The organism is Ktedonobacterales bacterium (genome assembly GCA_036557285.1).
Taxonomy (GTDB): domain Bacteria; phylum Chloroflexota; class Ktedonobacteria; order Ktedonobacterales; family DATBGS01; genus DATBHW01.
Genome location: DATBHW010000011.1, coordinates 1 through 115343, shown reverse-complemented (window position 1 = coordinate 115343; position 115343 = coordinate 1). Strand labels below are relative to the sequence as shown.

The following is a 115343-nucleotide window of genomic DNA, read 5'->3' as shown; positions in this document are numbered from 1 at the left end:
TTTGATCCACGGGTGCGCACAGTCGTCGCTATCAGCCTACCCCTTTTCAGGATCAGCAAAGGATTTGCAGAGAAATATGAACGACCAAAGCTCTTTGTGACTGGCGAATTTGATGAGGTCAGTCCTCGACATAAGCTGGAGCCTTTCGTTGCCTCGTTGCCCGGCCCCAAGGGAATGAAGATCATCACTGGCGCCCGGCATCTGATGCACGGCTATGAGAACGAGGCCACCGGCGCTGTCGTCACGTATATCAAGCGTTGGGCCGAGATGCCTGGCGTATAAATCTGTCTGGCCCAGAGAAACATTACCTCAGAGGAACCACCGTGCCAAGTAACCCGCTGAATCCTCTCATCGTGCAAAGTGATCGCTCTGTTTTACTGGAAGTGGACCACCCCCTTCATACTGAAGCACGCGATGCGCTGGCACAATTTGCAGAAATTGAAAAATCACCGGAACATATCCATACCTATCGCATCTCGCCGCTCTCCCTGTGGAACGCGGCGGCCAGTGGCCTGACGCCTGAGCGGGTTGTCGAGTTGTTGCTGCAATTTAGCAAGTACGATATTCCAGCGAACATCAACGCGGATATTTATGACTACATGAACCGATATGGCCGCCTGAAGCTCTTGAAAGAAGACGGTCATTTAGTCCTCGCTTCTCCCGACACATCGCTGATTACTGAAATTGCCCGCCACAAACGCATGGAACCCTACCTCCTCAAGCAAATCAACGAACACACACTGGAGGTTGATCCAGCGCGGCGCGGCCATATCAAGCAAGCTCTGATACATATTGGCTTCCCCGCAGAAGATCTCGCGGGCTATACAGAGGGCGCGTCTTTACCAGTAGCTCTGCGGAGCCTGAGCGTCAGCAGCCACCCCTTTAGCTTGCGCGCCTACCAGGAAGCGTCTGTCAGCGCCTTTCACCTCAGCGGCAGCCCAGGTGGCGGATGTGGCGTCATTGTCCTGCCCTGCGGGGCGGGCAAAACTATGGTGGGCATTGGTCTGATCGCAACGCTCCAGCGCAGCACGCTCATTCTCACTCCGAATACTGTTGCCGTGCGGCAATGGATCAACGAACTGCTTGATAAAACCACCATCCGGCCAGACCAGATAGGCGAGTACACAGGCGACCGCAAAGAGATTCGTCCCATCACCGTCAGCACCTATCAAATCTTGACCTATCGCCCAAGCGAAGAGAGCGATTTCCCCCATTTCAGCCTCTTTACCGGCCAGGATTGGGGCTTGATCATCTACGATGAGGTCCACCTGCTGCCTGCGCCGGTCTTCCGCATCACCGCCGAAATCCAGGCGCGTCGTCGCCTGGGGCTGACAGCCACATTGGTGCGCGAAGATGGCCGCGAGGCTGATGTGTTTGGCTTGATCGGCCCCAAGCGTTATGATGTCCCCTGGCGCGAACTGGAGCGTCAGGGATGGATTGCCACCGCCGAGTGCCACGAGATCCGCGTCAGCTTGCGCGAAGATGAGCGGCTGGAGTACGCTGTGGCAGAAGAACGGGAAAAGTACCGGATCGCCGCAGAGAACCCGATCAAGCTTGACATCGTGCGCCAGCTCATCGCCAACCACGAGGAGGATCAGGTACTGGTCATCGGCCAATATATTGACCAGCTCAAAATACTTGCTGATCTTCTAAACGCGCCGCTCCTGACCGGGCGAACTGCAAACAGCCAGCGCGAGAAGCTGTACGAACGCTTTCGACGTGGCGAACTCAAGCGCCTGGTCGTCAGCAAAGTGGCAAACTTTGCCATTGATTTACCAGACGCCAACGTCGCCATTCAGGTATCCGGCACTTTTGGTTCGCGGCAGGAAGAGGCTCAGCGCCTGGGGCGTATTCTTCGGCCCAAAACAGATGGCAGCTTCGCCTATTTTTACACCATCGTGACCCGCGACACCCGCGATCAGGACTTTTCAGCAAACCGGCAGCTTTTTCTTACTGAGCAAGGGTATCGCTACCTCATCGAAGATGGTGAACGGGTTTTATCCACCGGCATGGCAGCAAGCGCCCCTACCACTACAGGGCAAACCTAGAAGCGACAGCGAGGGTAATCCAGACAGAATCTCCCCGTGCTATAATCTGTGCGCTGGAGCTTTCCTACCTTTTCACCAAGATCAAAAAGCTTCACCAAGAACTAAACGTGTATCTCCTCTCCATTCCTGAACATAGGGATAATGTATCCCTGAATCCACAGGAGGAATATCATGAAGATCATCATTCTGGGCTGCGGACGCGTTGGAGCGACCCTGGCAATGATGATGGATCGTGCAGGTCATACAGTGACAGTCATTGATTACAACAATGATGCGTTTCAACGACTAGAAAGCAGCTTTGGCGGACAAACCATGATGGGTGATGGCATTGATGAAGAAGTGCTGCGTCGCGCGGGGATTGAAGAAGCGGCTGTTTTTGTCGCCACCACCAACGGTGATAACCGCAACATCATGGCAAGCCAGATTGCTACAAAAGTTTTTGCCGTTCCCAAAGTCATTTGCAGGATTTACGACCCTATCCGCACTGAGGTCTATCGAAAGCTGGGCCTTGAAGTGATCTCCCCGACACTCGTAGGAGCAGAGCTTTTCCGCGAAGCTATCGAGGAGAGTGTGGAAAAACCAACATCCAACGCGGCGTCCAGAACCCGCTAGGAGGCTATTTCGATGTATATTATCGTTGGTGGTGGCGGCCAGATTGGCTACTATGTAACCAAGGGGCTACTTACCCAGGGACACGAGGTACTGTTGCTGGACAAAGACCCCCGGCGCGCCCACACCCTTTCGGATGAGCTAGGCTCGGCGGTCTTGCGTGGCGATGCCTGCGAGGCGCGCACGTTGGACGAAGTTGGGTGCAGTCGCGCCGATGTTGTCATTGCCGTAACAGGTGATGACGAAGACAATCTCGTTATTTGCCAGATGGCAAAAGAACGCTTCAAAGTACGCAAGACTATCGCCCGCGTCAACAACCCCAAGAATGAACATATCTTCGCCAAACTTGGTATTGATATTACCGTAAGTCCCACCAAAACCATTCTCCGGTTGATTGAAGCCGAAATCCCCCATCACAGCATTATCTCGCTCATGACGCTTCGCCGCGCCGACCTTGAGTTTGTCGAGGTCAGCGTCCCATCCCAATCTCCTGCCGTCGGTAAGACCCTGGCAGCCCTTAAGCTGCCAGGTGAGTGTAACGTGATCCTCATCGTGCGTGGGCAGGAATACATAGTACCCAGCGGTGAAAGCATCATCCAGGCAGAAGACCAGATCTTCGCCCTGGTAAAAGACGTTGGCGAAACGGCGCTGCGCGAAGCCATTTTGGGTACAACCAGCAGTTGAACCAATACACGAGGCTCAGATGATGATCCGCTGGAGCGCCGCCTTCCAAACGGCGCTTCAGCGGATCATCATCTCCGGCGCGCCAGAGTCTGTTTACCCGGCATTCACCTCTTTCCCTTCCCCATTTACCTTCTCCCTCTACACTGGAGCCATAGCGATTCATTGCATCGTGTTTTACGGCTACCACAAGACCTGTGGAGAGAACTGCTCTATGAGAAGGTGGAGGCTATTCACGCCCTGGTTCATCAGGCGCAAGCGTGCTCGGCATCACCGTTGGCGCCGTGCGCCTGGCCTGGCAGCACTGGGTATCGTTCTAGGAGGCTTGCTCATCGGTTGCACCGTTGACCAGAGCACCCTCCAGCGCGACCCGTTCATGCGCGACATGATGAGCCTGCAACAGCAAGTGGACCAGCCACACAAGATAGGCCAGACTTTTGACGTTGGCAACACGCGCTGGAACATTCGCGCCGCCCACGCCGCCCTGACACTTCGGTTAGGCTCCAACATGGTGAAGGCTCGTGGGAAATTCGTCGTCATAGACTTCACTTTCACGAATACGACCGATCAGCCCCAACATCCCACCGCTGATATGCTCCAGATCGAAGACGCGCAGCTCAACACTCATAAAAGCGATGCCACTACCACCGCTATGCTCGCATCCTGGCAAAAGACTCCCAATTTTCTCAAAGCAACCTTCCAGCCCAATAAACGTTACCCCTGCTCACTGGTCTTTGATCTTCCTGTACAAACGAGCGGCCTCACGCTGGAATTCCAATCATTCCCAACAGAGGACGACCCACCGCCCGATATGTAGCCAAAGGAGGCGCCATGTTCGATACCATTTATGTTCCGGTGGATAACTCTGATTACTCCCATGCCTCTATTGATCTCGCCATCGCGCTCGCCCGCGCCTTTGGCTCTCGGCTGGTTGGCAGCCACGTCTATGCCGCGCGTATGCACGATTACCGCTTCAAGCAAATGGAGTACACGCTCCCTGAAGAGTATCAGGACGAGCAGGAATTGGAGCGCCAGCGCAAGATTCACGATACCCTGATTACACGCGGCTTGCGGCTCATCTCTGACTCCTACCTGGATGTCATGGAAGCTCGCTGCGCCCTGGCACAGCTTCCCTTCCAGTCGAAAACCTTTGACGGCCAGAACTGGCAGGAGTTGGTAAAGGACATCGAAGAAAGCCGCTATGATCTCGTCGTTATGGGCGCGCTGGGCATGGGCGCGGTGAAAGAGAGCCAGATCGGCAGCGTCTGCGAGCGTGTCATCCGTCGCATCAGGACTGATACGCTGGTCATCAAAGATACGCGCCCGCTGCAAGACCAATCCGAGGGGAGTATTGCCGTCGCCATTGATGGCAGCCCGCAGTCCTTCGGCGGGTTAAAAGCCGCTCTTGAACTGGGCCGCGCCCTGAACCGGCCCGTCGAGGCGGTTGCGGTCTATGACCCCTACCTGCACTATTCTGTCTTCAACAGCATCGTCAATGTACTTTCCCAGGAGGCGTCGAAGGTCTTCCGCTTCAAAGAACAGGAGCAGCTTCACGAAGAAATCATTGATACCGGCCTGGCGAAAATCTACGAATCGCACCTGCAAATAGCCAGAACCATCGCCACTGAAGAGGGAGTCGAACTAAAAGTCACGCTGATGGACGGCAAAGCCTGGGAAAAAACCCTCCAGTGGACCCGCCGCGAACGTCCCTGGCTGCTGGTGATGGGGCGGATCGGCGTCCACAGCGGTCAGGAGATGGATATTGGCAGCAACAGCCATAATCTGCTCCAGCAAGTCTCGTGCAACGTGCTGATATGCAGCAGCGTCTACGTCCCCCAGATTGATATTCGCGCTGAAGCCACCATTACCTGGACACCCGAAGCCAGCGCCCGCATGGAGCGCGTCCCAGCCTTCGTGCGCGGCATCGCGCGCACAGCCATTCACCGCTACGCTATGGAGCGTGGACACTCTGTTATCTCCAACAGCATCGTAGATGATGCCGTCAGAGATATTCTGCCAGAATCAGCCGCCCGCGCTATGGGAGTCGCCGCAAAGCAGATCGCCATTGAAGAACAGAGCCAATCAGCCGACCAGGGAGCCACCTATATCTGCGGCGAATGCGGCTATGCCGCCCGCAATGTGCTGCCGGTGGCCTGTCCGGTCTGCCACTCTGGTCCGGTCCGCTTTACCGTGATTGATAAGCGTCTCATCGAGACGGCTGCCGCGCAAGAGGGAGCAATCTCTGAAGAGGAAACCTTCGACGGCGTGAAGGTGAAATGGACTGAAGACGCCAGGAAGCTGCTCTGGACCATGACGGACGCCTACGCGCGCCGCCGCGCCAAAGCGCGCATCGAAAAAATGGCGCGTGTGCAGCGCCTGCCAGCCGTGACTGTTGATTTCGCCAGCCCCATCGTTCAAGAAACCATCGGCGATCTCAGCGCCCTGCACACCAACACTCCGCTCGCCCTTTCTGCAACCGGCCAGGAGGCCGAAGCAGAGGCAGCAGCGGCAGAATCCCCGCAAATCACCTGGACGCCTGAAGCGCGGCAGCGCCTGGCCCTCGTTCCCGAAGGCTTCATGCGCGAAATGACCGAAGAGATTATCCTCACTCATGCCGACGAGCAGCAGGCCAGCGCGATCACGCTGCCCATTGTGGAAAAGGGTATCGAGATTGCCAAAGGCGAGATGGTCAAGATGGTCGAGGCTAAAATCGCCCGCCAGCAGAAGAAAGCGCCGAAAAAAGAAGCGAAAAGCCCGGTAACAAACGGAGCCTGCCCCATCCCACACACAGAGACTCCAAGAGGCGAGGCGCTAAGGGGGGCTGAGGCCGCTGAGCGACCAGCTTTCACCGAGGCGGCGCGGGAACACGTTGATATGCTGGCCCAGCGATCCGAGAGCAGCGGGAAAGGGTCCGCAGAGCGCGCAGCCGAACTCGTTGAAAATCTGTCGGCCCAGCGCGCCGAACGCAAAGGGCTGAATGAAGTCACACCAGAGTTCATCGCTCAGATGGGCAAGAAGCTCGGCTACGGCCACCCGGCCAGCGAAAAGACCTACGAACATGATTTTGTCTGGACCGCCGAGGCGCTGGCAAAGCTGGAAGAAGTCCCCGATTTTTGCCGCGAATTGACTCGCTGGCGTGTGGAGTGGACGGCCTATAAGAAAAACCTGGGCCGATTGATTACTCCTGAAGCTCTGGAAGTCAAGTACGAACTCTGGGGCGAGGTTTCCGAACATATCCGCGAGCGTAACGAGCCGCGCCTGCTCTGGACAGCCGAAGCTGAGCGTCGTCTCGCAAACGTGCCTGGCTTTGTAAAGGGCCAGGTCATCCAATCGGTGGAAGGGAACGCCCGGCAGATGGGATTCTGCGAAGTGACCGGCGCGGTACTCGATCAGGTTATCGCTAAGTGGCGGGCAACCGGCGATTTTCACGAGGGGCGCTATGGCTATAAGTGATCTTACCACCGCCAATGCCCCGCGCATCACTCCATCCGCAGAGCTTTGCATCGCGCGACTTACAGAGGTATCCCTGGTTTTTGGCGATGGCGCCCGCGCGCTGGAAAACGTCAGTCTGGAGGTTGCCCCCGGAGCGTGCGTAGGAGTGCTGGGGCCAAACGGCGCGGGCAAAACGAGCCTGCTGCGTCTGCTGGCGGGCCTCTTGCAGCCAACTAGCGGCCACATTGAGCTTTTCGGCTTGCCAGCCCCAGGCGAGAGTATCGCGGTGCGTCGGCGCATCGGCTACGTGGCCCAGCAGAGCGGCATAGACCAGTATCTCAGCGGGCAAGGCAATCTCCTGCTTGCCGGACGCCTGCACAGGCTGAGCGGCAACCACTTACACCAGCGCACACGAGCTTTGCTGGAATTATTGGGCCTCAGCGAGCATGCCCGGCGTCGGGCCGCCCACTATTCCGGCGGGATGCGGCGGCGTCTGGCGCTGGCGTGCAGCCTTGTTCATCAGCCAGATGCGCTGCTGCTGGATGAACCAACCACCGGGCTTGACACAGCGGGAAAAGCCGCCCTCTGGCGCTATCTACTGACGCTCCAGCAAGAGGGGCTGACCATCATAGCTGCCAGCCACGACACGCAAGAGATCGAGCGCTATTGTGAATGGGTTGTCTTTCTGGATCGTGGCCGACTAGTCATGGAGGGCACGCCAGCCGCGCTCAAAGCGCAGATTCAGGGAGACATACTCACCCTGGAGATGGGCGAACCGCAGCAGGCAGCCAGCACGCACCACCTGCTTCAACACGAGCCATTCATCCGCTCAGCCAGCCAGGGAGAAGCCGAAGGATACGTGCGCCTCGAAGTGATGGATGGCTCAGAGGCCATTCCACATATAGCGCGGCTTCTGGAAACGGCGGGGCTGGCGCTCCGCAGGCTAACGCTCAGCCGTCCAACGCTGGAGGACGTTTTCTTCCGCGCCACCGGCAAGCCGCTCGCAGCGAGCGAGAGCCTCGCTGGAGAGCCAGCTTTACCCTCACCAGATCAAAAATCCCACAAAGAGCAGCCGTTTCGGCGGCGTTACAAGCAGGATCAGCAGCGATGAGACAATCAAGCACCCTAGCGAACAACCACCAACCATCGAGAGCGCAGCAGCCCTCCAGCGCAGCAGCGATAATGGAGGCAGCCTGGAGGCTGGCGGTTGAGACCTTCTGGCTCTTTTGCCGGGCCTGGCAGAAAACATTCCGCCTGCCGCTGGTACTGGCGCTGGTGCTGGCGCTGCCTGCCGTGACGCTCTGGCTGCTGAGCCAGATTTTCGCCAGCATCCACCAGACACCAGGGTTTTCCAGCATGCAATCGCTGAGTTTCTTTGCGCCCGGCATGCTGGTCATCGCGGCGCTTTTTGGCTCATCGTTTGCCGGAATTGGCCTGCTGGGGGACCGCGAATCCGGCTTTCTGGAACGCCTGGCGGCGGCTCCCATCCATCGCAGCGCCATCTTGCTGAGCAAAGCAGTGGCCGATGGCTCGCGCACACTGCTCCAGGGGCTGGTCTTGCTGCTCCTGCTGGCGCTGCTGCATACCCCCATCACGGCGCAGATGTCTGCACTGTGCGGCCTGCTGGCGCTGCTGGCCGTGTTTAGCCTGGCCTTCGCCATGCTCTCCTATGTGGTCGCGCTGCTCACCAAAAGCATCGAAGCATTGATGCTGATCGAGATGTTTCTCTTTCTGCTGCTGCTCTTTGGCAGCAACGCGCTGCTGCCAGATGACCTGCTGCCGGGCTGGATGAGAACCATTTCACTGCTCAATCCTGTCAGCCATACCGTGACGCTGGCGCGCCAGCTTCTGGCTGGCTCAGCCACACCGCTCGCCTATAGCCTGACTTTCGGAGCACTTGCCCTCCTGGCAAGCCTGGGTATGAGCATCGCGGCGTTCAAGATCAAACACATCACCTAGCAGCGAAAGACAAGAAGAGCAAGAAACTATGCCTGTTCCAAATCTAGGACCGAACTCTATCAATTTTCCATTCTTGCCCAATGGCTTTACCATTGGCATCGTCATGCAATTTCATATCCTGCTGGTGGCCTTTATTATGGGAACCGCCATCATCATGGCCGTCAGCGGCAGCGTTCCTCCCAGTCGCCAGAGCCAGCCCTGGGAGCGATTCACCAAGACATTTGCCTGGTTTCTGGCGCAAACCTATTCATTTGGCGCAACCCTGGCCGTCTTTGGCCTGGTCCTGATGTTCGGCCTCTATCCTCGCTTAATGGCGATCATGTCCAGTCTCTTCTTCGCCCCATTGCTCGCTATCTTCGCTGCCTGGATTATCATGACCATCTCCTTGATCGCTTACGCCTATCTCTGGCCCAGGCGCGAGGGGCATCGTGTCCTGCATCAATCGCTTATCTACACCTATGCCCTCGCCGAAACAGTCTTTATCGTCCTCATTACCATGTGGACCTCCTATATGCTCACGCCGAATGGTCGAGATGCCGTCAAAGCGGCGTTCAACGCCACCTGGGGGCCAGAACTTTTTCACCGCCTCATCGGCAATGTTTCATACGCCGGTTTTCTGCTCGCTGCCTGGGGCGGCTGGCGCGCGTTCCGCAAGCGCAGACGCAGCAGTTCGCTGGACAAAGCCTATTATCATTGGGTCGCTCACTATGGCTTCCTCTGGGGCTTCGGTTTTGAGCTGTTGCAGCCGCTGGTTGGCTATTTCTATGTGCTGCGTATCCAGACGGGCAGTCCAGCGACGTTCTACCGCATGATGCTTGGTGATAAAGCCTGGGCGTGGCTGCTTCAGATGGCACTGGTCGGTCTGACCTTCGTGTTGAGCGACCTCTATATGTGGCTGAGCATCCGGCGCGGAGTCATCGAGCGCCGAGGTGTGCAGGCGCTGACAGCCATGCGCGTTGAGGCTGGCGTGGGCGCGCCCGCAGTTGAGGAACTGCGCACCTATAGCACTATAAGGCAAGTTATGCAGCTAGGCGCACGAGCAGAACTGCCGCCTACCTCGCGCGAACGGCTGACTCGGGGCTATTGCAATGCCGCGCTCCTGGCACTGGGCATTCTTGCCATCCTGGGAATTATTCCGGCGAGCGTTCCAGTGCTTGGCTCAATGGCCGTCAAATATGTCTGCCTGATCGGTTTTGTAGCACTCACCTTGCTCACTCTCCCCATCTATTGGAACCAATCAAGGAAGTGGACCTGGGGCAACATGGGCCGAGGCGCGCAATGGACATTGATTAGCCTGGGGGTTGTCCTGATGCTGCTCATGATTGTCATGGGGGGCATTCGCTACAGCAACCCACAAACGAATGTCATCAACGGCAGCATGCCGCTGCCTGCGCTCCAACTTCAACCATCGCGGTAAATGTGTTCTACAGCTTGTAGGCGGGCGTCGAATCCCATCAAGAAGGTGATACGCATGACAAACGTCGTCATACAACCCGAAGCCTGGGTAGGCTGGGGCATCGTTATCCTGTTGCTCTCGGTCTTCATCCTGGTACCGCTCGTGGTGATGGTTGTTCAGCTTCCTAAACTCTGGCGCAAGCGCCGCTACGCGCTCTTCTCGCTGTTTAGCTTCATCTGGCTTGTCACCGTCTTCAGCATCCTGGCCGCCGTCCTTCCCATGTTCATTGCTATTAAGATTCCCTACCGTTGACCTCAACAGGGCTGTTCCAGCCTCTGATTCCAGGTGGAAGTGAGCATACTATGGCCGAAAAAATCTCAAGGCGTCGGCTTTTTATCGCGGGTAATGCTGCGGTCCAGGGCGCGCTGGCCTTGCTGGTGGGCGTGCCAGTGGCTGGCTATGTCCTGGGAGCTATCTTTAGCCCACAGCCAACCGCCTGGGTGAAAGTGGGGCCAATTGCGAACATCCCACCGAACACGCCAGCGGAGTTCGCCATCAGCGCGCCCATTGTTGGCTCAGGACAAAGTACAACCCGGCCAGTCGGCGTCTTTGTCTTGAAAAGCGGCAACCAGCTTTTCACCTTTTACAACGGCTGCACACATATGGGCTGCCCTGTTCAATGGCAGGCATACCAGCAGCTTTTCAAATGCCCCTGTCATGGAGGTGTCTATGATCGCCTGGGTCGTGTCATCGCGGGGCCGCCGCCCTACGCGCTGCGAGAGTTCCAGCACAAAATTGTCAATGGTGATCTCTACGTGTATATCGACATTCTGGACTAGCTGGCAATATGCCCGCGCCAGGCTGGCGCGTCGGCCAGCGAGGAGAGCACGCGTTTAGCCAATTTAGCGTGTTATCAGGAGGCTCCTCATGAAAACGCTCCGTCCCCAAGGGGTGAATATCATCAGCCGGGGCGGCCAATACATCTACGATTGGCTGGATGAGCGTTATCCGCTCAGCGAGTTCCTTAATCGCTTACTCTCCGATCCGGTACCCAAGCGTTTTGGCTGGCTCTATACTCTTGGTGGCGCTATCGTTCTGCTCACCATCACCCAGATCACCACCGGCATCTTCCTGCTCTTTTACTATGTCCCTGACTGGGAACACGCCTATGACAGCATTCAGGCCATCAACTATACCGTCCCCTTTGGCAATTGGGTGCGCGGCTACCATTACTGGAACGGCTATATGCTTGTCTTCCTGCTCGGCCTGCATATGGCCCGCACCTATTTTTCCAGCGCCTACAAACGCCCACGCGAACTGACCTGGGTGGCTGGCGTCTTCCTCTTCATCTTGATGACCGCCGTCGCCTATACCGGGGCATGCCTGCGTATGGACCAGACCGGCTTCTATACCTTCATGGTGGGTGAACACATCATGGGCTGGACACCCATCGTCGGCCTCTGGTTCAAGGAAATCTGGCTCGGCAGTGATCGTATCAATCCTGCGTCACTCACGCGCACTTTCGCCCTGCATGTCTGGGTCTTACCTTCGCTGCTGCTGGGCTTCATCTTTGTTCATGTGCTGTTCGTCGTCCTCCAGGGTCAGTATGGCTCCTGGCTCAACTATCGCAAGCGACGCAGAGAACACCTGGCCGACACGCTCAGCATGGAGGGCGATGAGTTTACCTCCCATATCAAAGCTCAGGAAGAGGCCAATAGTCCTAAAAGCCGCAAGCGCCAGGTTCCAGACGACACCGATTACTTCTTCCCGCAGCATTCGCTCCGCGAGGGCATCGTCACACTTGCCTGCTTCCTGGTCATTGTCTTGCTCACCCTCACCGCTTTTCCTACTCTGGATGAGCCTGCCAATGCCGCTACCAGCACGTTTGTACCCCTGCCAGAATGGTTCATGCTTCCCGCCGACCAGATGCTGCCCTATCTTCCAGCCTGGATGATTCCCCTGCTGCCGGTCATCTTCGGCGTCTTCATTATGTACTTGATTCTTCTGCCTTTTGTAGATCGCCATCCAGCGATGAACATCTTCAAGCGCCCGGTTGCACTGGCTACCGGCATCATCGTGGCCTTCAGCATCTTTACCTTGCTACTACTGGCGATCTACCGAATCGAAAACTTCCCAACCCAGTAAATGCCCGCGCGGAGGTAGGCTATGGTCCTTGCAGATACGATCTTCTCCTTCTGGGGAAGCCAGCTAGTGATTGCCATCATTGCTGAATCGCACATTCTGATTGCCGCCGCACTCACCGGCCTCATCTTTATCGCCGTGACTACTGAGAGCGTCTATTATTTCACCGGCGATAAACGCTGGGATCGGTTTGCCCACGGCATTGCCAGAGTGCAGGTTATCACCTTCGCGCCCGGCAGCTTCATTGCCATCATGTTCGTGCTGGTGTTAGTGATGCTCTGGCCGCTCTTCTGGACAACTCTCTTTCGCATTACATTCTGGCCGTTCGTCATGGAGGCGGCGTCGTTCATCCTGTATATTCTGTACCTCTATACCTGGTACTACACCTGGGACACCCTCAAAGGCTATCGCGCACTGCATCTCTCCATTGGCTACCTGCTCATGTTTGTCGCCTGGGCGCAGCAGTTCATGGTGGATATTGTCGCCTCCTACATGCTCACGCCTACAGAGCCAAACAGCCTGCAATCAGTCATCTTCAATCCCACCGATATTGTCCTCGATTTTCACCGCGTTGTCGGCAACATTTCGTATGCAGGGTTTCTCATCGGCGCGTATGCTGCCTGGCGCTTTCTTCGCGCTCGCTCCCTGGACGACAAGGCATATTGGGACTTTGTTGGCGGGCTGGGCCTGCTGTTTGGCATTGGTCTGATGATGCTGCAACCCTTCATCGGCTGGCAGTATGCTCAATTGATCCGTGACCACGCCCCCAGCGCCTTCTATCGCATCATGGGTGGCGGAGAGCGTTCTTTTCTCTTCTTGATCCAGGTCATCTTGCTAACCGCGCTCTTCTTCTTCAGCGCCCTCTACATCAGCGCCCAGATGCGAAAAGCCAGAGCAAGGCACGCGCGAGCGGCTACCCTGCTGATGATCTTACTCCTCTTCTTTGGTGGCTGGCTCTGCCTGCCCTCCCATTGGAGTCCTAACGTGCTGGGTCTCGATCTGAGCTTTCTGGGGCAATTAGGGCTGATGAATCCCTGGAAATATGTTTCCCTGGCGGGCCTCACGCTCAGCGGCTTCCTCATGTTTGGCGCTTATCTGGGATCGATCCAATCAGGGTTGAAGTGGGGCGCGCGGGGCATCTTACCCCATATCATCCTCCTGATTCTAGGCTTCGTGGTCGTTGGCATGATGTTTGATATGGGGTTAATCCGCGAAGAGTCACGACGCCCCTTCTTGATTTACGGGCGGATGTATATTCAGCCACAAAGTCCCGATATGACCCCATCTAACGAATACGCGCCGCCAGCACGCGATATTCACAACATACCTTAGATCTTCGCAACAGGATATGCACAACCTATCTTATGAAGAACCCAATAGAAGAAAGAACCCAGCGGATGCCCAGGCGTCATCTTCAGCTAACCATCCTGCTCATCCCCCTGCTGGCGCTGGCGGCCTGCGGCGGCAATAGCGGCGCAGCCTGGGGGCCGGGCAGCACACAGGGCAATACCAGCACCCAGCATATCGTCCAACAAGGCGGACTCATTATCTTCGCCAGTCCAACTCTCCAACTGGTGTTGCCAGCCCTGGCAGACGCCTTCTTTACATCACGCGGCCTCACGATCCCCTACGTTTTTAATTTCTCCACCGCCCAGGTGAACGCTATTACCGTCAATACGCTGGCCGATGTCGATCTGCTTATCACCGATGACCTCCAGACGATGCTTGATGCCCGCGCTATTGGATTCACGCAAAGTGTAGGGACAACGCTGGCAACCGATGATCTGAGCGTCGTGCTTCCACCGGCCAACCCTGGCAACATTCATACCCTGCAAGACCTTGCCAGGCCAGGGCTGCGCTATCTTGGCATCTCCAGTCTGGACGGCCTCAACCGACACATTCAAGGGACGCTCGAAAGCATGATCCTCAATCCGGCCTTCGGCCAGCAATACTCCGCCCGTGTGTACGGAAACCTCATCAATAATTATACCGATGGGCCAGCCGCCGCGCAGGCGATAGCCAGGTCTCCCTCCGCAGGCGATTTTGCCATTGTGTACCACACCAACTACCTCACAGTCGAGCGACAGCACGGAGCAAGCGCGCTCCGTGAACTTTCCATCCCGGCGTCCTTCAATCCACCTGTTGCTATGCTGGCAGCCCTCGCAAGCCATGCCGCCAACCCCGGCCTCTCCCAGCAGTTTATTGATTTCATGCGCTCCCCCCAAAGCCAGACCATCTGGAAACAATACGGGTTCCGGCCAGCGCCATAGCCCGGCACAACACGCCTTGCCTTTCGCCATAGCTGACACCGCCTCCACGCGCAGCGCCATCTCGGCGGGGCTACAACAGCGCGCAAAAATACAGTATATTGCCGATGCGTTGCCCGGGCTAAACAGGCGATACTTAGGGTGAGAGAGACCCGCGACGCCTGATCGCAGAAAGAGTACAATGTGCATCAGCGATCAGCCCATTCTGGCATTATCAGATACACATCATTCTGGGGAACCCACTCAGCCTGGTGGGAGAAGGAAGGGAACGTATGCAAGCATCGCCAAATCGCATCGGCAAATATGAACTCATCAGCCGATTAGGGCGTGGGGGCATGGGTGAAGTCTATAAAGCCTTCCATCCGCAACTCCAACGCTATGTCGCCATTAAAGTCTTGCTCACCAATAGTGAAACTGATCCCGAATTCATCGCGCGCTTCCAAAACGAAGCGATGGCCGTAGCCCGGCTGCGTCACCCTCATATCGTGCAGGTCTTTGATTTCGATATTGAGGGCGACAAGCCCTATATGGTCATGGAATACGTTGAAGGTGAAACCCTGGCGCAGCGTATGACGCGCTACCACCGCTCCGGCCATATCGTACCGCCTGATGAAGTGGTGCGCCTCTTCCAGCAGCTCTGCGCAGCGGTTGATTACGCCCACAAGCAAGGCATGCTGCACCGAGACATCAAGCCAGCCAATGTCATTATTAATCGGCAGGGTGATGCGGTCCTCACGGATTTTGGTCTTGCCAAGATCAGCGGCGTCTCTGGCCTGACCGCCAGCGGCCTGGTCATCGGCACACCGCACTATATGTCACCTGAGCAGGGCCAGGGCCAGGCAATGGACGCCCGCAGCGATGTCTACTCGCTCAGCGTCATGCTCTATGAAATGCTGGCCGGGAAGCTGCCCTTCGATGCCGATACCCCGGTGGGCATCATTATGCAGCACATTATGACGCCGCCGCCGCCCATCGAGGAGACCAATCCGGCGGTATCGAACGCGCTCGCGCAGGTGGCGCTGGTCGGCATGGCAAAAAAACCCGATGAACGCTTCCGCACCGCAGGCGCGATGGGCGCTGCTATCGCGTCGGCGGTGAACCAGCCCCCCATACGCATTAACATCGGGGAGGCAGCAGGGACACAAGACGCCCTGGCAACCGTCGCCAATCCAGCGCAGCCAGCAAACCAGACTAACATCGGCACAGTGGCAACCAGACAGGCTGATGAACCAGGCACGCCAGCGTGGCAGGCTGGCAACCTCGGTAACGCCGGGCAGCCGCCAGCAGGGTTTGTTGGTCAAGGGCCAGCGGGAGCGCGGCCTGTGGCTCCAGGGATAGCGCCGCCAGGCATGGACCGATCACGACGCAAACCAGCAAACCATCTTGGCCGCTACGCCGTAATAGGAACCATCCTGCTGCTTATCATCATTGGCAGTGGCATCCTGCTCGTTGCGCTGGGCAATAAAACGAACACTCAGACGAATACACCTCCTCTCACCGGCAGCGTAGGAACGGTCACATTCTCCGACAGCGATGCGAACGACTTCCAGCACCCCGCCAATACTCTGAAAGCAGCCTTTACCGGCTTACAAAAACCGGCGGCTGGCTCAACCTATTTTGCCTGGCTCTGCGATTCTGGAAGCGCAGCCTGTACCCTGCTGGGGCCGGTCCAGGTCCAGACAGATGGGAGCGCAACCCTGAACGTAGCAAAGGGGAGCAACCTCCTGGGAGTGAAAGACCTGACCAGGTTATCAACAGACCTGACATTCCAGATCACTCAGGAGCAGACCGAAGCCTCGGCCCCACCTGCCAGCCCATCCAAAAACGTCGCCTATCTTGGGAAAATCCTGAAAGAAGTCTTGCTTCATATTCGCCACCAGGTGACGGCCTTCCCCAACAAGGGTCCCCTCTTCCCAGGCAATAACACAGCCCTGGATACCGGGCTGGGCGTAGACGCGACCTTGCTGAATCAACTGGCGAATCAGCTCAAAAATGCAGGTACACTCTACGATAGAACGGTAGCGGCAGAGTATATTCTGAACCTCATCGCTGGCAAAGTTGGGCAAAAGGACTGGAATCAGGATGGGCAGACCGGCGCCTTCAAGGGAGATGATGGCTTCGGCCTGGGCGCAGATGCAACCATCAATGCCAGTGATTGCACCGGCCCAGCAAATGTCAAATCCTATCTCGCGTTCACCATGCAGCACTCCTGTCTTGCCGCCAAAGCCAGCGGCGCTTCGACCCTCCTGAATCTGTTTGATAAGATTAAGAATGCTGGCGCCAATATCGCCGCAGCGATTAAGATCATCCAGCCAATCGCCCAGAAGATCGCTCAAGCCACCGACGCGAGCGCCTTCAGCGAGGGCGATATAAATACCCTGGTGGTCACAGCTAATAACCTGCTCAACGGCGTCACCGGTGAGACGCAGCAGCAGGACGGCGCTCGCCAGATTTTATCTTACAGCCAGGGGATGGCAGAGATCACTATCAACAGGGCCTAGCCCGCTGGTCCTAGAATGCCCCTCCAAACTGGGTGATTGATGGCACAGTCTGCTATAATGCACATCGGCGCAGTGATGCCACTGCGCCGATGTGCATGCCGCTCAGAGAACGATGGAGACCAGCATTATGCCCGACAGTGACCAGCCCAATCGCCTGCCGCGTCATGACGCGGCAAACCAGGCCGCCACTTCTACCAATACAGAACAACGCCCAGGAGGGCTGGCCGAAGCTGATGCCCTCATCACGCAACCAAGCCTGTTCTCCAAAGAAGTCAAGATCGTCCACGCGCCTGCCGCTGAAATTGTGCCGCCCACCGCTGAAAGCAGCCTGGCGGAATGCGCTCCGGCCTACCAGGAATATCTGCGGCTAACGGCTCATTCGCGCTATACGATTACCTGCTTTCTTTCGGACCTTCGGCTCCTGAACGAGTACCTAGGGAATGAGACGCCCATTGGCCGCATTGCCAACAACGACCTGACCCGCTGGATGATGCACCTGCGTTGGGAGCGCGGCCAGCAGCCTGCCCCTAAAACAATGGCGCGGCGGGCAACCTTCCTCAAGAACTTCTTTGGCTGGCTTGCCAGCGAGCGCATCCTGCCGGAAAACGCTGCTGCTGGCATCGTCCTCACGCGGCCATTGCCCCCGCTGCCTGAGATGCTTTACGAGGAGGAGATCGAGCGGCTTGAAACCGCTGCCGCCGAAGATAGCCGCAGCCAGTCTCTGGTCATGCTGCTGCTGCACGCTGGCTTGAAGAAAGAAGAAGTGATGGCCTTGCAGCTAAGCCACTTCGACCTCAGCGACCCGGCGCATCCAGCCGTCTCTGTACAGTTTACCGATCAGATCAAACAGCGCAAACAACGACGCCTGACCTTGCCTGCTGAGTTCACCGAGGCTTTTCAACGCTATCTGACTAAATACCGACCTCAAGGCAAAGTCTTCGACTGCACCGACCGCAACCTGAACTATATTCTGGCGCGGGCAGTACGCAAGGCGCGCATTCAGAAGCGCGTCACGCTCCAGCTTCTGCGCGATACCTACGCGGTGCGTCAGCTTCAGGAAGGCATGCCCCTGGACATCCTGCGCGAGAAACTGGGGCTATCTGAAGAAGCCTGGAAAGAAGCATCAGAAAAATATCGCAAGCTCATTGCCAGCGCTTGAAACCAGTGATCCGCAAAGAGTGGAGGACTACGCCACGATGCCTATCTTGCCCAACCCATCGCCAACCGCCCAACACCTGATCCCGCCACCAAGCCGACCCCGCAGTCGGCTGAGCGGTCTGGTGAACGTCACTATCGCGGTAATTGCCCTTGGGTTGATCTTTTTTCTGGGGTCGGGCTGGCTGACGAACGCCTCGTTTTTCCTGGCAAAATTGCATCCCCAGGCTGGAACAAGCGCGCCAGGCGCGGCCATTTCCTTCCAGGGTTTTCGTGATGTCTGGCTGCGCAAATGGGGCGACCAGCAATTCATGAAACCTGACTCTCGAAAAATCCTGGCCTCTCAAGCCAACGACTATCATATGAACACGGTGGCGATCCAGGTGACAGGCGACCAGGGGACAAGCCACGACACCAAAGTCAGCTATAAATCCACCGACTCAGGAAATGTCGACTCGTTGCCAGATCAGGACATCGAACAGGCCATTACGGACGCGCAAGCCGTTGGCTTGACCCCGCTATTAACGCTAAACATGCTGCTGACCCATGATCAGACGACTACCTCGTCAACGGCCATTGGGAACCTCTGGTTTAATACGCCCGGTCAAATCTCCATCCAGTTCGAAGTAACCTCAACAGCAGAACATCAATGGTTCGACAGCTACACCGCCTACGCCGTTCACTACGCGCAGCTCTCGCAGAAGTACCATCTGCCCTATTTTATTTTTGGGAACGATCTGGTCAATATGACCACCGACACCAAAGCAACCGGCAAGGGGACCAAGGGAGCTACAGGCGCTCCTGGCGAGAAGCTGACCTGCACTGGACGCCGTGACTGCGAGTGGAGGCACGTCATCAACGCCCTCAAAAGCGACACCTATACCGACTATCAGGGCCATCAACAGACCGGCGGGGGCTATCAAGGAAAGTTGATCTACGGGGCCTCCTGGACCAATGCCAATGACTCCAGGGTGCCAATTGAGTTCGAGCATATTAGCTGGTGGGACGCCGCGGATTTTATCGGCTTGGATGCCGGTTTCCCGCTCACGAAACTTGCCGCCGATGTGCCTGTCGCCACCCTGGTTGATGCCTGGCATGGCAAACAAGACGACCTGGACCTGGCGGGTCAGGGCGACATTGTTGGCCGCCTGGGAGGACTGTACGACAAGTATCAACATCCCATCCTTTTCACCTCCGCTGGCTACGAGAGCGTCCCTGGCTCCAATATCAGGCCAGGCGCTACCGCGCCTACTACCCGCGACGACCTCGAACAGGCGAATGACATGGAAGCCCTGCTCAGGGCTTTTCCGCAGAAGACTGCTCCCTGGTTTGCGGGCGTCATCTGGTCCTTCGATGAGCCGAAATGGCCGCGCTCCTCAGTTTCGGGATGGGCTACCTCTACCGCCTGGGCAGGCGATACGGTAAACGGCATAGGCCAAAACGACGCCAAGCTAGCGGGCAAGTTCCTGGCTCGATTCTACCAGGGGCGCCCTATCTCCGACGAGTAAGGCGCAGGATCGAAACGCGCCAGACAAGCCGGGCCGCTCACAGCTTCCGGTGAGCGGCCCGCTCATTTTTTGCTCAATCCGCTCCGGCAGCGCGGGTTTGCGGCACGCTTCTTGAAGAGGCACAGGGGCTGCAAAAGCTTTGCGACGCCAACCAAGAGCAGAGCGATTGAAGATACGCGCTAATACTGATATACTATTGACCACGCACGCCTCACAGCATCGGGTAAACAATCCTCATACCGGGAAGCTGCTGGGCGCCCCATCCCTGGTAGTAGACAAGGAGCAGATTGCAGTATGAAAGTCTATAAGGCGGAGCAGATTCGCAACATCGCCCTCATCTCTCATGGTGGAGCAGGCAAAACTTCGCTGGTGGATGTAGCGCTCTATGATACCGGCGCTGTGACGCGAGTCGGGAAGGTAGATGAGGGCACTTCGATTTCAGACCACGATCCCGACGAGATCAAACGCCGCATGTCGATCAACCTTACCGTAATCCCCATCGAATGGCGCGATACCAAGATCAACTTTCTCGATACGCCCGGCTACGCTGATTTTGTCGGCGAGGTGAAAGCTGGATTGCGCGTCGCCGATGCAGCCGTGGTGGTTGTCACCGCTGAAAAGGGGGTCGAGGTTGGCACCGAACTGGTCTGGAAATACGCCGATGAACTCAAACTGCCTCGGCTGGTGTTCGTCAACAAGCTGGACCGCGAAAATACCAGCTTTAGCCGCGCGCTGGAATCCCTCCAGGCGCAGTTCGGTAATAAGGTCGTCCCTTTACAAGTTCCCATTGGGGAGCAGGCTGGCTTCAAAGGCGTCGTCAATCTGGTAACGCGCAAAGCCTACACCTTTGATGGCTCCAAAGTCCAGGAAGGGGCAGTGCCAGCTGAATTAGAATCCCAGGTCGCGCAGTATCGAGAACAACTCATTGAATCGGCGGTGGAGAGCGACGACGATCTGATGAGCAAATACCTGGAAGGTGAAGAGCTTTCCCAGGCCGAAGTTGAGCGTGCCGTCAACGCTGGCGCGTCCTCTGGTGCGCTCATACCTGTTCTCTGTGGCTCGCTTGCCAAAAACATCGGGGTCCAACCCCTGCTTGACGCCATCGTCGAATTCCTGCCGAGCGCGGCTGCTGCCCAGCAAAGCCTTGCTGCCCAGGCTAACGGGAATGTAGCCGCCTTCGTCTACAAAACAACCGCCGACCCTACGCGCGGTCTGATTACTTTCTTCCGCGTCTACAGCGGCTCCTTGAAGCCAGACTCGCACGCCTGGAACCCGCGCACCAATACCGATGAGCGCATCGGCCAGATATTGCTGATGCGCGGCAAGATGCAGGAACCCGCCACCGAGGTTCCGGCGGGTGACATTGCCGCTGTCGTCAAACTGCAAAATACACATACCAACGATACCCTCAGCGTCAAAGAAAAGGCTATCAACCTGGACCCTATCGCCTTCCCACCGCCAGCCTTTACGGCAGCAATCGCCCCGAAGACGAAAAGCGACCTGGATAAGATGGGTACCGCGCTGAGCCGTGTCGCCGAAGAAGACCCAACCATCCATATTACCCGCGACCAGGAGACCGCAGAAACGTTGATCTCTGGCATGGGCGAATCGCATATAGACATTACCATCGAGCGCATGCAGCGCAAGTTTGGCGTCGAAGTCGAAAAGCACGACCAGCGTGTTCCCTATCGTGAAACCATTCGCAAGCACGCCCGCGCGCAGGGCCGCCACAAACGGCAAAGCGGCGGTCACGGCCAGTTTGGCGATGTCTGGCTGGAGATTGACCCCTTGCCAATGGGCAGCGAAAAATCCTTCGAGTTTGAGAACAAGATCGTTGGCGGTGTCGTCCCTAAAGAGTATGTGCCAGGCGTCGAAAAAGGCGTGCGAGAAGCCTTAAAGCAAGGCTTTGTCGCTGGCTATCCCATGATTGGCATCAAAGTCGCTCTGGTTGATGGCAGCTATCACTCGGTAGACTCATCCTCCCAGGCGTTTGAAGTGGCGGCTTCGTTGGGCATGAAAAACGCTGTGCCTCTTGCCAACCCAACACTTCTGGAGCCAATCATGACCGCCACTATCATCGTGCCAGACGGCAACATGGGCGATGTCATGAGCGATCTAACCACCAAACGCGCGCGCATCCTGGGTATGGAGCCTGTCGGTGGGGGCATGCAGCAGATTACCGCCACAGTTCCGATGGCCGAGATGCTGCACTACGCCACCGATCTCCGCTCCATTACCCAGGGGCGCGGCACGTTCCACATGGAGTTTTCCCAATACGAAGAAGTGCCAGCCACCCAGCAGCAGCAGATCATTGCTAACGCCGCCAAGGCCAGCACTGAAAGCGGGTCATAGGCTGCAAAAACAAACGCGCTTAAGAGGATGGGCAAGAGCAGGACACGCCGCAGGAAGTACCGGGCGCCGGTGCGGCGTGTCCTGCATCACCTGAAGGGAGCAAAGCGTCTATGCAGGAATACACCTCCACACTGCGCCTGCGGATGAGCGCCGCCGACGCGCATTACGGCGGCAATCTGGTGGAAGGGGCGCACGTCCTCAAACTCTTCGGCGATGTCGCCACCGAACTGGCGATCCAGTGCGATGGCGACGAAGGCTTATTGGCCGGGTACGAGAAGATAGAATTGCTTGCCCCGGTCTACGCGGGAGATTTCATTGAAGCGACGGGGCGCATTATCCGCATAGGCCGCACCTCGCGCACCATTGAGTTTGAGGCGCGCAAGGTTATCCAGCCACGCCCCGACATCAGCGACTCTGCCGCAGACATTCTGCCAACCCCCGTAATAGTCGCCCGCGCCATCGGAACCACTGTCGTGCGCAAAGAGCGCCAGCGCATTCCCCATCCCGGTGAATAAGGCCAGATGTGGCCGCCTGATCCTGCTGGAAAGCGAACAAGAAAAAGGCCGGGTATCCTTCATATCACCCGGCCACCAGAGGGGAAGATGGCGCGACTCGCTCTGGCGGAGGAGGTGGGATTCGAACCCACGGTGCTTGCACACACGCGATTTCCAGTCGCGCCCACTAGGCCACTATGGGACTCCTCCAGAAGCGCAGCAAATCATGCGGGGAAGCACGCTGTATTGGCAGCGCCCTCCTTCGCGTTTCTTGCCGCCTGGCGGAGAGGGTGGGATTCGAACCCACGAGGCTTTCGCCTACCGCTTTTCGAGAGCGGCACCATCAACCACTCGGACACCTCTCCAGATTGCATCCGTCTAGAGTATAGCATACGCTTGCGCCCCAGGCAAGAGACTTTACGCTCCACACCATAGCCCAATAGGGCAAAGTCCAGATTGATCGTTTGACGGAGCCTTCTGCGCCCTATAGAATGGCAGTGTTTGCCGAAGGGCATCTTTCTAGCCCATCATTATGAGACGAGGACGCAGCTTTGTGGAGAAGGCCGTAGATACGGGTTCTATCGCTTCAACCCCCGACCATCAACCGGCAATAAGCGGAGCATTCAGGCTCATTGCCGCTGGCGCAATCCTGCAAACCATCGGTGAAACGCTGGCCCTTGGCGCAAGCGGCGCATTACCGGCTGGCGGCGCGCTGCTCATTTTTAGCAGCGTCGCAGGAGGCGTCGTCTTGCTCTGGTTGGCGCTCTGGAAGGTGACTAGAAGCCCTGGCGCAGCGACTGAAGAACCGCAGCAGGTATCTACCGCCCAGCCAATTCGGCTCAGAGGGCTGACACGGGTTGGTCTCCTGGCCCTGTTATGCCTGGCGGCCCTCTGGACAATCGCTACCAGCGGCGCGCTGATCACCCAGCATCCCCTTGATCCATCTGTCTATGACTCCGATGCCGCCGCTTTCATTCACTATCAGGCAGAAGATGTCCTGCGCGGCATCAACCCCTACACCGACGAGGCAGGCTTCTGGAAAGCCATTAGCCAATTTCCCAACGCGGGCGCAACGCCCCTGCGTCGCGGCCAATTTGCCGGGCAAGCCTTCAGCCCGGATGACGCAACCGTTGCCGCGCTCCTACAAGCCAGCGCACAGAACCCCATTCGCGCCGGACCCGAATTCGACCCGGCCTCGCTGCACAGCTATCCGGCAGGCAGTTTTTTGATCGCGCTCCCCTTCATTTGGGCAGGCTTTTCCAGCACGCAGCCGCTCTACGCGCTCAGCCTGCTGCTGCTTTTTGGCTTGCTCATTCACTGGACGCCGCAGGGCTGGCGTTGGCAAACGACACTGCTGCTGCTGAGTCTCTCTATCCCCATCACGCTCACGCTGCGCTCTTCGTTTGAGGTCGTCTGCATCCTCTGCATCGTCGTGGCCTGGCGCTCTCAGGCAAAGCGCCTCTGGTTCTCCGCAGCCCTATTGGGCGTGGGCTGTTCGATCAAACAACTGACCTGGCTCTTTCTCCCTTTCTATCTGATCTGGGCGCTGCGGCAGCGTGGCTGGCGGGCGGCAGCCTTCGCTGGATCCATTTGCCTGCTTGTCTTCTGCGCCATCAACGCGCCCTTTCTCATTGCCTCGCCCGCCGCCTGGGCCAGCAGCATGCTTCTGCCTATCTCCGAGCCTGCCTTCCCCGGCGGCGTCGGGCTGATTACCCTCGCTCAAGGCGGGTGGACACCGCTCTTTCCTGCCTGGGTCTACACCGCGCTGGAGAGCGCAGCCTATCTTGGCGCGCTGGGCTGGTACAGCGCGCGGCAGTTGAGGCGCGAGGCAAGCGGTAAAATGGGCTTTGACATGAGCGCCTGGGGCGTATTCCTGGCTCTGTTGCCCCTCTTTCTTGGCTCACGCAGCCTGATCTCTTACACCATGTTCTTGCCAATCCTCGCGCTGGCAGCGATCTTCCAGCAGGACAGCCTCCAGCATCACTCGGTCAGATCTCCGCTAGAAGTCCAGAAGGGAGGAGCAGCACATCTATGAGCGAAGAACTGGCGGCGCCATCCGCCCCAATCGCTGACGCGCCTGAAAGGACTTCTATCTGGCTGTGGATAAAACAGCAAATGAAAAACGACGCGGCAAAGACCGCTTTTGGAGCCTGGCTGGCGCTGCGCTGCTACTGCGCCTTCATAGGGGTGGCGCTCTATAGCATTCTGCCAACCAATGTGTATACTACCGACCTTCAGATTGCTTTTGGCGGCCATCTTCCCGCCTGCCCTCAATATGTCGCCCCGCTGGCCGGACTACCTGGCGCGCTGGTGGGCATGTGGCTGCGCTGGGATACCCCCTGGTATCTTGAAATTGCCGCGCATGGGTACAGTTGCTATGGCAGTTCGGCCTTCATGCCCCTGTACCCGCTTTTGATTCGCGGGATGGGTATCATGATAGGCGGCAATAACCTGACAGCGGCCCTGCTCATCTCAACTATCGCCAGCTTCTTTGCCTTTTATCTGCTCTATCTACTCGCCAGAGAACTGACAGGCTCAACTGAGATCGCCAGAGCCTCGGTCATTGTGCTCGCGCTCTTTCCAGTTTCCTTTTTTCTCATGGCAGGCTACACCGAAGCGATCTTTCTCGCCCTGGCAATCGGCGCATACCTCGCTGCGCGGCGTGGCTCCTGGCTAGTGGCTGGAGGACTGACAGCCCTGGCAACCCTGACACGCCTGCAAGGCATCCTGCTGCTCGTGCCGCTGGGCCTTGAACTGCTGCTGACACGGCGCAGCGAGGTACGAAGTTGGCGTCCCTGGCTCGCGCTCCTTCTGGGGCCGATGGCGCTGGCCTTCTTTATCGCCTACATCCGGCTCACAGAGGGTCTCGGCCTTCCCTGGGAGCCGCTCAGTTCAGCGCGCGGCCCCTGGCACTTGAGCTACGCCTGGCCCTGGCAGGGCATCATCGCCGATCTCAGCGCGCTGATCTCCCAGCCCGATCTGGGAACATTCCTCTCGTCCAAATTGTTTGACCCACTCAGCGCCGTCCTCTTTGCTCTCTGTACTGTTCTGGCCTTCCGACGGCTCAATATCCCTCTAGCTGTTTTTCTTGCGGTAATGTGGCTCAGTTCAGTCATTAAAGTGAATTCGGATGGCTCTACGACAAGCACCAGCCGCTACATGCTGGCCCTCTTCCCCGCGTTTATCGTGCTGGGTATGCTGGTGGTTCGCTGGCCCCGGCTCGCTCGTTTGGGCGTAGGGATAGGCTCAGGAATCCTGCTCAGCGTCTATCTCTTTATCTTCTTAATCTGGGGCTGGGTTGCCTGAAAAGGTCTCCGTCAGGGGCCGGTGAGCGCATAGAGGCGATACCAGCCGCGCTGGCCCAGCATCTGCTCATCAGTCGTAAGCGTTCCCTGGCCGCTTCTGACGAGCGGGACGGTATCCTGATAGATTGGCCTGGCATAGCGTGTCAGGAAATCCCAGAGCGCCGCAAGCTCCTGGGGGTCGGCCTCGCCAGGTCGCTGGTCCAGCACCAACTGCAAGCCCTGGGCATAGAAGAGCAGATGGGTAAAGCCCGCCTGCTGGAACGCATTGGCGAGGAGACGCGCCGTCGGATAATGGCGATAATAATAATTAAAGTTGTCTAAAAAGGGGTCGGCGTGGATGCTTTGGGATGTGTAATAACTGCGCACCTCCCAGAGCGAAAGGACATGCGAGGAGGGCGGCAGAGCGTTGACAGCCTGTATCGCCGAGTAATACGGGTCGAGATGATCGGCCAGATACGCCGCGCGGCTTTGCAAGCCAATCAGATAGGGCGCGTTGCCATTCCCCAACACGCCAGCCATCTGAGCAAGTACCCCCAGCGCCAGCGCCAGCACAACGGCACAGGATACCAGGCGGTGGAAGCCAGGAAGCAATGGCGCAGCCCGCTTCAGGCGCAGCCAGGCAGCGGCGGCTGGCAGGGTCAGCGCCGCAAACAGCGGAAAGAACAGGCGGCTCTGGCGCGCAAAATGTACGCTCAGCAGTTCCGCATCCCAACACAGCGCCAGCAGCGCCGCAAACGCCAGCAGCGCGCCAATCACCTGCCGCTCAGGCCACCTGGGCGCTTCAGGCGTTGAGGGTTCTTGAGTAAGCGCCTGTTCCGCTGCCTTGCTGGCGTTTTTGCCTGGTGTTCTCTTCCAGGCCAGCAGCCCCAGCGGCAGCAGCAGCAGGAGCAGCGGGCCAAGCGTCGCATCAAACTCAACGGACCCCTGCGTGCCATACAGCGTTACTTCCAGTGGCAGCGTCAACAGCCGCCAGGACTGTGCCCAGCCCCAGCCTGGCCCTTCCAGGGCGTACTGCGTGCGAACATCATCCCACATTGGCCCGGCAGGAAAAAGGCTCCCCAGATGATAAGGAAACAACGGATCGCCCGTCAGGAACAGATTGCGCCAGAGCCAGGGGGAACCAACCAGCAGTACTATACCAACGAGCAGCCCCACCTGCCAGAGCGCCGAGCGCCACCGTTCCCTACGCAGGGCTTGCCAGAAGACCAGCGCCGCTGCCGCGCCAAGCGCAAAGACAGCCGTATATTTGGTATCCAATCCCAGGCCCAGCAGCGTCCCCGCCAGCAGGAGCCACCTGATGCTTTTCTGCCCGCTGCCATTCCACCAGCAGAGCAGCGCGCAGAGCGCCGCCAGTTCATAATAGACCAGCGCGCCATCAATATACGGCCAGGCCAGGACCAGCGCCAGGCTCGGAATACTCAAGAACAGCGCCACAGAGCGCAGCGCCAGCGCCGCGCCCTGCGCTCGATCAGCCATCTGGCGGGCCAGCGATACCAGGACCAGCAGGTTCAGCAGACCAAAACCCAGATGGAGCAGGGCAGCCGGACCATCGCCGCGCAGCAGCAACCCATCCAGATACAGCATCTCAACCAACTCAGGCTGATAGCCCTGAACATTGGCAAGGTCCGGCAAAACGCGCCCGCTTTGTATATCAGCAGCAGGCGCGGCCAGATGATACATCAGCGCATCCCAGGCAGTTGGAGGGAGCAGCGCCGCCAGCAGCATCAGCAGTCCGGTAAGCAAGATATAACCCCAGAGAAGACGGTCCAGCCAGGAACCTGTCCCAATGGCGCGCCTCATGTGCTGCATCTGCTCGCGCAGCCAGCCAAGCATTTGCAAGCCATCTCGCATGCAAAGGATAGAGAGAAGCAGCAGCCCACCCCCAACCGTCCAGAACGATAACCATCCGACCATACCAGCCACAAAGCTCAACAGACTGAGCGCGCCCAGCCCTGGCCCACTCGCCAGGGCTAGCTGCATTGTTCCCTCGACAGCAGGGAGACGGCACAAGCGCCAGATGCGTTGTCCCAGCGCAGCCCCAAGCAGCAGTAGCCAAAACGCCACGAGGAGATCGGCTATATGGCCCAGCAGCCGCAGAGGTACTTGCCAATCCAGCGCAAGCTGATGCGCCGGAGCCAGCAGCGTTGTAAAGAAGGTCTGTGAGAGCGGCGGATGCACCAGATAATAGGCGATCAGCACAGCGGCTATCCAGGCCATACCCAGGCGCATCCTCCAGCGCGAGCCTCCTCCGCCATTGACAAGCGGCTGGCCCGCCTCTTCCGCCTGGACAGAAGAAGGCGCGCCAGCCGCAATAGGGGATAGAACAGGAAGCCCACTGATCTTGTCCGCAGACAGCGGGGGTTGTGCAGGCTTCTCATGGCGTCGCACAGGATGATCCTGCGCGCGCTCCAGGTTATCAGAACTGCGCCCCACCAGATACTATCCTTATCGTGATGTCGGGCTTAGTTGCTCATCGGGCGCAGTAGAAGATACCAGAGGCTCTGTAATTCGTGCCGCCGTCGTCCGCTGTGGCGACTTGCGAGGTCGGCTCAAGCGCGTTCGCAGCACAAAGACGAAGCCCTCGATAAAAATCTTGCGCGACATCTTGGACTTCCCAACCCGGCGGTCTACAAAAATAATCGGTAATTCGTGGATGCGGAACCCGTGATTGAGCGTCTGATAAGCCAACTCCACCTGGAAGGCATACCCCTGAGACTTGATGGCCCCAAGGTCCAGCGCGGCCAACACGTCGCGCCGGTAGCAGCGATACCCGGTAGTCGCATCTTTAATCGGTAGCCCCAGCACAACCCTGGCAAAAATATTGCCTCCACCGCTGATGAAACGACGGAACGGCGACCAGTTCGGCGTGCCGCCCCCAGGAACATAGCGCGAGCCAATCACCAGATCGGCATGTTCGGCCTCCGCCAGAAATGCTGGCAGATAGCGCGGATCATGCGAAAAATCGGCATCCATCTCAAAGACCAGATCGTAGCCATGCTCCAGCGCGTAGCGGAAACCAGCGATATAAGCGGTTCCCAGGCCCAGTTTCCCGGCCCGATGCAGCGCCGAAACGTTGGGGAAGCGCTGATGCAGGGCATCAGCCATCTCACCAGTGCCATCAGGCGAATTATCATCAACGATCAGAATATCCACCTGCGGCGCGCAGCGCAGAATCTCCTCAACGATGGCTGTAATATTCTCGCGCTCGTTGTAGGTGGGCATCACAATCAATGCTTTCATCCAAAGCTCCATTCCCAAGAAGAGCGTATCCTTGCAGTAGTTGGCTTGCCGCCAGAATGGCTCAAGCCGGAGAAAGAACACCATCTTTCAATCCACTGCTGCAAACGCTCCCGATGGCTTAGTATCCTGGTTGCTTGCAACCTCTGGCGCAGGTGGGCCTGCGAGCGAGCGCCGAAAGATGAGCAGGCCAGCCACCCCGATGCTCACCCCAAACCAGAGCGTGCAAAAACGAATTAACAGCGTCGCTGCCCCGGCAACCGTCGTATCGCGTGTCACCAGAGCAAAGAGCAATCCGAGAAGACTCAGATCAGCACTCCCCAACCCGCCAGGCAATCCAGTCACGGAACCTATCAGTGTTGAGGTCGCTAAAATAAAGGCCGCCTGTACCAGCAGCGTCAGCGTGCCTGGTAAACTCAACCCAACCAACGCCAGATAAAACGCGAGACATTCTCCAGACCACGACACCAGCCCGATACCTACCGCCAACAATAAAGGCCGCCAGCGCAGAAGAACATAGGCGCTTTCATAAAACTCGCGCAAACCCTGGGCAAAGCGCCTTACCACAGGCAGCCGCTCGCCCCATCCCAACAACCTCAGCGCCAGCGGGCGATATTGAATCACTCCGATCAAAGCCACCGCCGCCAATAAAATAGCCAGCAGCCCCTGCCAGCCAATGCCATATAACGCCAATCCCCCCATAGCTAATAAGAGCATCGCCAGCCCATCGGTCAGCCGCTCCGCTATGATGACAGGAGCCGTTCGGCTGATTGGCGTGCCATTATAACGTTTGAGCAAGTACGATTTAAGCAGTTCGCCTACTTTTCCTGGCGTGATCGCCATCGAGAGACCTGCCACAAAAATCTTCAGGCTCATCAGACGCGGCACGCGCAGGTCCAGGCAGCGGAGATAATAATCCCACTTCACAAAACGCAGCCCATAATTGAGCAAGGTCAGACCCAAAATAGCAGGGAGCAGCGCCCAGGGAAAAAAGCGAAGCGATTGCAGCAGGCGCGGCAGGTCAGCGTAAAACGAGATGCCAGCAATTACTAGCAGGCCAAGCGCCAGGGAGAAAAACACTTTTGTGCGTATCCGAGCCATTACTTATAATCAGCCTTTTCGCCTCTCTCAGCCTATCCAGCCTAGAACGAGAGATATAACAGCGCCAGCGTAGTCAGCACACAGAGCGCCACCGAGCCAAGAATATGCTTATCCCGCAGCAAAACCTCTTCAGGGCTGCCGCCCTCCTGCTTCATATAGATCAGATAGAGGTAGCGGAAAATCCCATAGAGGACAAACGGAATCGTCACCATCAAGCGATGATTGCCCGCCGTGCCCTGGAACGTATAGAGGCTATAGGCCATCACCGTTGCCGAGATGACAATCGAGATCATCTGATCCAGCAGTTGAGGGTTATATTCCTGCAAAATGCGCCGGTGCAGGCTTGCGCCTGCGTCCAACAACATCAACTCCTGTCGGCGTTTGCCTAAAGCCAGAAAGAGCGAGAGCAGAATGGTACACAGGTATAACCAGGGCGAAATTGGCACCGGAATCACGACCGCCCCAGCCATAGCCCGCAGCACGAATCCCCCCGCAATACAAAAAACATCAACTATCACCACATGCTTCAGCCGAAACGTATACGCCAGATTGAGCCCCACATAAGCGGCTGCCACCAGCGCAAACAGAAATCCGCTTCCTCCAAGATTCCCCAATATCCCATATTGGCTATCGGGCGACAGAGGAGTGCCTGGCACAAGCGTCAGCCGCAAAGGCGCGAGTGTGACATGCAGACTCTGGCCTGATCCAGCCGCTCCAGGCCAGAGGAGCAGCGCAATCGTCAGAGCCGTTGCCAACACCCCCAACAGCACAGCCCCAGCCACCGCCACTGGCGCCGACAGCTTTCCTGACGCTAATGGGCGATAGCGTTTCGTCGGATGCCGCCGGTCTGATTCCAGATCGCCGAGATCATTGACCAGATAGACCAGGCTGGAAAGCAGGCAGAACACTACGAACGCCGCTGTGGCGCGACCAAGCGCCCCAACATCCAGTACCCGCTGCGCAAAGACCACGCCAGCAAACACCAAAAGATTTTTGGTCCACTGACGCAGGCGGATCGCCTTTAAGAGATACCAGAACTGGAGCCGACGCGCAACTGGATTTGAACCCCCTGGTTCACTCCCCGGTTCACTCTCTGGAACTGCCCGCTGATTCTCGGTAATGCTTCTCACGTCAGGCGCTCCATCGCACGCGGCCCATCATAAACCCCTGGTTCTCCCCTCTAGAGAGCCACAAGACCTCTGGCCCTCTTTTTTGCAGAACGGTTATCCAGCAAGAACGGTCACGAAATAGCATCAATAGACTCGCTTTCGTAGATCGGCCAGCTTCATCAGCGTAATCTTATGTTTATCCGTCACGATGTAACGCTTATCAGTGAAGTAGCCCATGACTTTATTCACGCTCTCACGGGAGGCGCCGACCATCGAGGCCAGTTCCTGCTGCGTCAGACGCAATTCAATGCGTATCCCCTGGTTGGTAGGCGCTCCATGAGTCTCAGACAGTTCTAGCAGTTTTTTTGCCACGCGCCCGTAGACGTCCAGGAAGAGCAGATCCTCAATCTGCTGATCGGCCTGGCGCAGACGCTGCGAGATGACTTTCATCACCTGGACAGCAATCTTGGGATGATTCATGACCACATTGATAAAGTCCTGGCGCTGAAGGGTATACACCTCCACGCGCTCCAGAGCCACCGCGTCAGCAGAACGGGGATCACTGTCAAGAATTGCCAGTTCGCCAAAGCATTCGCCTGCCCCAAAAACGGTCAGAGATACTTCTTGACCATCCGGGCTGGTCAGCGAAATCTTAACTTTCCCTTCTCGAATAATATAGAGAACCTGGCCTGGATCATCACGATGAAAGATAATCTCTCCCTGCCGAAAAACGCGCTTGCGAGCGACAGCGGATAACTCTTTTAGACTCTCCTCATCCAACTCAGCAAATAGCGGAACACGCGCGAGATTAGGGCTATCCTGGGCAATGCTATCCATAAAGCAGCAACATCCTCTCTCGCCCTCAACTTGAGGGCGCTTAGCGGCAGGCAGCGACGGTTCAAGCGAATCGCGCGAGACCTTCGCTGGTTCGCACAACAAAAACGGCAGTCATCCGTACAAGCCTCTTCCCTGGGACTTCCTACGAGGCGCATTCAATATTGATGCTTCCCGTATCAGTAGCGCGCAACGGCGGCATTTGTACCGTATAAAGCGGCTGATGGTTGGTCGTATTACAGGTTCCAGCATGGCCGCTGGTATCAACCCAGGCAATCATATACGTCGCCCCCACCGGAACAGAGGGGAAGACGAAGAGGCCAGAGTCGTCCGTTTGCGTGTGGTACTGCTGTCCCAGCAGCGTAAAGACCTGCGTGGTCGAGTTAAAGCTCCACTGGCTCGCCAGCAGCGCCTGAAAATGCTTTGCTGGTGTTCCATCTGCATAAGCCAGATAACCAGTGAGCGTCTGAGGAGTCGTCAGGGCCGCAGTAGCCTCCGTCGCCTCCGGCGTATCGCCATAACTTTGCATAATCTGCTGATAGGTCGTTATTGCCTCATCATACTGCTTATCTGAGGCAAGCTGCCGCGCCAGCCCAAGTAACGCTTGAGCCACATGCGCATGGGCTTGTGTCTGGCAGACGGCATCGCAATAAGCGCCTTTTTGCAACGCCTGATAACGCGCAAGCGCAGCGCGAAAGGCCGCCTGTTGGCGGGCCTGATCTCCCCAGGCCAGATAGTCGCCAATCAGGTCCATCCGAGCGCGCGCCGCCAGAGCAGTATCCCCTTTATAAAGACGTACTACCGGCTCAAGTTGGGCCACAGCATCGCCATACTCTTGCCGGGCGCTCAATTGTTCGGCCCACTCGACGCTGACACGCGCCATATCCCCACTATTTGCCAGGTTGTCGCCACTGGCCTGATAGGCTGCCAGCGCCAGGCCATATTGCCCACGCCCTTCCAGCCATCGCCCCTGTAAGCGATGCAGAGGCGTCGCACTCAGCACTCCTCCAGCGCCTATCAACACCAGCAGTAAGCCCACAAGGCCACCGTAGACCGGCGTCGGTTGCGCCTTTGCCTGCCAGATGAGCAGATACATCAGAAGCAGCGCCCCTCCCAGGATCGCTGCCGCAAAGCCAATGCGCAGGCTTGCCAGGCCCCAATCGGGGAAGATCACTCCCGCCGCAGACATTGACCAGGCGGAAACAAACAGCCCAGGAAAGAGCAGCGCCAATCCCGAAACAAGCAGCCAAAGCATCCGAGAAGAGAACCACCGCGCTAACCGATCAACACCACGGCCTGGCTGTAGCGGCGCACCACGCTGCGCCGCTGCTCCAGAGCCGAACGTACCGGCAGGCTCCTCCTGTGAAAAGGACATGGGCGGCGAGGTGCCGTCCACTGGAAACGTCGCCGCTTCGTTCAGATTATGAGCGAGCAACAGACCAGGGGCAGAATCAGGCAGAACCGACGCTGTTCCTGATAAGGATTCTATCGAGCGCGGCGGCTCATTGGCTCCCGGCAGCGGCCCTCCGACATCTGCTGGCTCAGGCGTAAGAGAAAGGATAACGTTGAGAGGTTGCTCAGTGGATGAACCATCGGCTGCCGTTCCCGCAGAGGGTGGCTGGGGATTCCACTGCGACGACATCAGCAGCAACCTTTCTTGCCTATAATCTCCACCTTACACGCTTGATTGCTCCTCAAGAGCCGTTTGACCAGGAAGACAGGGGCATTATACTGTATTCAGCAACAAACATTACTCGTTCTTTGCTTCCTGCTCGATTGGCCTGGCATACAGCGTATGGTCGTTCGCCGTAAGGCAGCGGCCAGTCGCCAGTTCAAACTGCCAGTTATGCAATCTACAGGTCAGAACGCCATCCTCGATCACCGCGAAGCGGGTCAGGTCGGCTTTCATATGTGGACAGCGCTTCTGGATACGATAACCAGCAGCTTCCCACGTCCCCTGAGAGGGGCCGTTCTCCGCATAGAACCCCTCAGCATATTGCAGACGTTCCTCGCTCAGACATTTGAAGAACGTGTAAATATAATCATTATATTTGCCCCGGCGGCTTGCCTCGAAGCGACACGAAAGGAACAGCTCGTTGACCCAATCCTCATGATGATGCAGAATACACTGCTCAACAATGCCTCGATCAATGCGGAAACGATAGGCCCAGTCCTCTCCTTGCCACTGCGTCACTTTGCGGGTCCGAAAATCGATCAATACCCCCATATCCGTCAAATCCAGCAGTACCGCATCGTTAATACCCGCGCAAATCATATCCGCCTGCTCCAGAAGCGGCTCGAACCATTGCTGTAGCTCAGAAAGGACATCCACCTGGCCGCGCGGCCAGCGTGTGTGCTCCTGCTGAATTACCGGCCATTTCCTGGCCTGGTAATCACGGAGGTAGGTTCGCTTGTCGGTGAAGATCGCCTGCACCTCATCATCAGGCAGCGGGTGCCTGACAGTAAAGCTGTCGGGCAAAAGTTCGCCCACGCTGCCCGGCATCATCAACCGGCCATCGAAGACGCCGCGCTCAGCGATATATTCCAGAAAGACCGTCTGGTCAGGAAAGGTATTGGCAGAGTCGCGGTCGAAATCATTAAAGTGAAAGAGATCATCATCAAGAAAACAGGGTGGACCAGCCGAGGGAACCACAACACGCGGGGCCAGCATCTCGATATAGCGATAGGCGCGCGCCATCCCATCTGTCCGTTTTTTGCGGCCAAGGGCTGCCGTCATTTTTTGCGGAAAGTCATAGACCATTGGATACCAGATGGCCCCAGAGAATTGCAGAAAGAGCGCGTCAAACGGCCCCTGGGCGAGCAGCGGCTCCAGATCAATCGGGCGCGAGTCGTTCTGGTTCAACACCCGCACATCCCCATCATCAATACATAAGGCTGAATCGCCAATAGGGCCATCAGTTGGCGCCACCAGCGCCGTGACCATAAACTTCAGCCCACCGACGGTCACAGGGACATTGTTCTCTGTACGCAAGAAAGACGTGAAGCCAAGACCCCGCAGCTCACGCTCCAGGTGATCAAGCGGGTAGTCAGGCAAAATGATCGTCGCCTCTTTGGAGACATGTTGTGCAAGAAACGCGGGGTCATAATGATCATGATGGAGATGCGAGATATAGAGATACGTTGGATTCCCGATCCGGCCAGGGTCGATCCCCTCATTGCTGGGAAATGGAAACCAGGAAGCAAAATAAGCGGGGTTAAACCAGGGGTCACACAGAATACTGTTACCCTTTGTCTCTATAAAAAGGCCCGCCTGGCCCAAGAACGTGATCTGCATGCGTCAAATACTCCTCCATTATGAAGGGCTGGCAAAGGGAAACGAAGCGCAGCCATTGTTCGCATGCAGTGTACCATCACCCGAAATCACCTTCAAGATGGGGTGGAGCAATCACACCACCTACAAGGCGTCTTCTATCTGGAAGCGCACGAAACTTGCATAGAATGACACCGCTCTGGCGCACAACGGCTAGCTGTAACACAAACTCAGAAATTGGTGCAATTGCTGAGGAACCATGATACAATAGAGGCGCATCGCTAAAAGTGAGTGTTTGCTCTCTTAGCCCGGAAGGCCATATCTGTTACTGGCTTTGTCAGCAAGGCGTTCTACACATCAGAAGCGCACAACGAACCATACAAATACTGCCTTCTCTTATGAACAACGTCATCTCACACATCTGAAATGCAAGCGCCCATAGGGGTAGAGGTGCTATGACGAGTTTTCTTCTCACCAATATACTCCTTACCGTATCTCCATCCGTCTCTCTGCCTGATACCGATATACTCATATTGCTTGGTTTTATCGCTGCATTTGCACTGAGTTTGATAGTCTGCCTGATAGCACGTCGGCTGTTTCCGCGCTTTCGCAGTGGTGAACGTAAGCCTGGTGTCTTCCGACCAGACCAATCAACTGGCAGCTTCCGCTTCGACCTGAACTCCTCCAGCAGACGGGTAGAGCAGCCGGCGGGCGGGCGCGAGGTTTCAGCAATGGAACTGCCCCTCGTCGGTGGACCCGCGATGGCTCTTGCAGCTATCGCTGCGAGCGTTATCACTGGCTGGTTCCTCAATATCTCGCATGATCAGTGGGTACTGCTCACCATTTTACTGGCTGGATTGGCAGGCTTCACGCTGGTTGGATTCGTTGACGATTTCCAAAAGTTCCGCCGGGGCACCGGCATTTCCGAACTACAGAAATTCATCGGGGTGCTGCTGGTTTCACTGCTCGTTGGCGCGGCGCTCAATCGCCTGGTCCCGTCCGCCAAGTTTGCCTACTCCCCCTACAGCGACGTTCCCTTGCTTGGTCAACTCCTCAAGCACGTTCATTTTGCCTGGCCGATCTTTTTCCTCTTGCTGACCAGTACCGTCAGCAGTGCTACCTCGCTTTCTGTGGACTTCTCCGATGGCCTGGATGGCCTGGCAGGGGGTCTCATTGTCAGCGCGGCGCTGGCCTTTGCCGTCATCATCCTGGCTCAGTATGACCCTGCCAGCAGCCCATTAGTCCTGGTAAGCCTGGCTGCTGCGGGCGCTGCGCTGGGCTTTTTGCCGCATAACTGGCCGTCAGCCTGGGCAGCGCGTGGACACAGCAAGGCCAGGCGTGCCGCGCGCATCTACATGGGCGATAGTGGCGCGCTTGGCCTCGGCGGCCTCCTTGGTTTGATCGCCATTGTCTCCCGCCAGGAACTGCCGCTCATCTTTATTGGCGGTGCCTTTGTCCTTGAAGGGTTCTCAGCCCTCTACTCGGCGCGCATCCTGACCCGCTTCTTCCGGCGCTTCTTGCAGGTTGTCCGTTATACCGATGCGAAAACAACGGTCCCCCATACCGAATTTCCGCTGCCCTTCATGGCAACACCCATGCACCACCACTTTGACTTGCTGGGCTGGGACCGCAGACGACTGGTCTATGGCGCCTGGACTCTCGGCGCTGGCTTTGCTATCCTGGCCGTCGCTGCTGCGCTTGCGCCCTTCACCTGGGAGCGCTATCTTGCTCGCTTCGTCGCGCTGTTGATTGCCATCATCGTCTGGCGCAGTGGCCGCTGGACACGCAGCTATTTCGTCGGCCTGCATCCTTTCAGAAAGACCAGCCCACGCCAGCTTGCCCTCTTCTACGGCTATCCTTTCCTGCTCTTTGGCAAGCCCATGTATCATCTGGTCGAAACAGTGCCAGAGGTAGGCAAAGACGCCATCCAAAATCTGATAGAGGAGGCGTTTCTCTGGCAGCGCGTCACCATCTATGACGCCCGCACCGTCCTTGGCTATTTTTGCTATCGCGCTGGCTACTATAACGCAGCTATCAACCAATGGCAGCGCATCCCACGCCCCAACCGGCACATGCGCCCACAGATTGGCGAATTGATACGAGGGGCCGAGCAGCTTATGATGTTGGAACGCGAGTCCACTCAACCCATGCGGCTCGAAAGCTTCACGATGCGCCCAGCCCTTCAGACAGATGACGGCCATCACTCCCAGAAAAGCACACCAGATGCAGCAGAGCAGCCGGGCGATTCTTCTACCCCCTCAACCAGTAACTGAGGAGAGTATCCTGCGCTCCTTTACCTGTGCCTTTGGCAGACCCATGCTATAATCTTATGTAGTGAGGCGGGAGGGCACCCCGTATGACGTTGAGTGCCCTACCTACTGATAAAATGTCTCACGACCATTCGGGAGGCTGCCATGAACGACACGGCCACGTTGAGCCGCTTATTCTCGGGCATCCAGCAAGACCTTGACGTTGTAGAGCAGACATTTCAGGAGCGCGCCAGTTCTGAACTCGATCTTCTTAACTTAGCCAGCGCCCACGCGCTAAGCTCGCCAGGTAAAAGGCTACGAACGGCTCTCACCCTGCTCTCTGGCAAGCTTGGCGATTATCTTTTTGAGAAACTCCTGCTGGTGAGTGTCGCCTTTGAGATGGTCCATCTGGCAACCCTGGTTCACGATGACATCATTGACCACGCCGACACCCGCCGAGGCATCCCCACCATCAATGCGCGTTGGGGGGAGGGAGTGGCTATCCTGCTTGGCGATTACCTCTTCGCCCGCACCGCAGGTATTATCGCCGACCTCAATGACACCCGCGTCATTCGTCTTTTCTCCGACACCGTCGCTACCGTCTGTGAAGGAACGATTCTGGAAACCCTCTCCGCCGGCCAGCTTGATCTCTCCGTTGATGCGTATCTTGAGCGTATCTCTCGTAAAACGGCTTGCCTGATAGCCGCCTGTTGTAAAGGCGGCGCAATTGTCAGTAACGCCACAACAGAGCAAGCAGATGCGTTGTATGATTTTGGTCTGAACCTAGGCATTGCCTTCCAGATCGTTGATGATGTGCTTGATTACACCGGCTTGAAAGAAGACATAGGCAAGCCCGCAGGCAACGATCTGCGCCAGGGGCTGATTACGCTTCCCCTGATTTACGCACTCCAAACACAGAATAACGGCCACAGCGATGAAATACAGCAGTTGATTGCCACCAAAAACTCCAGCGATGATCGCTTGAACGCCATTATCCGCTGGGTGGCTCAGGGGCCAGGCATCCACGCAGCCTTTGATGAAGCCGGGCGTTTCACGTTGCGCGCCCGCAGCGCGCTCAACACCTTTCCGCTGAACAAAGACCGGCAAGTGCTAGAGGAATTAACTTACTTCGTGCTGGCGCGGCACCGCTAGAGGTAAGACCAGGCTTCGACCGTGCCTTTACTTCCTCAGAAGCCACTGCCAGCGCCTGAAAGCCGATAGGCACTTTCAGACGCTGGCAGCCTGGACAGGATGTAAAAAAATCAGGCAAACCCCCTGGCAGCATACCTATGTATAGGGAATCCATGATTCCGCCAGCGGAATCTGCTGTTCATCTCCACCAGCATCAGTTCTGGAAGCTGGCGCTGATATTTCCACAGGCTCATCAGCCTTGCTGCCCGGCCTCAAGCCAATCAGCGCCTCTACCTGGCTCTTTTTGTAGAGCCGCTGCCGCTTAATCCCCTGGCGATAGCTGGCGAGCAGCCCACGACTGACATAAGCATACAGCGTCGCCGCCTTCACACCTAGCACGCCCCGCGCCTCTTCAGCCGTAAGGTATTCTTCCCCATTCATCACCATCATATTGCTTTCCCCCCTTTCCAGAACAGGGACAGGACAAGAATAGCATCGTGTGTCATCAACAGTATACGGGCCAATCAGAAGATTCGTCAACCTGTATCTGGACAAATCAATATAAATCAACTATAATACATAAAAATACATGTTTTTCACGGCCTGCATCGGCTTCCTGGAGCCAGCAGGCGATCAACCCTCAAAGGAGAAGCACACCATGACTGGAAAGGGACTGGAAGGTGTCGTTGCAGCCACCACCTCGTTGAGCCTGGTTGACGGGACCGCTGGCCGATTGATGTATCGCGGCTATGACATTGGCGACCTCGCAGCGCGTGCCACCTTCGAAGAAGTTGCCCATCTCCTCTGGTATGGCCGAATCCCCAACGCGAGCGAACTCGCTCAACTGCGCGCACAGATGGCCGGACAGCGCACCCTGCCGGAGCGTGTCATCACGATCATCCAACAGCATCAAGAGACTGCTGACCCAATGGATATGCTGCGCACCGCCGTTTCTGCGCTGGGCAGCATGGACGATTTTGCTGCTCCTCCCTCAGTGGAGCAGGCCATCAGCCTTACCGCCAAAATCCCAACCATCCTGGCAGCATTTCAGCGGCATCGAGAGGGGGAGCCGATCATCGCTTCGCGTGACGATCTGGGCCATACCGCCAATTACCTCTATCTACTCAGCGGCAAAGAGCCGACCCCCAGCCAGGTTCGCGCCCTCGACGCCTATCTGGTCTTGACCGCCGATCATGGCATGAACGCCTCGACCTTCACCGCGCGCGTGATCGCTTCCACGCTCTCCGATCTTGTCTCCAGCGTCACCGGAGCTATCGGCGCGTTGAAAGGGCCGCTGCATGGCGGAGCTCCAGCCAAAGTTGCCGAAATGCTGGAAGCCATTGGCACAGAGGAACAGGTCGAACCCTGGCTGCGTCAGGAGCTTGAGCAAGAGCATCGCATCATGGGCTTTGGACATCGCGTCTATAAGACCGAAGACCCGCGAGCAGTAGCTCTGCGCAAGCTAGCCGGAGATCTGGCGGGTGAAAAAGACGCCCAATGGCTTGCCCTGGCGCATCATGTGGAAGACGTGGCCTTGCGTCTGCTGGAGGAATACAAGCCTGGTCACCGGCTCTATACCAATGTCGAGTTTTACGCTGCGGCAGTGCTGCGCGGCGTAGGGCTGCCAGCCGACTTTTATACTCCCACCTTCGCCGCCAGCCGCGCTGTTGGCTGGACTGCACACGTTCTGGAACAGGTCAGCGATAATCGGCTGATCCGCCCGGCAGCGGAGTATGTCGGCCCGCTCGATCTCCCCTATCCAGTTCTGGCTGGACGCACATAAGATAAAGCAAAGCAAAGAAAAAGCGCGCGCAACGTGCTAAGAGAACAGGAACGACCCGCCGGGCAAAAGACTTATCCCGGCGGTTCGTAGCAGCGGAGGCAGCGCGCCTCATAGCCCTCCGCCGTATCGCCAACCAGCACCAGGGGGCTATCTTTCGTCGCGGGGCGGCCATCCACCAGGCGCTGCGAGCGTACCGCTGCTTCGGACCCACAGACCGCGCAGACCGCCGTGAGCTTATCAACCCGATCCGCAATTGCCAGTAATTGAGGGATGGTAGGGCCAAACGGGCGGCCAGCAAAATCAAGATCGAGCGCGGCGACGATCACCCGCACGCCGCCGCCGATCAATGCTTCCACCAGCGGGCCTAATTCAGCGTCAAAAAACTGCGCCTCATCGAAGGCAACCACTTCTGGCAGTTGGGGCAGCGCGAACAATCGCTCACGACAAACTGCTATCTTCTCCACCTGCTCGGCCACGACCCTCAATCCATTGCGCGAGATAATGGACCCGTTATTGGCGCGCGTATCCTGAGCCGGATAGAAGACCTGCACCTGCTGCTCAGCAATCATTGCCCGCCGCACCCGGCGAATCAGTTCCTCCGATTTACCGCTGAACATTGGCCCAACAATCATTTCCAGATAGTAGACATGGGGGCGCGGCAGCATCCCATTGCTCCGCGTGTGCGATCCAATCTCCATAGCGCCATCCCTCAGCAATATATCTTTTGCGCCCCAAAGCGCGCGGTCCCGAACCCTAAAATATGCGCGCCCCTGGCGGAACATCGCGCTCCAGTTGCAGCAGCACCACTGCTCCCTCCAGGTCGGCTGCGCCAAGCACCAGCGCCTCTGAATTAAACCCCGCGACCCGGCGCGGCGGAAAGTTGACCACGCCCACAATCAGCCGACCAACTAGCTCTTCGCGGCTGTAGAGAGTGGTCACTTGCGCGCTCGACTGTTTCACACCAATCTCCGGCCCAAAATCAATGCGCAGCTTATAAGCTGGCCTGCGCGCTTCAGGAAACGGCTCAGCCGCGACGATGCGCCCTACGCGCATTTCTACCCGTTGAAAATCCTCAAACGTCACTATTGGCAACGTCATCAACCAACCTCCTCATCATAGCTCTGACGCACCATTCTCTCACCGTTCTCTGAAAAGCGCAGGCTATCCAACACTTGCCATACGCATCGAAAGAATGCGGGAAACACTATCGGTACCCATCGAGACCCCATAAATGGCCCCGGCTGCCGTCATTGTCACCCGGTTATGCGTCACCACAATAAACTGTGTGCGCTCTGCGAGGGCTTGCAGAATATCGCAGAAGCGCGCCACATTCGTCTCGTCCAGCGCCGCATCCACCTCATCCATCAAACAGAACGGGGGCGGGTTCGTTTCCAGCAAGGCAAACAGCAGCGCAGCCGAAACCAGCGCCCGCTCGCCTCCCGAAAGAAGCGAAAGATCCTGGGCCTTTTTCCCTGGCGGCTGCACCACCACCTCAACACCTCCGGCTGGGCCGTTGCGTTCCTCATCTTTTGGCGCCGTCAACTCCAGGTGCGCCGCGCCGCCACGAAACAGCGTAGTGAAATGGCGGCGGAAATGCTCATTCACCGCATGGAACGTCTCCTCAAACTGGCGCTTCATCGTCGTATCCAGTTCGCTAATCAGATGGCGCAGATTCGCGGCGGCACTCTCCATATCCTGCACCTGCGCAGTCAGAAACTCGTAGCGTTCGCGGGCATCCTCATATTCCTTGGGCGCATTGGGGTCGTGGCTGCTCAACTCTTTCAGACGGGCGCGCAACCCTTCAATCTGGCGCCGCACCGATCCTTCGCCAGCTTCTCCATCCTGGCCGCCATGCTCATCGTTTCCCTGCTGAGGTAAGAGCGCCGGATCACTCAGCCCTAACTCTTCCTGCATCTGTTGCAGCAGCGCCTCAACGGCATCATGGCTGCGCTGCACATCGAGCAGGCAGCGACGATACTCAACTTCCAGCTTCGCCTGCTCCTGACGCAAATCTCCCTGACCTTGTTCCAGTTCCAACAGTTGTCGGTTGTGTTCTGCCACCTGCTCTTCGGCTTCGTGTAAGCGCGCGCCAAAATCACGGGATTGCGCGCGCAGATCGTCCAGTTCTGCCTTCTGGCGCTCCAATTGAGTCGCCAGGGCGGTTGATTGGCGCTCCATCTCTGTCAGGCGTTCGGTCCGCCGGATAATCTGCGCGCCGAAGTCACGCGCCTGAGTGCGCTGCTGCTCCAGATGTTGTGCAAGCGTTTTCTCTTCCTGCTTCTGAACCGCCAGAGTGGTGCGCTGGCGGCTCAGTTCCTCCTGGCGCTCCCGAAACTGGCGCGCCTGTCCCTCCACTTCTTCCTGCACCTCCTCGGCTCGCTCATTAGCGTCGCGCAGCGCCGACTCCTGTTCGGCTACGCGCGCCTGGGCAGCGGTCAATTCCTGCTCCAGACCGACCACTTCCCCTGCAAGCTGTTCTTCCACCGACCGGCCCACCTGTAGCTCGCTTTGCGCGCGCTCGGCGGCCTGGCGCAATCCCAACGCCTCGCGGTTCAGTGTCGTCAGGCGCGCCTCAACCTGCTGCGCAGCGCGCTCCAGGGTAGCTAGCTGGTGTTTGCGTTCTTCTTGCGCCTGCCGCGCCTGGGTGAGCAGCTTCTCCTGCTGCTCGATAGCCTGATCGTGCTGCTCCAACTGCCCAGGCAGCTCACGCAGTTCGCGCTCGCGGGCCAGCAGCCCCTGATGTTCGCCTGCGTCCTGACCGCCGCTCAGCCAGCCTTGCACATGCAGCGCCTCACCCCTCACCGTCACAATACGCTGAGGCAGCACCTCTCCAGCGCCACTTGCGGCACGCGCGCCCGCTTTCCCTTCAGTGGCCGTTGCAAGATAACTCCCCGCCGACGCCAGATCGCGTACCACCACCGTGTCGCCAAGGAGGCGCTGAAAAAGTGCCTGATACTCTGGAGATGAGGAAACAAGCGCCGATGCTCGCTGCCCCAGATACCTGTCAGCTTTCCCATCGGCAGCTTTGGTCGAGGCGCCGCCAGCATAGGCTGGATTGGCTCGCCCCTCATCACTTGCCCAGACCAATAATGCCCGGCCACCACGAATTGAGCGCAGGTAATCGAGGCAAGTCAGCGCATCACTCGCCGAGCGAACTACCACCGCCTGAAGCAGTGGCCCTAAAGCCGCCTCCAGGGCTATATCCATCCCCTCTGGAACCGCCGCCAGTTGCGCCACCGTCCCAACAATGGGAGGGATTTTGCCAGCGGGCGCCTGAAGCAGTGCGCGTACCCCATCACCGTAGCCGCTCAAGTTGTCGCGCCACTCGCGCAGCAATGCCAGCCGATCAGCAACGCCGCGCCGCTCACGTTGGGCATCACCCAGCGCCTCGCGCAATGCCTCCTGCTCGTTCTGAGCTTCGCTTATCGCGCGCGCTAGCTCCTGACGGCGCTCGGCAAGCTGCTCGCCCTCGCTCTGCGCTGCCGTCAACAACTGCTGCTGCGCCTCCAACTTGCTCTGTGCAGCATTTAAGCGTTCCTGGCTCTGCGCCAGCGTCTCACGCCGGGCTGCCAGCGCGCGATTGCGCTCACCCAGTTGCCGCTGAAGACGCCCTAGCTCGCTCTGTGAAGCGCCCAGGCGCGTCTGAGTCTGAATCACCTCGCGCTGTGACGCGCGCAGGCGAGTTTCTTCCCGCTCCTGCTGCTGGCGCAGTGAAGCAACCGCGCGCTCCATCGCTTGCAAAGCGTCTGAGCCGTCGGCCACCTTTTCGGCCAGTTCCGCCATCTCCTGCTGCAATGCGGCAACACGTTGCTCTGCCGCTGCTACCTGCTGGCGCTGCTGCTCTTGTTCCTGCGTCAATTCGCCGCTCTGGCGCGAAAGGTTGTCCAGCCGCTCTTCAGCCACCGCCGCCTCGCGCTCCAGCGTCTGTATCCGATTCAGCAATTCGCCGCGCGTCTTGCGGAGGCCCACCGCCTGGGCTGTCACGCGCTCGCGCTCCAGACGCAACTCGCGCAGGTGCTCATCGTCGCCAGCAAGTTGCGCCTGAATCCGGGTCAATTCAGTGCTTCGCTCGGCCTCGACCCCTTCGGCGCGCTGGCGCTGCGTTTCCAGCCTTTTCCATTGCTGGGCATACCATGTCGAAAGCTTGCCCTGATACTCTTCCTGAACAACGGCGTATTCTCGCGCGCGCCGCGCTTGTTCAGCCAGCGGCGCCAGACGCGGCTCGATCTCGGCCAGAATATCATGCAGCCGACTCAGATTCTGTTCCGTTTGCAGCAGTTTCGTCTCGGCGTCATCGCGCTGCGCCTGAAAATGGCGGATGCCCGCCGCATCTTCAAAGAGGCTGCGGCGCTCCTCGGCGCGCAAACTCAGCGCCGCATCCACCAGCCCCTGCCCAACCACTGTATACGAATCGTGTCCGATGTGCGCCTGCGCCAGCAGCAGCAGCAGATCACGTAAACGAACCCTGGTATTATTGAGAAGATATTCGTTCTCACCGGAGCGATAGCTGCGCCGCGTCATCTTCACCTCGGTATACTCCGAGGGCAGCCAGCCCGCGCTGTTATCCAGCAGAAGCGAAACCTCCGCCATTCCCATTGCCGCCTTGCCCTGGGCGCCAGCAAAGATGATGTCCTCGCTCTTTTTGCCGCGCAACTGGCGCATGCTTTGCTCGCCAAGCACCCAGCGCACCGCATCGGCCACATTACTTTTCCCGCTGCCATTAGGGCCAACAATAGCGGTAATGCCTGGCGCAAACTCCAGCTCAGTACGCGCCGCAAAGCTCTTAAACCCGTGTAATTCCAGACGCTTGAGATACACCCTGGGCAAGCCCTCCTCAAGATGGTTCGCTTCCAGCAGAAACGTATCAATGTGTTTGCCGACTCTGGCGGGCCATGCTATCATATCACAGAGCAGAGAACCTGGAGCATGCCTGTGAGACAAGATAGCAATAAACCTGCCATACCCAGGGCAGATGTCTATAAGGTGGTCTTCTATACCAAAGCGGGCTGCCATCTCTGCGACGACGCCCGCGATCTACTGGAAGAACTGGCGACAGATATTCCTTTTGAGTTGACCGAGATCGACATCAGAACCGATCTCAGCATCTTTGAGACGTATCGCTATCGCATCCCGGTCATCATCATCAACGGCCAGGCCACTGTGGAGGGCCGTATCAATCAGGAAGATTTGTGGAGGGCTTTCCAGAGCCAGAGGACATAGCTCATGGAGCAAGAACCCGACAAAACGCTACCTGCATTGCCTCAGACAGGGGAATGGGATCAGCATATCGAGGGGCTTTCGCCACGACGCAAGGCATTCAGTCGCAGCGTGGTGCGCGTTGCAGAGCTGTGCGCACGATTCTTTGGGCAGCACTGGCTGGCGCTCTTCAACAGCGTGCTGGCCGTCTTTATTGGCGGGGCTTTTCTTGGTCCAATCCTCGCCTATTTTGGCGAAAACGCGCCTGCCTCCTGGCTCCTCCACACCTATCATGGCCTCTGCGACCAGATACCCTCCCACTCCTACTACCTCTTTGGGCATCAGGTCTGCCTGTGCGAGCGATGTTTAGCAATATACACTACATTCTTGCTCGCTGGTCTGGCTCTGGCAATCATCCCGCGTCTGCGTAGGACTGTGCATCCGCTGGATTGGAGGCTCTGGCTGCTGCTCATCCTGCCAATGGCGCTTGATGGAGGAACCCAGCTTCTAGGCTGGCGCGAGAGCGATCTCATCTTGCGCACCATTACTGGCTTCCTCTTTGGCTTAGGGGCAGCCTGGTTTGTGCTGCCCCATCTTGAAGAGATTACGCGCGATCTTGTTCCCCATATGAAGCCAGCGTCTCAATGAGCAGGTTCCAGAAGCGCGGAACGTCCAACTCCAGGCCAACTTCCGCATTCGCGGGCCTGCCGGTTCTGCCATAGCGATCACAAACTGTGCGGCCTGTGGTCCATTCCCCACGCAGTTCTACTTCGACGCGCATCGGTCGGCTGCTGATCAGTGTGGGGTCAATCACCCAGGCCACCGCGCAAGGATCATGTACCGGCGGCGCGGGAAAACCATACACCTGAAGATAGGTCTCGCCAAAAAACCCCAGCAGGTCATCTACCAGATGCGCTACCGGGCTGCTGAGCGCGCGAATGCGAGCGCGCACTTCAGGGGTTGCCTGTGCCTGATGCGTCACATCCAGACCAATCATGGTAACAGGCCGACCACAGCCAAAGACAATATGCGCCGCTTCCGGGTCCACATAGATATTGAACTCAGCGGCAGGTGTCGTATTCCCCAGGCCAATAGCGCCGCCCATCAGCACAATCTGCTGAATCTTAGGAACAATGCCCGGCTCCCGGCGCATTGCCGCAGCAACATTGGTCAGCGGCCCAGTCGCCACAATCGTCAGATCGCCGCTCGAAGCCAGCAGCCGCTCGATCAGCAAATCAACTCCATGAATGGGGGCAACCGCGAGGTCTGGTTCAGGCAGCGACGGACCATCCAGCCCCGATGCTCCATGAATGTTGGCAGCCACACGCAAATCGCGCACCAGCGGGCGATCCATCCCCGCCGCGATAGGAACTGTCCGAATGCCTGCCATGCTGCATACTTTCAGCGCGTTGCGCGTCGTTTTCTCCAGCGTCTGGTTTCCGGCAACGGTGGTAATCGCCTCAAGTTGAAGAGTTGGCGAGCGCGCTGCCAACAGAATCGCAATGGCGTCATCATGGCCTGGATCGCAATCCAACAGAATGCGCTGCATACTACTCCTCAGCGTAACTCTTCTGAAGTCCCTTTATAATGCTGCAACACGTTGGCCGCCGAACCCAACAGGCCAACGTTTTCGCCTAGCTCGGCGCGGACAATCCGCACAGCCTTGCGCGGCACTTCCATCGCCCGCTCGCGCACAATTCGCTCCACCGGCTCAAAAAGCAGTGGCCCTGCCTTAGAAACGCCGCCGCCGATCACGATCAACCCTGGGTTGAACAGATGGATGAGATTGACCATACCCACCCCCACATTCTCCGCTGCCCGGCGCATAATCCCGGCAGCCACGCTGTCGCCACGACGCGCCGCCTCCACCACCATCACCGCATCTATCTGAACCTCTGCGGGTAAGGGGGCAATCTCCGTTTTCGGCGAGAGGCTGCTGCGGCCAGCCTGATCTATCATCGGATTCTTCTGAGCAGCGAGTTCTCGCGCTACCGCCAGCATGCCATCCCCCAAACCCTCCTCAATAGCTTCGGCAGCGCGCCGGGCAATGGCCGTCCCCGACGCCAGCACCTCCAGGCAACCGGTATTGCCACAGTTACAGCGCGGCCCATGAATATCAATCGTCATATGCCCAATCTCACCAGCCGTCCCGCTCACCCCTTCCAACACACGCCCGCCGATAATGACGCCGCCACCAATGCCCGTACTCACCGTCACATAAATCATATCGGGCGCCCCACGTCCCGCGCCGTAGATATGCTCGCCTAGCCCGGCCAGATTGGCATCATTGCCCAAATACACCGGCAGGCTAAACTCGTCATAGAGTAGCTGGCGCAGCGGCACATTCCGCCAGCCCTTCAGGTTCGGGGGTGCAAAGAGAATCCCGGTGTGGCTATCCAGCGGTCCTGGCGCGCCGATACCAATACCTATCACCTGTTCTAGCGGAACGCCAGCTTGCTGAGCAGCCTGGCGAATCGCCTCTTTAATGCGCCGCAGGACCGCCTCAAATCCGTCTTCATCCTGGGTCAGATAGCCTACCCGCGAGAGCAGCTTGCCATCCTGCACCAACGCGGCGCGTACCTGCGTTCCCCCCAGGTCTACACCGATCATCAGTGGCCCGCCAGATCCTCCAGCGCTTATGATCTGCTCACTCACAACTCACTCGCTTTCTTCTAGGGTTTGGGGATTCAGGAGCCAGAAAAACACTCCCTCGCGCAGTGTATACGCCTTTTTCAGCATAGCATAGCATAGCATCCTACACCTGTGAACACAATCAAAAGAAAGAAAGAGGAAGCAAAAAGCCAGGGAGCAGCGGCAAAGAGATTGCGTCTCTTTGCCGCTGCTCCCTGGGATCGGGAAAGCAGTTCCCTGCCGAAAAGGATAGTTACTTCGCTACCGCGTCATTCAGTTCCTTGCCAGGGGAGAAGCGTACACGCCGCTTCGATGGTACCTGAATCTTGGCGCGTGTCTGCGGGTTCACGCCGGTGCGGGCTGCCGTTGTCTTCACAGAGAAAGACCCGAAGCCCACCAGACGAACCTCTTCGCCGGCCTTGAGTGCATCACGGACTGCGTCCAGTGTCTCGTTGACCAGATCAGAGGTCTCCTTGTTGCTTTTGCCTGTTTTTCCAGCTACCCGCCGAATCAACTCAGTCTTACCAATGGCTGCCATAAGGGGTTTGCCTCCTTTTACCAACGTGTTTGTGATTCTTATACCTTACTAACCCAAGACTGGAGCTGCCTTCCAAGCCACGGAACCGCTCCAATCCTGACACCGCTAACGAGTATAGCACACATCTGGCGCGAACACAAGCATACAGGTCCACATCAGGTGAGACAAGGCGCCAAAGCAAACGATAACATGCTAGCAAGCATTTAAGCCTCATCCCCCTCTACAAAAGGCTTGAAGAAAAGCGCATGAGATGAATCCAGGTATTATCGGGCCTTAAAACATTTGTCAACTCTTGACAAAAAGAACGGGCGAAATAGGACAAATGTCCTATTTCGCCCGTTCCGCACGAAGGGGCTTGAAGCCCGCTACGCGGCTTCCTGATAAAAGAGGCGCTGCTGCTTATCTTCTCGTCGGACAAGGCGGCCAGCAAAGCAAAGGTATTCTAGATGGGCGAGCGCCTCGCCCAACGCAAAGCGACGATTCTGCATGGAGTCAAACCGACCCGCAAAGAGGCGCTGAGCGACTGTGTAGGCATCTACCCCGCCCTGTCCCTGGACCTCGCTCACGATCTGGCGCGTCTCCTCAGCGCGCTCCAGGTGATGAGCAATCAATTCACGCGCACGCCCGGCTAGACCACGAAACGGCGCGCCATGCCCCGGCAGCACGAGTCCGGCAGGGAAATCGCAGACCTTTTCTAATGACGCCAGATAATCTCCCAGCGGATTTGGGCGGGAATTGGGATAGAGGCCAATATTAGGAGAGATCCGTGGGAGGATATGATCCCCCGCTACAAAGAGCCTATCCTCCTCCCGCCAGAGGCAGATATGCCCATCAGCATGTCCTGGCGTCCAGATCACTTGATATAGCGCGCCCGCCAGGCGCACCTGCTGACCTTCCTCCAACGGCGTCACCTGCTGGGGAACCGTCACCAGGCGACGTGTGGCGGCTATGGCGCCTCGTTCCAACGCGCTTTCCTCGGCAGGCATTCCATGCCTGCGATAATAGACCTCGACGGCTTCAACAGTGCGCATATCATGCTGCGACCAGACATTCAGCATTCGCTCGCCTTCTGGCCCAAACATCAGCACAGGCGCACCTGATGCTTGCTGAAACTTGCCTGCTAACCCGATATGATCTGGATGCGCATGCGTCAATACAATAGTTGAAAGGTCTGCTGGGGTAATGCCCACCGCAGCCAGTCCCCGAAGCATGACCTCTTCAGCCTCTGGAGTCGCCAGGCCCGCATCGATCAGGCAGCACTCCCTTTCGCCCTTCAGCAGATAGGCATTCGCCCAACGCAGCGCAAAGGGGAGCGGCATGGTAATGCGCCAGACATCTGGCAGCACTTGCTCAACGCCTCCCTCAGCCTTCTTCGAGGCAACTGAAAGGCAATGACCAGAAGTATCTGACGGGAGTGATGTCATGAGGGTTGCAATCCTTTCCAAAAGCTGCTCTGACGCTTTGAGCGGTTACTGCTCGTCTCGCTCGATCACGCTGGGCATGTCCTGAGACCCTAAGCTTACCAGTGCTGTTTCCAGGTCATCCGTCGCATCGGTCACCTTCAGTGCTTCTCTCACGGTGATCCATGTCATTGCCGCGCACAGATCAGCAAAAATAGAGAGGCAAGCACCCACCACAAACCAACTCAGCTCACCCACATCTTGCGCATCGTGATAACTGAGTAAGCTGCTCTCGCCCAGCGCCACACCCCCAGCCACCATTACCGCTGCCGCTAACGGCAGCCAGATCAGGAGCGAGGCAACAGCGGGCGGCAGCATTTCATGTTGGCTTCGGTAGCGCCGCCCCAGCCTCACAAGCTGAAGATTGACGAGAATGGCGACTGCCGTCAGAAACCCCAGCAATAGGTGGCCCATAACCAAAATATTCATTTTACCCCCTGGCCTCAGTGCAAGATCAGTCTGAGTGTGCCTGGCAAGCCTGGTCCTACCTGGGCAGACCAGGCTCTTTTGCGCGCAAAGCCATCCACGCGGCTTGACATCACGCTGGTGTTTGATTATACTCTAAAGGACGCTTTAAGGCAGACTGTGCCCACCAATCTTCTGATAACCAGTACACAGCGCCCGGCCACAGGAGGTTTCGCCCCCCGGTGGCCGGTTATATGCTGGCTGGCAGGGCTGATGAGGGTACGCCTTTTACAGGCAGGCGCCCAGGCAGACAACAAACGTTGCTGCTATCCTCATCCACGGATGTTACTCATGTAGTGCAAAGGCGCGCCCAAATATGGGGGACGAGGCTGATACGGGGTGGCAATATACAAGCGCGCACAGCGCACCGCTCCAGGTGCTGCATGAGCGCTTTCTAAGCGGAGGTACTTTGCAATGGATCTAAGCGTTGAGGGAAAATCCGAAGTTGTCCCCCCTGGCTCCCATATTTGTCAACTGTATAACAAAGCTGGGGAGATCGCTGGCGTCACGTCTCGATTACTCCATGTGGGTCTCTCTGCCTCAGAGAAGTGCCTTTTTGCTGGCGCGCCAAACACAGTGCGCGATATGGAAGAGGCCCTCGCCAAATTTGGCGTCAATGTCGAAGCCGCTTATACCAGCGGCCAGCTTACCCTGACGAGTGACCGCGAAGCCTTCTTAATTGGGAAACACTTTGATCCCTGGCACCTGCTCTCTACCCATCAGACCTTTATCGCCCAGGCCATGCGCGAGGGCTGGAAGGCAGTGCGTATCTCGATTGATATGACCTGGCTAACCCGCGATGTCGCTACGCCAGAACAAATCCTCAAGTATGAGGCAGCTTCTGACGCTGTCTTTACCTTCCAGGGCGCTCCCATCATCGCCTTGATGCACTACGACTACTCCAAATTACCCGGCGGCCTGGTCGTTGAAATGCTCAAACTTCACCCCATCGCCGTTGTGGGTAAGTTCATCAAGCGCAATCCTTACTATCTGAACTCCGAGCAGTATCTGTTGAAAATCCTGCGCATCAATCGGGAAAAACGGGTAGCAGCCGTCTAGTCTGGGCCAACCATATATCCAATCATTTAGAGAGCGCCTGTGCGCAGCCAACCAGAAACGCGAAGTCACCCATGCAGAGAAATCGGTCTCAGCGCGCCTTTTCAGCCGGAGGGGTCATCTTCCGCCAGGGACATACTGCGCTGCCCGATCCTGGCGCTCAGAAAGCATCCGCTGTGGATACCAGAACAGACGAGATCGAGGTTGTGCTGGTAGGGCGCAGCCCGTCCGGCATCTGGGCGCTGCCCAAAGGAACTCCCCGCAAAGGGGAGACAGTGGAGCAAGTCGCTTTGCGCGAAGTGAACGAAGAGACCGGCCTCCAGACCCGCATCCTTGCCAACATCGGCAGCATCCACTACTCCTTTGTGCGCAACACTATGCGCTACGAAAAAGAAGTGCGCTATTTCCTGATGGAACCTGTCGGTGGGGATATATCGCTCCACGACCATGAATACGATGAAGTACGCTGGTTTCCTCTCGCCGAAGCCTACCAGCGCCTCACCTACGAAAGCGATAGCCATATCCTGCGCCAGGCCGAAGGGCTTGTCAGGAAGCGCGCCTCCAGGCGCAACGCCAGTTGATCGTGTGAAGCCCGGTGTCATTCCCATTCAATCGTTGCTGGTGGTTTACTGGTAATGTCATAGACCACCCGATTGACGCCCGCCACCTCATTGACCAGCCGATTGGCGATGCTCGCCAGCAGATCATGGGGCAATCTGGCCCAATCAGCCGTCATGAAATCCCCGGTAGTCACGGCGCGCACCGCCACTACATTGGCATACGTGCGGCCATCGCCCATCACTCCCACGCTCTGAAGCGGCGTGAGAACCGCAAAGACCTGCCCAAGCTCGTGGTAGAGGCCAGCGCGGCGCACTTCCTCCAGCACAATCGCGTCAGCGCGGCGCAGGGTTGCCAGGCGCTCTTCCGTCACCTCGCCGATCACGCGAATCGCCAGGCCAGGGCCAGGGAAGGGGTGCCGCCAGACCCACTCCTCCGGCAGCCCTAACTCGCGGCCAACCTCGCGTACCTCGTCCTTAAACAGATAGCGCAGCGGCTCTACCAGATTGAGCGCCATCTGCTCCGGCAGCCCGCCAACGTTATGATGTGTCTTGATACGCGCAGCGGCGCTGGTGTCATGGCTGGTACTCTCAATCACATCGGGATAAAGCGTGCCTTGCGCCAGGAAATCCACCTGCTCCAGTTTACCCGCCTCTTCCTCGAAGAGGCGCACAAACTCTTCGCCGATAATGCGGCGCTTCGCTTCAGGGTCAATCACCCCAGCCAGCCGCTTCAGAAAGCGTGCTGAGGCATCGACAGCCACTAGCGGAATATGCAGATGCCGCTGGAACGTCTCAATCACCTGTTCACGCTCGCCAGCGCGCATACAGCCGGTATCCACAAAGATGCAAGTCAGTTGGTCGCCCACCGCACGATACGCCAGCACCGCCGCAACAGCCGAATCCACACCCCCAGAAAGGCCACAGATCATCCGGCCACTACCCACCTGTGCGCGAATCCTGGTCGTCGCCTCTTCGATAAACGCTCCCGCCGTCCAGGTAGGCTGGCAGCCGCAAATCTCATAGAGGAAGTTTTGCAGGATCATCGTTCCCTGTGGCGTGTGAGCGACCTCCGGGTGAAACTGTATGCCCACCAGCCCACCAGGGCCAGCCATCGCCGCAATCGGAGTGTTGGTTGAGCTTGCCAGGCACACAAAGCCCGGCGGCAAAGCAGCCACGCTATCCCCGTGGCTCATCCACGCTCGCAACCGCGCCTCGTCTGGAAGCGCCAAACCCCGAAAGATCGGATGCCGGTCTTCTGGTGGGCGCAGCAGATCAAGTTCTGCTGCGCCATATTCACGCTGGCCGGTGGCAGGGTCTACCTGTCCTCCTAATTGATGGGCCAGCAACTGCATGCCATAACAAATGCCCAGAATCGGCAGGCCGCTCTCCAAGAGCGCCTGATCGCAGAGCGGCGCGCCAGGGTCATAGACGCTGTTGGGCCCGCCCGACAGAATCACCCCGCGCACGTTCAGCCGACACAGTTCGGCCAGGGTCGTCTCTGCGGGAAGAAGTTCGCAGTAGACGTGGCATTCGCGCACACGCCGCGCAATCAACCGGCTATATTGCGACCCAAAATCCAGAATCGCAATCGTTTCGCGCTCTGTCATTTCAGAGCTCGTCTGCTCTTGATTCACCTGGTCTTGTGCTGTCTGTATCACTGCTGCCTGCTCCTGACCGGCCCGCGCTTCGTTTTGTCTCATCACCCGCGCTCTTGCCCGCATTATAGCACGCCCCACTGCGAGGATGCGCCACCGTCGTAGTATGATTGGCTTACCACCAATCACATCACGCTCTGGCGCAGCAGATGACTTCACGCGAGACAGCAAAAAGAGTATAATGCTCCTGGTGGGGCAAAGTGGGGCAAAGTGGGGAACAAAACTTGCTATAAAGGGAGTAACTTGCGTTTGGGAGGACATGTGCGGTCATATGGCAGTTTTCATTGGCTTTACCGGCGAATTTACCCATACCCTGGATGCGAAGGGGCGCCTGGCGCTTCCGGCTCGCTATCGCTTGCGCTTCGAGGCCGGGGCCGTCATCACCCCTGGGGTAGAAGCCTGCCTGTATGTGTATCCTATGGAAGCCTGGGAAGCCAAAGCCAGGCAGATTGACGAAAAAAACCTGAACGCAGCCCAACGCCGCCACGTCGAGCGCGTCTTTTTTGGCAACGCCACCGAATTAGAGCTTGATTCCCAGGGCCGTGTGACCATTCCGGCAAAGTACCGCGAACGCGCCAGCCTGGAAAATGATGTCCTGATTGTCGGGGCGCGAGATCGTCTGGAACTCTGGAATACAGCTCAATATCGTGAGGCGCTGGCGCAGATCGAGTCTGAAGATTTGAAAGGGCTAGACCTCCCATTTTGACTGAGAGCCAGGCAGCAAGAGCCAGGCGGCATGGGAGAAGCCATCGTAATGATGCTTACCAAAACCGTGACAACTCAACATATTCCAGTCATGCCTGCTGAAGTGTTGGAAGCGCTCCGCCCACACTCCGACGGACGCTATATAGACGGCACCGCTGGTGGCGGGGGGCATACCACGCTCTTGCTGGAACGCAGTGCCCCGAACGGCCAGGTGCTCGCCATTGACGCCGATCCCCAGGCTCTAACGCGCATCGCAGAACGCTTGCAAGCGCCTCTAGCCCTGGGACGGCTGACATTGGTCCAGGGCAACTTTGCCCAATTGCAGCGGCTCGCTGAGCAGGCTGGCTTCCAAAAGGTTGATGGGATTTTGCTCGATCTCGGTCTTTCATCCGATCAACTTGCCGACCACGAGCGCGGCTTCTCTTTCGCGGGCAATGGACCCCTGGATATGCGCTTCGACCCAGCCACCCCAACGACAGCGGCTGATCTCCTCAACACACTCCCAGAAAGTGGGCTGGCTGATCTCCTCTGGCGCTACGGGGAAGAGCGCCGCGCGCGTCAGATCGCCCGTCGAATTGTCCGGGCGCGTCTGCGTAAGCCCATAACGCAAGCAGCGGAACTGGCGCAGCTCGCGGCGGCTGGCGTTCCCGGCCATCCCGGCGGGATACATCCTGCAACCCGCACGTTTCAGGCGCTGCGCATCGCCGTCAACAATGAGCTACAAAATCTGGTGGATGTCTTGCCGCAGGCAGTGAACCTGCTGGCTCCAGGGGGAAGATTGGCGATCATCAGCTTTCACTCGTTGGAAGACCGTATCATCAAACGCTGTCTTCAAGCCGAGGCGCGCGATTGCATCTGTCCGCCGCAGACTCCTGTGTGTATCTGTGGACATCAGGCGCGGGTGCGGCTCATTACGCGACATCCGCTGGTCGCATCCCAAACTGAGCAGCAGCAGAACCCACGCGCGCGGAGCGCCAAACTGCGCGTCGTGGAGCGGTTGGAAGTGAATGCGAAACCTGGCAAAGCAGAGCAATAATCTTTCACTGGAAGCGTATATTGCGTAGGTTGTGATAGCGAAAGGCAAAGGAGAGCGCAGGTGACTGAGGGAGAGAGGATCAGCGGCGCTCATGATGCGCAAAGAGTAGATGAGCAGACGAAACCCTTGCAGGTGGCCCGCGCAAGACGGCGGCTGGCCTCATCGCTCTTTCGCCTGGGTCCAATCCCGCTAGGCATCATCGGAGCCATCCTTATCAGCCTGCTGGCCTTACTCTATCTCAACGAGGTTGGGCTGGCGACTCAGGCCAGACTGCGCCTTCAGGAGCTTGCGAACCAGCAAACGCAGCTTCAACAACAAAACCAGCAGCTTCGTGAACAGCAGGGCATTTTGCAATCGCCAGGCTATATCGTTCAACAGGCGATCCGCATGGGTATGATCCCAGAAGACCCCGCCAGAGTTCACACGATTGTGATCCCTGGGCCACCCTGAAGATAGCAGTCGCCCGGCCAGCGACAACGAGAACATCTATCACGAAAACCTATTTACCGAAAGTGTACTTTTTTGATATTGACGTAAGGTAGACGTAGTTGAAACAGCCGCATTCTGGAGCCAGATACGCGATGAGCAACAAATTGCGCCGCGCTCGCTTTCGCCAGGCGATCTTATTTCTGCTGATTTGCGGAAGTCTGCTCGCCATCGCAAGCCGTCTGGCGTATTGGCAGCTTGAACAGCATACGGCGCTGGCTGCCCTGGCCGACCAGGAACACCGGCAGCCCACTATCGTGCTTGCCGGGCGTGGCTCTTTGTATGATGTGAACGGCCATCTGCTGGCCCTCAATATCACTGAAAACGCTGTAGCCGCTGCCCCCCAGGCCATCCAGCAAGAGGAAGGCGATCACCCAGGCTCAATGGACCAGACGCTTAGACAGCTTGCCTCCATCCTGGCTCAGCCAGCCGACCTGCTTCGCCCCCAATTGCTCCTGAAACAGCATGGGCAGCCAGTCATCTTTACGTTTCTGTTCGACGCGCAAGGGCAGAAGATTCACGCCACCCAGAGTCAAAGCAAACGCATCGAGGAACTGCTGAACAACGAACAGCTTGTCGGTATTGGCTTGCGGCCCGAAAGCTTGCGCGTGTATGTTGATGGCAGCCTGGCCGCTCAACTCCTGGGCTTTGTGCAGCAGGATACAGGCGTTGGGCAATATGGTCTGGAAAAATATTACAACTCCCAGCTTACAGGCCAACCAGGCAAGCTCATCGCCCAGGCAGATGCGAACGGCAATCCGCTGGCCCTGGGCGATCAAGTCTGGCAGCCGCCGGTGAATGGCGCCGATCTGACCCTCACGCTTGACGCGAATGTAGAAGCAACTGTCGAGCAGATGCTTCACAATACCATTGTCCAGCACAAAGCAGATAGCGGCTCTGTCATCATCGTGAACCCCAAAACCGGCGCGATCATCGCTATGGCAAGTCAACCCAGCTTTGACCCCAATCAATATAACGCCGTCTCCTCTTACGATCTTTTTAACAATCCAATCACGAGCAAGATTTACGATCCCGGCTCAACCATGAAAGCAGTGACTATGGCGGCGGCGCTGGACCTGCACCTCATCACACCGAACACCACGTTCAACGACCCTGGCTACTACGACGTTGATGGTATCCGCATCCATAACTTCGATGATACGAGCTATGGACCGGAGACGATGACCCAGGTGCTTCAGCATTCGGCCAATGTTGGGGCCATCTGGGTAGCACTGCAAAAGCTGGGCGCCAGGAACTTTTATCACTACCTGAGCCTGTTTGGCTTCGACGCGCCCACCGACGTGGACCTGCCCAACGAAAGCGGCGGCCTGCTGCCTGCTCCTGCTGATCGCACCAACCTGACGCTGGCAGAGAACAGCTTTGGCGAAGGCATCAGTTTGACACCTCTGCAAATGGTGATGGCCTACGCGGCGCTTGCCAACGATGGGACACTGATGCGACCATACGTCGTCACCTCAGTGGTTCAGCATGGGCACGCCACCCAATTTGGCCCTCAGCGCGTCCGGCAAGTCATCAGCCCAGGGACAGCGCAGACTATTACCCAGATGTTGGTGCAATCTGCCGTGGATGGAGAGGCGGCTCAGGCGCTCGTTCCAGGCTATCAGATCGCTGCTAAAACTGGAACCTCGACACCGCCAGAGAAGCCTACAGGCTATACCTACGCATCGGTTGCCGGATACGCGCCAGCATCCAACCCACAATTTGTCATGCTCGTCAAAATTGATCATCCCAGAGCGCCGATCTTTGGCGGACTGGTCGCCGGACCGCTCTGGCACGATATTGCCACCTGGCTCTTCCATTACTACCGCATTTCACCCGATCAGCCATCAACGGGCGGATAGCAAGAGAAGCGCAGGAGGCGCAACCGATTTCTGGCCCGGCAGGAATGAAGATGAAAGTGAGGAAGACCACGGGAAGTATGTTGAAGGAGGCAGAACATCTGATCCCAACACTAGGCAAGGCTGACACAGAATCATGGACCAACAACAAGGAGCATTAAACGAGGAGGGAGGGCTACCAACCATGCCGACCATAGCCACGATTCGCCTGGCAGAGCTTCGCGCTGCTCTGGCCGATGGCTGGGAGATCGTGCAACCTATTTTTGCCCGCCCGCTCTGGTCATCTGTCAACGATACCAGGACCGCTTTTAATTTTGTCCTACGACGAGAGCGGCGGGTGCGTTTAATTACTGTTCCGCATGATCGGGCTGTCGAACGTTTTATAGATGAGCAGCATTTGACAGTTGATAATTCCTGATCGTTTGCTCGCCTGGGTGAAAGCTATAGCGCGCCCAGGCATGGTCGAGCGCGCCGCTCAACGCCCAGCTACGCGAGGGTATTTTTCGGCCACAAAGCAGGCGAACAAGGGGGCAACTGCGCAGCGATTTTATACTCTGGACATGTTATTGAGGACCACTGTATGCAGTTTAGTGGCAAGCGTGTGACTGTAGTTGGCCTGGCTCGCGAAGGTATAGCCCTCATCCAATACCTGAACGAGCAAGGCGCCCGCATTACCGTCAGCGATAGTAAAACCGAGGCCGCGCTCGCTCCCTCCCTGGCGCAAATTAAGGGCATTCCCGCCAGCCTCTCCCTTGGCGCACACGCCCCTGAAGATTTTCGCCAGGCCGACGTGATCTTTATCAGCGCGGGCATCCCCACCGACCTGCCGCCGCTCGTCGAGGCGCGCCAGCTTGGCATCCCCATCAGCAGCATTACCCGTCTTTTCCTGGAACTCTGCCCCGCGCCTATCATCGGCATCACCGGCAGCAGCGGCAAAACAACGACGACCACACTGATCGGGGAATTACTCAAAGCACAGGGGGGCCGCCAGGTCATTGTCGGCGGCAATATTGGCCGCACCATCCTGGGGGAACTGCCTCACATCACACCCGATTCTATTGTTGTTCTGGAGATGAGCTTTAACCAGCTTGAAATCATGACGCAAAGCCCACATATCGCCTTGCTGCTGAACATCACGCCGAACCATCTGGACCGCTGTGGCACGATGGAAGTTTATACCGAATGTAAACGCCAGATTCTCTATCACCAGCGCCCTGACGATTTTGCGATTCTGAATCCTGATAATCAGCTCAGCTTCGAGTCGCGCGCCTGCACTCCAGGGAAGGTACTCTGGTTCAGCCGCCAGCACCCGGTAGACGTGGGGGCCTTTCTGGAGGAGGGCTGGTATGTATTCCGCGATTTCACTGGCCGCGACACGCGCATCTGTCCTGCCGACCAGACAATCATCCCTGGCGATCACAACCGCGAGAACGTACTGGCGGCCATCGCGGCAACGAGCCTGGCGGGCGTCCAGCCGGAGGCCATGACGCGCGTCATTACCAGCTTTCCAGGCGTGGCACACCGCTTGCAATACGTGGCTGAGATCAACGGCGTTCGCTACATCAACGATTCGATTGCTACCGCGCCAGAGCGCATGATGGCTGCCCTCAAAGTCTACGAGCAGCAGCGCCAACCATTAGTGCTGATTGCTGGCGGGCGCGATAAGCACCTGCCCTGGGAAGAGTGCGCTGAACGGATTGTACGCCAGGTTCACGCGCTCGTCCTGCTGGGCGAAGCCACCGAACTGATAGCCAACGCGGTCAGCGCCGCCCGCGAGCGTGTTCCTGCCAACGAACAATCACTGCAAGAAGTTTATCGCGCAACCAGTATGGCGGATGCTGTACATTTCGCTGCCGACCTGGCGCGGCCCGGTGATGTTGTGCTGCTCTCGCCTGGCGGGACCAGCTACGACCTCTTCATTGACTTTGCTGATCGAGGCGAACAATTCGCCAGAGAGGCCAAAAGTCTGAGCGAGCAGTAACGGAGAGTCTGGTGCAGCAGAGATGGCATTGAAAACAAACACCAAGGGCCGGGATAACCAGCCACCTGTTATTCGGTCTCCAGCGTTAGATAACCTGGGGCAGCTTGCCACGCCGCCAGAGCGCCGAGGCCACGCGGTAAGCGTTGCTGAAGAGAAGCAGCGCCCCAAAGCGCGTCCTTCTGGCCCACTCAACAATGCCCGCGAGACTCAAGATGAAGCCTCAGATGCAGAGGCAGAGGGGCGCATCGAGCCTTTGCCGACGCCAACCGGGCGTGGCGATTATAAGCTCCTCGCCGCAGTAGGCGCCTTGCTCTGCTTTAGCCTGGTCATGGTCTACAGCGCCAGCGCAGCGGCAGACTATAGCGATCCCTCTTACTGGTTCCGCCGCCAGCTTCTCTGGGTGGGCCTGGGTCTCGTAGCCATGTTCATCACCACCAGTATTGCCTATGATCGCTGGCGGCGCATCTCTGTACCCATCCTGGTTGGCTCGCTGCTGCTGCTGATTCTGGTGCTGGTGGTTGGCAAAAAAATCAACGGCGGCCAGCGTTGGCTGCCAATTGGCCCCTTCACCTTCCAGCCGAGCGAACTTGCCAAGCTCGCCTTTACCCTGTATATTGCGGATTGGCTTTCGCGCAAAGGGAAACAGGTCGGCAGCTTTATATACGGGCTGGTCCCTTTCGCCGTTCTCACCGGGGTAGTAATTGTGCTGGTCATCCTCCAGAACGATATGGGGACCGCTATTATCATCGCTGCTTTCGCAGTGGCTATGTTCTTCGCAGCGGGCGCCAATCTCCTTCACCTGCTGCCAATGATGCTTTCTGGAGTGGGCGCTTTTGTGTTTATTACTTTCGGCACCCCCTACCGAGTATCGCGGCTGGAAGCCTTCCTCGACCCCCTCAACTGCGCTTCCAGCGCCTCCTATCAAGTTTGCCAGGGGTTGATCGCCCTTGGTTCCGGCGGCCTCACCGGCCTTGGCCTGGGAGCCAGCCGCCAGAAAGCCGGCTATCTGCCAAACCCCTGGACCGACTCCATTTTTGCGGTGATTGGCGAGGAGATCGGCTTTATCGGCTGCGGTGTCATTCTGCTCTTGATTGCCACCGTGACCTATCGTGCGTTTCGCGCCGGACGACGCGCCCCTGAAATGTACGGCGCTCTGCTGGCGGCTGGCATCTCCTGCTGGATTGCCGTCCAGGCCATCCTGAATATTGGCTCGGTCGTGGCGCTCATCCCGTTTACGGGCGTGCCTCTCCCATTTATCAGCTTTGGCGGCTCTTCCCTGGTCACGACGATGGCCGCCGTTGGCATCCTGCTGAATATCTCTCGTTACAGTGCTCATTCATCACGGTCAGGAACACAGAACGATGCGGGTATTGATTTCAGGCGGCGGGACCGGGGGACACATCTACCCGGCGCTGGCCGTCGCCAAAGTGCTCCAGAGCGATTATGACGCCGAGATCCTCTATCTCGGCGATGAGCGCGGCCCGGAGACACAGCTTGTCCCCAAAGCCGGGCTTACCTTTGTTGGCATTCGCGCGGGCAAGCTGCGGCGCTACCTCTCCTGGAAAACCATAAACGATCTGGGCCGGATACCCGTTGGCTTCGCGCAGGCCATCGGCCATGTTCGCCGCTTCCGGCCAGATGTCGCCTTCACCAGCGGCGGCTATGTTTCCGTACCGGCTGGCTTCGCTGCGCGTTGGTCAGGTATTCCATTAGTCACCCATCAGCAAGATGTCTCGCCGAATCTGGCAAACCGCCTGCTGCGGCCACTGGCAACACGCATCACTGTCTCCTTTGAGGGTTCGCTGCGCTATTTCCCTGCCAAAAAGACAACGCTGATTGGCAATCCTGTCCGCGAAGCGATCCTAAACGTCATCGGCATGGAGCCTGGCGCAGCAAAGCAATCGTTCGGCCTCGATCCTGCTCTGCCCCTGGCGCTGGTCACAGGCGGCAGCCAGGGAGCCAGGCACCTTAATGAAGTAGTCGTTGCCAGCCTGAACTGGCTGCTCCCAGTCTGCCAGGTGCTTCAGATCAGCGGTGCGCGCACTTTTGTCGCTACGAAAAGCGCTTCAGAGCGCGTGCTGGAAGAGCATCCCGACTGGAAGCCTCATTACAGACTCTATGAATACCTTGATGCCGAGATGCCCCTGGCGCTTGCCGCAGCGGATGTGGTACTCTGCCGTTCTGGCGCAGCCACACTCAGCGAACTGGCCGCGCTCGGCAAAGGCAGCATCCTGATACCGCTGCCGCCAGGTTTTGGTGGCTCGCCCCAGGAAATCAACGCCGCGATGTTTGCGCAGCATGGCGCGGCAAAAATCATCCGCGACGCTGATCTGACACCGGATGTTTTAAGCACTGCTCTCCTGCCGTACTTGCAAGATCAAGAGCGGTTGAACGGGCTGCGAATGGCGGCGCGTTCGCTCGCCCGGCCTGCTGCTGCTGCTGATCTGGCGGCCCTGGTCGCCAGCCTGGCAAAGTGAACATACTAGATGCCCGTAGGAAGAGATCTGTACCTCGGTAGAGATCGTATGGTAGAATATAGCTCAGTTAACCAGATGAACAGCGGAAAGCCCACGAGGCATATTCACTTTATGGGAATTGGCGGACATGGGTGTTCGGCAGTTTCTCAACTTGCTCAGGCGCTAGGCGAGCATGTCAGCGGTTGCGAACGGACGTTGGGCGACAGCGAAATCACCCGCATGGTGCAGGATGCGGGCATCCCCGTGTTGGAAGGCCACAGCCCCGCCCATCTCGATGGCGTTGATCTGCTGGTCTACGTCCCGGCGGCGCTGGTCTTTAACCCACAGAACCCAGAGTACCTGGCCGCTCGTGAGCGCGGCATCCGCGCCATTACCTGGCAGGAGTTGCTCGGTGAGTATATGCGCGAGGCGCTGGGCATCTCGATTGCCGGGTCGCACGGCAAAGGCACGACCTCAGCTATGGTTTCGCTGCTGCTGGTTGATGCCGGGCTGGACCCTACCTGTGAGGTTGGCGCTGTGGTCCCACGCTTTCACGCCAATTTCCGCCTGGGCCACAGCCAGTATTTTGTAAACGAGGCCGACGAGTATAATTCTAACTTTTTGCACTATCATCCACGCATCGCCATCATCACTAACTTCGACCACGACCATGTCGAGAACTATCCAACATTTGATGACTATCTGATAGGCTTCGAGCGATTTGTGCGCGGCATGGATATGAGTGACCGCTGGGACATCCCGCCCACCCTGATCCTGGGTGCGGAAGGCAAAGGCGTCGCCGATTTCCGAAGACGCCTTGCCGATTGGCCTGGCCACATCCTGACCTACGGGCTGAACCCGGCCAGCGAACCCGACTTCCTGGGCGCCGATGTGCGTCTGGAAGGAGAGACCAGCTTTGAGGTGCAGCGCAGAGGCACCTCGCTTGGGCGCTTCAATCTGCTTCTGCCGGGCCGCCATCTGGTCGAAGATGCCATCGCCGCCATTGCCGCGACGAGCCTGTGCGGCGTCACGCCCGATGCAGCGCGTGCCAGCCTGGCAGCATTTAGCGGCTTACAGCGTCGTTTTGAAATTCGCTCCACCGCCAACGACCAGATTATCATTGACGATTACGGCCATCACCCCAGCGAAGTGGCAGCCACCATTGCAGCAGCGCGGCTGCGCTACCCGACGCGGCGGCTGATTGCCGTCTTTCAGCCCGCGCTGTTCACACGCACCAAACGCTTTTTCGAGGAATTCGTTGCAGCCTTCGACGAGGCGGATGAAGTTATCATCAGCGATATTTATGGCGCGCGTGAACACGACCCTGGCGATATTCACACGCGGAGGTTGGTCGCGGCCATTCAGCAGCGGCCTACCTTTGCCGGGCGCGGCGATCATGTCATCTATGGAGCTTCACTGGCTGAAACACAGCGCCTGCTTGAAGCGATGCTCGCACCCAATGACATCGCGCTGTTAATGGGTTCAGGAACAATTTACAAAATCACCGAGGCCATGTTCGGGCCATCGCCACTGCTTGGATAACTGATCTGGATACTGGGAATGAATCAATCACTGACATCATCGCACTGGAACTTTGATCTGGCTGAAATGACCCACACATTGCGCCAGCGTTTTGGAGCGCGCGTGCGCCTCAATGAGCCGCTGGCGCGACACGGTACCTTTGGCGTCGGTGGCCCAGCCGACGCCTGGCTGGCGATAGATAACGAAGGCGATCTTATTGATCTCGTCTCGCTGGCCGCCGGGGCGCGCTGGCCGCTGATGCTCGTTGGCAACGGCACCAACCTGCTCTACACCGATGCTGGAGTGCGCGGCATCGTCGTCCAGAACGCGCTTTCCACATGGGCGCTCACCGACCTTGGCGATGGGACCGCGCAACTGGTTGGCGGCGCAGGCGTCAACCTCCCTAAACTGGTCAATGACCTGGCGGCGCAAGGCTGGGGCGGGCTGGAGTGGGGCGCAGGCGTTCCGGGCAGCCTGGGCGGCGCAGTCATCAGCAATGCAGGCGCGCATGGCTCCAACCTGAGCGATACGCTTCAGTCGGCGCGCATCCTGGACACTCATAACCTGGAAACTGGCCCCCAGGTACATGATTATCCGCTGGCTGTGCTCCAGATGGCCTACCGCGACAGCCGCTTCCGGGCGCGCCGCCGGGTCGAGTTCGACAACCAGGGCCGACCACTGCCGCCGCCGCGCGCGCTGATCGAGCCTGCCGAGATCGTCACATCCGTCACCTGTCGGCTGCGACGTGAAGCGCCAGAGACGCTCAAAGCGCGCGTGGCTCATTACAAACAGCATCGCAAAGAGACCCAACCACCCCAGGCCAGCGCCGGCTCAGTCTTCAAGAATCCTCCTGGAGACTATTCGGGTCGGTTGATAGAGGCGGCTGGCCTGAAGGGCAAGCAGATCGGCAAAGCGCAGCTCTCGTCGCGCCATGCCAATTTTATCGTCAATCTAGGAGGCGCACGCGCCGCCGACATCCTGGCGCTGATCGCCCTCGCCCGCGCAACGGTGCGCGAGCGCTTCGGCGTCGAGCTTGAGCTTGAGATCGAACTGCGCGGAGAAACGGAGGCCGAAACACCGTAAAGAAGGAAGCAACGACCTGTCTATGGACCCCAAAAGGTCCGCTCATCTGCATGCAGATAGATACATGTTCAGACGAAGCAAGAGAGTCAAGAACCAGCAGGCAGCGCCAGGCAGCGCATCAACAAGGACTGCAAGCGAGAGCAGCCTGATCGATGTGACGTTTAGCCGACAGCCACGAAACCAGACCAGACTTTCCAGGGGAGAGCGGAAGCCCGCACGGCCCGCGAACATAGCCGCGTCGGCCCTGGCTGAAGAGAAGCCAACCAGTACGATGATCGGGGTCGGCTGGGCGCGTTCAGGCGCACTGAAGCATGCAGAGATGCAGGCCAGCCCAAAACGCCGCCAGCCCAGAAGCAGACGTGAGCGATGGATCAGGCGCATGCTGATTGTCGTGCCGCTGCTGCTGGCAATCGTCTTTGGGCTGCATACCCTCTTGACCATCCCTTATTTTGAGGTCCAGCACATCACGGTTGAAGGCACGCGCAACGGGCAATTAATTGCCGCCATCCAGCGGCTTCATCTCGATGGGATCAATATTTTTCTCGCCGACACCAGCGCCGATGCGGCACACATCAAGACGCTCCCGCCAATTGCTGATGCCAGCGTGACACGTAACCTGCCCGATACGCTGCTCGTCCACGTAGTAGAGCGCCAGCCTGTGCTTATCTGGCAGGTTGGCACAAACCAGTATAGCGTTGATGCTGGAGGCAGCATCATTGCTCAGGTGCAACACACCGGTGGGCTGCCAGTCGTGCGCGATGAGCATACAGGCGACCAGCATGGAAAACCCTTTGCGCCTGGCGGCAAAATTGACCCAAAGATCATACAAATGGCCCGTCAATTGCTAGAGCAGGTTCCGACAGCGATTGGTATCACCAGCTTCACGCTGCGCGATACCCTTGCGTATGGAGTTGTCCTGATAAGCGCGGATGGCTGGCAGGCGCGCTTTGGCGCCCCCGATAACCTGGAGAACAAGATCAAAGAGCTTGCCGCCATCTTACAACTTGTCAAACAGCAGGGCCAGCAGCTCGCGCTGGTTGACCTCCGCTTTGGATTTTACCCGTATTATCGTCTGAAGAGTCCAGGCGCTGAACCATGAAGCCCTCAGCAGAAGGCTTCAACCGATTAGCTGCCTGCGTAAGTATTTGCCTTCTCTTGCGTAGCCAACGGCGCCTGCTTATTTGTATCAGAAAAGGCGCTTGAAACCGTTTCCCTGGGTCTGCGTATCAGACCCTTCCAGACCACTGTCTCTCAGGGGTTCATGGGGTCCAAACCTGGAACCTGAGTTCTGCCGGATAACGGGGAGCGTGTGCCGTGCCAGATCGGATCATCGTCGGAATCGACGTAGGAACGACAAAAGTCTGTGTTCTCGTCGGCGAACAGGACCGCAACGGAAAAATCAATATTTTGGGCGCCGGCCTGTGTCCTTCGCGCGGGCTGCGGCGCGGCGTGGTCATCAATATGAGCGAAACGGTGGAGTCCATCACCTCTGCCCTTGACCGCGCCGAGCGTCTTTCAGGGCGCAAAATCGCGGCGGCCTATGTAGGTGTGGCTGGTAGCCACATTGAATCGTTGAATAGTAGAGGTGTCGTCGCCATCTCCCCCAACAGCCGCGAAATTGTCCCCAGTGACATCAACCGGGCAATTGAAGCAGCGCGCGCTATCGAAGTACCCAGCAGCCGCGAGGTAATTCATGTCATTCCGCGCGGCTACCTGGTGGATGGGCAAGAGGGCGTCAAGAATCCTATTGGCATGTCAGGCTATCGGCTGGAGGTGGAATGTCATATCGTGACTGGCGCCGTGGCCTCCATCCAAAACCTGATTAAATGTGTCCAGAAATCTCAGGTAGAGATAGATGATCTGGTTCTGGAGCCATTGGCCTCCAGTGAGTCTGTCCTGACGCCCAGCGAAAAAGAGCTTGGCGTCGTGCTGCTGGACATCGGCGGCGGCACCACCGATGTCGCTATTTTTGTAGAAGGCGCTATCTGGCATACCGTTGTCTTGTCGCTGGGTGGCAATCTCATTACCAATGATATTGCCTATGGCCTGCGCATCCCGTTCCTGGCCGCCGAAGAACTGAAGGTCACACACGGCCATGCCGACTCCAGCCAGATTCCAGCCGGGCAAAGGGTTGACCTGGAGCCTTTTGTTCCCGACTGCAAAGAGGATGCCGATCAGCATGCGCTGGCAGAAATCATCGAGGCGCGTGTGGAGGAAATCTTTGAAAAGTGCCAGGAAGAGATTACCAAATCCGGGTACGATGGCCTCTTGCCTTCCGGCATTGTGATTACTGGCGGCACTGCCGAACTGCCTGGCATCATCGAAAAAGCGCGGTCCACATTTAACCTGCCGGTGCGCATCGGCACACCGCGCGGGCTGCACGAAGTCGTTGATTCGCTGGTGAATAAGCCCGCGTTCTCGACCGGGGTAGGTCTGCTGCTGTGGGGATTGCGCCAGAGTGAGGCGCTGGCTGCGGATGAAGCTCGCAGCCAGGAAGTACCTTTTGTCTATCAGCGTTTTAAGCAGTGGCTTCAAACGTTACTACCATAGGAAAACAAATCGAATAGCAATCGTGCCGTTCGATTTTCCTTTGCAGCCTTCGGATAGAAGGGAGGCTTGGAACATGGCGCCACAAATGAACCATCATCAGGTTGAGGGGTTTGCTCAGATTCGCGTCATCGGCGTCGGTGGCGGCGGCAGCAACGCTGTCAACCGGATGATTCAGGCGCAGATGCTCGGCATCGAGTTTATCGCTGTCAACACCGACGCCCAGGCGCTGCTGCTGGCCGAAACACCGCATCGCATCCGCATCGGTGATAAGCTGACACGCGGCCTTGGCGCAGGCGGCAACCCTGCCATCGGCGCGAAAGCCGCCGAGGAGAGCAGCGAAGAACTCTACGAGGCGATTAAAGGCTCGGATATGGTCTTCATCACCTCCGGCATGGGCGGGGGTACCGGAACCGGCGCCAGCCCTGTGGTCGCGCAGATCGCCAAGGAGGCTGGTGCGCTCAGCGTCGGCGTCGTGACCAGGCCATTCTCCTTCGAGGGCAACAAGCGCCGCATCGCTGCCGAAGAGGGCATCGCCGCGCTCAAGCAGCATGTTGATACGCTGATCACTGTCCCGAATGATCGGCTGCTCCAGGTGGCTGATAAAAAGATGCCGCTGTCCGAAGCCTTCCGGCTTGCTGACGACGTGCTGCGCCAGGGCATCCAGGGCATCAGCGACCTGATCACGGTGCCAGGCATCATCAATCTGGACTTTGCCGATGTCAAGGCCATTATGGCCGATGCCGGCAGCGCCCTGATGGCAATTGGTGAGGGCAGCGGCGAAACGCGCGCGGTGGATGCCGCGCGCCAGGCTATCGCCAGCCCACTACTCGATATTGACATCAGCGGCGCGCGTGGGGTGCTGTTTAATGTCACTGGCGGCAACGACCTGACGCTCTTCGAGGTTCACGAGGCCGCCGACATTATCAGCAAGGCCGCACACCCGGAGGCCAATATCATCTTTGGGGCAGTGCAAGACCCGGTGTACGATGGCCGTATCAAGATTACGGTGATTGCCACCGGTTTTGAGAACCGGGCGCTCCAGGGCCGCAGCGAGTATGATCGCCGCATGGTCTACGCCCAGGCTGGCAGTTCGCGTCCGGCTTACCCGGTCAATCACGGGCCGATTGGCCCCACGCCGCATCTGCCACCGACATCAACGCCTCTGCCTGATTCGGCGCGGCTGCGCGCCACCAGCGCGCCTGGTAACCGCCCTGGAGTCCCGGCGGCTCATCTGCGCCCCACCTCTGGCGAGCCAGCCACAGACCCCGACACAGAGGTGGTAGCGGAGCCGACGCCGCCTCTGCCGGATACCGGACGGCCAGAGCCGCCCAGCCAGAGCCGCCCCGTCCGGCAAGTCATCCAGCGCCCACCAGACACGCCCCGGCGCTCTGGCCCGCTGGATGGCATCGAAATCCCTGCATTCCTGCGCCGCCGCTAACGCGGCGCAGGAAGCCGGAGAGGAGCGATTCACCTCTCCGGCTCTTTCATTTGCGCCGTGAATTGACAAGAAGATGCTCCATAGGTGAGAGGATAGCTCATGGCGAACTATAACTTCTGGCGCAGCGAAAGGATTCGGCTGCGCGCCATCGAACAGAAGGATCTCGACGATCTCTTCCATTCCCCTGAAGAGTTCGATCAGGTTGACCCCAGGATAGACCTGCCAGAATACGGGCCACAAGAAGTCCCTTGAAGCGCCAGTCAGTCATGGTCAAGGATGGCATAGAGCAGGCTATCACGCCAGGAGCCATCTCTATTGCGAAAGTCTTCGCGCAGGCGCCCCTCATACTGCATGCCTATCTTCTCCATCACCCGCTGCGAGCCAGTATTATCCGGGTGACACAGCGCATAGATGCGGTGAAGCCCAACAGTGGAGAACCCGAAATCAACCAGCGCCTGAGCGGCCTCGGTAGCATATCCCTGTCCCTACTCCGCAGGGCTGAGCCGATAGCCCAGTTCTGCCTGGCCCAACTCCCGATTCGTAATGGTCAGAAAGACCATCCCGATCAGCCGCCCTTCGTCGCGCAGCACTATCGCCAGAGCATAAACCGGGCGCGGGTTGAGCGTGAGCCAGTCCTGGGTCCGTTGGAACAGGGCGCGCCCCTCTCCCTCAGTGAGCTGGCCGCCGCCACGAAAGTGATGAAGGGCCGGATCGGCCTCCAGGGCAAGAACCGCAGCCTCGTCTTCCGCCGCAAAATCTCGTAGGAGCAACCGCCTGGTAGGCATCTCCATCAGGCCCTTCTTTCGCAGCTTCTACAGCTTCCAGGGCGTGAATCGAATGCCCCTGGCAACCAGTTCTGCCTGAACCTGCTCTGGCGTCTCAAAGCAGATGGCATCCCAGCCAGCCGCGCGAGCGCCAGCCACATTTTCCGGCAGATCATCCAGAAAGAGATGCCCGGCGGCAGGATGACCGGTCGCAGCTTCCACAGCACGATAGATCGCCAGGTCAGGCTTCAGCGCGCCAACTTGATATGAGAAGATGATATGCTGCGCTTCGGCAAACCAGGGAGAGATACTCTGGAGGTAATCCATATGTAGCTCATTGGTATTGGAGCAGATAGCCAGCATATAGCCCTGCGCCCGGAGTTCCTGCATAAACAGCGGTATATAGGTGCGCTCAACGAATATATCATTCCAGAGATCAATAAACGCCGCGCGGTCAAGGCCAAGCTCCGCCAACGCCCCTCCTACAAATTCATTCGTCGTCATCAGCCCTAATGCGTAGCGGTCTTCATTGCTCCTCAGCCAACGCTGGATACGAGCAAGCTGCTTCTCTTCAGGGAAGAGGCTTTGCAGACGACGCCGGGAGCGAGAAAAATCAACCTCAACCAGCACATTGCCAATATCCAAAACAACCGCACGGGGTTGTTGCAAAAGTTGTTGCTCAGGCATCCATCATTTCCTTACAGCGTTATTGAGCCGCGCTAACACCTACCGTCTGCATCTGTGGGCCACCAACTGTGCTGATCTGCGGCAGCAGGTCATGCAGCGCCGCAATCAACGCCTGCGAGTCGTCGGGCAGCAAGCGACGAGGAATCTGAATCACTCCAAGCTGCACCTTCACCTCGTTACGGAAGCGCCGATAGAGCGCCACCCGGTTAGGCGTCATATTGCGCCGCGCCTTGATGATCACCACACCCTCCTTCAGACTGATCGACTCAAAGCCCATCTCCCCAGCCCCTACCTTGAGCGCGATCAGCTTCAGCAGGTTCTCAACCGGCGGCAGCAGCGGCCCGAAGCGATCTTGCAGTTCAGATCTCATCGCTTCCACCTGCTCGCGCGTCATCAGGTTCGCCAATCGCTGATAGAAGTTCATCTTTAGCGCCCGGTCATTGATATACTCATCGGGGATATAGGCATCCACCGGCAAATCAATCGTGACGACAGGAACGGCAGCCTCAGCTTTCTTACCCTGAAGCTCCTGAATCGCTTCCGCCAGCAGCCGACTATACAGATCAAAGCCAACGACGTTCATAAACCCGGACTGCTCCGGCCCCAGCAGATTGCCCGCGCCGCGAATCTCTAGGTCTTTCATCGCAATACGGAAACCCGCACCCAGTTCCGTTGCCTCATAGATCGCCCGCAGCCGTCTTTCGGCAATGGGCGTCAGCTTCGTCTCCTTATTGAAGAGCAGATAGGCATAAGCTTGATGTGAGCCGCGCCCCACGCGCCCGCGCAACTGATACAACTGCGCCAGCCCGAAGTTCGCCGCGTTGTTGATGATAATCGTGTTGGCGTTGGGAATGTCCAGCCCATTTTCAATGATCGTCGTGCAGACCAGGACGTTATATTCGCCGCTGGAAAAGGCCAGCATGACGTGCTCAAGCTGATCCTCGGCCATCTGCCCATGTGCCACCGCAAACGTCGCCTCTGGAATAAGCCGTTGCAGCCGCTGGGCAATCACCTGAATCCCCTGCACACGGTTATGCACAAAGAAGACCTGGCCGCCGCGATCCACCTCGCGCAGAATCGCCTCACGAATGAGCGCATCATCCCATTCACGAATCGAGGTGCGAATCGGCAGCCGCTCCTGTGGAGGCGTCTCAATCACGCTCATATCGCGCACATTGACCAATCCCATATGCAGCGTGCGCGGGATGGGCGTCGCTGTCAGCGTCAGCACATCAATCTCCATGCGCAATTGCTTCAGCCGCTCCTTGTGGACAACGCCAAAGCGTTGCTCTTCATCAATAATCAGCAGCCCCAGGTTATTGAAGACAACATCCTTCTGGAGCAGCCGGTGTGTGCCGATCAAAACATCAACGCGGCCCAGCGCCAGGTCTTCCAACACCTGCTTCTGCTCTTTCTCCGAGCGGAAGCGGCTCAGTAACTCGACGCGAATAGGATAAGGCCGCAGCCGCTCGCTGAAGGTATTGAAGTGCTGAAGTGCCAGAACCGTCGTCGGAGCCAGGACAGCTACCTGGCGCTGATCGAGAACGGCCTTGAAAGCGGCCCGCAGCGCCACCTCCGTCTTGCCATAGCCCACATCTCCGCAGACCAGCCGATCCATCGGGCGGGGCCGCTGCATATCGGCCTTGACTTCATCAATGGCCCGCGCCTGATCGGCAGTCTCCTCATAAGGGAACGCCTCTTCAAGCTCTTGCAACCAGGGTTGCTCGCTGTCAGCCGGGAAGGCGTGACCGTCCGCCGCCTCGCGCACGCTGTAGAGCCGCAGCAGATCGCTGGCGATGTTCTGCACGCTCTCTTTGACCTGCTGCTTGGCGCGCGCCCATTCTGCGCTGCCCAGCTTGCTAAGCGCGGGCGTCGCATCGCCCATGCCGATAAACTTGGTGGCGCGATCAAGCTGATCCGTCGGGATATACAGCCGGTCCGTTCCGGCGTACTGAATCAACAGGTACTCGCGCTCGACTCCGGTACTATTGAGTTTGACCAGCCCCTCGAAGCGCCCGATGCCATGATCCTGATGCACCACAAAATCGCCCGGATGAACTTCCGCCAGGAAGGTCGCCGGAGTTACCGGCTTGCGGCGCGCTGCCTCACGCCGCTTCGACCAGCCAAAAACTTCCGTATCGGTAAAGACCGTCAGCGCCAGCGCGCGGCTCTGCCAGCCTTCCGCCAGATGCCCCTGGACAATCGCCAGCAAGCCAGGCTCCGGCGCTTCGGCCAGGTGAATCACGGGCGAAACTTGCACAGCATCCGCGCCAAACTGCGCCTCATCCCCAAACACCTCACACAGCCGCCGCGCCTGGCCTGTCACCACCACTACGCGCTGCCGCTCACGCATCGCCCGTCGCGTTTCCACCACAAAGGCCCGCAAGCGCCCCCCATACGAGTTGGCCGCGTGCAGATCAGGCGCCAGCGCGCGCCTCTCATCTCTGGTCTGGCTTCCATTGCCTGCCACGCGCTGATCACCAGGGGGCAGGCTTTCGTCTGTCAGAAAGCTGGCAAAGCGCAGATACCGCCGCGCCTCAAGCTGCGGCCAAAGGTCATGCCAGCCGATAAAGGCCGGGCGCAGCCCGGGCGGATTCTCCCCATCGCGCTCCCGCGAAACGCGCACCTCTTCAGCCTGATCGGCCAGCCGCAGCGCCACCTCTTCCAGCCGATCAGGCATATCCAGCGCCAGCACGCCATCGGGCGGTAGATAGGAGACCAGCGTTGCCGGGCGATGCAGATAGGGCAGATAAAAGACCAGATCATCAAACGACTGCCGGGACCGCAAAGCATCCAGATCACGCGCCCAGCGATCAGCCGCATCCTGATGCAGCGTCGTTATCGGCAGCCGCTCCAGTTCAGCCGCCGCCTCTGGCCCGCGCAGCGGCAGTGCTTCCCTGGAAGGCGCGAGCAGCACCGAATCTATGGGATTGAGCGAACGCTGCGTCTCAGGGTCGAAGGTGCGAATAGACTCAATCTCATCGCCAAAGAACTCGATCCGTACAGGCCGAACGAGCGTCGGCGGGAAAATATCTACGATGCCGCCGCGATGCGTCATCTGCCCTGGCTCCTCCACCTCCGCTACCGGCTCATAGCCCAGGTGATAACACTGCTCCAGCAGCAGTTCCAGGTCCAACTCCTCGCCCACCCGCAGCTCCACCAGCGCCCTGCGCAGCTCGTCTGGCGGGATAATCGGCTGGGTCAGCGTCCGCGCCGAGGCAACGACAATCAGCGCCGCATCCGGAGCCTGTGGCTTCGGCTTCGTTCTGCCGTTTGCCAGGCGTGCCAGCGTACCCAGTCGTAGCTGCATCGTCTCGGCATTTTCAATCATGCGCTCATAGGGCAGGGCATCCCGGTCAGGGAACAACAGCACCTGCTCCGGGCGGCCCGTGAGCGGTCGCAGCATCTCGGCCACGTCCCGCGCCCGATTCTCATCCTGCACGACAATCAACAATGGCCGACTCAGCGCGGTACCCAGTGCCGCCAGCAGATACGGCTTGCTGGACTCACTCACGCCATGCAGTTCCGGGGGCGCTTCGCCATGCTCCAATTGCTCGACCAGGCGGCGAAACTCTGGCCGCTCTCTCATTATCGGGAGTAAACCCTGTAAGGACATCTATCCTCCCCATGAGTCGTTTTGCTTGTGGCACAGCCATCTCTGGCAGTGCTACAGGCAGATTCAGGCTTTCTCTGAAACACGGACACTATTAAACCGATTCATTGCCACCAGCACGCCCTCGCGCAGAAAAGAGCGCACCGCCTCCGCTGCTAACCGCTCGGCTTCCTCCAGCGTCTCTTTCTCTTTGCCGCGCGGAGGCTTCAGCACATAACCCGCCGTCTGCATTGGATTCACCGCCGGTCGGCCAATCCCCAGCTTCAGGCGAGGAAACTCACTTGACCCTAGCGCCTCGATGACCGACTCCAGCCCATGATGCCCACCCGACTTGCCACGCGGACGCAGCCGCATTCTGGCAAAGGGGAGATCGAGGTCGTCGCAGACAATCAGCAGATCGTCCAGAGCGACCTTATACCAATGCGCCAGGTCGGCGACCGGCTTGCCGCTCAGGTTCATGTAGCTCTGCGGCTTCGCCAGCACAACCTTCTCGCCGTTGATCAGCCCTTCGGCCAGCAGCGTCTTGCCGCGTTTCCCGCTCCAGGTCCAGCCCTCGGCCTCAGCCACCAGATCAGCCACATGGAAGCCCACGTTATGGCGCGTCTTCTCATACTCTCTGCCTGGATTGCCCAGGCCCACAACCAACTTCACCGCTGCTCTTTCCCATCCTTTGCATATTTCTGCGCAGCAGAAGAACCGCCTCCCGAAGATAAGGGGGGCGGTGCGCTAGCGCACCTGTTTTCGCGGGTGCGCCGCTCTTTTCTTCATTATACCATGCAGAACCGGGGCCTGACTACCTTATATCATGTTGGACATAATGTGCGACATACCGTGCACAACCGGGGTCTGGCTACCTTTCCTACTGGCGAGTGAGTAAAAGATAAACGGTCCCAAATGTACTCCCCGATGGCAAATACGTGCGTGGCAGCGTTCCACGCAAACTTGCTGAAAAACTTTGCGTTCTGCAAGCGCCGTGTTATAATCGGGTAGTATGTGAAGAGCGCGCAGTGCGCTAAGAGAAACTCTCCCAGGCGCTACATCCGAAACTATGCAGATAGCAGATTCCCACGAAGCAGAAACCCAGCAGACCGCCGCTGAACAACTGAAATCTGCCCTCGAAAGCCTTCTTTTCGTGGCCGGACGCCCCCTGGAGCGGGCCGAACTGCGGCGCTTGCTGGCAATCAACGAGGGCCAGCTTGAAGCCACACTTGCCACCCTGGCTGCCGAGTGCGAAAAGCGCGGTGTGCGCGTACAGCGCCTGGGCAACCAGGTGCAGCTTGTCTCCGCGCCGGAGAACGCCCGCTATATCGCCGCGTTCCTGGGCTTGCCTAGCCAGGTCAAGCTCACCACTGCCGCTCTGGAAACGCTGGCCGTCATCACCTATCGCCAGCCAATCACCCGCAGCCAGATCGAAACCATTCGCGGCGTCAATAGTGATCGGGCGCTTGCCAGTCTGATCGCCCATAGCCTGGTCAACGAGATTGGGCGCGCCGCCACCGTTGGTCGGCCTGCGCTCTTCGCCACCACGCCCGAATTCCTTCAGCAGTTCGGCCTGACCAGCCTGGAGCATCTGCCCACACTCGACCTCCCCGGCGAAAGCCTTCAGGCGTTGGAATCGCTCCCCAATGGAGCGGACCATCGCGCCCCTGCGGCTAACGGGCATAGCGAGCGATCCATTGCAGAGCCGCAGCCGTCCGAACAGTCAGCTATCTCGCCAGCCAGGCAAGAGGGCGAGGAGGAGTCAGGTTGAAGTTAGGTCGCCATCTTCCCACCAGTTCCAGACCAGTCCAGGCCGCCGAAATCGCCCAATCGCTAGGCTGTGACACTATCCAGATTTTTGTCAACAATCCTACCTCCTGGCAGCCGCCACGCGATGTTCCGGCAGCGCCAGGAAAGCTCGACCCGCCGAGCGCCTTTGCCTGTGCCGTCGCCGAGCGTGGACTCTCGCCCGTCGTCGTCCACGCGCCCTATCTCATTAACCTCGCCTCGCCCGACGAGACTATTTTTGACAAGTCTGTTATACTGCTGGGCGGAACGATACAGCGTGCCAGGCGCTTTGGCGCTCGCTATGTTGTCTTTCACATGGGCAGCCACCGGGGCGCAGGCGTCGAAGCGGGCATCGAGCGCATCGCCGACGGCCTGCGCCGCATCCTGCCAGCCGCGCCAGACGAAGTTGTGGTCCTGCTTGAAAACGATGTGGGGGCGGGCAACCAGGTTGGTTCCCGGATCGAGCATCTGGCAGCCGTCCTGGATGCGCTGCCTGAACACGCGGCACGCCTGGGCATCTGCCTGGACACCGCGCATCTCTGGGGGGCTGGTTACGATCTTGGCAGCGCGGAGGAGGTCACGCGCCTGCTAGCAGATGTTGATCGTCTGGTTGGCTTGCGGCGTCTGCCGGTAATCCACCTCAACGATACCGCTACTGCGCTAGGCGGGCGCCGCGACTTGCATGCCCGCATCGGTGAAGGCATCATTCCAGAGGTCGGGCTGCGTACCCTGCTCAGGCATCCTGCCCTGCAAGACGTCGCCATCATTCTGGAAACGCCGATCCAGACACTTGAGGATGACGAGACCCGCCCTGATTGGGCGCATGATAAAGAACACCTTGCCCGTGTGCGGGCGCTGGGCGCGGGATCGAGAGCGCCGGGGCCGCAGCCAGGGCAAGCGCCCGCAGCCGAAGGCTCGGCAGAAACTATGCCGCCTCAGATCGACCAGCCGACACGCTAGCACTGTTTTCTGGTCAGAATCAGTGATGGATATTTGGAGGAGTACATCAGTATGCAAAAAGTAGGCGCTCAGGGCAAACGCGCCCAGAACCGCAAACCCACTATCTGGGTCGCGCGCGCCAATGGCGACAAAAGTTTCGGCGCCATCTTCGAGGATGATGGCAAGACAGGATATTTTTATCTCTGCGCCTTGAATCCTAAAGAAATCCTCAGCCACGTCGAAATCTATCAAACCGCCGACCTACCGCTGCCCATGCGTGAGGACTACATCCAGATTTACTGGGCCGAACATGGACAGCGCGCCGCCCTCTGCATTCGCGGCTGGCCGCTGGCTGTCTTCGATATTCCCAGCCGCAAAGGCTGGCTGCTGGAAGAACTCCCTGAAGACGCCAGCGATACCGCCCGCGAAGCCGCGCTGATGGATGCGCTCGTGGTGGAATAAGGTGGAAATAAAAAGGCATCCGATTGCATCGCGGCTGCCTCCTGTATCGCTGCCGAGACAGGAGCACTACAGGGAGCAGCCGCTCGCATTCGCTCGCAGGCGTTATTACCCGCACCAGGCCAGCAGAGGCCGAATAATCTTTCTAGCACGCCCAAGCGATCTTGATCCCACATACCACTCGAACGCCGTCTGCTGAAGGCTGGTACCCAGCGTGGGAAGCGTGAATCGTCGCCAGCACAGCGCCCAGGCCAAGGTTGTGCCGCATCGCCAGCGCCAGTTCACCGATCAGTTCACCGGCGTGCGCTCCCACGATATGCGCCCCCAGAATCTGTCGCCCTTCTGAGACACAATCAGCTTGATAAACCCTTCAAGCTCTCCTGCCGTCTGGGCGCGATCAAGCGTGTGCCAGCGCAGGCGCACCATACGCAGCCATAATGCAGGCAATCGCCGCCCAGGCGCTCCTTATCAATCAGGGCTGTTCGTGCGCCCAGCGCCGCTGCCAGCCGCGCGGCTGGCAGCCCACCGGACCCCGCCGATCACGGTAATATCATAGGGGTAGCGCGCCATGACTCCTCCTCTGGTGAACGTCGCGCTGTGCAAGCCTAAAGAGGAGAGGCAACCTCTGGTTCGCCTGGCGCATCCGCTTTCTCTGGCCCCTTCACGCGCCGCCTCAACCCCTTCCCCACAACGATGGTAAAGAAGAAGAGCAGCCCGCCAAAGAGCAGAATACTTACCAGGCTAATCAGACGGTCCAGCAGAATAGCCGCAGCAGCCGCGTTCTGCGCTGCCGTCGTCTGGGGGGTAAAGAGCAGGATCATCGCAAACATCCCCGCCTCCACAAAACCCACCCCGCCGCTGGTCAGCGGCACCGTTGTCAGCAGCGATTCGCCCAGTGCAATAAAGAGCGCCGCCGCAAAGATATGAGGAAGATCGCCACCCAGCAAGCCAGCCGCCAGAGCCACAAACATGAAACGCAGCGATTCCAGCGACCAGACCGCCAGTGTCAGCGGGGCCAGCAATTGCAGCCGCTTAAACGAGCCGAGCGTACCCTCTTGGAAATGCACGTACTGCACCCGGAAACGTGTAGGAATGCGCCTGCCAATCCGATCACGATAGACACGCAGCCCCACCAGCCCAACGACCAGCCCTACCACCAGCGCCAGACATACCCGCAGCGCCAGTTCAAGCTCCGCAGGTAGCTGACCATGCAGACTAATCAAGATCGCCGAAATAAACAGCAGCAGCAAGCCAATCAGATCGAGAATACGTTCAGCCAGTACCGTGCCAAAGGACCGAGTAGTCGAAACATTCGCAGCCTGGCGCAGCAGATAGGCGCGATAGATATCGCCAAGCTTCGCGGGGACAACCACATTCGCAAACCACGAGAGGTAGAGGATTTTATTGAGGTTGAGAAAACTGGGGAGATAAACCCCATCCTCTTTACGGTAGCCCACATTCTCTAACAGCAGCCGCCAACGCAGGGCGCGCATCGGGAAGGAGCAGTAATAGATTACAAAAGCCACCGCAAATAACCAGACATTAGCGCGCCCCAAGGCCGCAGCAATGCTCTTGGGATTCAGTTCCAGGCTCAGGCGCTGCGCTACCAGAGCAAAGACCACGATGACCAGCGCCAGCGGGACAATCGTCCGCCAACTAAGTAACCTCTTCCCAATGGAAGGCCGTTGCGGGTTCAGCTCTGCCACGTCCTCATCTCGCCCTATCTCTGACGGCCTCGCTTCATCCGAGGAAGGCTTTTGTTTGGAGTGGCCGACAAAAAACCGATCTGAAGGGGGTGAGCCGCGTGTATCCGATTGATCAAAGTGAGGCGAAATGGGACACCTCCAGACCTCTCAACCCCGAATGTTTGATATGTTCTTCCCAAGGCATTAAGAGGGTCTATCATCAGGTTTGTATGCCTCCGCAAGAGAGGAGGCCACCGCTAAGTGAGCAAATGCTTCATCAGGGATGACGTTTTATCAAAGCGCCAGGTAACATCGGACGGCGCTTCCAGAAATCCTCTGCTGCGCTCGCCCTTGGTAAAGAAGCGCGAGCAGCCAGAAGCGGAGAGCAGCCAGAGCAGATACCAGCTTTGCACATCCTATGCCCCGGCCTCACCCCACTGGCATCCGTTGTGCCTCGGTTGTATGTCGGGCGCGCTCTTGCCGGAACCAGCTTATCGTCCAGGTCATGCCCGCCTCCAAACCCACCGCAGGTTCCCAACCAAGCTGTTCCCTGGCTTTGCTAATATCGGGGCGACGACGATCTGGATCATCCTGTCGCTTAGGCTCAAAAACCATTTTCGATGAAGACCCGCACAAACGGGCAATTAGCCTAGCGTATTCGAGAACGGTATGCTCTTCCGGGTTGCCCAAATTATAAATCTCACCAGTCGTTCCAGGCGTGAACATAGCGCGCATCAGCCCATCAACCAGATCGGTCACATAGCACAGGCTGCGCGTTTGCGAACCATCGCCATGAATCGTCAGAGGTCGGTTATCCAACGCCTGCGTAATAAAATTCGGAATAATCCGCCCGTCGTCCATCTGGCTGTGTGGGCCATAGGTATTGAAGATACGCACGATACGCGCATCAACCCCATATTGTCGGCAAAACTCCATCGTAATCGTCTCGCCAAGGCGCTTGCTTTCATCATAGCAAGCGCGAGGGCCGACGGGATTCACATTGCCAAAATAGTCTTCTCGCTGCGGATGAACCAATGGATCGCCATAGATTTCAGAGGTGGAAGTGATTAAAAACCGCGCGCCTGCCTCTCGCACGCGCTGGAGCAGCCGATAGGTTCCCATACTATTCACCAGGATCGTCTCGAAGGGGTGATCCATATATCCTACCGGGCTGGCCGGGCTGGCTAAATGGAAGACCGCATCTGCCTCAAAGGCCAGCGGCTCAACAACATCGTGCTGAAGAAACGTGAAGCGTGGTTTGCCCAGCAATGCCTCAATGTTCCCACGCGCCCCGGTGAGCAAATTATCAACACAGAGAACGGAATATCCTTCATCCAACAAGCGGGAGCAAAGATGCGAACCGATAAATCCGGCCCCACCCGATACAAGCACATTCACAAAACTGCCTCCAGAAAAGATCTTCCAGCGTTCTGCTCTGTAGTCAGGCAGCACTCTCCGCGAGATTGTAGTCGTTCATAGGGGAATTGGCAAGGCGCCCTGGGTAGCAGTCTTGTTGAGAAACCTGCTTCGCTGGTTGAGAGATGCACAGCCTTGTAAGGGTGTATCATCGTGGGCAGGGGAAGTGAAGCCGCGCAAGGCGCGCTGGCACGGCGCCCACCGATCAACAGCGCACAAACCGAGACAAACCAGTAGATAAACCAGAGGGAAGAGGAAATCGCTGCATCAATCCAGAAAATGCTGCTCGCCGCCAGGTGGCGAGGCAAATAAGGCGGCAAAGTTCCCATCAAAGCCCTTGAGGAAGAGGTGCATGTCGATCACATCATCAGCGGTGACAGGAGCGCCTGGATCGGCATCCGCTGCTGCGGGTGGTTCATCAGCCAGCGCAGCCTCCGTCAGCGCCCCCTCGCCCAGGGCTTCGGCTTCCAAAATCGCCTTGCGCCGCTCGCTGCGCGTGCTGCCAGGGAACGATATTACGAATATGCCCTTACGCCCACACGAGTCGCACCGAACCATCACCATCCAGACCTCACTGCGCCGGGCCAGGACAGTCACATTCTCCCCTTCATACGCGCACTGGCAATGACTACAGTGCTGGGTTGTAAACAACCGCCGGATCAACCGTTCTTGCGCGTGCATAAGTCAGCCTCGCTTCTTTATCGAGTCCAAAGGAAAAGGCCGGTCAGTCCGATTTCCCAAACTCATCCAGCACATCCAGGCTATTGATAAAGTCGCGGTAAATGTCCAGATTATCTTTCTCCTGCTTTTGCTGCTCCTGCTGCTCTTCAGGATTCTCTAACGTCACCCCTGCACGCTCCAGCACTGATTCTGACACATAAATAGGCGCCTTTGCCCGTACCGCCAGCGCAATGGCATCGCTAGGGCGCGAATCAACTTCCACGTGCCGTCCATCAGCGTCTATCACCAGGCGGGCGTAGAAAATATCGTCCACAAGGTCGGAAATAACAACATTGGTCATCGTACCGCCAAGTTCGGTAATGACCGACTTCAACAGATCATGTGTGAGCGGGCGCGGCGCTGTGGTTCCCTGAAGCTCCATAGCTATCGCGTATGCCTCAGCGTTGGCAATCCAGATAAACAGGTAGCGGTCAACCTTCATATCTTTCAGGATGACGACGCGCTGCCCTGTCGCCAGATTAATGCGCACGCTCTCGACAGTCATCTCCACCATGATAATGCTTCCCTCCTTCGGTCGGGAATGCGTTCGGCCACTTCATCCCTATTGTACACCCAAGCTCACCGTTCTCGCAAACTTACCTATTTAGGACGTGGCTCTTTGGCACTGTGGTACCTTCTTGACATACCCCCCCTGGGTATGGTAAAATTTTCTTCGAGAAGTATAATACCGAACTTCCCGCCAGATGAGCGTTACAGACTTTGCCCATCATAGCTGAAATCCGCGCAGGAGAAACGCATGACAACGACGTATGACGTGATTATTATTGGCTCTGGTCCGGCTGGCTATACGGCTGCGCTCTATGCCGCTCGCGCCAATCTTTCTGTCCTCATGTTTCGGGGATACGAGTCCGGTGGACAACTCATGCTGACCAGCGATGTAGAAAACTACCCTGGCTTTGAGGAGGCCATTCTCGGCCCCGACCTGATGGAGCATATGGAAAAGCAGGCGCGGCGCTTCGGCACAGAGATGCGCGACGAAGATGTCATTCGCCTGGACACCAGCGAGCGACCATTCAAGGTCTATCCCGATGGGAGCGAGGAGCCAGCCCTGGGCCGGGCCATCATCATCAGCACCGGGGCAAGCGCCCGCTGGCTGGGACTGGAGAGCGAGACACGGCTGCGTGGCCGGGGCGTGAGCGCCTGCGCCACCTGCGATGGATTTTTCTTCAAGGGCAAAGACCTGGCGGTCATCGGCGGCGGCGACACCGCCCTGGAAGAAGCCCTGTTCCTGACCAAATACGCCTCGCATGTCACCATCATTCACCGGCGCGACAGCCTGCGCGGCAGCAAAATCATGCAGGAGCGCGCCTTCAAGCACCCTCAGATCAGCTTCATATGGGATACGGCGGTGGAGGAAGTGCATGGCGAGCAGGCGGTTGAGAAACTGCGTCTGCGCAATCTGAAGACCGGCGAAGAAAGCTCGCTAACTGTGCAGGGTGTCTTTATCGCCATCGGTCACACGCCAAACACCGCCCTCTTCAGAGGTCAGATCGACATGGACGCGCAGGGCTACATCATCCCGCGCGAGCATACCATGACCAACGTACCCGGCGTCTTCGCGGCTGGCGATGTCACCGATCATCGCTATCGCCAGGCAGTCACGGCGGCTGGTGACGGCTGCCGCGCCGCTATTGATGCCGAGCGTTGGTTGGAGGCGCAGGGCGAAGTGGACAAAGAGCGCGTTGCCGACCCAGGCGCCTGGGGCGAACCAGCGGGTTTGCCACACTCAGCCTCGCGCTCATAAACGCCTTTCTGAAGCGGGCTATGTTCTCAACAGTTGCTAAGAACAGAGCCCGCTTTGTCTCTTCACCCCTCAGCAATCTCGACGCAGATGCGCTCAATCTGCTCTGTCGTTCGCTCCCAGGTAAAGGGCCGCGCATGCCCTCTTCCGGCGCGCCCAAGGGCCAGGCAGGTTTCATCCGAAGCGATAAGCTGGCGCGCCGCCTCTTGAAACTCCGCCTCGGTCTTCACCAGAAACCCCGTTTTGTCGGCAAGCACCGTCTCCGTCAGACCACCTTCACGAGAAACGATCACCGGCTTCGCCGCGCCCATCGCTTCCAGAGGCACAATACCCAGTTCCTCCTCAAACGGCAGATAAGCCACAAAGCGGCACGCTCGATAAGCGGCAGCAACTCCTTCTCCAGAGACTGGCGCTAAAAAGCGCACTTGCTTGCCACTCTGCTGCTTGAGATACTCGACATAGGCTGGCTCACCTCTCCCGATGATATGCAGCGGATACTCAATCGGCTCCCACCATTTGAGCAGTCGCTCCAGTCCCTTCTCCGGCGCAAGCCTGCCAATATAGAGCGCGTGGCCGCCAACCGATTCAGGCAGATCGAACAGCGGCGGGTCAACACCGCAATAGACTTGATCGGTGACAGACTGCTGATAAAGCCGCTGAAACTTTGCTGCGGTATAGGCGCTGTTGGCAATGATGCGCCGATCACGCCGCACCGCGCGCCTGTCGAGCATCCGGCGCGCTGCCAGATCAAGCCGGTTCCCTCCGACCAGATAGCGGCTGCGCAGCGTATGAACATAATAGGCAACGTTGGCGTTGCGAAGGGCCAGCAGATTCGCGCCAAACGTATGCGCGAGAATAGCATCAGCAGGAAGGCGCAGCCTGGCCCATTGGAACGCATCCAGCCTGATCAGTGGAAAATCAGCCAGCCCAGGATAGGTCGCTTCAGGCAGAAATGCGCTGGTATACAGCGTAATCTCGTGCCGGGCGGCAAGCCGACGGCTGACTTCCAACACAAACCGCTCACCGCCTCCTAATGTGGTGAGCTGCGAATGAGCCATTGCAATCCGCACCGTGTTTCTCCTGTCCGGCGCTCCATACCACATCTTGTTGAAAACCGCTTGTGAACACTACTGATAATGCACCTGCGTTACCAAGAATATCAATGATTTCTCCTCCCGGCAAATTGCCGCCAGCCGCTGCGCATGGTATGATATATTTAAGGAAGCACCTTCAACCTGTATAGTACTTCTCACGATCAGCAACCAGCACTTTCTCTAGCTCTGTGTTTATAGGGCCGCTCCTCACCACGCAGCTATCTATCTGAGCATTCAGGCCACTGCTTGCAACCCAAAGGAGGCGCAGCGATGACAATGGACGCAGGCGAAAAAGCCACCCTGGTCAGCGAACTCGGCGCAATTGTGGGCGTCCGCTATGTTCTCTCCTCAGAATACGATCTCATGCTCTACGAGTACGATGCTTCCATTGATCGCGCCCGCCCTGATGTAGTCGTTTTCCCTGCCAGCGCCGCCGAGGTCAGCGCCATCGTCAAGCTGGCGAACCAGCGCAACGTCCCCTTTGTAGCGCGCGGCGCTGGCACTGGCCTTTCGGGTGGCGCGGTCCCGCTGGAGGGCGGCATCGTCATTGCCTTCCAGCGCATGAACCGCATCCTCGACATTGACTATAGGAACCTGCGCGCCGTTGTGCAGCCGGGCGTGGTCAACCTGCATCTCAGCAACGCCATGACGCCCAACGGCTTCTACTACGTGCCTGACCCCTCCAGCCAGAAATCCTGCACCATTGGCGGCAACGTTGGCGAAAACTCCGGCGGTCCGCACACCCTCATCTATGGCGTCACCACCAACCATGTCCTGGGCCTGGAAGTCGTGCTGACCGATGGCGAGATCGTTGAAGTTGGCAGCCCCACGCTCGACACGCCTGGCTACGACCTGACCGGCCTGCTGGTCGGCTCCGAAGGCACGCTGGGCATCGTCACCAGCATTACAGTGCGCATTGTACATCAGGCTGAATCCGTCAAGACGCTGGTAGGCGTCTTTAACACTGTTGACGACGCCAGCAATACCGTCTCTGGCATCGTCGAAGCTGGAATCATTCCCGCCGCGCTGGAGATGATGGATCAGATCATCTTGCAGGCCGTCGAAGACTATATTCACGCGGGTTATCCTCTGGATGCCGCCGCTGTCCTGTTGATCGAAGTCGAGGGCCTGCGCGATACCGTTGACGAGCAGGTCAGCCGCGTCGTTGCCGTCTGCGAAGCCAATCACGCGCGCGCCGTTCGCATCGCCAAAGACGAGCAGGAGCGCCAATTGCTCTGGTCGGGGCGTAAAGAAGCCTTTGGAGCCGTAGGACGTATCTCGCACGAGTTTTATGTGCAGGATGGCGTCGTGCCGCGCACCAAACTGCCTTTCGTCCTTGACCGCGTGAACGAGATTTGCGCCAGCTACGGATTGCGCGTGGGCAATGTCTTCCACGCCGGAGATGGCAACCTGCATCCCCTGATTCTTTTTGATTCTCAGATTCCGGGGCAGGTGGAAAAAGTGCGCCAGGCTGGTTTTGAAATCCTGAAGGTCTGCGCCGACGCGGGCGGCTCGATTACTGGCGAACATGGCGTTGGCATGGAAAAGAGCGATGCCATGCCGCTCATCTTCAGCGACGACGACCTTGCGGTGATGACACGCGTGCGCGAGGCGTTCAATCCGCACAACCTCTGCAATCCTGGCAAAATCTTACCAACGCCCGGACGCTGCGCCGACATCAAGCTGCTCATTGGACAGCAGCACAGCCCCGCCTACGCCCAGGCCGAGGTCGAAGGAGCCTGGCACTAAACACGAGGAGGGCGGCAAATGACAAAGCTGAGCCTGCTCACTGATCAACTCCACGCAGCCGCGCCACAGACGGAATTGCTGACCAGTTCCGGCGATCTGAAACGCTTCGCGGTTGATGGCGTGAAGCCACAAGTGGTCGCGCTGCCCGGCGTCGTTGACGACGTGGCCGCGCTGCTGAAGATCGCCAGCGAGCGGCATCTGGCCGTTCTCCCGGTTGGCGGCTGTACGGAGCTAGAACTCGGCCAGCCGCCAGAACGCTACGACCTTGCCATCTGCACAGTTCGCCTGAATGCGCTGCTTGAGCATGAGGCGGCTGATCTGACGTGCAGCGTGCAGGCGGGGATGCCTCTAGCCGCTCTTCAGCAGTATCTGACAGCCAAAGGCCAGTTCCTGGCGTTGGACCCGCCCAACGCTGAGCGGGCCACCATCGGTGGCATTCTGGCCGCCAACGCCAGCGGCCCCCAGCGCCTGCGCTACGGCGCGGCGCGCGATCTGGTCATCGGCCTGCGCGTGGCGCTGGGCGACGGGACGATTGCCCGCAGCGGCGGCAAAGTGGTAAAGAACGTCGCTGGTTATGATCTGAATAAGCTCTATATTGGCTCGCTGGGTACGCTGGGCATCATCGTTGAGGCCAACTTTAAGCTGATCCCTCGACCTGAGCGGCAGGAAACATTACTGGTCTCCTTCGAGAACGCCCCAGCGGCAATGGAGACGGTAATTGCTCTGCTCAGTTCAGTCGTTACCCCGACAGCCATCGAACTGCTTGACCCAGCCGCGCAACGCCATCTCTCCGAACAGGCCATCAAGATGCTGCCAGCAGGTGCGCTGGCCCTGTGGGAAGGGCCAGCGCACCTGCTGGCGATCTCCTTTTCCGGCGGTGCTCAGGCTGTCGCTCGCCAGCTTGCCGATACCCGCACAACCGCGACACGCCACGCTGGCAGCCCAGGCGATCATCTTGAGGATGCAGCGCACGACGCTTTCTGGGCCGCTGTTCGCGCCCAGCAGATCGGGCCGGTTGTCTGTAAAGTCTCGCTGCTCATCAACGAGCTTGCCCCTTTCCTGGCCCATGCGCAAACCATTTGCCAGGAGCAGCAGCTTGAAGCCAGCGCCATCGCCCACGCAGGCAGCGGGGTGATCTACCTCCAACTTCGCCCACCAGACGCCACTGATCGGCTGGCGGTTGTCATCAGCCAGTTACGCGCCCAGGCGCTGAAGAGCAAAGGCAGCCTGGTCATCACCCATGCCCCCACCGCACTCAAAGCACAGATCAACGTCTGGGGCGAAGCGCGACCTGACCTGCGCCTGATGGAAACGCTCAAACAGAAATTTGACCCTCACCATACGCTCGTCAAAGGCCGCTTCGTGGGAGGACTTTAGCAATGAGCAGTGAGCCACAGGAAATCCAACCAATCACGCAGCTTATGGAAGGGCCGCTGCGCCGGGGGACACATACCTATGATCTGATCCGCCAGTGCATTCACTGTGGCTTCTGTCTGCCCACCTGCCCCACCTACGCGGTGCTGGGCGTCGAAATGGATTCGCCGCGCGGGCGCATCTATCAGATGCAGGCGATTGCCGATGGTCGTATGAGCATTGGCCCTGACTTTATCGAGCATATGTACTGCTGCCTGGGCTGCCGCGCCTGCGAAACCGCCTGTCCTTCTGGTGTCCAGTTTGGAAAACTTATCGAAAGTGCGCGTGAAGAGATCGAAGCGGCTGCGCCTCAGCAGCACAACGGCGTCGAGCGTCTTCTGCGTCGCGCCGTCTTCGGCGGTGTGCTTCCGTCGCGCCTGCTGACCTCGTTCATGTTCACCGGACTCAAACTCTACCAGCGCAGCGGCGCTCAGAGCCTGGTACGCAAGCTCAACCTGCTCGATTACGTGCCTGGCACGCTGGCTGGAAAACTCAAGGAACCGGAGGCGCTGCTGCCACATATCGAAGGCTCGCTATTCCAAAACGCGCTTCCCACGATCACCCCAGCGCCTGAACAGCGCCGCTACCGTGTGGGCTTTATCTCTGGCTGCATCATGGATCAGGTCTTCCACGACATCAACGAAGCTTCCATTCGCGTGCTGGCGGCCAATGGCTGCGAAGTCGTTGTTCCGCGTGACCAACGCTGCTGTGGCGCGCTGCACGTCCACTCCGGCGAGGCCGAGCGCGGGCGCGCCCTGGCCCGCGCCAACATCGAGGCGTTCGAGCATTGGGGCTGTGACTACATCATCATCAACTCAGCGGGTTGTGGCTCAAACCTCAAAGAATACAGCCACCTGCTGCGCGATGACCCCAGCTACGCTGAGCGCGCCGCTGCCTTCAGCAGCAAGGTCAAAGACATCAGCGAATTCCTGGCGATGATTGACCTCAATCCCCAGCTAGGCGAAATCAAGCGTCGAGTCACGTACCACGACGCCTGCCATCTGGCACACGGCCAGAAAATCAAGAACCAGCCCCGCGCGCTGCTCAAACGTATTCCTGGGCTGGAATTGGTAGACCTGAAAGAAGCGGATTGGTGCTGCGGCAGCGCGGGCATCTATAATATCACCAACCAGGAGATGGCGGGCAAGCTGTTGGACCGCAAAATGGGCCATATTGAAAATACCGGCGCTCAGGTCGTTGCCACCGGCAACCCCGGCTGCATGATGCAGATTGCCTATGGGGCAAGCCAGCGCGATTTGCCCATCCAGGCGCTTCATCCGATCCAACTGCTGGATGAAGCCTATCGCGCTGGCGGCGCGTATAGCCTACCAGCGCCAAGAAAGCGAAGCCCTGGAACAGCTATCGGTATCGGCGCTGTGCTGCTCGCGGTGGGATTGCTCCTTAGCCGCAAGAGGTCACAGGGCTGATCTCCTGTATCCTCAGTTCGGGAAGGGATAACTCAGAAGGACACAAATGCTACGGGAGCAGCAACACAATTACCATCACAAATAGCGCACATTCTCGCCGCTTCGTTTATCCCCGTTAGCGCGCGTTTGCTGCTCAGTGACTCATCACCGCAAACAACAGCGTCACGCCAAACAGCAGCGCCAGGCCAGCCACCAGCGTTCCCGCAGAGATATGGCGAGGCTGCGTGAACTCATCTCCTGCTACAGATGACGGCGCGATTCGCTGCGCGATACCAAACCGAAGGGCAACACAAACCGCTGTTGCCATCACTAACAGAGCGACAAGGGTTGCAATACTCAGGAAGAACGCTCCCATCTCGAAACCTCCGGTGTCAGTTCAGTGTTTACTCCTGTAACCTTTTATTTACTTTTACCAACCACATATATATGTAACATACTGTAAATAAAAAGTCAACAGTAAACGCCACGATATTCCCTAATAGAGGTTCCTGTTGTGCTTACTAATCTCTATCAGTAAATACAATATTTACCCACGATTTCAGTAAACCATTGACAAACACACCGTTATTAAGTAAACTGCTAACAATAGCATTTTTGCTTCGGCAGAGACGCGCAGCGATCTATCAGCCCAGTAAGGAGGGCCAGTCATGTCTGATGATCAACATCTGGTTCCTGAAGGGACCGTTCTCCGACATCTGCGCCTGCAACAGGGACTGCGAGTAAACGAACTCGCCCGTCGGGCCAGCGTCTCCAGCGCCACGATCACCTTGTTGGAGCAGGGCGCGCGCCGCGCATCTCCTGCGCTGCTTGGCCGGTTGAGTGCCGCGCTGCACGTAGAAGCATCGCTCTTGAGTGGCATTGCCGGTGGCGGCATCAACGCCCCATCCTCGCGCAGCAGCGCCCCGCCCGGCTCTGGCGATACGTCTCTCAATAGAGAGTTAGTAACTCCCCCTGAGAGAGCGGCAGCGCGCCCTGCCGGAATCAGCGCCTGGCCCCACAGGCGTAACAACCCTCAGCAAAGCCACGCTGCTCATGGCCCCCACCGTTACGGCCCCCCGAACCTGGGCGACCTTGCCGATGAACTCGCCCAACTGATCGCCACGGAGTCGAACCCGAAACGCGCCGAGCATCGCGCCATCATGCGTATCTTGCGGCGGCTGTGCGCATACTTCGATGCCGCCACCATCTCAACCATTGCCCACATCGCTCGCTGCTGGCCGCGCCCTGAAGATGGGGACACCATCACCCGCCTGCAAGTCACCCAGACCTTTGGGCGTGATGCTCCCATCCACTACGCGATTGGCTTCCGGCTGGGAGCCAATAGTCTCTGCGGGCGGGCGCTGGATACCCATATGACTGTGGGGAAGCGTGGCCTGGACCTGGAGCCAGAGGATGCCCCGCACCATGAGTCTGGCATGCTCCAAACCGCCCACGCACTGGATCAACAGATGCCTTTTATCAGGTTTGGCAACCAACGCTCCGGCCTGGCAACCCCGATCATCAAATTTGGCTCCAAAGTGGCCGGCGTCCTCACGATCACCAGCGCGCAAGCAGATTATTTCCGCGACGAAGACACGCCAGCCCTTGAAGCCTTCGCCCGCCTCTTGACACTCTGCATGCAGGATTTTTATGATTGGAACACGGTACATCTGGCTGCCAACGTTGCCTTGCATGAGCCTGACGTGTCCCCCCCCTCACTGCGCCACGAGTGGTGAGATGAAGTTCTAAAGAGAGCAAAGAGCGAGAGGACTCCCTTGACCTTTCTAGAAAAACTGCTTGCCGCCTCGCGGCGCAACAACAGCCTGATCTGCATCGGACTTGATCCCGAACATACGCGCCTGCCAGCGCATCTACGCAATCAACCCGATCCCATCCTTGCTTTTCACCAGGCCATCATCGAAGCCACCGCCGATCTTGTCTGCGCCTACAAACCCAACCTGGCTTTTTACGAAGCCCTGGGGCCGACAGGGCTAACCATCCTGCAAGAAACCTTGCGGCTTATTCCAGGCCATATCCCAACGATTGGCGACGCCAAACGCGGCGACACAGAAAATACCTCGCGCCAGTACGCGCGGGCGCTCTTCGAGACTTATGGATTTGATGCTATCACCGTCAATCCCTACCTTGGCTCTGATAGCCTGCAACCGTTTCTGGAATATCGGGAGAAAGGCGTCCTCATCCTGTGCCGCACCTCCAATCCAGGCGCGCGCAACTTTCAGGATATGCTGGTGAGCCAGGAGCAAGAACAACCCGCGCCGCTCTACGAATATGTGGCACGCCAGGTGCTGAAGTGGAACACGGCAGGCAACGCCGGGCTGGTCGTTGGCGCCACCTATCCAGAGGAATTGCAGCGCATTCGTCAGATTGCGCCTGATCTTCCTATCCTGATCCCCGGCGTCGGTGCGCAGGGCGGCGACCTGGCATCCGCTGCGCGAGATGGCACTGATGCAGCGGGCGAGCGCGCGATCATCTCAGTCTCGCGGGCGATCATCTACGCCAGCAATGGGCGCGACTTCGCTGAAAGCGCCGCGCAAGCCGCGCGCGCGCTGCGTGACAGCGCCAATCAAGCGCGCCGCCAGCGAATCCGCCAGACATCATAGCTCAGCTTGCTCTTACAAAGAACCGCGATTGCGTGCTATAATGCTGGAGAGGTCAGCAGCGTAAGAGAAACCTTTCTGGATGGAGAGAAGAGTGGTTCAAGCCAGTGTAGAACACCGCCAGTTAGAACCAGCACAGCTCGCTAAGCTTGCAGTGGAGGCCGCCTCCGATAAAAAAGCGACTGATATTGTGCTTCTTGATATTCAAGGCGTTTCCACCATTGCCGACTACTTTGTGATCTGCACCGCAGCCAACCCTCGCCAGATTCGCGCGATTGCGACGGCTATTGATGAAAAACTCAGTGAGCATGGGCGGCCCACCTTCCATCGTGAAGGAGTGGCAGATTCAGGGTGGCTATTGCTGGACTACAGCGACATCATTGTGCATATCTTTGGCCCCAAAGAGCGCGAATACTATCGGCTGGAGCGCCTCTGGAGTACCGCCAAAACGGTAATCTACCTGCAATAACCAGTTGAGGAAGGTGAAACGGCGATGACGACGCTTCGGAATCGGTTTTTTGTTGAGGGCATGGTGTTAGGGGGGGTGTGCGGCCTGGTTATCGGCACGATCATCGCTTTTCAGGTTGGCAATGAAGGCGTGTCCAGCGCGCGTCGCCTCGCCAACCGATTGATTTTCCGTCAACCTCGGCAGGTTCGCTTCGACCTCCTGCTGCAATAGCAGCCCGGAACCATCATCGCTTACTTGCGTTTCAAGCATGCGGCATGCTATAGTGCGCGTGTACAGATCCTCGCGCCGGGCTGTAGCATGCCACAGGCGCAGAAAGCGATGGTGGTTGTGTTATGGGTGTCTGTTCCTCTTTCTCTAGCCGCTTCCCTCGCGCACTCTCGAAGCTCATCTCCTTGATAAGCGCCCTCTTTCTCATGGTACTCGCAGGCAGCGTACTCTTCCTCCTCTGGGCAGAAGAGCCAGCGGCTGCCGCCCAGGCGGCTTCTGACTGCGTTGGGAGCCTGCCACCGCCACCTACATTGAGTCCCCTCGATCCCAGCAGCATCAAACTGAGCGAAATCCTGACCGTCCCAAAGCACGATTGGAATTGTGATGAGCAAATCAACGCTGACGACCGCTGGATCGAACTGAAAAATACCAGTGGGAACGACGAGAGCCTTTTTGGCCTGCAATTGCTAGCGCAGGGTCAGGCGCTTCTCCTGAACTCCAGCTATTGGATTGCTGCGAATGGATACCTCGTCCTGTTCCATTATCAAATCCCTTCCATTTCATTAGCACAGGATTCTGGTCAGCTTCAACTCCTTGATGGTGAAGGGAACACTCTCGACATCGTCAATTATCCCCTGCTGGGGGCAGACCAATCCTTCAGCCGCAACGCCAGCGGCCAGTGGCATGTGACTACCACTCCCACGCCCGGCAAAGCCAACATCTTTACGAGCGGCGGCACGCCCACCCCGACCCCCACCGCTACGCGGCGCTCCAGTGGGGGTGGTGGAGGTGGCGGCAGTGGCGGCAGTGGCAAGCCAACTGCCACCCCAACACCCATCAGGAGCATCGTTATCCCCACCGACACACCCGGCGGGATTGCTTTTAAGAACCCTGGAGACGACTCACTCGATGGCCCAGGAGGAAGCAGCAGCCTTGCCGTACCATCCTGGCTCAAAATCACACTCATCGCCTTGATCGGGGCTGCGCTGCTGAGCATAGTCGTCTGGTACTGGCGCACCTGGAACCAGGAACCGCTTGAGGATAGCTAGCCAGGCCAAAGCTGGCCTGAACATGTCCCTTGCGCAACCTTAGCATTATGCTTATAATACTTTATATAAGAACTTTGAGCCTCATACGCTCAGAGCTTTTGCACTGGTGGCCTGGAACGCAGCGCCACCAGCTATTCCTCATCGCCTGATCGCCCGCCCGGTAACGTGGCTCCTGGCACGCGAGCGCGCGCGAAGCAGCAGAAAAGAGAGGCATCAGGTTCCAATGATGAACAACAAAGAGACTGATACCGACGCGCTAGACGCCTACTCGCGGGCAGTCACCACAGCCGCCGAGCGGGTAGGGCCAGCCGTGGTACGTATTGATACAGATCGCGGACGTCCACGACTGCGAGGCTGGCCGCCGCGCCCCGAAGGCGGCCAGGGGCTTGGCTCCGGCGTCATCTTCGCCTCGGATGGTCAGGTACTCACCAACGCCCATGTCGTCCAGGGGGCGCAGCGCATTCAGGTGACGCTAGCTGATGGGCGGAAGTTCATCGCCGGGCTGCTGGGCATCGAACCAGAGTATGATTTGGCTGTGCTGCGCATCGGCGCGCAGAACCTGCCTGTCGCCGAGCTTGGCCGCAACTCGCTGCGTGTCGGTCAACTGGTGATAGCTATCGGCAACCCCTACGGCCTGGGCTGGACCGTCACCGCCGGAGTCGTCAGCGCCCTGGACCGCGAACTACCCACGCCTGACGGCCACAAACTCAAGAAATTGATCCAGAGCGACACACCCATTAACCCTGGCAACTCCGGTGGCCCGCTGGTGGATAGTCAGAACCATGTCGTAGGCATCACCACCGCAATGGTCCCCTTCGGTCAGGGTCTGGGCTTCTCTATCTCCCTTGACACCATCAAAGATTTTCTGGCGCGAGTCCATCGGGTTCACGAGCCGCGTCAGGGGGTTTCCATTGGCGTAGGTGGCATGAAAACCGAGATCGAAGAACGCCTGGTTGGACAACTGCGGCTCAACCAGCGCAACGGCATGCTGCTGTTGGAAGTACGCAGCGACGGCCCAGCCGGGCAGAGTGGGCTGCGCATGCTGGACATTATTATCGCCGCCGACGACCAGCCCGTTCTGGAGCCAAAAGACCTGCAACGGATCGTGGCTCGCCATCGTCGCGGTGAAACGCTCACGATCACCTTCCTGCGCGAAGACAGGCAGCGGCGCGTCACGCTCAAGCTTTAGCAAGTGCTACACCCAGGCGGAGTGCGCCAAAAAGCCCCGCCAGCGCAAGCGGTTTCAAACTCTCTTGCGCTGGCGGGGCTTTTATACTAAGCGTCGTCGCAGGATACTCGTCCTAATCCCCGGTGGTCGCTACCACCCCGGTCCCATTCGTCGCCATTTCTTCGCGTGGACGCCTGATGCGCCCGACCACACTGGAGATTACCGCGCCGGACCCGGCAAGCACTCCGAAGGCAATCGCCGTCACCCAGGCGCTCATCAGTTCCTGACTGGCCGCCAGCGTATAGGGGATACCAGTCGGCAGCGTGGCGTCTTTGATGATAAGCGCGAGCGGGTTAATCGAGAGCAGCAGGAAGAAGCCCAGCGTAAAGAAACTGAGCATTCCCCAGAAGCGTTTCCCCACCCAGAGCGCGTTGAAAATCTCAAAAGCCGAACCCAGGAACACAAAGAGCAAACCGACGACATACATCGTCGTGCCGGAGATCAGCAGCCGCCCCTTGACGCCAGCGCCAAATTCCAGACTAAACTGGATGCCGCTGATGATGAGCAGCGTAATGCCCAGCATTACAATCCACAACGAAAACTTGCGCAGCCCGCTCAGACCATAGCGGCGCGACAGCAAGATAAACTGCACCAGCGCCAGGCCACCAAACACAATAAACGACCAGAACGCATCGTGAAGCTGGGTTGGGCCGGGGCCAAAGTTAATGCCCAGCGCCTCGATCTCAAAGAATTGTTGAATCGAGAAGAAGGCAAACCCCGCCAGATAGACCAGAATCACTGTCCCGATCACCAGCCACTGCCCGGCGCAGCCCAACTGCACTGCCGCCACCGAGGCATATTCATGGCGTGTTGAATAGGTCCAGATCATTGCCAGCAGCAGGACGGCTGTCCCAATAAAAAGCGCCACGCGCAGTTGATCGTCAGTGTGAATGATCACAGCGGCAAAGGCGCAGAGCAGGAAGCCCACCACCGTACTTAAGATCACTGCCGGGCGATTCTTGCGCCACCAGTAAATCGCCGCCAGCCCGGCAACAAAAAACTGCCCATTCGCAATCGTCGCCAGAATATAGCCGCTGTACTGCGTGTAGGTACAGGTCGCGGGTACATCTGCCTTGACCGCGCAGACCGTCAGGAAGTTCGTTGTATCCCACCCATGAATCCAATTGACCAGTGGGTAGCCGATCAGAAACAGCACCAGGAAGATGGCAAACATGGGCAAAAGCCCAAAGAAGACGATCAGATAGGCGGCGGGCATATAGCGCCGTCGCTCCGCGATCATCACCGGCAAGAACCAGATTTGCACCGCCCCAAAGGCCAGCAGGAGCGCCAGGCCCAACACCACGTTACTCATCAACAGCGCCGGGCCATGCCCCAGCCCCAGAATGTCGTCGCCCTGGAACGTATAGAGAAGCACATAGACCGCCATCAAGATCGCCGAAATGATCGCCGCGCCCCAGGCCAGGAAATCGCGCGTCGCGCCGACCAGCCCCTGGCGGAAGCCAGCCAGGGCAAGCAGTGCGTAGACCAGCACGCCAAAGCCGGTCCCCATCAGGATCATGCTGACGGCTTCCAGGTCGATACTCTGCGCCTGGAGTCCCCAGGTGGAGCCAAAGAGCGTGCCGCCCGTTCCAGCAGGGAAATCGGGGGTATCAGGCAGGTATTGATGGCCGGTCACAGCGATCAGAATCAGCCCGACCAACCCGGCCACAAAGAGGACGCCGCCAAACCCCGCGACCAGGACCGGCGGGATCACTGGCTTGGGGTCGAAGAGAAAGAGAACCACCATGAGCAGGATCGCCAGCCCCAGCGAGACCAGCGCCACGTCCAACATGCCCTGCTCGAATTTCGTCAGCCGCGCCCCGGTGAAGACCGTGTACATATATCCAGGGAACTGGTTCATTAAGATCATGGCGACAAAAAAGAGACCAGTCGCCAGGATAATTGCCCGCGCCCAGGACATCCGCTGCTCCGGCTGATCCTGTGTTCGTATTTGCTGCATGGATCGCAATCCCTTTCCAGCGTGTGCTGCGGCCCATAACGGGCGGTATGATTACCTTTATGATTGCCTTGAAGAAGCGCAAGGCCAGGCGGCAGGTTTTGGCGTTCTCGCTGCAACCTGCCGCTCAGGAATACTCCAGGACGCGCGCCTTGCAGCCCCTAGCCAGACACCACAGTGATTTTCGCTATCATCCCTGGGTGAATGATGCAATAGTAGGTGAAAGACCCAGGAGTATCAAAGGTATGACTGAAGACGCTCGATGCCCCCTGGTCGTTTGGTTGAAGAAAGTTTGTCGTGCCAGAGTCGAATATTCCATCCGGCTTATTTGGAGTACCACTGGTGACGGTATGCTGGGCGCTGGAGACGTTTGTCCAGGTCACAGTGGTACCCACCTTGATCTTAATATTGGTAAACTCGAACCCCCAGCCCGCTGGTCCTCCATTGACGATCTTCATGGCAATCTGATTGCTCTTGGTCATGTCCACTTCCTCGCCAAAGCTAGAGGGTGGGCTGCAATGAGTGCGGTTCTGAGAAGGCTCAGCGCAATACTGATTAAAAACATCGATCTGCGCCTGGGTGGTTAGCTGCCCGTAGACATAGGTGAACCCGTTGGTCATGTCATTCTGGTGATTAGTTTTCAGATAGGTCGGGTCGGACGAGCGAATCAGCGCCACCAGATAGCTGATGTCATCCGCCGTCAGCGGCCCACCATAGAGTTCGCTCCAGGCAGGCATTGACAGCCCCTGGTTGCTGAGATCGAGCGGACTCGCTGGCACACCCGCCGAGATAATGCGCGTGAGGTCATCATCCGTCAGGTTGTTCACCGTCGGGCTTTTTGCATCGGTTGAAGAGGGGGTATTCAGTGTCGGGCCAGTCCCACCCTGGCCGGTGGCCCCGTGACACTGTATGCAGTAGGTTCCGTAGAGTGCGGCCCCACGCTTCAACGTTTGCTGATAGGTATCAGCCTGGAAACTCGCCTGGCTGCTGTTCTGGCTGAGCCAGAAGAGGGGAATAAAAAGCGCGATCAGAACTACGCCAAGCAGCGAGGCATACCCGGTCTTCTGGACGCTATTCAACCGCCCAAAGAAAATATAGAGCAGCGCCAGGGTGAAGACCACTCCGGCGATGAGGCCCACAGCCACACCCCACGAAACGGCTTCCATAACGGCCAGCGCCACCATCAGCACCACAGTTGCGGTGACGATGACTCCGGCCCACAGCCCCGCGCTACGACGACTCATCTCCATATACATTCTTCCTTACTTTCGGCCCTTATGCGCTGCACGCAGTACCGTCGGTTGAAATCAGCCGCGTCTGGGTATCAGGGCGCTCCACCGCGCTGTTGATCTTGCCGGTATTCACGACCACATTCGCGCCCTCGAACGTGATCTCAAAGCGATCCAGGCTGCGCGGCGCCGGGCCATCAAGATACTCGCCATCAACGTTATAGTGCGAGCCGTGACAGGGACACTTAAAGCTGTGGCAATCATCGCGGAAAGGCACCTTACAGCCCAGATGCACACACTTCTGGTACAACGCCACCCAGTAGGTGCCATCGCCATCCTTGACCCAGGATTCGGCATCAAGCTGGTTGCCCAGCACCGTCCCTTTCAGCAAGAAACCGGTATCGGCAGCCAGATGCACAATATAGGCTTTAGCAGACGCCTTGTAAAAGATGCCTTTCGAGTCAATCTCGGCCTCATGCGGCGCCGACGCCGGGAACGTACTCTTCGCGCCAACATCAATCGGCGAACCAAACTGTCCGGCCAGATTGGGATAGAACATCGCCAGCGATCCGGCGGTGGCCTCCGCTGCGAACAGGCCCAGCACACCACCCACCGCCCGGCGCAGCACCTGCCGCCGCGAGAGACCCCTGCGGGCCATTTCAGCCGCTTCAGCCCCACCGCCAGTCGCTTCCTCATATTCCTGGGGAAGCAATGACCCATCGGGCTTCTTCGGTGTCTCGATACTCATAGAAACGTGGACCTCCACTCATTGAGATGAAAGGGAGCAGGACTTCAGCACGCAGCAGCTTTTCCTCTTGAGGAATCAGTTGCCCTATCGTGCAGCCCCGCAGGCTAGAGATCGAAGTAGAGTCCCTGCCAGGGCCAGGTCCACAGCCAGCCAGGGCCTCGGAAGAAGCTCCCCATCAACGTGATCATCGCGTAAAAGACCGCAAAAATGGAAAACAGGGTAATGGACAATTTGCGATCCGCAAACGCGCGGCTCGGATTGCGATCCACATAGGGGATCGCCGCCAGACCCACCAGGGTCAGCCCCGGAATCAACACACCCGCAATCGTCGGCGGGAAATAGTGCAGCATTTCTTGCAGCCCCAGGAAATACCACGGAGCCTTGGCCGGATTTGGCGTGAAGTTCGGGTTCGCATGCTCGCGCAGCGGCGCATTGATTTGCAAGGACAAAATCGTCAGGATGCCCGTCATAAAGACCGCAGCCATAAACTCGCGCACCAGCAGATGCGGCCAGACGAAGACAGAGTCTTCGAGCTGCTTCTCGATGCGCGTCACCGCCTCCTGCTTCACCACAGCCAGCGTGCGATAGCGCTTATGCTGAATCTGTTGAATGGGTGGCTCTTGGACTGTTGCCATCTCTCGAATCCTCTCTCAGAAATTGCTAGACTTCTTCCGGCTCGCGGCGCGACGGCGGTGGCGGACCAGCAGCGCCGCCATCTTTGCGGATGCGCCAGAAGTGAACTGCCATAAAAATCGCCGCAATCAACGGGAACGCAATCACATGAATCACATAGAACCGCAGCAGACCATTCTGCCCAACATCCACCCCGCCGATCAGCGCGGTATGTGCCTGGGTGCCAATGAACGGGGCATAGTTTGCCAGGTTCGTACCCACCGTCACAGCCCAGTACGCGATCTGATCCCAGGGGAGCAGGTAGCCGGAGAAGCTGAGGAAGAGCGTCAAAAAGAACAGACAAACGCCAACCACCCAGTTGAATTCGCGCGGAGGCTTATAAGCGCCATGATAGAAGACCCGAATCATATGCAGGGTCACGGTAATCACCATCAAGTGCGCGGCCCAGCGGTGCATATTGCGCACAAACGCGCCAAAATTGACGATAGTATTGATCTCCTGGATGTTTCTGTAAGCGTCCGTCGTCGAGGGTACATAATAAAACATCAAGAAAACGCCGGTGATCGTCAGTGCCAGAAAGAGGAAGAAGGAAAGCCCACCCAGGCACCACGTATAGGTGATCCGCATAGCCTGGCGGCTCACTTTGACCGGGTGTAAATGCAGGAAGACATTCCCCATCATCACCAATGACTGATTCAGCGGCGTATCTGGATACCCATGACGGAAAATAGACCGCCAAAGCTGGCTCTCAAAGACCTTAGTCGAGATCGTATCCAGCAGACTGCGATTCGTCGCGCTCACGCTGCCTCCTTAGTAAAAGATTACTGGACTATCCCAGATACCCCTACCCATTCATTCTCACAGCATGCCGCGTTCTGCCCTGGGTGTCCAGATGAAGGCTGGGTTCCTTGTTGTGTGCGTATTATATCAAACCACCAGAAGCGGATGCAACGCGGGAGGACTACTGGCGCTTCCCGCCGCACAGCATGCAGGCGGGCGGAAAAACTGAACCGCCTGGCGCGCTAGCTACTCCCTCTGGTGAAGAGTGTACCCAACCTGGAAGCGTGAACCATCAGGTAGACACCTGATTTTTCGCTTCAGGTATACACCTGAGATGCGCCGCTCTGGCGCTGTCAGCAGGCCAGGGATGATATTTGACATCACCCTCCCCAGATAGTACAATCCAAGCAGCAAGCGTTGCCAGCAATGCTTTTATGAAGCGCCTCAACCATGTATCAAGCTGCGGGCATGACCCGCTGGAAATGCGATCAGCATGATGCAGCCCAGCAAATTGCTGCCCCTCCAGAGTCGATCAGCTTCCGAATCCAGGCGCAGCCACCGGAGCCTGCTGGCGCTCCCTGTCCTGTTTAAGGTGTTAATTACCAATAGCGTGGTTATCCTGGTCGGCGCCACCCTGGGCACCTACCTGGCAACCCGTATCCACCAGCCCAATGGGCCAGCTATTTTGATTGGCTTCATTACCGCTGGCTGGCTCATTAGCGTGCTTATCAACTTCGTCTTGCTCAAGATCGCCTTTCACCCGCTCACCCAACTCCGCGAAACCATGCAGCGCATTCAGGCTGGCAGCCCGGAACTGCGCGCGCCCCTGACCGGCCAGGATCCCGAAGCTGACCAACTCGCCGAGGCATTCAATACCATGCTGGAAACCCTGGCTGAAGCTGCCCGCTCACGCGCCACTCAGATATTGACAGCCCAGGAGCAAGAGCGCAAACGCATCGCGCGCGAACTGCATGACGAGACCAGCCAGGTACTCACCTCTTTGCTCATTAGCCTGAAAGTCCTGGAAGAAGGTCTCGCCAGCGCAGAGGCGCGGGTGCGGGTGGAGGAAACGCGCTCGCTGGTTCACCAGACGCTGCGAGCCATCCGCAATCTGAGCATCGATCTGCGGCCCAGCGCGCTCGACGACCTGGGTTTGCTTCCAGCACTGCGCTGGTATATCAAAGAGTATCAGCAAAAATGCCAGATCGAGGTCGAGTTTGTCGCCACCAATTTCAAAGAGCGCCTGCCGTCTGAGCTTGAAACGTCCCTCTATCGCATTGTGCAGGAGGCGCTGACCAATACCGCCAAATATGCCAAAGCCACCAGAGTGCGTATCAGCGTCGTAGAGGAGCAGGGCAGCGTCAGCGCCACCATTTGCGATAACGGGCAAGGCTTTGACGCGCAAACGATCTTGAAACTTCCCTGGCAGGAGCGCGGCCTGGGATTGGCTGGCATGCACGAGCGCGCGGCGCTGTTGGATGGCTCACTCATTATCACCACGGAGCCAGGCGGAGGAACGACCATTGAGGCCAGACTTCCGCTCACCAGAGCAGCAACAGATGACAGCGCCGATACGATGGCGCATCTGCTCAACGGCGCGAAGCATACGGTGAGCGCATCCTTGCAAGTGAACTCAGGGCAAGAAACCAGAGATTGAGGCTAGCAGAGAAGTAATCGCCATGTTACCAGAGAAAGAACTCACTCTGAGACGAGACGGCAGCAGAGAAGCAGAGGCAAAGATACGAGTGCTGCTGGTGGACGACCACACCATCTTGCGCCAGGGCCTCAAAATGCTCTTGAATGCGCAGCCCGACATGGAAGTCGTGGGCGAAGCCAGCGACGGCCACCAGGCCATCGCCGAGGCGTATCGCCTCCAGCCTGACGTGATCTTAATGGACATTACCATGCCCGAAATGAACGGCATCGAGGCCACGCGCCAGGTGCGACGCCAGCGGCCCGATATGCGCGTGCTGGTGCTGACCATGCACGAAAATGAAGAGTATCTGTTTCAAGTCTTGCGCGCCGGGGCCGCTGGCTATATCCTCAAAGAAGCCGCCGACACCGAACTCATCACAGCTATCCGCGCCGTACAGTCTGGCCGATTTTACCTCTCACCCTCTGCGCAAAGCATGATGGTCGGAGATTACTTACAGCGCGTCCGCACTGGGGAAGAGAAAGATAGCTATAGCGGGCTGACCGAACGTGAGCGCGAGATTCTGAAGCTCGTTGCCGAGGGCCTCACCAACAACCAGATCGCCGAGCGGCTCTTTATCAGCCCGAAAACGGTGGATACCCACCGCACGCACATCATGGACAAGCTCAACCTCCATAGCCGCGCCGAACTGGTCAAATATGCGATGCGGCGCGGCCTGTTGGAGGAATGAAGACAGCGCCAACCGTTAGTGCTTTCCGTTTCCGGTTTCCTCGTCCTCTAGCTCCAACTCGAAATCATCCTCGTCATCGTCTTCATCGAAATAGTCATCGCTGTAGAACCCGACATCTTTGCCGACATAGACGCTGACCAGGAAATCTTCGCGCGTCGTATCGGCAGACCAGACCAGATCCTCATCGATCTGCTCGATCAGTTTGGCGATCTCAGACTCTTCTAATTCGCGTTCCAGAATCAGTGTCCCATGAACGGAGGTGGTAGTGAAATGAATGTCCACCGAGCCTACGCGGCTATTCCCCTGCATAATCGCGTAGCTTTCCGAATAGGGGGTGCGGAACTGCCGGTCAAAGCGGATGTCTTCCATCCTGGTGGCGCGCGGCCAATCCGCATTGGCTGACCGCGCTCCTCCTTCCTTTCGCTTCAGCTTAGACTGCGCTCTGCTGTTCTCACGCCATTCTGCTTCCCGTCTCTCCCCTTCCCGCATCCGATTGACATCAAACACAGACCGCAGGATCAGGACCATTATATCTCATGCTGAGATGCAGCCACATATCAAGCCATAAGTGGCTGCCTCCCACCCTATCAGAAAGCAGCCAGCGCCGCTTGACACTCTCTGGCCTGGTGGTAGATTACTGAGAAAGAGGACTGAGAAAGAACATGTGGTAAAACAGCACGTTGAAAGAGTACGTTTTCGCACTTAATCGTATCCTTCTCACCCCTGGTTCATTTGGAGGCCACCGATGAACGAAGCCCTACGCATCCTGGCCGTTGACGTAGGCACCGGCACCCAAGACATCCTGCTCTTTGAGAGCGACAAAACCATTGAAAACTGCTTCCAGCTTATCATGCCCTCGCCTACGGTCATCATGGCTGACCGCATCAAACGCGCCGATGCACACGGCAGCAGGCTGGTCCTCACAGGTCGTACCATGGGCGGTGGCCCCTGCGGCTGGGCGGCGCGAGACCAGGCGCTGGCTGGTTTCCCTGTGTTCGCCACCGCCGATGCTGCGCGCACCTTCGATGACGACCTTGCTATGGTCGAACAGATGGGGGTGAAGATTGTGGATGAGCAGGAGGCGGCTGCCCTGATCCGGCGGCCTGAGAGCGTTCATTTGGACCTGAAAGACTTCGACGCAGCAGCCATTGTCACTGCCCTGCGGGCTTTCGATATTGACCCCGCCGTTGACGCGCTGGCTGTGGCCGTCTTCGATCACGGCGCCGCGCCGCCTGGCATCAGTGACCGCCTCTTTCGCTTCAACTACATAGCCGAAACTGTCCAGCGCCGCCCCATACCAGCTGCCTTCGCCTATCTGCGCGAGACGCTCCCCGCCGATCTGACCCGTCTTCAGGCAGTCGCTCAGAGCGCAGCCGACTATCAACGATACGCCGACCAGGCGGCTGGCTCCTCAAATGGGGCGGCAGCGCACGAGTCGCTGCCGCTGCTGCTCATGGATACCGGCTCGGCAGCGGTCCTGGGCACATTGGATGACCCCCAGGTAAACCGTGAGCCAGAGTCAGTGTTGGTGAATATTGGCAACTTCCACACGCTGGCGTTTCACCTGATCGATGGGCAGATTGCCGGTCTGTTTGAGCATCACACCGGCCTTCTGGAACAGGCCAGGCTGGAAGACCTGCTGCGCAAGCTCGTGGCAGGCACGCTCACCAACACCGAAGTCTTCGACGACAACGGTCATGGCGCGCTCTTGCGTGGCACCCATCGCAATGGCGCCTTTCCTTTCCTGGCCGTCACCGGCCCCCGCCGGGAAATGCTGCGCGGCTCGGGGCTTCGCCCCTACGAAGCTGTGCCACATGGGGACATGATGCTGGCCGGCTGCTTTGGGCTGCTGCGAGCGTTTGCCGACCAGCGCCCGGATTTTGCCGCTCCCATCAGCGCCGTGCTAGACAACTGAAGCCTGGCGGCGCTTGCCGGTGAGAAGCTACTTTACCTCTCACCGGACAGACGCCGCCAGGCTTCATTCCTCCTGATGTGACCAGGAGGCTGCTGAAGGCAGGGCAACCGACGCTACGTCATCACGACCCGACGCCGACTGGCAGCGCCACCCTTGCGACCAGCAGCGCGAGCCTCGTCGCTGGTCCACTCATGGGCAGTACCCTGCACATGAGCAGCTCGACCGCCTTTACTGGCGATCTCGCGCTGTTTATCGGGGTCCATCGAAGCGAACCCACGCCCCCGACCTTTCCGTTCCGTCACCATTGCGACCCTCCTTTAATTGCCAAGCTGAAATTGCGCTCTCTTGGTTCCGCTGGATGGTCCAAGCCAGGCGCATAGAACCGCCTGTCGTCCCCCGTTCCCTCACGGCCTCCCTGCCTGCCGATACAGCCAGGCGCATCTACGCGATTCAAGGCGCTACCGACTGGATAGGACAGGGATCGCTTCTCCACGCGAAGCTCAGAAATCTCCATCCAGGCACGGATGACTTACAAGTTTCGTGCCACCATTTGGCCCAAATGCTGGTATCCAGCCCTGGAAAAATCCTGTTGTGGAGAAGGATCGCTGCTTGAGAGGTTAAAGGGAAACCCGACAATAGTATTGTAGCAAACTGTCCAGCTTTTGTCATGCCCCCTGCCCGCTAAAGCGTTTCAGAATAGTACCAATGGGGGGGTAATTGCGGGCGCATTGTCATATTTTGGCCCCTCAAGCGATATATGATGGGGGAGTGTTTTCTTTTTCTGCCCCTTCGCTGACCAGACTCAGGAAGCAGAAGCCCCGCTCAAGAACCGGCAGCGCAAAAGGGCGCGAGGCGCCAATAACGAAATAGCCGGGGAAGAAGCCAGGACCAGTGGGAACCGGGAAAGGAAGGAGAATGGGGAAGCAGCGGTGATCCCCCACTACGCATACCCATTAGGGAAACGTCTTACTGCGGACCTTCCTGAGCATCGGTGGAAGCAGCGGACCGGGGAAGCTGAAGGCGGGCAATTTTTTCTTTCATCAGGGCGATCTGAGAATGAACCGCCTGTCGGGATTGCTGAAGTTCTCGCGCAATATCTGACGGGCGCTGGCTCGCAAGGAGCAACCGGCAGATGTGTTCTTGTTTTTCGGTTAGCTCCACTAACGGATTTTCAAGGGCCAATCGCGCCATATCTTCGAGTTCGCCATACTTGCGGCGGCGGTATTCATCCAGGTCCGTTGGTGAAAAAAGCCAGCGATCCAGAATCCGCGTCCCCGGAATGCGCTCGGACTCTACCAGGTGCATAAAATGCCAGTAACTCATACGAAGTTGCTTTGCCGCTTCGCGCGTTGTCAGCAACCCGCTCAGATGTTTCAGATTATCATGGAGTTCGTCACTACGGAGCGCCATCCGCATTCCTCCCCGGTTGGTTTGGTGAGCGCCTCAGCGCGTGCTTGCTCTTATTGAGCCTCCCTGCACTTAAGCCTATCTGGTCATTGTGAGTATAGCATACCAGAATCGAGAGCGCAAGACGCTCTGAAGCTGGGAGGCGGCCAGGAACAGCGCGGTGCGATGAGCCTTAGAACGCCTCACCAACCACTCTGGAGTGGAGCCGCCGGCCAGGGTTTTGTGAGGATGCTTAATCGGCAAATGGACAGAGGCGCAAACGGGTATAGTGCGGGCCAGCGCGTGTCAAATCGCTTTTCATGACGCTCAGATGCGCAACCGGGATTTCCGGGCGTATCTGGTCATCTGTCTGCTTCGGGTGGCTGCGGGCGGGCAAGGCCGATGAGATGACTCGTCGCAGGGCAAGGAGTTCCTGACTGTTGAGCGGAGTCTTGATACGCGCCAGAGTCAGATGCGGGTTGTAACCGCGTTCATCCGGGGGGAATCCATCCTTCGCCAGCCGCCCGGACAGACGCGCCTGCACATCGAGCAAAGGCTGAAGATTGCCAGCCAACCCTATCCAGATGACATGCGGGTTCTGCGCCGGGCCAAACATGCCCAGCGACCCGACGCGCACAGTAAACGGGCTGGCCGCCTGGGCGATCTCTCCTGCCGCTTTGATGGCCTGGTCAAGCTGCGCATCCTCCAGATCACCTAGAAAGGCCAGCGTCAGATGCAGCGTCTCCGGGTCCACCCAGCGCACACGCGGCAGGACACGCGCAAGCCGCTGAATCTCTTGATGCAGGTAACTTCGCGCCGCATCGTTCAGTTCAATCGCAATAAAAGTGCGCGTCATATTCCCTTCACTGCGCCAGAGTCTCCAGAGTCAGTGGCTCCGTTTGCTGGCCGGATGCTTCATCGGGTTTTTCCAAAAGCAGCCTATCGAGTTCATCGCCGTCAATGGTTTCCACTTCGATGAGATGCTCGGAAATGGCGATGAGCTTGTCTTTGCGCTCCAGCAAAATGTCTTTGGCGGTTTGATACGCCTGGTCGGCCAGGAAGCAAATCTCCACATCTATTTGTCCGGCGGTCTGAGGACTGAACGATCCCCCTTCTTCAGCCGTTTTAAATTGAATCTGCCCCAGCGGACTCATGCCAAACTCGCAGACCATCTTCCGCGCGATGCCGGTCACGCGCTCAATATCGTTGGCAGCGCCTGTGGTAATGTCGCCAAAGATCACCTCTTCGGCAGCGCGCCCGCCCATCAGCCCGGCCATCTTTGCCAACAATTCCGAGCGACGCATCAGATAGCGATCTTCCGCCGGCGCTGAAACGGTAATGCCCAGCGCCATGCCCCGCGCAATCGCGGAGACCTTCTGCACCGGGTCGGAGCCAGGCAGCGAGCGCATCACAATGGCGTGGCCCACCTCATGATAGGCGATAATCGCCTTCTCAGATTCGGTAATGACCCGGCTCTTGCGCTCTGGACCCGCCACCACGCGCAGGATGGATTCTTCAAGGTCAGGATAGGTAATCGCGGGACGATCATACCGCGCAGCGAGAAGCGCCGCCTCGTTGATAAGGTTGGCAAGGTCGGCTCCTGAAAACCCTGCCGTCTGGCGGGCCAGCCGCCCAAGGTCCACTTCAGGAGCCAGCGGCTTGTCTTTCGCGTGCACATCGAGAATCTGGCGGCGGCCCTGAATATCAGGCTTTTCGAGCGTGACGGTGCGATCAAAGCGCCCCGGACGGAGCAGCGCCGGGTCCAGCACATCAGGCCGGTTGGTAGCGGCAATGACGATCACGTTGGTATGGGTATCGAACCCATCCATCTCTACCAGAAGCTGGTTGAGCGTCTGTTCGCGTTCATCGTTGCCGGTGGTCGGCATCGCGCCGCGCTGGCGTCCCACCGCATCAATTTCATCAATAAAAATGATGCAGGGGCTGTTCTCTTTAGCGGCATGGAAGAGGTCGCGCACCCGCGAAGCGCCGACCCCCACAAACATTTCGACAAACTCAGAGCCGCTCACACTGAAAAAAGCGACGCTTGCCTCGCCCGCTACTGCCCGGCTAATCAGCGTTTTGCCGGTGCCTGGTGGGCCAACCAGCAGAACACCCTTTGGGATACGCGCGCCCATCGCGCTGAACTTTTCCGGGTGCTTCAGAAAGTGGACAATCTCTTCAAGCTCCTGCTTCGCCTCTTCTACCCCGGCAACGTCTGCAAAAAGCACAGAGGGGCGGGACTCGCTAAAACGCTTGGCTTTGCTGCGTCCAAAGGGGACAGCCTGACCACCGCCTATCGAACTTCTGCGCACGATCACGATCAGGACGCCCACAATCAGGAGTACCACGATCACGTTGAGGGCGACCTGGGACCAGCGGCTCACCCCATCGGAAGCCGGAGCCACCGTCACCTCGACACCATCTTTTATCAGGCGATCTGTTATTGTCTGTTGATCCTCTTTGATAGCCTCATAATTTTTGCCATTGGCAGCTCTGGCTTGAATCTGATCCCCGTTAACAGTGACCTCTTTTAGCTGGTGTTTATCGGCCATATCCAGGATTTGACTGATCGGCGCTTGTTGGTAATCGGCGCCGGGATGACCACTGACAGCAAACCACAACAGGAAGCCCATACCAACGACGGCCACAACCATGATCGCCGCTCCAAACAGCAGCGGCACAGGGAATAGGCGTTTGGGGCCAGGGCCAGATGGTTCAGGAGATGGTGTCGAATGGGGAGAACGATGAGTCTGCTTTTTAAGTGATTTGAAAAACCTGTTCATGCGCTTGCAAGATCCTTCCTCAACCCAGCATCTTCTTCTAGCTCGAAAGGAGCAAGAGGACAAACCGCGAGTTAGCTGGCAGGAAAAGGGCGAAAGCTAGAGGGGACACATTACGTGCGCGAGTTCTGACTCTTTGTGTGGAGAGGGTGGTAAACTCCGGGCCTATTATAAGCTCCCCAAAACTTGTGTGTCCAGCCCACTATCAGCCCCTCCACAGAGCTTGCTCTGTCGTCAGCGAGTCAACCCTGCCAGTCCTGCGACCTTGCAGCCGTCCTGGCAAGCCTTAGTAAAGTAGTAGGAAAGAAGTACTTGCGCAGGAAAACTTTCTTATTTTGGATGAGAAGCCCGGGGCTGGCACAAAGATTGCGAACAGGCAACATTGGGTGTTTGCCGCGCCACCTTTCATAACACGCGGCTCATGATGCTGGCGGCGCTGGCGGCTGAAGTGTATGCTGAATAGCTCTTGCGACTGTCTGACATTGCCAGGTAACACCAATGTGTTGCATTTTTACCTGCTCTCTATGGTATAGTCTTATAAGGAAGCAGCAGGATTTGTAGGCACGCCAAGGGGCAATCCCTTTAGGATGTTGAGAGGAGACCCCAGTGCAGAATCCCGATGCTCTGGCAAGGTCTGCAAGCGGTGAATCACTTGCAGCCTATCACGCTGAGCAGGAGATGCCAGTGCCTCCGCTGGCTCCCGTACCACCTCCTCCCTTTCATCCCGTGCGCGTCGCTCGAATACCCCAGTCTACCGATCAGGCAGCAGTGCTACCGCTCGCTTACCAGACCCCCGACCTATCTGCCAGCGATCAGTTACGCTTGATGCAGCAGGCAGGGCATGATTTCGTGTCAGCAGCGAGCGAACGAGAAATCTGGCGGGCGCTCAGTAATTCTCTAAAAGAAGTCTGTCATTTTTCCGCTTGCTCTGTCCTCCTGGTAGACGAGACAGGTAACTATGATCTCGTCGTGATCGCGCGCCACCCATTGAGCCAACGCTTTTTGCAGCAAAATATCGAGCGGCTGGCATTTGAGGTCTTACGCTCTGGACTGCCTCCGGTGAAGCTCCCTCAATTGGCCGAGCGCCAGACCCTTGACGCGCCCGATGAGATCAGCATCGCCGTTCCCCCCCATCAGCCGCTGGCCGAACGTATCGAAGCCTTTATCACCTATCCGCTGATAGGCAAGGGGCGCATGATTGGCATGCTCGGACTGGCCGATGAATGCTGGGGCAGCTTTGGCAAGCAGCACGAGGAGTTCCTGGCTGCTCTCGCTGATTACGCGGCCATAGCACTGGAGAACCTCCGTTTGCGCCAGGCACAACACAATCTCTGGGAGCAGGTCCACCTGGAGCATCAGCGGCTGGTGCGTATTGTTGCTGGCATGGCTGAGGGATTGTTGATCGTAGACGAGGCGGGACAGATTCATACGATGAACCCGATGGCGCGCACTTTGTTGGCACGCGCGGGGCTGGAGGTCAGCGGAGAGTCCATTCCGCTCTCGGCGCTCCTCGGCGCTTCGGAAAACCACTGGCTGGTGGCGCTCGGCCAGGTACTGGAGCAAGCGTGGCGACGCCAGGAAGCAACTCAGGCAGAGGTAATCGCTGGCATCCCCTCAGCATCTGTACCCACCACGCTCAATATCAGCGCCTTCCCCCATCACGATGCCGATGGGCGACTGGTCGGGGCTGTAGCCGTCCTCAATGATATTACCGACCGCAAGCAAATTGAGCAGTGGAAAGATGAATTCCTCTCCAGCGTCTCGCATGAACTGAGGACACCACTCACCCCAATTAAAGGCTATACACAACATCTGTTGCGCCGCGCAGAGCGCCGCCTGGCAGCTTCTGCCAGCGAAGAGGCAGATAGCCATATCAAACAATCGGCGCCTGAAAGTTATGAGCATCGCTGCCTGGGCATCATCCAAAGTGAGGCTGAACACCTTGAGCGTCTGGTGAATAATCTGCTTGATTTTTCATTGATCCAGCGCGGTACTATTCAACTGCACTCCCATGAATTCGATCTGGCTGAACTGGTGAGACAGACCGTACAATCCATCCAGGCATCCGCTGAACAGCATCGCATAACCCTTAACACCTGGGCGCAAGATACACAGATTCTGGCTGATCGTGAGCGCATCCGGGTCATTATCGGGAACCTGATTGACAACGCCATTAAATACTCTCCAAATGGTGGGCCGGTGACAGTGAACGTGCTGGGGGATGAGCATGAACTGGTGGTAGCGGTAAGCGATAAGGGCATCGGCATCCCCCCTGAGCATTTCGATCACCTGTTTGATCGCTTTTCTCATCCCAGCGCCTTGAGTTCTCAACAATATGGCGGCATCGGGGTAAGCCTCTATCTGGCCCAAGCCATTCTGAAGCTGCATGGTGGGCGCATCTGGGCTGAGAGCAATCGGCGCCAGAGCGAGACAGGCGCGATGTTTGCTTTTGCATTGCCAAGGGAAAAAACAGAGGCGCAGGCAGAAGTAGCAAACAGCCAATAAAATCTGGCGCATTTTTTCAGAGATATGCCTGGCCCCTCATTGGAAGAGGGGCCAGGCATATCTCTGTTTTCTCTGGCTGCGGACTGGCGTGTTGAGGATCACGACGGGAAGGTGAGATGGTTTACAGCCATTTCCGCTTCTATCGGTTATCCTAAGAATAGAGATGTGCAGGAAATGTAACCTTCCCTATCACCATTCGTAATTTTTAATAGACAGACCTGGGCGTCTTCTCTGAGCGAGGCGGCGCACAACAGCCCGAATCAGTGGGCAAAGAGGTGCTAGAATGCTTCCAATTGAATCAGTCATCACCCACGACGAAGAGATACAATGCCTGCAAGAACAAGGGTTTTCAGAAGATCAAGTTGCTATCATCCTGCGCTACCGCGATCAATACACCAGCGGTCTTTATAAAGATGAGCCACCGGAGCAGCGTCGCCTGGAATTTATCCGCTGGCTCTACATCAACGGCAAAATCGAAGGCTAGCGGCTCCTGGTGAGCTAGCTCTATTCCCTCTCTTTTGCTTTGCGCCCTCAAGCCGGGCTACCCTTTATCGGGGTAGCCCGGTTGTTCTATGCAAGTAAACTGGCCTGCGAGCGCCTGGGATCAGGTACGGGCTGCGGCTGGCTGGCGCAGCCATTCGATCACTTTCTGGTTAAAGAGAGCCGCCTGCTCGTCGTGTGGCAGCATACGGCTGTCCTCAATGATCTCCACCTGAGCGCGCGGGTTGAGACGCTGAAACGTCTGAACGTCTTCTACTGGCGTGAGTTTAGCCTGCCTCCCCCAGATAAGCAGCGTCGGCTGAATGAGCCGCGCGAAGGACTCCTCAATGTTGCTGTTGAGATAGCCGGTGATAAACCTGATCGTGGCAAAGCGCGCCCCAGGCTGGTGGGCACTGTTATAGTAGTAATCAACCAGGTCACTGGTCACGGCCTCCGGGCGCAGATAGACTTGTTGTGAGAGATAGAAGCGTATGCCAGGGCGCGACACGACAGCGTTATAGATGGACGGGCCAACGATGGGCGCGCGCAAGATCGGATGGAAAGCTCGCTGGGCCAGGGTAGGAGGCTGATTGAGTTCGTACACGCCCGTTGGCTCAATCAGCACCAGGCGCTCAAAGAGGTGGGGGCGGCGGGAAGCTGCCTGGATGATGTGAGCGGCGCTCAGCGAACTGGCCGCAACATGGACGGGGCGCTCGGCGCCTCCTGCTGCTTCACGAATAAAATCAATGAGCAGTTGGATAGAGGTCTGGGCTGTGTAATGAAACCGAGGGCGGCTGGAAAGGCCAAAGCCAAGGAGATCAGGCGCATAGACGCGAAAATGCTCTGAGAGCGCGTCAAAGTTCTTGCGCCACTCAAATGCAGAAGCGCCAGCATGGATGCCATGCGCCAGCACCAATGGCTCGCCCTGTCCTTTGACTTTATAGAAGACATCTCCTTCTGTCCAGGGATAGCGGTGGCTTTCACCGCTCAGCACGCTAAACGTATCATGGGCATTACTATCGATCACGCGGTTGACAACAGCCAGCGTTCCCAGCCCTCCAGCAAGAGCAAGCAGGGCTGTTGTGGCGCCGCCGATTGGAGAACGGCGTTTGGATGGTTTGGTTGCCATAAGGTCTGCTCTCTAGTAATGGTTGGAGCTAACAGATCACACTCTCTCCATCAGAGAACATCACTAGCTGCAAAAACCATACCCGCTGCCTCATTTCCGCGAAGCCCTGGTGTCGGCTAACTCTTCCCTTTGCCATGCTCCGTGATCTCACCAGCCAGCAACCCAACAGCGTGTGGGAGGGCTGGCAAAATCGCCCCCAGGCATTCACGCACCCCTTTAGGGCTGCCAGGAAGATTGATGATGAGGCTTGTTCCGCGCGTACCGGCCACTGCGCGCGAGAGCATGCCAAAAGGTGTATGCTTGAGGCTTTCCAGCCGCATCGCTTCCGCAATGCCTGGCGCCTGGCGCTCCAGCACCGCCAGTGTAGCTTCTGGAGTGAGATCAGAGGGGCCAAGGCCCGTGCCTCCTGTGGTGAGAATCAGCCCGATCTTCTGATCGTCGGCCCACTGCCGCAGCCGCGCCTCAATCATCGAACGGTCATCAGGCACAATTTCATAGGCGACCACCTGGCCGCCAATTTCTGAGACACTTACCAGTTCGCAGATGGCTGCGCCGCTGGTGTCTTCGCGCTCGCCGCGCGCGCCTTTGGTACTAATAGTCAAGATTCCAACGCTAAACATTGCACTCCCTCTTTCATGAATAAGCACTGGCCGCTTGAAGACTTCTCTGAGAGAATCATAGCTCTCGTCGCAAACCCCCGACACTCCAGGGCGAACTCACCCTTCTATACCCTATACCATATGGGCTAGATAGTGCCGCTGGCCTCTTGCCAAGCCGGGATGAATGGGCCATAATAGCAGTAGTTGCAAGGCGTCTGATCCATGCGCAAATGAGGAACGAGGATCAGACGGCGCTTAGCAGCCTGGCCTTGACCACTGGTGGCTCCCTGGCTGAGCCGTAAACCTAGTAAGGGAATCTTTCAATGGAGAGTACGCGCCGCCAGCCAGATCAAGATCAGAGCCAGCTTTCCTCATCATCTGAGCAGGCTCAGAGGCCCGCACCGGAATATATGAAACACATAGAGCGTCGCCCAGGACAATCACAGCCCCCGTCAGTGGGCCAGAGACCTGAATCGGCGCTGGCCGCCCCCAGCGGCCAGGCCAGAAGCATGCCAGGCTATGCTCATGGAAAAACTCGTATCACCATGACCAGCCTTCCTCCACCACCAGCGCCGAGGGGCCTGGCTCGCCTGCTTTCCAAAGTCTTCGGAGGGCCGGTCCAACCGCTTCGCTTTTTCTGGCGGATCGCCAGGTGGCTCTGGTTGGCAGCCGGATTGATCGTCATCGGCGCTGGCGCATTGGACTATCTGATCGAACTCTTTACCGGTAATCTGCCCAGCGTCGCCGAGGCTTTCTTTGATAGTCCAGTGCTGGAAATAGCGTCACGTCATCCCCTGCGCTTCCCCGCCGCTGCCAGCCTGGTCCTGCTCTTGACGGTGTTGTCCTGGGGAGCGGCGCGTGAGCATCGGCGGCGTCTGAATGCGAGAGCCGAGCGTGTGCGCCAGGCCATTCGCGTCGGAATGGGTACCAATCAGGTTGATGAGGAAATGCGCGGGGCGCTGCTGGCTGGGGATTCTTATGGCAATTTCCAACTTGCCACGCAGGTCCACGAGGAAGATCGCACAACTGATGCTGTCTGGCTCTATCAACTCATACTGGAAAAAGAACCCAAGCATTTTGGCGCAAATTACAACCTGGGGCTGATTCACGCCGAGGCGGAACACTTCGATGCCGCCGAAGGGTACTGTCGGACGGCGATCTTGCTCAATTCTGAAAGCGCCGAAGCGCAGGGGCTAACGGCCTATGTTCTCTATCGGCTAGGACTTTTGGAGGAGGCGCAGCGGCGAGCACGGCTGGCAGTGCGAATGGGGTTTTCTTCACAGCTACTGGAATCGCTCATTTTGCCCGGTCTGGGTGTGACCAGTTCGCTGCCAGCGACAGGCGCTGGTAAAGATATGAAGTGGTAGGCTTCGTCATCGCCACAGCAGCCAGGTTCAGCCTAGCTGCTGTGGCGATAGGGAAGACAGAAAAATGCGCCGTGAACACGCTCTCTCAAAGAGCGACTCACGGCGCTGAGTAATAAAGGACCATGAATAAGACCGGGTGATTTCGTCGAGGGGCGCCTAGGCTTCGATGCGGTAGCTGTCGAGGATACTCTCGACCTCAGCAGCAACAATGCACGCCTGTACTTTTTTGCGGGCAATGATCGCTCCATCACCCGTTTCCAAGTCGGCTCCTTCCAGCAGGCCACATGCCCGTTCTATCGCGCCGCTGCCATGTAGAAAGCGGCGATAGCTAGCCGCGTCAAGTGAAAATGCTGAGCAGATTGGGACAACAAAGATACGCTGCATAGCGTACTCCTTCTTCTTACCACTCTGCTCCGAAGTTCTCACCTCCCAGTTCACCCTCGTGGATGCAGGAGTACCACCCTCAGGAGGCAGTTCCTGCACAAAAACCAGGGTGTGTTCAGTTAATCCCATTGAGACCTCAGCGTCTTCTCAATAGCAGCCGTATTGGTGGATACCCTGTCCTGCTAAGAGCAGGCCCAGGATAGCAGAGCAACACCTGCTGCTTCCGGCTGAATAGCAATTGTCACGCTCCTATGCAGAACACTGCCGCCCTGCATAGCGCCTTTGGGTACCTCCAATCGCTGAAACGAGAGAGCTTTTTTTTGGTAACAACAGGGCATTATCGGCTGATAAAAGTCCCCCTCTGTCCTGGCTATTCTGCTTTGCGAGAGGCGCGTATTAATTCGCCTCTCTCCAGAATCCCCTTCTTGAGAACCATTTTGAGTCTTGACTGTTTCCGAGCGAGAGAGTATCCTCTGCACTAGAGCGGAAAGGATGGGTTCCGCATAGTTTTTGAGGAGGTCTGTACAATATGAGGGCAACTGGCATCATTGGCACCGTCCTTGGCCTCATTCTGGCGATCATCGGTGTTTATCTGTTGATCTCTGCTGGTGGCGTTTTCAGCATCATCGTTCTGGTAGTAGGCGTCGTCCTGCTGGTTTTGGGCGCCTTCGCCTACAGGGGAAGCGCCAAAGCAAGAAGCATGGTGTAGAGACCAGGCACGGCAGCGATTGAAGGTTCCTTAAGCAGAGGGCTGCTCGCCACGCGTGGCGAGCAGCCCTCTG

At 57.9% G+C, this 115343-nt stretch carries 103 protein-coding genes, 2 tRNA genes and 1 pseudogene (1 of these 106 running past the window's edge); 63 read left to right on the top strand and 43 right to left on the bottom strand.

All coding sequences use genetic code 11. The features are described from left to right. The 19 genes from VH599_04135 to VH599_04045 all read left to right on the top strand — a co-directional run. Nucleotides 1–282 carry the final stretch of an alpha/beta fold hydrolase gene (locus tag VH599_04135; GenBank protein ID HEY7347483.1) on the top strand. The gene continues 438 nt to the left of window position 1, outside the view, so 282 of the gene's 720 nt are visible here — the last part of the coding sequence; its start codon lies beyond the left edge, outside the window; its stop codon occupies nt 280–282. A gap of 41 nt (nt 283–323) precedes the next feature. After that, on the top strand, nt 324–2048 hold the full coding sequence (locus VH599_04130; GenBank protein HEY7347482.1) for a DNA repair helicase XPB: 1725 nt from the start codon (nt 324–326) through the stop codon (nt 2046–2048). Between the two features lie 171 nt (nt 2049–2219). Beyond that, nucleotides 2220–2660 carry a TrkA family potassium uptake protein gene (locus VH599_04125; protein ID HEY7347481.1) on the top strand — a complete coding sequence of 147 codons (441 nt, stop codon included), beginning with the start codon at nt 2220–2222 and terminating at the stop codon, nt 2658–2660. A 12-nt stretch (nt 2661–2672) separates the two neighbouring features. Then, the gene (locus VH599_04120; GenBank protein HEY7347480.1) at nt 2673–3341 is read left to right on the top strand and encodes a TrkA family potassium uptake protein; all 669 of its coding nucleotides are present in this window, start codon (nt 2673–2675) and stop codon (nt 3339–3341) included. A gap of 19 nt (nt 3342–3360) precedes the next feature. Beyond that, the gene (locus VH599_04115) at nt 3361–4155 is read left to right on the top strand and encodes a DUF4352 domain-containing protein (GenBank protein ID HEY7347479.1); all 795 of its coding nucleotides are present in this window, start codon (nt 3361–3363) and stop codon (nt 4153–4155) included. Nucleotides 4156–4169: 14 nt separating this feature from the next. After that, a complete protein-coding gene (locus VH599_04110; protein HEY7347478.1) occupies nt 4170–6791 on the top strand; it encodes a universal stress protein in 2622 nt (873 codons plus the stop codon). Continuing rightward, the gene (locus VH599_04105; GenBank protein HEY7347477.1) at nt 6778–7881 is read left to right on the top strand and encodes an ABC transporter ATP-binding protein; all 1104 of its coding nucleotides are present in this window, start codon (nt 6778–6780) and stop codon (nt 7879–7881) included. The genes VH599_04110 and VH599_04105 overlap by 14 nt, the downstream gene beginning before the upstream one ends. Further along, complete coding sequence (locus VH599_04100) at nt 7878–8729, top strand: ABC transporter permease (protein HEY7347476.1); 852 nt, start codon at nt 7878–7880, stop codon at nt 8727–8729. The genes VH599_04105 and VH599_04100 overlap by 4 nt, the downstream gene beginning before the upstream one ends. A gap of 28 nt (nt 8730–8757) precedes the next feature. Beyond that, nucleotides 8758–10146 (top strand): cytochrome ubiquinol oxidase subunit I, encoded by a 1389-nt coding sequence (locus VH599_04095; GenBank protein HEY7347475.1) that lies wholly within the window; start codon nt 8758–8760, stop codon nt 10144–10146. Nucleotides 10147–10200: 54 nt separating this feature from the next. Continuing rightward, the gene (locus VH599_04090; GenBank protein ID HEY7347474.1) at nt 10201–10437 is read left to right on the top strand and encodes a hypothetical protein; all 237 of its coding nucleotides are present in this window, start codon (nt 10201–10203) and stop codon (nt 10435–10437) included. Between the two features lie 50 nt (nt 10438–10487). Then, complete coding sequence (locus VH599_04085; protein HEY7347473.1) at nt 10488–10964, top strand: ubiquinol-cytochrome c reductase iron-sulfur subunit; 477 nt, start codon at nt 10488–10490, stop codon at nt 10962–10964. Between the two features lie 88 nt (nt 10965–11052). After that, a complete protein-coding gene (locus VH599_04080; GenBank protein HEY7347472.1) occupies nt 11053–12270 on the top strand; it encodes a cytochrome bc complex cytochrome b subunit in 1218 nt (405 codons plus the stop codon). 21 nt (nt 12271–12291) lie between these two features. Then, nucleotides 12292–13599, top strand: a complete 1308-nt coding sequence (locus VH599_04075) for a cytochrome ubiquinol oxidase subunit I (GenBank protein HEY7347471.1) — start codon at nt 12292–12294, stop codon at nt 13597–13599. 65 nt (nt 13600–13664) lie between these two features. Continuing rightward, a complete protein-coding gene (locus VH599_04070; GenBank protein HEY7347470.1) occupies nt 13665–14537 on the top strand; it encodes a substrate-binding domain-containing protein in 873 nt (290 codons plus the stop codon). Between the two features lie 269 nt (nt 14538–14806). Beyond that, nucleotides 14807–17035, top strand: a complete 2229-nt coding sequence (locus VH599_04065; protein ID HEY7347469.1) for a protein kinase — start codon at nt 14807–14809, stop codon at nt 17033–17035. A gap of 127 nt (nt 17036–17162) precedes the next feature. Further along, a complete protein-coding gene (locus VH599_04060) occupies nt 17163–18194 on the top strand; it encodes a tyrosine-type recombinase/integrase (protein ID HEY7347468.1) in 1032 nt (343 codons plus the stop codon). Nucleotides 18195–18231: 37 nt separating this feature from the next. Beyond that, nucleotides 18232–19698: a hypothetical protein gene (locus VH599_04055; GenBank protein ID HEY7347467.1), complete on the top strand. Its 1467-nt coding sequence runs from the start codon at nt 18232–18234 to the stop codon at nt 19696–19698. 294 nt (nt 19699–19992) lie between these two features. Continuing rightward, nucleotides 19993–22050: an elongation factor G gene (gene fusA / locus VH599_04050; GenBank protein ID HEY7347466.1), complete on the top strand. Its 2058-nt coding sequence runs from the start codon at nt 19993–19995 to the stop codon at nt 22048–22050. Nucleotides 22051–22160: 110 nt separating this feature from the next. Next, nucleotides 22161–22565 (top strand): hotdog domain-containing protein, encoded by a 405-nt coding sequence (locus VH599_04045; GenBank protein ID HEY7347465.1) that lies wholly within the window; start codon nt 22161–22163, stop codon nt 22563–22565. 103 nt (nt 22566–22668) lie between these two features. Here the strand turns inward: VH599_04045 and VH599_04040 are convergent. Continuing rightward, nucleotides 22669–22754, bottom strand: a tRNA-Ser gene (locus VH599_04040). A gap of 69 nt (nt 22755–22823) precedes the next feature. Next, nucleotides 22824–22909: transfer RNA gene (locus tag VH599_04035), tRNA-Ser, on the bottom strand. A gap of 188 nt (nt 22910–23097) precedes the next feature. Here VH599_04035 and VH599_04030 point away from each other — a divergent pair. Both VH599_04030 and VH599_04025 read left to right on the top strand, forming a co-directional pair. After that, nucleotides 23098–24579, top strand: coding sequence for a hypothetical protein (locus tag VH599_04030; protein HEY7347464.1), 1482 nt, complete (start codon nt 23098–23100; stop codon nt 24577–24579). Further along, complete coding sequence (locus VH599_04025) at nt 24576–25850, top strand: glycosyltransferase family 39 protein (GenBank protein HEY7347463.1); 1275 nt, start codon at nt 24576–24578, stop codon at nt 25848–25850. The genes VH599_04030 and VH599_04025 overlap by 4 nt, the downstream gene beginning before the upstream one ends. Before the next feature lie 11 nt (nt 25851–25861). Here the strand turns inward: VH599_04025 and VH599_04020 are convergent, their stop codons facing one another. The 7 genes from VH599_04020 to VH599_03990 form a co-directional block, all read right to left on the bottom strand. After that, complete coding sequence (locus VH599_04020) at nt 25862–28282, bottom strand: glycosyltransferase family 39 protein (GenBank protein HEY7347462.1); 2421 nt, start codon at nt 28280–28282, stop codon at nt 25862–25864. Between the two features lie 12 nt (nt 28283–28294). Continuing rightward, nucleotides 28295–29089, bottom strand: a complete 795-nt coding sequence (locus VH599_04015; GenBank protein HEY7347461.1) for a polyprenol monophosphomannose synthase — start codon at nt 29087–29089, stop codon at nt 28295–28297. A gap of 87 nt (nt 29090–29176) precedes the next feature. Next, nucleotides 29177–30187: a lysylphosphatidylglycerol synthase transmembrane domain-containing protein gene (locus VH599_04010; protein ID HEY7347460.1), complete on the bottom strand. Its 1011-nt coding sequence runs from the start codon at nt 30185–30187 to the stop codon at nt 29177–29179. A 41-nt stretch (nt 30188–30228) separates the two neighbouring features. After that, nucleotides 30229–31317, bottom strand: a complete 1089-nt coding sequence (locus VH599_04005; protein HEY7347459.1) for a decaprenyl-phosphate phosphoribosyltransferase — start codon at nt 31315–31317, stop codon at nt 30229–30231. Between the two features lie 123 nt (nt 31318–31440). Then, a complete protein-coding gene (locus VH599_04000; protein HEY7347458.1) occupies nt 31441–32133 on the bottom strand; it encodes a Crp/Fnr family transcriptional regulator in 693 nt (230 codons plus the stop codon). Between the two features lie 142 nt (nt 32134–32275). Then, nucleotides 32276–33772, bottom strand: a complete 1497-nt coding sequence (locus tag VH599_03995; GenBank protein ID HEY7347457.1) for a hypothetical protein — start codon at nt 33770–33772, stop codon at nt 32276–32278. A gap of 108 nt (nt 33773–33880) precedes the next feature. Beyond that, complete coding sequence (locus VH599_03990) at nt 33881–35425, bottom strand: Rieske 2Fe-2S domain-containing protein (GenBank protein HEY7347456.1); 1545 nt, start codon at nt 35423–35425, stop codon at nt 33881–33883. Between the two features lie 431 nt (nt 35426–35856). Here VH599_03990 and VH599_03985 point away from each other — a divergent pair, with 431 nt between their 5' ends. Together VH599_03985 and VH599_03980 are read left to right on the top strand one after the other, a co-directional pair. Next, nucleotides 35857–37674: a hypothetical protein gene (locus VH599_03985; GenBank protein ID HEY7347455.1), complete on the top strand. Its 1818-nt coding sequence runs from the start codon at nt 35857–35859 to the stop codon at nt 37672–37674. A gap of 141 nt (nt 37675–37815) precedes the next feature. Further along, nucleotides 37816–38802 (top strand): polyprenyl synthetase family protein, encoded by a 987-nt coding sequence (locus VH599_03980; protein ID HEY7347454.1) that lies wholly within the window; start codon nt 37816–37818, stop codon nt 38800–38802. Between the two features lie 135 nt (nt 38803–38937). Here VH599_03980 and VH599_03975 read toward each other — a convergent pair whose 3' ends face one another. Then, nucleotides 38938–39231: a helix-turn-helix domain-containing protein gene (locus tag VH599_03975; protein ID HEY7347453.1), complete on the bottom strand. Its 294-nt coding sequence runs from the start codon at nt 39229–39231 to the stop codon at nt 38938–38940. A gap of 208 nt (nt 39232–39439) precedes the next feature. Between VH599_03975 and VH599_03970 the strand changes: the two genes are divergently transcribed. Beyond that, nucleotides 39440–40564: a citrate/2-methylcitrate synthase gene (locus VH599_03970; protein HEY7347452.1), complete on the top strand. Its 1125-nt coding sequence runs from the start codon at nt 39440–39442 to the stop codon at nt 40562–40564. Between the two features lie 71 nt (nt 40565–40635). On the opposite strand, the gene VH599_03965 is transcribed toward VH599_03970, so the two are convergent. The 3 genes from VH599_03965 to smc form a co-directional block, all read right to left on the bottom strand. Further along, a complete protein-coding gene (locus VH599_03965) occupies nt 40636–41262 on the bottom strand; it encodes a thymidine kinase (protein ID HEY7347451.1) in 627 nt (208 codons plus the stop codon). A gap of 55 nt (nt 41263–41317) precedes the next feature. Continuing rightward, complete coding sequence (locus VH599_03960) at nt 41318–41662, bottom strand: tRNA-binding protein (GenBank protein HEY7347450.1); 345 nt, start codon at nt 41660–41662, stop codon at nt 41318–41320. Between the two features lie 63 nt (nt 41663–41725). Next, on the bottom strand, nt 41726–45466 hold the full coding sequence (smc, locus tag VH599_03955) for a chromosome segregation protein SMC (GenBank protein ID HEY7347449.1): 3741 nt from the start codon (nt 45464–45466) through the stop codon (nt 41726–41728). 24 nt (nt 45467–45490) lie between these two features. On the opposite strand from smc, the gene VH599_03950 reads away from it, so the two are divergent. Together VH599_03950 and VH599_03945 are read left to right on the top strand one after the other, a co-directional pair. Further along, complete coding sequence (locus VH599_03950) at nt 45491–45784, top strand: glutaredoxin family protein (protein HEY7347448.1); 294 nt, start codon at nt 45491–45493, stop codon at nt 45782–45784. 3 nt (nt 45785–45787) lie between these two features. Then, nucleotides 45788–46408: a DUF2085 domain-containing protein gene (locus VH599_03945; protein ID HEY7347447.1), complete on the top strand. Its 621-nt coding sequence runs from the start codon at nt 45788–45790 to the stop codon at nt 46406–46408. Here the strand turns inward: VH599_03945 and VH599_03940 are convergent. The 5 genes from VH599_03940 to VH599_03920 form a co-directional block, all read right to left on the bottom strand. Then, nucleotides 46365–47309, bottom strand: a complete 945-nt coding sequence (locus tag VH599_03940; GenBank protein HEY7347446.1) for a nucleoside hydrolase — start codon at nt 47307–47309, stop codon at nt 46365–46367. The two genes, VH599_03945 and VH599_03940, sit on opposite strands and share 44 nt — an antisense overlap. A gap of 8 nt (nt 47310–47317) precedes the next feature. Further along, complete coding sequence (locus VH599_03935; protein HEY7347445.1) at nt 47318–48370, bottom strand: ROK family protein; 1053 nt, start codon at nt 48368–48370, stop codon at nt 47318–47320. Nucleotides 48371–48644: 274 nt separating this feature from the next. After that, nucleotides 48645–48929 carry an HU family DNA-binding protein gene (locus VH599_03930; GenBank protein ID HEY7347444.1) on the bottom strand — a complete coding sequence of 95 codons (285 nt, stop codon included), beginning with the start codon at nt 48927–48929 and terminating at the stop codon, nt 48645–48647. A 365-nt stretch (nt 48930–49294) separates the two neighbouring features. Then, nucleotides 49295–50353: an MBL fold metallo-hydrolase gene (locus tag VH599_03925; protein ID HEY7347443.1), complete on the bottom strand. Its 1059-nt coding sequence runs from the start codon at nt 50351–50353 to the stop codon at nt 49295–49297. Nucleotides 50354–50398: 45 nt separating this feature from the next. Further along, complete coding sequence (locus VH599_03920; protein ID HEY7347442.1) at nt 50399–50818, bottom strand: hypothetical protein; 420 nt, start codon at nt 50816–50818, stop codon at nt 50399–50401. A gap of 450 nt (nt 50819–51268) precedes the next feature. Between VH599_03920 and VH599_03915 the strand changes: the two genes are divergently transcribed. Both VH599_03915 and VH599_03910 read left to right on the top strand, forming a co-directional pair. Then, nucleotides 51269–51913: an MEDS domain-containing protein gene (locus VH599_03915; protein ID HEY7347441.1), complete on the top strand. Its 645-nt coding sequence runs from the start codon at nt 51269–51271 to the stop codon at nt 51911–51913. A 71-nt stretch (nt 51914–51984) separates the two neighbouring features. Next, nucleotides 51985–52491, top strand: coding sequence for an NUDIX hydrolase (locus tag VH599_03910; GenBank protein HEY7347440.1), 507 nt, complete (start codon nt 51985–51987; stop codon nt 52489–52491). Between the two features lie 17 nt (nt 52492–52508). On the opposite strand, the gene guaA is transcribed toward VH599_03910, so the two are convergent. Continuing rightward, nucleotides 52509–54170 (bottom strand): glutamine-hydrolyzing GMP synthase, encoded by a 1662-nt coding sequence (guaA, locus tag VH599_03905; protein ID HEY7347439.1) that lies wholly within the window; start codon nt 54168–54170, stop codon nt 52509–52511. A gap of 226 nt (nt 54171–54396) precedes the next feature. On the opposite strand from guaA, the gene mraZ reads away from it, so the two are divergent. The 14 genes from mraZ to VH599_03835 all read left to right on the top strand — a co-directional run bounded on the left by mraZ (nt 54397) and on the right by VH599_03835 (nt 69492). Then, a complete protein-coding gene (gene mraZ, locus VH599_03900) occupies nt 54397–54831 on the top strand; it encodes a division/cell wall cluster transcriptional repressor MraZ (protein ID HEY7347438.1) in 435 nt (144 codons plus the stop codon). A 30-nt stretch (nt 54832–54861) separates the two neighbouring features. Beyond that, the gene (gene rsmH / locus VH599_03895; protein ID HEY7347437.1) at nt 54862–55866 is read left to right on the top strand and encodes a 16S rRNA (cytosine(1402)-N(4))-methyltransferase RsmH; all 1005 of its coding nucleotides are present in this window, start codon (nt 54862–54864) and stop codon (nt 55864–55866) included. Nucleotides 55867–55926: 60 nt separating this feature from the next. Further along, the gene (locus VH599_03890) at nt 55927–56316 is read left to right on the top strand and encodes a hypothetical protein (GenBank protein HEY7347436.1); all 390 of its coding nucleotides are present in this window, start codon (nt 55927–55929) and stop codon (nt 56314–56316) included. 131 nt (nt 56317–56447) lie between these two features. After that, entirely contained in the window at nt 56448–58214 is a 1767-nt protein-coding gene (locus tag VH599_03885; GenBank protein HEY7347435.1) for a penicillin-binding protein 2, read from the top strand. A gap of 181 nt (nt 58215–58395) precedes the next feature. Continuing rightward, nucleotides 58396–58629 carry a hypothetical protein gene (locus VH599_03880; GenBank protein HEY7347434.1) on the top strand — a complete coding sequence of 78 codons (234 nt, stop codon included), beginning with the start codon at nt 58396–58398 and terminating at the stop codon, nt 58627–58629. Nucleotides 58630–58791: 162 nt separating this feature from the next. Next, nucleotides 58792–60192, top strand: a complete 1401-nt coding sequence (gene murD / locus VH599_03875) for a UDP-N-acetylmuramoyl-L-alanine--D-glutamate ligase (GenBank protein HEY7347433.1) — start codon at nt 58792–58794, stop codon at nt 60190–60192. A gap of 22 nt (nt 60193–60214) precedes the next feature. Continuing rightward, on the top strand, nt 60215–61639 hold the full coding sequence (gene ftsW / locus VH599_03870; protein ID HEY7347432.1) for a putative lipid II flippase FtsW: 1425 nt from the start codon (nt 60215–60217) through the stop codon (nt 61637–61639). Beyond that, the gene (gene murG, locus VH599_03865; protein ID HEY7347431.1) at nt 61554–62669 is read left to right on the top strand and encodes an undecaprenyldiphospho-muramoylpentapeptide beta-N-acetylglucosaminyltransferase; all 1116 of its coding nucleotides are present in this window, start codon (nt 61554–61556) and stop codon (nt 62667–62669) included. The genes ftsW and murG overlap by 86 nt, the downstream gene beginning before the upstream one ends. 111 nt (nt 62670–62780) lie before the next feature. Continuing rightward, the gene (gene murC, locus VH599_03860; GenBank protein HEY7347430.1) at nt 62781–64190 is read left to right on the top strand and encodes a UDP-N-acetylmuramate--L-alanine ligase; all 1410 of its coding nucleotides are present in this window, start codon (nt 62781–62783) and stop codon (nt 64188–64190) included. Nucleotides 64191–64208: 18 nt separating this feature from the next. Continuing rightward, complete coding sequence (gene murB / locus VH599_03855) at nt 64209–65252, top strand: UDP-N-acetylmuramate dehydrogenase (protein ID HEY7347429.1); 1044 nt, start codon at nt 64209–64211, stop codon at nt 65250–65252. A 64-nt stretch (nt 65253–65316) separates the two neighbouring features. Beyond that, the gene (locus VH599_03850) at nt 65317–66351 is read left to right on the top strand and encodes an FtsQ-type POTRA domain-containing protein (protein HEY7347428.1); all 1035 of its coding nucleotides are present in this window, start codon (nt 65317–65319) and stop codon (nt 66349–66351) included. 215 nt (nt 66352–66566) lie between these two features. After that, entirely contained in the window at nt 66567–67802 is a 1236-nt protein-coding gene (gene ftsA / locus VH599_03845; GenBank protein ID HEY7347427.1) for a cell division protein FtsA, read from the top strand. A gap of 73 nt (nt 67803–67875) precedes the next feature. Continuing rightward, nucleotides 67876–69240, top strand: a complete 1365-nt coding sequence (ftsZ, locus tag VH599_03840; protein ID HEY7347426.1) for a cell division protein FtsZ — start codon at nt 67876–67878, stop codon at nt 69238–69240. A 99-nt stretch (nt 69241–69339) separates the two neighbouring features. Beyond that, nucleotides 69340–69492 carry a hypothetical protein gene (locus VH599_03835; protein HEY7347425.1) on the top strand — a complete coding sequence of 51 codons (153 nt, stop codon included), beginning with the start codon at nt 69340–69342 and terminating at the stop codon, nt 69490–69492. Nucleotides 69493–69599: 107 nt separating this feature from the next. Here the strand turns inward: VH599_03835 and VH599_03830 are convergent. The 4 genes and pseudogenes from VH599_03830 to pth form a co-directional block, all read right to left on the bottom strand. Continuing rightward, nucleotides 69600–70025: pseudogene (locus VH599_03830) on the bottom strand (GNAT family N-acetyltransferase). A 27-nt stretch (nt 70026–70052) separates the two neighbouring features. Continuing rightward, nucleotides 70053–70691: an HAD-IA family hydrolase gene (locus VH599_03825; GenBank protein ID HEY7347424.1), complete on the bottom strand. Its 639-nt coding sequence runs from the start codon at nt 70689–70691 to the stop codon at nt 70053–70055. 19 nt (nt 70692–70710) lie between these two features. Then, complete coding sequence (mfd, locus tag VH599_03820; protein HEY7347423.1) at nt 70711–74307, bottom strand: transcription-repair coupling factor; 3597 nt, start codon at nt 74305–74307, stop codon at nt 70711–70713. A 63-nt stretch (nt 74308–74370) separates the two neighbouring features. Then, entirely contained in the window at nt 74371–74955 is a 585-nt protein-coding gene (gene pth / locus VH599_03815) for an aminoacyl-tRNA hydrolase (protein HEY7347422.1), read from the bottom strand. Nucleotides 74956–75352: 397 nt separating this feature from the next. Here pth and scpB point away from each other — a divergent pair, with 397 nt between their 5' ends. The 4 genes from scpB (at nt 75353) to VH599_03795 (ending at nt 77815) form a co-directional block, all read left to right on the top strand. Continuing rightward, the gene (gene scpB / locus VH599_03810) at nt 75353–76054 is read left to right on the top strand and encodes an SMC-Scp complex subunit ScpB (GenBank protein HEY7347421.1); all 702 of its coding nucleotides are present in this window, start codon (nt 75353–75355) and stop codon (nt 76052–76054) included. Next, nucleotides 76051–77031: a deoxyribonuclease IV gene (locus VH599_03805; protein HEY7347420.1), complete on the top strand. Its 981-nt coding sequence runs from the start codon at nt 76051–76053 to the stop codon at nt 77029–77031. The genes scpB and VH599_03805 overlap by 4 nt, the downstream gene beginning before the upstream one ends. Before the next feature lie 51 nt (nt 77032–77082). Further along, a complete protein-coding gene (locus VH599_03800) occupies nt 77083–77472 on the top strand; it encodes a DUF2251 domain-containing protein (GenBank protein HEY7347419.1) in 390 nt (129 codons plus the stop codon). Nucleotides 77473–77683: 211 nt separating this feature from the next. Further along, nucleotides 77684–77815 carry a hypothetical protein gene (locus tag VH599_03795; protein HEY7347418.1) on the top strand — a complete coding sequence of 44 codons (132 nt, stop codon included), beginning with the start codon at nt 77684–77686 and terminating at the stop codon, nt 77813–77815. A 259-nt stretch (nt 77816–78074) separates the two neighbouring features. Here VH599_03795 and VH599_03790 read toward each other — a convergent pair whose 3' ends face one another. The 5 genes from VH599_03790 to VH599_03770 all read right to left on the bottom strand — a co-directional run bounded on the left by VH599_03790 (nt 78075) and on the right by VH599_03770 (nt 81804). Continuing rightward, nucleotides 78075–79175, bottom strand: coding sequence for a lysylphosphatidylglycerol synthase transmembrane domain-containing protein (locus tag VH599_03790; GenBank protein HEY7347417.1), 1101 nt, complete (start codon nt 79173–79175; stop codon nt 78075–78077). 236 nt (nt 79176–79411) lie between these two features. Then, the gene (locus VH599_03785) at nt 79412–79567 is read right to left on the bottom strand and encodes a hypothetical protein (protein HEY7347416.1); all 156 of its coding nucleotides are present in this window, start codon (nt 79565–79567) and stop codon (nt 79412–79414) included. A gap of 16 nt (nt 79568–79583) precedes the next feature. Continuing rightward, nucleotides 79584–80552, bottom strand: a complete 969-nt coding sequence (locus tag VH599_03780) for a UDP-glucuronic acid decarboxylase family protein (GenBank protein HEY7347415.1) — start codon at nt 80550–80552, stop codon at nt 79584–79586. A 285-nt stretch (nt 80553–80837) separates the two neighbouring features. Next, nucleotides 80838–81251, bottom strand: coding sequence for a hypothetical protein (locus VH599_03775; GenBank protein ID HEY7347414.1), 414 nt, complete (start codon nt 81249–81251; stop codon nt 80838–80840). Nucleotides 81252–81294: 43 nt separating this feature from the next. Then, complete coding sequence (locus VH599_03770; GenBank protein HEY7347413.1) at nt 81295–81804, bottom strand: bifunctional nuclease family protein; 510 nt, start codon at nt 81802–81804, stop codon at nt 81295–81297. Nucleotides 81805–82047: 243 nt separating this feature from the next. On the opposite strand from VH599_03770, the gene trxB reads away from it, so the two are divergent. Then, nucleotides 82048–83055: a thioredoxin-disulfide reductase gene (trxB, locus tag VH599_03765; GenBank protein HEY7347412.1), complete on the top strand. Its 1008-nt coding sequence runs from the start codon at nt 82048–82050 to the stop codon at nt 83053–83055. 62 nt (nt 83056–83117) lie between these two features. Here trxB and VH599_03760 read toward each other — a convergent pair whose 3' ends face one another. Further along, on the bottom strand, nt 83118–84122 hold the full coding sequence (locus VH599_03760; GenBank protein HEY7347411.1) for a glycosyltransferase family 4 protein: 1005 nt from the start codon (nt 84120–84122) through the stop codon (nt 83118–83120). A 294-nt stretch (nt 84123–84416) separates the two neighbouring features. On the opposite strand from VH599_03760, the gene VH599_03755 reads away from it, so the two are divergent. From VH599_03755 to VH599_03745, 3 genes are read left to right on the top strand one after another with little or no spacing between them, the layout of a single operon-like run. Next, nucleotides 84417–85895, top strand: a complete 1479-nt coding sequence (locus VH599_03755; protein ID HEY7347410.1) for an FAD-linked oxidase C-terminal domain-containing protein — start codon at nt 84417–84419, stop codon at nt 85893–85895. A gap of 18 nt (nt 85896–85913) precedes the next feature. Beyond that, nucleotides 85914–87272, top strand: a complete 1359-nt coding sequence (locus tag VH599_03750; GenBank protein ID HEY7347409.1) for an FAD-binding oxidoreductase — start codon at nt 85914–85916, stop codon at nt 87270–87272. Nucleotides 87273–87274: 2 nt separating this feature from the next. After that, the gene (locus VH599_03745; GenBank protein ID HEY7347408.1) at nt 87275–88735 is read left to right on the top strand and encodes a heterodisulfide reductase-related iron-sulfur binding cluster; all 1461 of its coding nucleotides are present in this window, start codon (nt 87275–87277) and stop codon (nt 88733–88735) included. Nucleotides 88736–88868: 133 nt separating this feature from the next. On the opposite strand, the gene VH599_03740 is transcribed toward VH599_03745, so the two are convergent. Then, nucleotides 88869–89090 (bottom strand): hypothetical protein, encoded by a 222-nt coding sequence (locus tag VH599_03740; GenBank protein HEY7347407.1) that lies wholly within the window; start codon nt 89088–89090, stop codon nt 88869–88871. A 292-nt stretch (nt 89091–89382) separates the two neighbouring features. Between VH599_03740 and VH599_03735 the strand changes: the two genes are divergently transcribed. The 6 genes from VH599_03735 (at nt 89383) to VH599_03710 (ending at nt 94246) form a co-directional block, all read left to right on the top strand. Continuing rightward, nucleotides 89383–90450 (top strand): helix-turn-helix transcriptional regulator, encoded by a 1068-nt coding sequence (locus VH599_03735; GenBank protein ID HEY7347406.1) that lies wholly within the window; start codon nt 89383–89385, stop codon nt 90448–90450. Between the two features lie 39 nt (nt 90451–90489). Further along, nucleotides 90490–91335 (top strand): orotidine-5'-phosphate decarboxylase, encoded by an 846-nt coding sequence (gene pyrF, locus VH599_03730; GenBank protein HEY7347405.1) that lies wholly within the window; start codon nt 90490–90492, stop codon nt 91333–91335. Nucleotides 91336–91426: 91 nt separating this feature from the next. Further along, nucleotides 91427–91801 carry a ribosome silencing factor gene (gene rsfS, locus VH599_03725; protein HEY7347404.1) on the top strand — a complete coding sequence of 125 codons (375 nt, stop codon included), beginning with the start codon at nt 91427–91429 and terminating at the stop codon, nt 91799–91801. A 24-nt stretch (nt 91802–91825) separates the two neighbouring features. Continuing rightward, nucleotides 91826–92011 carry a hypothetical protein gene (locus VH599_03720; protein ID HEY7347403.1) on the top strand — a complete coding sequence of 62 codons (186 nt, stop codon included), beginning with the start codon at nt 91826–91828 and terminating at the stop codon, nt 92009–92011. A gap of 203 nt (nt 92012–92214) precedes the next feature. Further along, nucleotides 92215–93057 (top strand): hypothetical protein, encoded by an 843-nt coding sequence (locus VH599_03715; protein ID HEY7347402.1) that lies wholly within the window; start codon nt 92215–92217, stop codon nt 93055–93057. A 223-nt stretch (nt 93058–93280) separates the two neighbouring features. After that, nucleotides 93281–94246, top strand: coding sequence for a trypsin-like peptidase domain-containing protein (locus VH599_03710; protein HEY7347401.1), 966 nt, complete (start codon nt 93281–93283; stop codon nt 94244–94246). A gap of 112 nt (nt 94247–94358) precedes the next feature. On the opposite strand, the gene VH599_03705 is transcribed toward VH599_03710, so the two are convergent. The 5 genes from VH599_03705 to extP form a co-directional block, all read right to left on the bottom strand. Further along, a complete protein-coding gene (locus VH599_03705; GenBank protein HEY7347400.1) occupies nt 94359–96245 on the bottom strand; it encodes a hypothetical protein in 1887 nt (628 codons plus the stop codon). Between the two features lie 158 nt (nt 96246–96403). Then, a complete protein-coding gene (locus VH599_03700) occupies nt 96404–97486 on the bottom strand; it encodes a plastocyanin/azurin family copper-binding protein (GenBank protein HEY7347399.1) in 1083 nt (360 codons plus the stop codon). 31 nt (nt 97487–97517) lie between these two features. Further along, nucleotides 97518–98219: a ubiquinol-cytochrome c reductase iron-sulfur subunit gene (locus VH599_03695; GenBank protein ID HEY7347398.1), complete on the bottom strand. Its 702-nt coding sequence runs from the start codon at nt 98217–98219 to the stop codon at nt 97518–97520. Between the two features lie 104 nt (nt 98220–98323). Further along, nucleotides 98324–98854, bottom strand: a complete 531-nt coding sequence (locus VH599_03690) for a hypothetical protein (GenBank protein HEY7347397.1) — start codon at nt 98852–98854, stop codon at nt 98324–98326. A 25-nt stretch (nt 98855–98879) separates the two neighbouring features. After that, a complete protein-coding gene (extP, locus tag VH599_03685; GenBank protein ID HEY7347396.1) occupies nt 98880–99653 on the bottom strand; it encodes a selenite/tellurite reduction operon b-type cytochrome ExtP in 774 nt (257 codons plus the stop codon). Between the two features lie 472 nt (nt 99654–100125). On the opposite strand from extP, the gene VH599_03680 reads away from it, so the two are divergent. Beyond that, the gene (locus VH599_03680; GenBank protein ID HEY7347395.1) at nt 100126–101289 is read left to right on the top strand and encodes an ATP-binding protein; all 1164 of its coding nucleotides are present in this window, start codon (nt 100126–100128) and stop codon (nt 101287–101289) included. 22 nt (nt 101290–101311) lie between these two features. After that, a complete protein-coding gene (locus VH599_03675) occupies nt 101312–102016 on the top strand; it encodes a response regulator transcription factor (GenBank protein HEY7347394.1) in 705 nt (234 codons plus the stop codon). A 15-nt stretch (nt 102017–102031) separates the two neighbouring features. On the opposite strand, the gene VH599_03670 is transcribed toward VH599_03675, so the two are convergent. Beyond that, a complete protein-coding gene (locus tag VH599_03670; GenBank protein ID HEY7347393.1) occupies nt 102032–102385 on the bottom strand; it encodes a hypothetical protein in 354 nt (117 codons plus the stop codon). A gap of 376 nt (nt 102386–102761) precedes the next feature. On the opposite strand from VH599_03670, the gene VH599_03665 reads away from it, so the two are divergent. Beyond that, the gene (locus tag VH599_03665) at nt 102762–103931 is read left to right on the top strand and encodes a DUF1786 family protein (GenBank protein HEY7347392.1); all 1170 of its coding nucleotides are present in this window, start codon (nt 102762–102764) and stop codon (nt 103929–103931) included. Between the two features lie 113 nt (nt 103932–104044). Here VH599_03665 and VH599_03660 read toward each other — a convergent pair whose 3' ends face one another. The 4 genes from VH599_03660 to ftsH form a co-directional block, all read right to left on the bottom strand. Beyond that, nucleotides 104045–104236, bottom strand: a complete 192-nt coding sequence (locus VH599_03660; GenBank protein HEY7347391.1) for a KGG domain-containing protein — start codon at nt 104234–104236, stop codon at nt 104045–104047. A 661-nt stretch (nt 104237–104897) separates the two neighbouring features. Continuing rightward, complete coding sequence (locus VH599_03655) at nt 104898–105341, bottom strand: helix-turn-helix domain-containing protein (GenBank protein HEY7347390.1); 444 nt, start codon at nt 105339–105341, stop codon at nt 104898–104900. A 229-nt stretch (nt 105342–105570) separates the two neighbouring features. Continuing rightward, nucleotides 105571–106173: an RNA 2',3'-cyclic phosphodiesterase gene (thpR, locus tag VH599_03650; protein HEY7347389.1), complete on the bottom strand. Its 603-nt coding sequence runs from the start codon at nt 106171–106173 to the stop codon at nt 105571–105573. Between the two features lie 7 nt (nt 106174–106180). After that, entirely contained in the window at nt 106181–108100 is a 1920-nt protein-coding gene (ftsH, locus tag VH599_03645; protein ID HEY7347388.1) for an ATP-dependent zinc metalloprotease FtsH, read from the bottom strand. A gap of 603 nt (nt 108101–108703) precedes the next feature. Between ftsH and VH599_03640 the strand changes: the two genes are divergently transcribed. Then, the gene (locus tag VH599_03640; GenBank protein HEY7347387.1) at nt 108704–110602 is read left to right on the top strand and encodes an ATP-binding protein; all 1899 of its coding nucleotides are present in this window, start codon (nt 108704–108706) and stop codon (nt 110600–110602) included. A gap of 283 nt (nt 110603–110885) precedes the next feature. Continuing rightward, complete coding sequence (locus VH599_03635; GenBank protein HEY7347386.1) at nt 110886–111086, top strand: hypothetical protein; 201 nt, start codon at nt 110886–110888, stop codon at nt 111084–111086. 120 nt (nt 111087–111206) lie between these two features. On the opposite strand, the gene VH599_03630 is transcribed toward VH599_03635, so the two are convergent. Next, nucleotides 111207–112211 carry an alpha/beta fold hydrolase gene (locus tag VH599_03630; GenBank protein ID HEY7347385.1) on the bottom strand — a complete coding sequence of 335 codons (1005 nt, stop codon included), beginning with the start codon at nt 112209–112211 and terminating at the stop codon, nt 111207–111209. 116 nt (nt 112212–112327) lie between these two features. Further along, complete coding sequence (locus tag VH599_03625) at nt 112328–112831, bottom strand: MogA/MoaB family molybdenum cofactor biosynthesis protein (protein ID HEY7347384.1); 504 nt, start codon at nt 112829–112831, stop codon at nt 112328–112330. 302 nt (nt 112832–113133) lie between these two features. On the opposite strand from VH599_03625, the gene VH599_03620 reads away from it, so the two are divergent. After that, nucleotides 113134–114177 carry a hypothetical protein gene (locus tag VH599_03620; protein HEY7347383.1) on the top strand — a complete coding sequence of 348 codons (1044 nt, stop codon included), beginning with the start codon at nt 113134–113136 and terminating at the stop codon, nt 114175–114177. Between the two features lie 156 nt (nt 114178–114333). On the opposite strand, the gene VH599_03615 is transcribed toward VH599_03620, so the two are convergent. Beyond that, complete coding sequence (locus VH599_03615) at nt 114334–114561, bottom strand: hypothetical protein (GenBank protein HEY7347382.1); 228 nt, start codon at nt 114559–114561, stop codon at nt 114334–114336. A gap of 529 nt (nt 114562–115090) precedes the next feature. Here VH599_03615 and VH599_03610 point away from each other — a divergent pair. Next, nucleotides 115091–115270: a hypothetical protein gene (locus VH599_03610; GenBank protein ID HEY7347381.1), complete on the top strand. Its 180-nt coding sequence runs from the start codon at nt 115091–115093 to the stop codon at nt 115268–115270. Nucleotides 115271–115343: the final 73 nt, after the last annotated feature.

Excerpts from the sequence above, each read along its gene's own strand:
- ftsZ (HEY7347426.1), top strand. The coding sequence starts at position 67,876 with ATGGCGCCACAAATGAACCATCATCAGGTTGAGGGGTTTGCTCAGATT.
- VH599_03880 (HEY7347434.1), top strand. The coding sequence starts at position 58,396 with ATGCCGACCATAGCCACGATTCGCCTGGCAGAGCTTCGCGCTGCTCTG.
- VH599_03750 (HEY7347409.1), top strand. The coding sequence starts at position 85,914 with ATGACAAAGCTGAGCCTGCTCACTGATCAACTCCACGCAGCCGCGCCA.
- mraZ (HEY7347438.1), top strand. The coding sequence starts at position 54,397 with ATGGCAGTTTTCATTGGCTTTACCGGCGAATTTACCCATACCCTGGAT.
- scpB (HEY7347421.1), top strand. The coding sequence starts at position 75,353 with ATGCAGATAGCAGATTCCCACGAAGCAGAAACCCAGCAGACCGCCGCT.
- VH599_03715 (HEY7347402.1), top strand. The coding sequence starts at position 92,215 with ATGGTACTCGCAGGCAGCGTACTCTTCCTCCTCTGGGCAGAAGAGCCA.
- VH599_03635 (HEY7347386.1), top strand. The coding sequence starts at position 110,886 with ATGCTTCCAATTGAATCAGTCATCACCCACGACGAAGAGATACAATGC.
- VH599_03980 (HEY7347454.1), top strand. The coding sequence starts at position 37,816 with ATGAACGACACGGCCACGTTGAGCCGCTTATTCTCGGGCATCCAGCAA.
- VH599_03970 (HEY7347452.1), top strand. The coding sequence starts at position 39,440 with ATGACTGGAAAGGGACTGGAAGGTGTCGTTGCAGCCACCACCTCGTTG.
- ftsH (HEY7347388.1), bottom strand. The coding sequence starts at position 108,100 with ATGAACAGGTTTTTCAAATCACTTAAAAAGCAGACTCATCGTTCTCCC.
- VH599_03630 (HEY7347385.1), bottom strand. The coding sequence starts at position 112,211 with ATGGCAACCAAACCATCCAAACGCCGTTCTCCAATCGGCGGCGCCACA.
- trxB (HEY7347412.1), top strand. The coding sequence starts at position 82,048 with ATGACAACGACGTATGACGTGATTATTATTGGCTCTGGTCCGGCTGGC.
- VH599_03885 (HEY7347435.1), top strand. The coding sequence starts at position 56,448 with ATGAGCAACAAATTGCGCCGCGCTCGCTTTCGCCAGGCGATCTTATTT.
- VH599_03825 (HEY7347424.1), bottom strand. The coding sequence starts at position 70,691 with ATGCCTGAGCAACAACTTTTGCAACAACCCCGTGCGGTTGTTTTGGAT.
- VH599_04070 (HEY7347470.1), top strand. The coding sequence starts at position 13,665 with ATGCCCAGGCGTCATCTTCAGCTAACCATCCTGCTCATCCCCCTGCTG.
- VH599_04055 (HEY7347467.1), top strand. The coding sequence starts at position 18,232 with ATGCCTATCTTGCCCAACCCATCGCCAACCGCCCAACACCTGATCCCG.
- VH599_04080 (HEY7347472.1), top strand. The coding sequence starts at position 11,053 with ATGAAAACGCTCCGTCCCCAAGGGGTGAATATCATCAGCCGGGGCGGC.
- VH599_03920 (HEY7347442.1), bottom strand. The coding sequence starts at position 50,818 with ATGAATATTTTGGTTATGGGCCACCTATTGCTGGGGTTTCTGACGGCA.
- VH599_03960 (HEY7347450.1), bottom strand. The coding sequence starts at position 41,662 with ATGACGTTGCCAATAGTGACGTTTGAGGATTTTCAACGGGTAGAAATG.
- VH599_04105 (HEY7347477.1), top strand. The coding sequence starts at position 6,778 with ATGGCTATAAGTGATCTTACCACCGCCAATGCCCCGCGCATCACTCCA.
- VH599_04095 (HEY7347475.1), top strand. The coding sequence starts at position 8,758 with ATGCCTGTTCCAAATCTAGGACCGAACTCTATCAATTTTCCATTCTTG.
- VH599_03620 (HEY7347383.1), top strand. The coding sequence starts at position 113,134 with ATGGAGAGTACGCGCCGCCAGCCAGATCAAGATCAGAGCCAGCTTTCC.
- VH599_04110 (HEY7347478.1), top strand. The coding sequence starts at position 4,170 with ATGTTCGATACCATTTATGTTCCGGTGGATAACTCTGATTACTCCCAT.
- VH599_03675 (HEY7347394.1), top strand. The coding sequence starts at position 101,312 with ATGTTACCAGAGAAAGAACTCACTCTGAGACGAGACGGCAGCAGAGAA.
- VH599_04115 (HEY7347479.1), top strand. The coding sequence starts at position 3,361 with ATGATGATCCGCTGGAGCGCCGCCTTCCAAACGGCGCTTCAGCGGATC.
- VH599_04085 (HEY7347473.1), top strand. The coding sequence starts at position 10,488 with ATGGCCGAAAAAATCTCAAGGCGTCGGCTTTTTATCGCGGGTAATGCT.
- VH599_03940 (HEY7347446.1), bottom strand. The coding sequence starts at position 47,309 with ATGCAGCGCATTCTGTTGGATTGCGATCCAGGCCATGATGACGCCATT.
- VH599_03610 (HEY7347381.1), top strand. The coding sequence starts at position 115,091 with ATGAGGGCAACTGGCATCATTGGCACCGTCCTTGGCCTCATTCTGGCG.
- VH599_03800 (HEY7347419.1), top strand. The coding sequence starts at position 77,083 with ATGCAAAAAGTAGGCGCTCAGGGCAAACGCGCCCAGAACCGCAAACCC.
- VH599_03995 (HEY7347457.1), bottom strand. The coding sequence starts at position 33,772 with ATGTCGTCGCAGTGGAATCCCCAGCCACCCTCTGCGGGAACGGCAGCC.
- VH599_03660 (HEY7347391.1), bottom strand. The coding sequence starts at position 104,236 with ATGGTGACGGAACGGAAAGGTCGGGGGCGTGGGTTCGCTTCGATGGAC.
- VH599_03850 (HEY7347428.1), top strand. The coding sequence starts at position 65,317 with ATGTTCAGACGAAGCAAGAGAGTCAAGAACCAGCAGGCAGCGCCAGGC.
- murG (HEY7347431.1), top strand. The coding sequence starts at position 61,554 with ATGCGGGTATTGATTTCAGGCGGCGGGACCGGGGGACACATCTACCCG.
- VH599_04060 (HEY7347468.1), top strand. The coding sequence starts at position 17,163 with ATGCCCGACAGTGACCAGCCCAATCGCCTGCCGCGTCATGACGCGGCA.
- VH599_04000 (HEY7347458.1), bottom strand. The coding sequence starts at position 32,133 with ATGGATAGCATTGCCCAGGATAGCCCTAATCTCGCGCGTGTTCCGCTA.
- VH599_04045 (HEY7347465.1), top strand. The coding sequence starts at position 22,161 with ATGCAGGAATACACCTCCACACTGCGCCTGCGGATGAGCGCCGCCGAC.
- VH599_04015 (HEY7347461.1), bottom strand. The coding sequence starts at position 29,089 with ATGAAAGCATTGATTGTGATGCCCACCTACAACGAGCGCGAGAATATT.
- VH599_03930 (HEY7347444.1), bottom strand. The coding sequence starts at position 48,929 with ATGGCAGCCATTGGTAAGACTGAGTTGATTCGGCGGGTAGCTGGAAAA.
- VH599_04125 (HEY7347481.1), top strand. The coding sequence starts at position 2,220 with ATGAAGATCATCATTCTGGGCTGCGGACGCGTTGGAGCGACCCTGGCA.
- VH599_03945 (HEY7347447.1), top strand. The coding sequence starts at position 45,788 with ATGGAGCAAGAACCCGACAAAACGCTACCTGCATTGCCTCAGACAGGG.
- VH599_03755 (HEY7347410.1), top strand. The coding sequence starts at position 84,417 with ATGACAATGGACGCAGGCGAAAAAGCCACCCTGGTCAGCGAACTCGGC.
- VH599_04100 (HEY7347476.1), top strand. The coding sequence starts at position 7,878 with ATGAGACAATCAAGCACCCTAGCGAACAACCACCAACCATCGAGAGCG.
- murB (HEY7347429.1), top strand. The coding sequence starts at position 64,209 with ATGAATCAATCACTGACATCATCGCACTGGAACTTTGATCTGGCTGAA.
- VH599_04075 (HEY7347471.1), top strand. The coding sequence starts at position 12,292 with ATGGTCCTTGCAGATACGATCTTCTCCTTCTGGGGAAGCCAGCTAGTG.
- VH599_03775 (HEY7347414.1), bottom strand. The coding sequence starts at position 81,251 with ATGCACGCGCAAGAACGGTTGATCCGGCGGTTGTTTACAACCCAGCAC.
- VH599_03655 (HEY7347390.1), bottom strand. The coding sequence starts at position 105,341 with ATGGCGCTCCGTAGTGACGAACTCCATGATAATCTGAAACATCTGAGC.
- VH599_03770 (HEY7347413.1), bottom strand. The coding sequence starts at position 81,804 with ATGGTGGAGATGACTGTCGAGAGCGTGCGCATTAATCTGGCGACAGGG.
- VH599_04090 (HEY7347474.1), top strand. The coding sequence starts at position 10,201 with ATGACAAACGTCGTCATACAACCCGAAGCCTGGGTAGGCTGGGGCATC.
- VH599_04120 (HEY7347480.1), top strand. The coding sequence starts at position 2,673 with ATGTATATTATCGTTGGTGGTGGCGGCCAGATTGGCTACTATGTAACC.
- VH599_03705 (HEY7347400.1), bottom strand. The coding sequence starts at position 96,245 with ATGCAGCAAATACGAACACAGGATCAGCCGGAGCAGCGGATGTCCTGG.
- VH599_03740 (HEY7347407.1), bottom strand. The coding sequence starts at position 89,090 with ATGGGAGCGTTCTTCCTGAGTATTGCAACCCTTGTCGCTCTGTTAGTG.
- VH599_03745 (HEY7347408.1), top strand. The coding sequence starts at position 87,275 with ATGAGCAGTGAGCCACAGGAAATCCAACCAATCACGCAGCTTATGGAA.
- VH599_03690 (HEY7347397.1), bottom strand. The coding sequence starts at position 98,854 with ATGGCAACAGTCCAAGAGCCACCCATTCAACAGATTCAGCATAAGCGC.
- VH599_03990 (HEY7347456.1), bottom strand. The coding sequence starts at position 35,425 with ATGCAGATCACGTTCTTGGGCCAGGCGGGCCTTTTTATAGAGACAAAG.
- VH599_03625 (HEY7347384.1), bottom strand. The coding sequence starts at position 112,831 with ATGTTTAGCGTTGGAATCTTGACTATTAGTACCAAAGGCGCGCGCGGC.
- murC (HEY7347430.1), top strand. The coding sequence starts at position 62,781 with ATGGGAATTGGCGGACATGGGTGTTCGGCAGTTTCTCAACTTGCTCAG.
- VH599_03915 (HEY7347441.1), top strand. The coding sequence starts at position 51,269 with ATGGATCTAAGCGTTGAGGGAAAATCCGAAGTTGTCCCCCCTGGCTCC.
- rsmH (HEY7347437.1), top strand. The coding sequence starts at position 54,862 with ATGGGAGAAGCCATCGTAATGATGCTTACCAAAACCGTGACAACTCAA.
- VH599_03700 (HEY7347399.1), bottom strand. The coding sequence starts at position 97,486 with ATGAGTCGTCGTAGCGCGGGGCTGTGGGCCGGAGTCATCGTCACCGCA.
- ftsW (HEY7347432.1), top strand. The coding sequence starts at position 60,215 with ATGGCATTGAAAACAAACACCAAGGGCCGGGATAACCAGCCACCTGTT.
- VH599_03950 (HEY7347448.1), top strand. The coding sequence starts at position 45,491 with ATGCCTGTGAGACAAGATAGCAATAAACCTGCCATACCCAGGGCAGAT.
- VH599_03680 (HEY7347395.1), top strand. The coding sequence starts at position 100,126 with ATGATGCAGCCCAGCAAATTGCTGCCCCTCCAGAGTCGATCAGCTTCC.
- VH599_03710 (HEY7347401.1), top strand. The coding sequence starts at position 93,281 with ATGATGAACAACAAAGAGACTGATACCGACGCGCTAGACGCCTACTCG.
- VH599_04010 (HEY7347460.1), bottom strand. The coding sequence starts at position 30,187 with ATGGCTCGGATACGCACAAAAGTGTTTTTCTCCCTGGCGCTTGGCCTG.
- smc (HEY7347449.1), bottom strand. The coding sequence starts at position 45,466 with ATGATAGCATGGCCCGCCAGAGTCGGCAAACACATTGATACGTTTCTG.
- VH599_03910 (HEY7347440.1), top strand. The coding sequence starts at position 51,985 with ATGCAGAGAAATCGGTCTCAGCGCGCCTTTTCAGCCGGAGGGGTCATC.
- VH599_03925 (HEY7347443.1), bottom strand. The coding sequence starts at position 50,353 with ATGACATCACTCCCGTCAGATACTTCTGGTCATTGCCTTTCAGTTGCC.
- thpR (HEY7347389.1), bottom strand. The coding sequence starts at position 106,173 with ATGACGCGCACTTTTATTGCGATTGAACTGAACGATGCGGCGCGAAGT.
- VH599_04065 (HEY7347469.1), top strand. The coding sequence starts at position 14,807 with ATGCAAGCATCGCCAAATCGCATCGGCAAATATGAACTCATCAGCCGA.
- VH599_03665 (HEY7347392.1), top strand. The coding sequence starts at position 102,762 with ATGAACGAAGCCCTACGCATCCTGGCCGTTGACGTAGGCACCGGCACC.
- fusA (HEY7347466.1), top strand. The coding sequence starts at position 19,993 with ATGAAAGTCTATAAGGCGGAGCAGATTCGCAACATCGCCCTCATCTCT.
- VH599_03615 (HEY7347382.1), bottom strand. The coding sequence starts at position 114,561 with ATGCAGCGTATCTTTGTTGTCCCAATCTGCTCAGCATTTTCACTTGAC.
- VH599_03965 (HEY7347451.1), bottom strand. The coding sequence starts at position 41,262 with ATGGAGATTGGATCGCACACGCGGAGCAATGGGATGCTGCCGCGCCCC.
- murD (HEY7347433.1), top strand. The coding sequence starts at position 58,792 with ATGCAGTTTAGTGGCAAGCGTGTGACTGTAGTTGGCCTGGCTCGCGAA.
- VH599_03735 (HEY7347406.1), top strand. The coding sequence starts at position 89,383 with ATGTCTGATGATCAACATCTGGTTCCTGAAGGGACCGTTCTCCGACAT.
- guaA (HEY7347439.1), bottom strand. The coding sequence starts at position 54,170 with ATGAGACAAAACGAAGCGCGGGCCGGTCAGGAGCAGGCAGCAGTGATA.
- VH599_03835 (HEY7347425.1), top strand. The coding sequence starts at position 69,340 with ATGGCGAACTATAACTTCTGGCGCAGCGAAAGGATTCGGCTGCGCGCC.
- VH599_03695 (HEY7347398.1), bottom strand. The coding sequence starts at position 98,219 with ATGAGTATCGAGACACCGAAGAAGCCCGATGGGTCATTGCTTCCCCAG.
- VH599_03670 (HEY7347393.1), bottom strand. The coding sequence starts at position 102,385 with ATGGAAGACATCCGCTTTGACCGGCAGTTCCGCACCCCCTATTCGGAA.
- VH599_03985 (HEY7347455.1), top strand. The coding sequence starts at position 35,857 with ATGACGAGTTTTCTTCTCACCAATATACTCCTTACCGTATCTCCATCC.
- VH599_04025 (HEY7347463.1), top strand. The coding sequence starts at position 24,576 with ATGAGCGAAGAACTGGCGGCGCCATCCGCCCCAATCGCTGACGCGCCT.
- mfd (HEY7347423.1), bottom strand. The coding sequence starts at position 74,307 with ATGTCCTTACAGGGTTTACTCCCGATAATGAGAGAGCGGCCAGAGTTT.
- VH599_03975 (HEY7347453.1), bottom strand. The coding sequence starts at position 39,231 with ATGATGGTGATGAATGGGGAAGAATACCTTACGGCTGAAGAGGCGCGG.
- VH599_03935 (HEY7347445.1), bottom strand. The coding sequence starts at position 48,370 with ATGATCGGTGTAGACCTGGGGGGAACGCAGGTACGCGCCGCGTTGGTG.
- VH599_03720 (HEY7347403.1), top strand. The coding sequence starts at position 91,826 with ATGACGACGCTTCGGAATCGGTTTTTTGTTGAGGGCATGGTGTTAGGG.